Consider the following 115,343-nt stretch of genomic DNA (forward strand, 5'->3'; position numbering starts at 1 on the left):
CATTGAACCATTACATCGCCTCTGAGCTTACGGCCACCACCGGTGACTGCAACGATAATGATGCGGCCATACACCCTGGAGCCACCGAGGTGTGTGATGGTATTGACAACAACTGTAATGGCCAGACCGACGAAGGGGTTAAGACCACCTATTATGCCGATAGCGATGGCGACGGCTATGGGAATCCGGCATCGACTACCCAGGCCTGTTCACCACCTTCGGGTTATGTCAGTAACAACACGGATTGTGATGATACGGATGCCAATGTGAATCCGGGTGAGACGGAAATATTGGATAATGGTAAGGACGATGATTGTAACCCAAGCACCTTGGACAGCTCAGCTGACGTTGACGATGATGGGGATGGTTTTACAGAAAATGAAGGCGATTGTGATGATACAAATCCGGATATCAATCCAAATGCAATAGAAATATGCGATGGCAAGGACAATGACTGTGATGGTCAGACTGACGAGGGGGTGACCACCACCTATTATGCCGATAATGACGGGGATAACTACGGCGATCTCTCATCACCCACTCAGGCCTGTTCGCTACCCCCGGGCTATGTGCTGAACAACACGGACTGCGATGATACGGACAATACGGTCTATCCCGGAGCCCCGGAACTGTGTGATGGCAAGGACAACGACTGCGCCAATGGGGTGGATGATGGAGTAGTGTTCCAAGATTACTATACCGATGCCGATGGCGACGGCTATGGCGATGCCGGGGATGTTCCTGAGAGTTCATGCTCGGCCGTTTCAGGAAAGGTGACCAATAATTTGGACTGTGACGATACGGATGATACCATTTACTCGGGAGCCCAGGAGCTGTGTGATGGCAAGGACAATGACTGCAATGGACAGACCGACGAGGGGGTGACCACCACCTATTATGCCGATAACGACGGGGATAACTATGGGGATCCGGCATCGACCACCCAGGCCTGTTCACCACCTTCGGGTTATGTCAGTAACAACACGGATTGTGATGATACGGACAATACGGTCTACCCCGGAGCACCGGAGCTGTGCGATGGCAAGGACAACGACTGCGCCAATGGGGTGGATGATGGCTTACTCTTTGAGGATTACTATACCGATGCCGATGGAGACGGTTATGGCGATGCCGGGGATGTTCCGGAGAAGTCATGCTCGGCCGTATCAGGAAAGGTGACCAATAATCTGGACTGTGACGATACGGATGATACCATTTACTCGGGAGCCCAGGAGCTGTGTGATGGCAAGGACAATGACTGTAATGGCCAGACCGACGAAGGGGTTAAGACCACCTATTATGCCGATAGCGATGGCGACGGCTATGGGGATCCGGCATCGACTACCCAGGCCTGTTCACCACCTTCGGGTTATGTCAGTAACAACACGGATTGTGATGATACGGACAACACGATCTATCCCGGAGCCCCGGAACTTTGCGATGGTAAGGATAACGACTGTGATAGCCAAGTGGATGAAGGGTTTACGGATACCGATAGTGACGGCATAGCAGATTGCATTGATAATTGTCCAACCGTTGACAACTCTGATCAATCTGATGTGGACAATGACGGTATTGGTGATGCTTGTGAGGGACTCGCTGTAGAAAGTCTTACCTTGAAGGATATCACCATTTTCCCTAACCCTTTTAATAGTGATATTACCATTCAATTGCCTCCCAGGTTTAATAGCACCCTATTCACGCTAACCCTATTCGATATCACCGGAAAAAGGATTACGGTTCGCGAAAAAACAGTGATACATGGCAAGATTGAACTGGGGTATTTAGCAACTTTGGATCAAGGCCTATATCTCCTAAAACTAACATCTTCAGAAAGCGGTAGTCTTATAAAGCGTTTGGTAAAATTTTAATACGGTATTATAAAAAATGGGCTCTTAATACATTTTTAGAGCCCATTCTTCCATTTGAATAGTTGCGTTAGTTATCTTATTGAACAAATAATTTCTTAGTAACTTCGTTGGTGCCATCATTGAGTTTCACAAAGTACATACCGGTGTTTAGGTGAGAGATATTTAATTCGGTATTTTGATTGTAAGGTGTTCTGGACATGCCTTTAACCAATTTCCCTTGAAGATTATAAATAGCGATATCTACATTGGCACTGGATAATGAATTAAATTTAAAATAAACCATATCACGAGCCGGATTGGGGTACATTTTAAAAGAATATTCAAAGGCATCTTCAATTCCTAAAGCCGGTAATTCAGCAACACAGATATTGAAGGTTCCAAGTTCCAGGTTCGCGAAAGACCAGACCCGTACATATAAGGTTTCACCAATGGAATAATTTCCACTGATATCAGTCGCTTGGATTAAAGAGAAAGCGCCCACACCATTGTCGTCATCACAGGATAGCTCGGTTAATCCGGCACAAGATCCAGAATATATCGACATCATGGTATCGGTTATGGATCCGTCATCCTCACTGGTTTCAACATTGAAATTTCCAGTATTTGGAACAACAAATTTATACCAAACGTCTCTACCACCATAGGAATCGGGTTCGGGACAGCCCGGAGCCGCAACACCAGAATCAGTCGCATTGTTCGAGCCTAACTTGACGTCAGAACAGGATACATCCGGAATTATTTCGGTTGCATCAGCACAAATGTCGTTGGTCGCTGCGGGAGGTGGTGTAAATTCAACAGCACATATATTAAAGGTGCCCGTGGCACCACCATATCCCCAAAGTCTGATATAGATGGTTTCGGATGCCGGATGGACCACTTCAAAGGCAGCCATTAAGTCATCCCCATTCAAATAGGCATCATCGTTACAGCCATAGAAGTCCAACGCACCACATGTACCGGTATAGATTGCCATACCGTTATCATCCAGTGTACCACTGGAGGTTTCAACCCTAACGCCTCCGGAGGCAGGCATGACGAGTTTGTACCAGAGGTCACCACCGGTAAAATTACATCCGGGATCACCTGCAGAGGACGTCGCCGTGTTGTTTAAATCAACTAGAATTTCACTGGTAGAACAGCTTCCAGTAATATTTAAGATATCAAAAGCTCCTGAACAGTCATCATTCGCGGGCTGCGCATAAACTCCGGTAGCATATAAAATGGTTAATAAAAAGAAGAGCGTAATTTTTTTCATAAGGATTAAGTTTTAGAGAGTTCTAAAATTATAAAAAAATAAAACAACTGGGGTCGTTTTATGGTTTAATCGTCGGATTAATTAGTTTAAAAGAAGATTTCAAAGAGTCTGTCAAAATAAGAAGTCAACTTTTTGATAAAATACGGAATAAAAGTTTCATGGTGTCCCTCTATTGGGTACTTGCGAATAGACGGTAATGGATATAAAAAAGGCGCGAGGAGTAATTTAAAATAAATTCGTTAGAAGACAGATATCCACCTGAAAGTAAGGTGGATCCCGATAGGAATGCTCGGGGTTGAAGGGCCGGTCAATTCTGATGAGTACCGACATGTCCTGTCCAAATGAAGCGATTGAAACATCACAACAGACTGGTCTTAAGCCATGAGTCCGTAGTTGGTAAATATGAGTCTTTAGGCTCTTTTTGGACGTTAGTGATCTTTAGATTTAAGCTATCACATATTACTTACCACTGATTACTCCTCCTTTACCAGTCGCTCCAGGGTATAGGTAATGAGCCTGTCAACGGTTTTACCCGGATTTTTACTAAAGGTCCCGAGGGTTCTGTTTGCAATAATAGCATTTAAGGATACCGCCTGATGACCCATTAATTTGGATAAGCCATAAATAGCACTGGTTTCCATTTCCAGATTGGTGACACGTAAACCGTTGAAGTGAAAGGTCTGAATTTTTGAATTTAGGGATTCATCGTCCAACGGTAATCTTAGTATCCGGCCCTGCGGACCATAAAATCCAACGGCTGTAAGGGTGATGCCCTTATATGTATGCGCGCTTACCAATTGCTGCTCCAGAGCCTCACTGCATGTAATAAGCAGTGGCCGGGCTTTGAAAATGGGCCACTGGGTGTGCTGTATAAACGCGCGTTCCATTTCCGGATTGGTAATGTTCCCAGTTTGGTAGCTGTGGAGCATACCGTTCAAATCCAGTCCATATTCACTAATCACAAAGGCATCTAAAGGAATATCCTCCTGAAGTGCACCGGAAGTCCCAATTCTGATGAAATTGAGGGTGGTGATATCTTCTTTAACCATTCGTTTATTAAAATCGATATTGGCCAGTGCGTCGAGCTCATTGATTGCGATATCAATGTTGTCCGGTCCAATACCGGTGGAAATGACCGAGAGGTGTTTGCCTTTATACCATCCCGTATGGGTTTTAAATTCCCTTTTTTGGGTTTTAAATTCTATAACTTCAAAATGTTTGGAAACTTTTTCCACCCGATCCTGATCTCCAACCAGAATGATGGTGTCGGCTATATGTTCAGGTTTGAGGTTAAGATGATAAATACTACCGTCCGGATTTAAAATAAGTTCAGAATCATTTATGGGCATGAATGGGATTTTTATAATGAGGTGTTTTCATCGTGTTGTTAAAATTTTACAAAATGCATAGAGCCATAACCATAACTTGGTCTAACCTCCAACGCGCTTCACGTTAAACCCTTTGTCTTTTAAAATTTGCATGATATTATCGCGATAGTCGCCTTGGATAATTATGGTATCGTCTTTAAAACTACCACCAACACTCAGTTTGGTTTTAATGGCTTTCGTCAACTTTTTAAAATCCTCATAGGCACCGGTATATCCCTCAAGGATGGTTACCGCTTTACCTTTGCGCTTTTCATATTTACACAAAATGGGATCCTCCTGGAGCCATAACCCTTCGTCCTTTTGATCTTCTTTTGGTTCGTCTTCTGAAATGTGGTCTGGAAATAAGTTTTTTAACTGATCTTGTAAATCCATTTCTTACTATTTTTTTATAAGACCAAGCTCTACAAGGCGTTCATTTAAAAATTCTCCGGCGGTGATGTCTTCAAACTTTTTTGGGTTAGCGTCATCAATGCAACTTTCCAGTACATCGAGTTTCATACTACTTATGGGATGCATAAAGAAGGGAATCGAGTATCTTGATGTACCCCACAATTCTTTGGGAGGGTTGATAACCCGATGAATGGTTGATTTTAATTTATTGTTCGTATGTCGCGATAACATATCGCCAACATTTATCATAAGCTCGTCCGGTTCCGCTATGGCGTCAATCCATTCCCCTTTGAGGTTCTGTACTTGGAGACCACGACCATGGGCACCCATAAGTAAGGTAATCAGATTAATATCACCGTGGGCGGCGGCTCTTACCGCTTCTTTGGGCTCTTGGGTGATAGGAGGGTAATGAATAGGTCTTAAAATGGAGTTACCATTATGGATATATGGATCAAAATAGGTCTCTTCCAAATCCAAATGCAAAGCCAAGGCCCGTAATACATACTTTGCCGTTTTTTCCAACATCTTATAGGTTTCCTTGCCTACTGTATTGAACTCGGGTAATTCTTCCACATATACATTATTCGGGTATTCCTTTTCAAGTTTGGGGTTGTCTTCAACATACTGACCGAAGTGCCAGAACTCTTTTAAATCCCCTTCCTTTTTTCCTTTGGCGCTTTCCTTTCCGAAAGAGACATAGCCCCGTTGACCACCAATATCGGGAATCTCATATTTTTGTTTTATTTCCAAGGGCAAATTAAAAAAGTTTTTTACTTGCTCATACAGGGTCTTTACCAATTGGTCGTCCAGGAAATGTCCTTTTAAAGCCACAAAACCAATCTCCTGGTAAGCTTTACCAATAGCATCTACGAATTGTTGTTTTTTTTCTGCATTTCCGGAAATGAAATCATTTAAATTAACACAAGGGATGGTTGTCATAGAAATTTTATTACATGTAGCTTTACAAAAATACAAAAACGTAATAATAGTTATCGTGTTATTTGGCTTTATTAGTCCTATTGGATTTTGAAGGATGAACTCCATTAAAGATTAATATCCCCTGTAATGGAGTCATTAGCTTTTTTTAGAATAAATATGGGGATATAAATCTTCAATACGTTCGGCATTCAACACATAAGATTCCTGTGAACACCGGTTTTAGTCCATAATTTTTCATTCTATGAACCTAAACTTTAAATGAAAAATTTCATGTACATTTGATACAGGCAATAATTAAGTTTATGGTCAATACAATGGCTTCTACTTCTTTTCATTATAACGTAAATAACCTGAGTTCTGAGGATTTGATTCATCTGTATAAGACTATTTTAAAACCTAGACTTATAGAAGAAAAAATGCTTATCCTTTTACGGCAGGGAAAAATAAGCAAGTGGTTTTCAGGAATTGGTCAGGAGGCTATTGCGGTGGGTGTCACTATGGCGCTTAAAAAAGAGGAATATATCCTTCCCATGCACAGGAATCTTGGTGTATTTACGACCAGGGGTATTCCACTTTCCCGACTTTTTTCACAATGGCTGGGTAAGGGCAACGGGTTCACCAAGGGACGCGATCGCTCATTTCATTTTGGCACCCAGGAGTTCAATATTGTGGGGATGATTTCTCATTTGGGACCCCAATTAGGGGTTGCGGACGGCATTGCCCTGGCTTCCAAATTAAAGCATAAGGCACAGGTTACGGCCGTATTTACCGGAGAAGGTGGTACCAGTGAAGGCGATTTTCATGAGGCCTTAAACGTTGCCTCGGTTTGGCAACTGCCGGTCCTTTTTTGTGTTGAAAATAACGGCTATGGTTTATCTACACCGACACATGAACAGTACCATTGTGAACACCTGGCAGATAGGGCATTGGGTTATGGCATGGAATCTCATATTTTGGACGGCAATAATATAATTGAAGTATACACTAAGGTTTTGGAATTGACTGAAAGTATGCGGAGGCAACCACGACCCATTTTAGTGGAGTTTAAAACCTTTAGGATGCGTGGACATGAAGAAGCAAGCGGAACAAAATATGTTCCTCAGGATATAATGGATTCATGGGCATCTAAAGATCCTGTAGTTAATTTCCAGTCCTTTTTAAAAGAAAAAGGGCTTCTTAATGATGCTGAAGTTATAGCCATTAAAGAAGATATACTAACTGAAATCAATACCCATTTGGAGAGGGCCTTTGAAGAAGAACCCATTCATTCCACCATCGAAATGGAACTCTACGACGTGTATAAGCCATACGACTATAAGGATATTCAACCGAATACTGAAACACCTACCATCAGATTTGTCGATGCCATCTCTCAGGGCTTAAGGCAAAGTATGGAACAGCATCCCGATCTGGTTATTATGGGACAGGACATTGCGGAATATGGTGGGGTGTTCAAGATAACTGAAGGCTTAATGGAACAATTCGGGAAGGACCGAGTACGGAACACCCCCATATGTGAGTCTGCCATAATTGAGGCAGCCATGGGGCTTTCCATTGCAGGTATGAAGAGTATAGTGGAAATGCAGTTTTCAGACTTTGTGTCATCAGGTTTTAATCCGGTGGTTAATTATTTAGCAAAAACTTATTACCGTTGGGGACAAGAGGCCGATGTGGTTATTCGCATGCCATGTGGAGGAGGTGTGGCTGCCGGACCATTCCATTCTCAGACCAATGAAGCCTGGTTTACCAAAACACCCGGATTAAAAGTGGTATACCCTGCCTTCCCATATGATGCCAAAGGCTTGTTGGCTACTGCGGTGAATGACCCAAACCCCGTGTTGTTTTTTGAACATAAAGGTTTATATAGAACCATTAGGCAAGAGGTCCCTCAGGATTATTATACCTTACCTTTTGGACAGGCCTCAATGTTAAAGGAAGGTCATGAAGTGACCGTTATAGCCTATGGTGCTGCCGTGCATTGGGCTTTGGAAACCCTGGACCGCCATAACCATATTTCTGCGGATGTCATCGATTTGAGAACGCTTCAACCTTTGGATAGCGCGACTATATTTTCATCCGTGAGGAAAACGGGTAAAGTCATTATTTTGCATGAAGACTCCCTATTTGGAGGTATTGCCAGTGAGATATCGGCGATGATAATGGAGGACTGTTTTGAGTATCTGGATGCCCCCGTAAAGCGAGTAGGCAGTTTAGAAACGCCAATTCCTTTTGCGCCTCCGTTAGAAGACCAATATTTACCCAAACAACGCTTTGAGGAAGAATTAAAGTTGTTGTTGCAGTACTAAAATTAGGATATGGATTACGTTACTCTATTTTTTAAAGCAATTAAAGGCACCATTGATTGGACCTGGCGTTCGATAACCTTCGATGTATCCTGGTACAATAATTACTTCTGGGGTTTAATTATAATATCACTTGTGGTATGGGTATTGGAAATTTTATTCCCCTGGCGAAAGGAGCAGTCCATTTTTAGAAAGGACTTTTGGTTGGATGCATTTTATATGTTTTTTAATTTCTTCATATTCGCCATAGTCATAAGTGGGGTTTATAAAATTTTGGAGGTATTTTTTTCCGAATATGGTATCACGATGACCTCCATTTCAATTATAGACATATCACATATTTCAAAATGGAGCCAATTGCTCATTTTCTTTATACTACTGGATTTTGTTCAATGGTTTACACATGTTCTCTTACACCGTTTTGAGATACTTTGGCGGTTTCATAAAGTTCACCATTCGGTCAAGGAAATGGGCTTTGCTGCCCATTTGCGCTACCACTGGATGGAAAATGTGTTGTATAAACCGCTTAAAGTCTTTGCTGTCATGGTACTGGGCGGTTTTGTTCCCGAACAGGCGTTTATCGTCCATTTTGTAGCCATAACCATAGGTCATTTAAATCATGCCAATATCAAATTAACCTATGGTCCGTTAAAATATATATTCAATAATCCGGTTATGCATTTGTACCATCATGCTTATGCACTTCCTGATAGCAGAAAATATGGGGTGAATTTTGGAATAAGCCTAAGTTTTTGGGACTATCTTTTTAGGACCAATTACATTCCGGAAGCGGGCGGAAAAATTCTTTTAGGATATAAAGATGATCAAAACATGCCTCGAAATTTTTTTAAGCAGCTTTATTACGGGTTTAAAAGGGGGGATTAATTAGTGAAGCGTTTTGGCAATAGCCTGCACCTCATCCAGGACTCTAAGCAAGTTGCCGCCCCAAAGCATGGCAATCTCATCTTCGGTATACCCTCTTTTTACGAGCTCGAGGGTGACATTTAAGGTTTCTGAGGCATCATACCAGCCCTCAATACCGCCGCCACCATCAAAATCACTACTGATACCCACATGTTTGATGCCCATTTTTTCAACAAGATAATCGATGTGGTCCACCAAATCATAAACATTCACGGCAGGTGGTACATCTTTCATTTTTTCCAGTTTTTTTCTGACCAAAGTCGTCATGATATCCCAATATTCATAGTAAACTTCTCGTTCCGTGTTTGGCAATGTTGAAATGGCTTCCTTGTCTATCCATTTAACCCCTAAGGAATCCATAATTGCCTTTCCCAATTGAGTTTCAATGTCAGAACGCGCATTCACTTTTTCTGAATCCAAATAGCCTGCGAAAGCTACCGTTTGCACAACACCACCATTGTTTTTCATCCATTCCAATTGCTCATCGTCTAAATTTCGACTATGATCGCATAGCGCCCTTGCTGATGAGTGGGAGGCAATAAGCGGGGCTTTACTAAGTTGGATCATTTGCCTCATGGCTTCTTTTGAAGGATGGGATACATCGATCATGATACCTAATCGGTTCATTTCTTTAATCACCGCTTTGCCTAAATCACTAAGGCCATGATGCAACCAAACGCCATCTTTTTCTCCTGTATTGCTGTCAGCCAGTTGACTATGACCATTATGTGCTAAGGACATGTAACGCGCTCCAAGGTTATAGAATGTTTCTACCCGGGTAATATCGAGTCCAATGGGGTAGGCATTTTCAACCCCTATCATCGCCACTTTTTTCCCGGAATTTAAAATGTGTCTGGCTTCTTCGGATGTAGTGGCCAAAGCTATTTGATCCGGTGCGAGGTCTTCAACGAGTTTATGAATGGCATTAAACTTAGCCATGGCGTTATCCAAGGCCATTTGATAGCCCTTGCCAGTTAAGGAATCCTGTCCGGTGTAAACACTAAACCAGACCACATCCAAACCTCCGGCTTTCAATTTGGGGAGCGTGACTTGGGTATTTAGGTCCTGGGTATAGTTTATCGAATCGGTAAAATGTTTCACATTAATATCACAATGGGTATCCAGGGTCAATATCCGATTGTGAATGGCTTTGGCCTTTTCCATGTAGTCCGGGGTTTCGTTTTCGGGTTTCGAATTATTTTTACAGGAACAAATAACGAGAAGACATCCTAAAATTAGGGATTTATGCAACATTTTGATGGTTGGTTTAATTGATGGTAAATTACAAAAAATAACATATTATAATTATATTTAACTTATGATTATGCGGATAACGATATTAACTATTGTTTTTTTGAGTTTGTGTAGCTGTAAAGATTCAGATTTATATGCCGACTACAATTGGCATACTATTGAAGTAACCGCTACGGCGTATAACTCATTAAGTAATCAAACGGATGATGACCCTCACATTACGGCCTTTGGAGATAGTTTAGTCCCTGGTCTTCGGTATATAGCCGTATCACGCGATTTATTGAAAAAGGGCCTAAAGCATGATACACCGGTTAAAATTGAAGGTTTGGATAGCATTTATGTTGTAAAAGATAAAATGCATTACCGATGGAAAAACCACATCGATATTTATATGGGACTTAATGTAAAGGCAGCGATGGCATGGGGTAGAAAAAATGTAACTATTGCTTATGGCATTCCAAAATAAGCGATTCTATTGTGGCTTGTTATTTTAAACGCCACAGGGCTGCCTTCTCAGGTTTAGAAATAAAATTTAGTCTTTAAAATCCCCGGTTTTTTAGGGAATAAAAAAAGGTCTAGAAACTATTGGATTTCTAGAAAGCCCTTTTTATTGGTGTCTTATCCCAATAAAAAGGGCTTGTTTTTAAGGCGAGTGACCTATTGAAAAATATAAACGATAGGACATTATTTGCAGGCCGTTGGGGCCTAATCCTCTTTGCGGTGCTGATAGAAATCATCGTAACAGGGTTTCAGGTTCTGCGTCGTGAGTTAATGAGCGTATCGTTTGGTCCCTTTCCAAACATCTTCGTGGTTGTATAACCTTAAAAGTTGTCGGGTATGTAACAAACAGTTGTCGATTAACTGATTTCTATGTCTGGATATTTTTATAACAGAGTTCATTTTTATTGATGGTTTGGATTGATGTTCTTTTTAAAGGCTTAAAAAAGACGCTACTTATCTGTAACGTCTTTTGCTGTTCCAATTGTAACTTTTAGAATTTGGTAAGTTACTGGTCAATTGATTGGTGTGTAAAGTTCTCATTGTTTTTCGTTTTTTAATTGATTTATACTTGATAGACGACAAGCTTTTAATTTTGTTACAGTACTATGTATAGCATAATAGTAATTTAACAAATTTTAACACTTTACGGGGTTTTTATGATGTATTTGGGGCATTTATTTAAAAAAATGGACGGCTTTGGGAATGATTTTTGTTAATTAATACTCAAAATTAGGATTCAATAAAGAAGTTTATCAATAAAAAAATATCTTTGACTTACCTTTGTAACGGGTATAAAAATTGAATCAGAACTGTTTTAAATTGATGAAAATAAATGTATTAACTTATATTTTGTTGTGCTGTTCGGTATCCATTTGTGCTCAAATTGACACCGAAAAGAAGCTTAAGATCGTTCCTGCTGAAGAAAGCAAAGAAGATTCTGCTACCATATTGCCATTAACCCCATCGAAACCGGCGGATGACAGTTTTAGTGATTTGGCAATTCCAAAAATATCCAAAAGCCTCGAAGTTCCTGAAAAGCCATTTTCCATGTTTCCGGAAGAGGAGTTTGGCAATCCCGGAGAATTATATCAAAAGCGGATTAGTAAAAATATAGATGATTTAACATTATCAAAAGAAGAAATAGAACGACGAAACGGAAGTACAACGGATCAGTATTTAGGAGATTTTAAGAGTAATGCCGAATTTGTAAATGTCATTTATCGCGATCATGGTTATACCGATGGCGACATCATTCAGGTTTTAGTAAACGATGATATTGTTCATGCCAGAGTTTATCTGACAGGTGGTTTTAAAGGATTCAAACTTAATTTGCTCAAAGGATTCAATAAAATTGATTTTTTAGCTTTAAATCAGGGCGAATCGGGTCCGAATACAGCGGAGTTTAAAGTTATTGACGATCAAGGTCATATTGTATCACATAATCAATGGAACCTCGCCACGGGGGTAAAGGCAACCGTTATTGTTGTCAAGGAAGAGTAGTTTAGGATAGAATGTGATCTATATGTTTTAATTCTTCGGTATTAAACTCCAAATGATCCAATGCTTTTACATTTTCCTTTAATTGGCTGGTCGAACTGGCCCCAATAAGTACAGACGCGATTTGGGGTTGTCTCAAGATCCAGGCAATGGCCATTTGCGATAACTTTTGACCTCGGTGTTGTGCTATGGAATTGAGTTGTTTTACCTTTTCAATAGTACTATGTACAACGTCTGCATTTAAAAATATGGAGTTTCCACCGGCTCTGGAATCTTTGGGAATACCGTTTAAATACCTATCGGTTAGCATGCCCTGTGCGAGAGGAGAAAATGCAATACCTCCAATACCATTGGCTTCTAATGTATGTAACAGACCATCTTCAACCCAACGATCAAACATTGAATAACGGACCTGGTTGAGTATAAAGGGGACGTTCAAGCGTTTTAAAATCTCAGCGGCTTTTTGGGTATCTTCGGGATTATAGTTAGAAATCGCCGCATAGAGGGCTTTGCCTTGCCGCACGATATCTGCTAATGCACCCATAGTTTCTTCCAAGGGTGTATTGGGATCTGGCCTGTGATGATAAAAGACATCAACATAGTCCATCCCCATACGTTTCAAACTTTGATCCAAACTGGAAATTAAATATTTCCTGGAACCCCATTCACCATAAGGCCCCTCCCACATGAGATACCCTGCCTTAGTGGCGATAAAAAGCTCATCTCGATACGATTTGAAATCAGATCGGAGGATTTTTCCAAACTGCTCTTCTGCCGATCCCGGAGGTGGCCCATAATTATTGGCGAGATCAAAATGCGTTATTCCCAAATCAAAAGCGCAATGTAAGACGTCTCGGGCGTTGTCATAACTATCATTAAATCCAAAGTTATGCCATAATCCTAAAGAAATCGAAGGCAGCAGTACACCACTTTTTCCTGTTCGGTTATAGGTCATGGTATCATAGCGGTTTTTGTCGGGTTGGTAGGTGTTCATTTAAATCGTTCTAATTATATTAAACTTTTAGGAAGAATTTTATAGCAACAATAAGTAGAATAAAGGCGATAAAGGCAATTAGTATCCATATACTGCCTGAATAAAACCGTTTATGAAGTTGTAAATCTTTTTTATAGGTCATGGCAATAACAATAACAAAGACTATAAAAAATAAAACTCCAAAAATGATTTGACCTTTACTGAACATATAGTTATTTTTATGCAAATTTAAGGAATATATGAAGAATAAAATAGAGGCGGTAAAAGCATTTCATAAAGCTTTTAAAATAGGTCATCGTGAAACTCCAAAAGCCAATTTGGGACATGAAAAAAACAGGTTGCGATTTAATTTGATGCGTGAGGAGAATGAAGAATACCTGGAAGCGGCCAATAATAATGATTTGGTTGAAGTGGCTGATGCTTTAGGTGATATGTTATACATTTTGTGTGGTACCATCATAGAGCATGGTATGCAATATAAGATTGAAGAGGTTTTTGATGAAATTCAACGCAGTAACATGAGCAAATTGGGAGAGGACGGAAAACCGATTTATAGAGAAGATGGAAAAGTTTTAAAGGGGCCTAACTATTTTAAACCCAACATTCAATCGATTTTAGATAAATAAAAAAGGGAAGTTTTAAACTTCCCTTTTTTATTTTATTCAACCTTATAGCGCCATCCAAAAGGATCTTCAGCTTTATTGGTCTGTATATCTGTAATACGTTTTTTTAAGTAACTGGCATAAGTCTCCTTCATTTCAGGCAAATCATAATCCTTACCATTGTAACCAAATCCGGAAATGGGGGAAACAACAGCTGCAGTACCTGCTCCGAACATTTCTTTTAACGAACCTTGCTGTGCAGCCTCAACGACCTCATGAACGCTTAATTTCCTGACATCCACTTTTATTCCTTCAGATTGTGCTAACTCTATAATGCTTTTACGGGTGATACCATCCAAAATACGATCGCTGGTTGGTGCGGTAATTAAGGTGTCATTGATGCGAACAAAAATGTTCATTGCACCGGCTTCCTCAATGTATTCATGTGTATTATCATCGGTCCAAATGACCTGCTGGTAGCCTTTTTCTACGGCCAGCTGGGTAGGGTAAAACTGTCCGGCATAATTACCACCGGCTTTGGCAAATCCCACTCCACCATTTGCAGAACGGGAATAGTTTTGTTCAATAAGGACCTTTACTTTCCCAGAAAAATAGGATCCGGATGGGGCCGTGGCAATGATAAATTTATAGGCATCGGCCGGCGACGCATGAAATCCGTTTCCGGAGGCAAAAACAAATGGTCTTACATATAATGAGCTGCCTTCATTTTTAGGGATCCAGGCCTGATCCACTTTAAGTAAAGCATTCAGACCGTCCATAAAATAAGCTTCTGGCAATTCCGGCATGGCCAATCGTTTCGAAGAGATATTTAAACGCTTAAAATTGTCTAATGGACGAAATAACCAGACGCTATTCTCAACATCTTTGTAGGCTTTCATGCCTTCAAATACGGATTGACCATAGTGAAAAATTTTAGCCGACGGATCAAGTGTAATAGGTTGATAGGGCACAACTTTAGGCGCATGCCATCGACCTTCGTTATAATCACATACCAGCATATGATCCGAAAAGACAGTACCAAATTTCAAATGATCAAAATCTACCTCATTAATCTTAGAGGTTTTACTTTTTATAACCTCTATATCGTTGATTACCGTGTTCATAGTCTAATTATTTATGCACAAATTTAAGTAAAAAGGATTTTAAAAATAGGTATATTTACACAAATCGTTTAAAATTTAAATTTTTGCAACATGAGATTTATAATCGTAACGTTTATCAGTTTATTGATGTCATTATCCTGTAAAAATGAAGCTGAAAAACAAATGGATGAAGACCATGGAGCAGCTCCTAAATACGTCTCCTTTGGTAAAAAGATTACAGCAGACGATGCGGAATGGGCAAAATCAATGCTTTCCTATTATCATACCCTTAAGGTTGGGGATACCATGACCTCTAAATTCAAGGCAACGGTCAGTGATGTCTGCCAGGTAAAAGGGTGTTGGATGAAGCTGACCTTGGATGATAAAAGCGAGGTAATGGTTAGATTTAAAGATTATGGATTCTTTGTTCCTAAAACTATTAAAAATAAAGAGGTTATTGTTAGCGGATTGGCTTATATAGATGAGCTAACTGTTGAAGATCAGCGTCATTATGCTGAAGATGCAGGACAGCCTTCAGATGAGATTTCACGAATTACAGAGCCGAAACACATCTTTGCTTTTGAGGCAGATGGGGTTCTTCTAAAGCACTAATTTGGAACGACAAGTTATTATTACGGCTGACGGTTCATCGACCATACATTTACCCGATTGGAATGAACAATATCATTCAAAACATGGCGCCATTCAAGAGGCCTATCATGTTTTTATACATCATGGACTGCACCGTTGCTATCGTTTAAGGGGAACTCATGACCCTAAGATTTCTATTCTTGAAATCGGTTTTGGAACCGGCTTAAATGCATGGATTACATTATTGGAAGCTAAAACATTAAATATAACCATAGACTACGTTGGTGTGGAGGCTTATCCGGTGCCTATGGAAGAGGTTTTACAATTGAATTATCCTGAAATTTTGAATGCCGATGATGGTGCCAATACTTTTAAAACTTTGCATCGGCTGTCATGGGAAGCGCATCACGACATCAGTTCCCATTTTTCACTGACCAAACAGAAGAAATTTTTTAAGGAAATTGATGATGAAAACACATACCATCTTATTTATTTTGATGCTTTTGGTGCACGGGTACAACCTGAATTATGGACAGAATCTATTTTTAAACGGATGTTTCATGCGCTAAAGGATCAGGGTGTTTTAGTGACCTATTCAGCCAAAGGGAGTGTGCGAAGAGCTATGCAAAATGTAGGATTTACGGTTGAAAAATTACCCGGACCTCCGGGAAAGCGGGAAATGTTATGCGCCAGTAAACCCATTTCCTAATAACGGATTTGCTCATAGGTTCTGCTTTTATTGGAGATGAACTTGGCTTACAACAGGGTGGTGCGTGTATGACTCCTAATTAAATATAGACACCGGAGTGTTGTTTGTAAAATAATTAATTGTTAAACCTAATATAAACTGCTGGTATTCCATTTTTTCATTTTGTAATTTTATAAAAAAAGGAAAATGCGCGTATTAATAACGGGTGCGACTGGATTAATTGGACAAAAAATTGTGGAATGTTGCCATGAAGAGGGTATTAAAGTCAATTATTTAACAACCCGAACCTCCCAAATACAAACGGACGATGCGTATAAAGGATTTTATTGGAATCCGAAAACTCAAGAAATTGATAGCCAATGCTTTGAACATGTTGACGCTATCATACACCTCGCAGGGGCGACCATTGTAAAGCGTTGGACCCCCCGTTACAGAAAAGAGATTGTCTCCAGTCGGGTCGATACCACTCGTTTATTAATCAATGCCCTGAAGAGGGAATCGCATCATATAAAGCAGGTGATTTCAGCTAGTGCCATAGGTATTTATCCCGATTCTCAGGTCAATTATTACGAAGAGTCCTATAAAACGTTCGATGCTTCTTTTCTCAGTTCCGTTGTTCAACGATGGGAGCAAGCGGTGGATGGTTTTTCAGAATTAAACATTAATGTCTCAAAAATTAGGATTGGGCTTGTGCTTTCAGATCATGGTGGCGCCTTGCAAAAAATGGTCAAACCGATACGGTTAGGTTTTGGAGCAGCCTTTGGTTCTGGTAAACAATGGCAGTCTTGGATTCATATTGAGGACTTGGCCCGCCTATTTATACATATATTGAAAAATAACCTTGTGGGGACCTATAATGGTGTAGCCCCTAATCCCGTAACCCATGGAGAACTGATTAAAGGAATAGCCAGACAGGTTGGACGTCCGTTGATTTTGCCTAATATTCCACGTATTTTTATGAAATTGCTTTTGGGTGACATGCATACGTTGCTGTTTGAAAGTCAGCGGGTAAGTTCTAAAAAAATAGAAAATAAAGGATTTGAATTCAAATACAATAATCTAATACCTGCCCTTGATGACTTACTGTAAGGGTTGGTGTTAGTCCTCAACTCTATTCTCATCAAAGGCTGAGGGCAATAATTTTGGGATAAACTTAATCACCAATGGCAATAATAAGGCTCCGCCCGGGAGCATGAATATGGCCAGACTGGGTATGGTCTTGAATATATCCATGAGCTGTTCCTGTACTTTTTTTTGCTCTTCTGTATTTAGTTCCTTATGCGTCGATTTGGATAATAAGATGAGTAATTCTTTGCTATCCATTAATTCCTTGTACAACCGTTTCCTGTTTCTGGAGATGAGCTTACTAACCATTTTACTTGAGTTGTCATAAAAACTTTGCACAATATTTTTTGAACTAAGTATGGCAATATCATCCTTATGTGCCGTATAAAAAGAATTTACAAACACTATGGAGGCCTTTGTGTTTTCAGAACTTAAAAAAAAGTCTTGACCGAGTTGGGTTATGAATTTAATTTCATTGGCATCAATAACCCGGTCACTCCAACTGGCCATGCAGGACAGATCCAGAATATAATATTTTTCAATATCGCTTTTAACAAGTTTTACGGCCGTGTCATAGGGTAGACGCTCCGTATCCTGATAGCGCAACGAAGCTTCAAAAAGTTTAATTAGGCTTTCATCATATTGGTTTTTCTCCGATTTGGCATCAATGGCTTTCAAAATAATAGATTCTACAACGCTTTCCAATTGCCTGATATAGTCTATGGAAATAACGTTCTCCTTCAAATACTTTTTGTAGGCAAGGATATCCACGAACAATAAGGCATTAATTATAAAATAGTTGAAGTTTTTGGTGAGGACGTTATGATCAATATGAATTCGTTTATGAATCACTTTTTCCAGTTGTTCACTGGATTGTTTAGAGCTCAACAACCCTTGAAAAAAAGACGTTTTTAGTTCATTGATGGCGGTATAAAACTGCATAACACTGTCCACAAACTGGAGTTTGGACTGGGAGTTATGATGCGTATATAAAAAGGCGAGTAGTAAGTTTACCTTACACAGTTCATCCTCAGATAAGTCTTTTTTATCAAATATGCGGGCAACAATATCGAGATTGCTTCCAAAAATAAAGCCACAGGCCCTTAAGGCCAAATAGAACGTTTCTTCGTCATCGTTCAGAAAGGCGGTATTATGGGTTACTTCCTTTAACACCTTTTTTATCCAACCTGTAGCTGATGGGTTCATAAATTCAAAATAGACTGTAAAATTAAGTCTTTTGTAGAAAAGAACACATAAATGTATTTAACAAAATTTTAACAAAACCGAGTTTCCTATTACTTCGTAGGTATGCGTGAACGTCAAAAATTTATTAACAAAATTTCTTATTATGAAAAACTTAAAACAAATTTTAGGAATCGGGATACTCGCAGTGGCCGGTTTAATTTTTGTTGCTGCAGACCATATTGATGCACCAGCGGTGCAAGGTGGTGCAAGCGACATTACAGATTTTTATGCTTTCCAGGGTGAAAATACCGATAACATGGTATTTGTAGCCAATCTCCAGGGACTCCTGAGTCCCGCGGCCACATCAGCCGCCACTTTTGATGAACATGTTATGATAGAATTCAACATTGATAATACCGGAGATAACATTGAAGATTTGGTCATTCAGGCCGTTCCCAGGCAAGGAAAAATGTATGTTATTGGTCCTGTGGCACCAAGTAGCCCGGGTCTATCCAGTGTGTTGGATGTTAATAGTGTTAACGATGCTGTTTTTGTTGATATAACCGGCTATGGTTCTGAAGCCCGGATAAGTACAAAAAATAATATATCTGTATTTGCAGGGCCTAGAGACGATCCCTTTTTCATGGATTTTGCACAGTATAGTGAAATCATTGCAGGTAATGCCAGTGGATTTAATAATCCGGGAAGTGACACTTTTGCCGGAACGAATGTCATGTCTGTAGTGGTTGAGGTTCCCAAGGCCTTAATAGGAGGTACCGGAACCATAAACGTATGGGTAGAATCAAAAAGAAGACAATAATATAATCTTAAAATAAACCTTATGAAAAATTTAAAATTAGTATCAGGATATCTTTTTAGTGCATTACTGCTAATCGCTTGCAGTAAAAATGATGTACCGGGAAATGGAGAGGGTGTATATAACAACCCCGTCCTGTCAGGAACCTATATTCAAGAGGATCAAATGGGAAGACCCGCGGTGAACACCGTATTTGTGTCCTCCTCAAGTAAGGATGAATTCAATAGGACCACTCCGGATAATCAGGGTAATGCCTTTCAAGGCATGTTTGAAGCCAATTTGTTAGCCCTAAGTCCTGCTTATGCCAATGGTGGATTAAATGCATTGGGAATGGATGCTACCACTTTTACGACGGTGTTAGCAACCGATGTGTTGAATGTGTCCTTAGATGGAACGACCACATTTTATGATGGAACCAATCTATTAACCGGAAGGGCTTTAGCCGATGATGTGATTACCGTTGAATTACTATTGATTTTTGGAGGGGAGGATTTTACAGAATATCCGGCCCTATCCAATGACCATGTGGACGAAAACGACAAGCCTTTTTTGACCTCATTCCCATACTTAGCCTCACCGTGGTAAGAATAAAATGTCATCGGGGTGTGTTTTAGGGCATGCTCCGATTATTTAAAAAAAAACTAAAAACAATACTAAAATGAAACCTTCAATATTGACAATGATGGCTCTGGCCCTGTTACTTTCGAGTTGTAATGAGGTCGCAGACCATGTCACAAAACCAAGTGATTATAATTCCTATTTAGACACTCAGGAAAATGAGATGCTGCAACTGGCCGAAAAGGATTTAATATTTTGGGAAAATAAGCTAGAAAAAGAACCGGGACAATTTCCATATTTGGCCAAGGCAGCAGCATCTCTATCGCTTATGTTTAAAGAAACCGGTCGTATTGATTATCTAAAGGAAGCCGAATTAAAACTGGTTGAAGTCAATGAAAGAACAAATTATGGAACTAGCGGTTATTTAAGGGCTTTGGCAGGAATTTACATAGCCCAGCACCGTTTTAAAGAAGCCTTAAAGCTGTTGCACATCGCCGAAATTCATGGAGAAAAACTTAAGGCGACCCAAAACATGCTTTTCGATGTTCATTTGGAATTAGGGAATACCCATGATGCTTCCATGTATTTAAAAAACATTGAAAACTATATAGATTTCGATTTTCTTATTCGGCTATCCAAATGGAGTGATCACCATGGCGATCTGGATAAAGCCATACTCTATTTGAAAAAAGCATCAGAAATAGCTGAGTCCTCCAACGATCAACAACGCATGCAATGGACGTATACCAATTTAGCAGATTATTACGGACATGATGGCCAAATTAACCTGTCATACCACTTTTATTTAAAAGCACTGGCGCTTCATCCAAATGATGCCTATGCAATAAAAGGAATTGCTTGGATTGTATATTCTCATGAGCGAAATCCACAAGAAGCCTTACGGATTTTGAATGCGATTTCAAAAACCCATGAAACTCCGGATATCTATTTGTTCAAGGCAGAAATAGCTGAATATATTGGTGATAATACAGCTAAAAAGGAGTATTTAAATAACTATAGGACCCTGGTGAAGGACACCAACTATGGCGCCATGTATAATACATATAATGCCTTATTATTCACCGATACCTATCATGAACCAAAACGAGCGGCAACAATTGCCTTAGAGGAAATTAAAGATAGGCCAACACCCCAATCGTACGATTTATTGGCATGGGCCTATTACAACCATGGACATGTTCGGGAGGCACTGCAGATCATGGAAGAACATGTCGCCGATAAAACCTTTGAGCCCGACGTATTGTTCCATTTAGCTCAGATCTATAAGGGTAACGGTAAAGTCAAAGAAGCAAGCGCTCTTAAAAAAGAATTATTGGATAGCACCTTTGAATTAGGTCCGTTAATGGAAGAAAAAATTGAAAAGATTTAATTCCTTATAGCCATGAGTAAAGGATTTGCATTTTTTATTTTTATGTCGTTGGCGACCAGCATATTAAGCGGACAACCGGCAAAGCAAGAGGGATACGTAATGTCAAATATAAGAATGGATAATACAGTCCTCCCTAATCTTGTTGAACCAACGTATCAAATTGGTATTCTTTCCAGTGTGGTCCATGGAATTTCCTGCCAGTTAAAGGTTAGGGTAGAGGATGAGTTAACAAGTGAGGAAACGTATGTTTTAATTCAGGATGTTTCCTTTGTGGATATGGAGTTAACCTACACTATAAGTGATTTTCAAATAGGCTTTTTTATTGAAAACCTCTTGGGTTTCGGAGATGCCCGATTTGCCATTGAACCCAATTTAGAGCGTCGTGCAGGAGTCGCTGATATGGTTTATTTCACTCATGAAGCTCAATTTTTGGCAGGCATTAATATGACGTACAATTTTTAGTGATGCCTTCCCAAGCAATGTTTGGATGGGCTCGTTTTTTAGTGGTTTTGGTTGGTTGGTTGAAGGTGTCTGCGTCATGCAGGCACTTTCTTTTATTCGGATATTGTTCTGGATACCGTCCTATGGCTTAAAGCTAATAATCCAAGGATAGGTCCGATGGCCAATAGCATATAGATTGCGTTGGAATTTGTAAATTCATGGATCCTATTTATTAATTGAATACTGATGATGGTTATGGAAAAGCCCACGCAATTAACGATGGTTAGCGCCGTTCCTTTGATCTCTTTCGGGGCATTATGGGCGACTAGCGTCGAAAATAGAGGGGAGTCTGCAATGACCACCATACCCCAAAAGAATAAAAACCCCAAAAACAAAACTTCAGACTCAGTGCCAAAAACCAATGATGAGGTCAAGCAGCACAAGCATGATAGGAATAAAGCTATGGATGCCATTCGTTTAGCACCTATGATTTGAGAACCATAGCCTCCCAGCACACAGGCCAGTCCACCAATGCCTATAATAAGAAAGGATAACAAAGGCACATTAAAGGAGGTTTGAGGGTGTAAAATAGTATAAGTCTTAAGCATAATGGGCACAAAGGCCCAAAAGGTATAGAGTTCCCACATATGGCCAAAATAGCCAAAGGCAGACGAACGGAATTCTCGATTTTCAAAGACTTTGAAGAATGCGGAAAAGTGGAATCCCGAACTTTTTTTTCTAAAGGGACCATCAGGTACCAACAATACCATGAGCAAACCTCCTGTCGCGGCCAGAATCGAAATGACAATAATTACCGATCTCCATGAAAAAGAAGTTGTCAAATCCTTAACCAAATGTGGAAAGGCTGTTCCGACAACCAGAGCACCAACTAAAAATCCGAGCGATTTACCAAGGCCTTTGGTGTAGTAATCTGCTGCTATTTTCATTCCTACGGGATAGATACCTGCCAAAAAGAAACCGGTAAGAAACCGCAAGGTGAGTATGCTGGTTAAGGAATGGTGTTCCCAAATGAGTCCCATATTCGAAACAGACCCCAATAAAGCACAAACAAGAAATACCCTGGAAGGCGAATATCGATCCGCTATGGTTAAAATGGCAAAACTCAACGTTCCCGTTATAAACCCGAACTGTACCGCCGAAGTAAGATGCCCTAAAGCGCTTTGACTTAGGTTAAAACTAGCAATTAAGTCATTTAACACCCCATTTCCCGCAAACCATAAAGAGGTACAACAGAATTGTGATAGGACAATAACAGGAAGTATTATTTTTGCTGGTTTCATAGGGAATTCTACATCTCACCAAAAACATACAACAGATATTTGCTTAATCTGTTTGTAGACCTACGTCGATGTCTAATTTTTATGTAGAATGTTATCATGAGTTATTAGTTGGTGTCATGAAATCAAATTTGCAGGTGTAATCTTGGATGCCATTTTTCCAGAGCTCATTGAGATGTAATTACAGCGTTGCCAAGTTTAAACTTAGGCTACTAATATAATCTTTTTTGTAAAATCGTGTCTTAAGATTTTGGAGGGATAATCAAGAATTGGTGGTCACCACTCCTAATGTATACAATTGCTCCATAGTTGGCGTTGCACTTCCACCTTCTGGCTCTAATGTAATACCAAAGGCCTCACTTTGGTTTTGATTTTGTATTTCAAAGATTTTATTATCATCCGTTATAAAACTGTCCAAGGTACCCAGACTTACAGGTATTAACGGATTTAGGGTTAGGGACCATACCTGGTATACCTTGCCCTCCGGTGGTTCAGGTAATCCGGCAGCATCCAGAAAGATGCGCTGTTGGTCTTTATCCCAATATACCTTGGCATAGGTTTCGGTAAAATTTCCCTGGCCGGCTAACGGCACTTGGGTAATATTATCATCACGCAATACGGAGATCAAGGTTTTGGCATCGTTTAAGTTGGAATTGGCGGCTTCAATTTGTAGTTCTAAATACGATTTTTCTATGGTCACGTTTTGGATATTCGATTCCAGTTGTTTGTTCTGGTTCAGGGTCCAAAACAAACCAAGTGCCAAAATAATGGAAGCGGCCCAACCGGTATAAGTCACCCAATTGTATTTTGATTTCGCTACGGAAATGACCTTTGTTTGATTATTCTTAAAGGCTAATCTATCTTTAATGGTCGTAAAGGCGGTTTCGTCTTTATTTATGGATGTGGCTTCAGACAGGGCTATAATAGCCTGTTCTATCTCTAAAACTTCTTGTTCTAACTCAGGATATTGCTGTACTAGAGTATGGACTTCCTTGCTTTCTTTTTCGGAAAGCGCGCCAGCAACAAACAGCTCTAAAATACCGGATTCTATATATGCCTTAATATCCATTTATTTTAATACCATTGACCTTAATTCCTTAATGCAGTTTCTGTTTCTTGTCTTTATCGTACCAATGGGCATATCTAAAGCTTCGGACGCTTCACTTTGGGTATAGCCCTTAAAATAAAGCAACTCGATAACTTCAATACATGTTTTGGCCAATTTTTTAACAAATTTTCCAATACCAATAGCATCGGTTTTGTCATTTAAACTTTCTTGGGTTTCCAGTATGTCTACGAAAAATTCCGCTTTAAGGTTTTTTCTGGAGTTTTTAAAATTTTTAGATCTCGTTTTGTCTATGGCTGCATTTCGGGCAATGTTTAAAATCCAGGTAAAAAAGCGCCCTTTTTCGGCAGAGTAAGAATCTGCATGATGCCAGACTTTAACAAAAACATCCTGCAGGACCTCATTTGCCATTTCACTGTCCCTTACAATAGTGTTGATAACACCGTGCATACTCGTGCTATACATATTGTAAAGTGACTCAAAAGCCTTTTCATCCTTTTGTTGAAATTGTTTTACTAAAAGGTCCAGATCCATCGGTTGGATTTAAATTTTAAGTGAAGCGGGGTTCATTATTCGATTATCCCAGCACAACTTACCCGTGCACCAGCAGCACCCGACGGTTGTGAGGTTAAATCATCTTCACCAGCATGGACGATGACTGCTTTACCTAAAATATTTTTATTCACGTCGTCACAGCCCATACACCATTCATCCGTTGAAAATTGGATAAGACCATTGCCCTTCTCATCAGCCGTGAAATTACCGATATCCCCTTTATGGTAACCTGCTTCATCTCCCCATTTCCCATGCGGTTGTGAGGTAGGGTTCCAATGGCCTCCGGTGGATTTTCCGTCTGCGGAAGAACAATCGGCTGTTTCATGTAAGTGAATCGCATGTGTTCCGGGTTCTAAATCACTCATGATAGCTGTCATGGTAACCATACCGTTCTCTTCCTTAAAGGTGACTTGCCCGTTAACATTGCTATCGCTTTTTGGTTCGAGGGTAATGGTTAGTTTTTTACTTTCTGGTGTAGGAGCCATTTCTTTCTCAACACTAACTTCGTCTGGAGACTCTACAGCATCTTTTTTCTCATTTTTGCAACCAAGTATAGATAACAAGACTACCGTTGTCATTAACATTATCGGATTTTTCATTTTTCTATTTTTTATGTTTTTTAAAGACTGTTTCTTGAAAATTTTGATGAAAGTTAAGGCAATAATCGGCCAATTGCAAATTTAGATATGACATATATCATATTTTAAAAAACAACTAAAGTTTAGTTTTGTTTTATAATGGTTAGGTATGGTAAGTTCATTAGTTAATAAATACAATGTAGCGGGTCCCCGCTATACAAGTTACCCGACAGTACCCTATTGGGATAACAATACATTTTCCCTCGACAAATGGAAGGCCTCATTAATTACCTCCTTTAGGGAAAGTAATGCCACAGAGGGAATAAGTCTCTATATTCATTTACCTTTTTGTGAAAGTTTATGCACCTTTTGCGGTTGTAACAAACGTATAACCAAACAGCATAGCGTGGAGACACCCTATATAGATGCTGTCTTAAAGGAATGGCAACTGTATTTAGAGGTTTTTAATGAAAAACCGATTCTTAAGGAGTTGCATCTTGGTGGGGGTACACCAACCTTCTTTAGTCCCCATAATCTAACTCGGCTGTTAAAGGAGATTTTAAAGGATGTTATCCTTGCCGAAAATTATGAGTTTAGTTTTGAGGGCCATCCTAATAATACCTCAAATCGGCATTTGCAATCCTTATATGATATTGGATTCAGACGGGTAAGCTACGGTGTGCAGGATTATAATCCTACAGTGCAAAAAGCAATACATAGAATACAAACCTTCGAACAGGTAAAACGCGCTACTGAAATGGCCAGGGAAATAGGGTATACATCCGTTGGACATGACCTTATTTTTGGATTGCCATTTCAAACCTTGAAGCATGTCGAAGAAACCATATTAAAAACAAAGACTTTACTCCCTGATCGTTTGGCATTTTATAGTTATGCCCATGTGCCCTGGATAAAAGGTAATGGTCAACGGGGGTTCAAGGATTCGGATTTACCATCTCCGGGATTAAAAAGGCAACAATACGAACTGGGGAAACAATTACTCACCCAAGTCGGATACGAAGAAATAGGAATGGATCATTTTGCTTTGAAAACCGACAGTTTGTATAAATCCATGGTTTCTAAAAAGTTACATAGAAACTTTATGGGGTATACTGCCCATAAAACTCAGGCCATGATTGGTTTGGGGGTATCGTCAATTAGTGATAGTTGGTATGGTTTTTCACAAAATGTAAAAGCCATTGAAAACTATTATGCTCTCTTAGAGCAGGATATGCTACCTGTGTTCCGCGGTCATATTTTACAACAAGAAGATTTGATTATTCGGAAACATATTCTTAACTTAATGTGTCAATTTAGAACGTCATGGAACTTGGATGAATTATATTTTAAGGAACTGCCCGATGTTATTTTAGAATTGAAAGAAATGGAAAAAGATGAACTCATTGTCATTGGTTCCAATTTTGTTGAAATAACGCAAAAAGGACGTCCGTTTGTTCGAAATATTTGTATGGCATTCGATTTGTTGCTCAAAAGAAGACAGCCTGAAACTAAACTGTTTTCTATGACTGTTTAATCAGTAAACCGATGGTCTTTACGGGTGGTTTATGAATTTCATCGATTTATATACCTTAAATGAGGTAAGTTTTTAACAGAACCTCATTTGGGATGGTATTTTTTTAGTTTCTTAGTTTTTAATAAACCATTAAAATTTAAAACTGATGAAAAAAATCATTGTGCCTGTAGATTTTTCCGATTATTCAGAATATGCCTTAAAGGCTGCGGCCAAACTGGCTAAAACCTACAATGCAGAACTTCTGGTGCTGCATATGCTGGAAATGTCAGATATTATGTTAACTGCTTCCGAAGGACTTCAAAGCCAGAAAGCCTTGTACTTTTTTAAACTTGCAGAGCAGAAATTTGAGGATTTTATTAACAAGGATTACCTGAAGGGGGTTACAGTGACTCCAATTGTAAAACATTTCAAAGTGTTCAGTGAGGTTAACGATGTCGCACAAAAACATCATGCCGATATTATTGTAATGGGATCCCATGGTGCTAGTGGCGTCAAAGAGTTTTTTGTAGGCTCGAATACGGAACGTGTGGTGCGCCACTCGGAAATTCCAGTTTTAGTGGTGAAAAAGGATTTATTGGAAATCAATTTTGAAGTCGTGGTTTATGCGTGCAATTTTCAAGAGGAAAGTATTGCCTCTTACATCAAAGCCACCAAATTATTCGAAAAAATGAAATCTAAGATGTATTTGGTACATGTCAATTTACCTAACGATCGTTTTAAAAGTTCAATAGAGATAGAGCGAAATGTCACTAATTTTTTAAATAAAGCCGATGGAAATTTGGATAGATTGGACAGTGTCTTTTACGTAAGCGACTATACTGTTGAAGATGGTATTTTAAATTTTTCCAACAAAGTGGGAGCTGATTTAATTGCCATGCCTACACATGGCAAAAAAGGAATAGCTCACTTTTTTGAAGGCAGTATAAGTGAGGATGTTGCCAATCATGCAACCTTACCGGTCATTACCTTTAAGATTTAGTTTAAAGTTTATTTGAATTGATTTTAGCAAATTAGTTTTTTTGAGAAGGCTCCGCTAAGGAGCCTCCTCACTTCTATATATTTAATAAATGGGTGTGTCTTGAGAAATTGATAGTACATTAAACAACAGGGCTTTGGTATTGAAAAATTCAGTTTCAATGGCAATGGATTTTAATTGAGTGTCCAAAAGTTTTGACTCTCTTGAATTCACTAAAAATAAGGAACTTTCTCCTAAAAAATATTTTCGTTCTTCGGCTTTTAATAAGGTATTCGTATCGGTTACTAAATCTTCTATAAATTTGTTTTGAGATAGGAATGACCTTAATTCCTGAAAAAGGGCATCTATTTTATTTTTTAAAATGACCTTTGTAGATTCAATTTCAAATCTGGTGTCTTGAATTTTAAATTTGGCTAGCTTGAGATCACCACGTTCCTTTCTTAAAAATAAAGGGAAACTAATATTTATACCACTTTTGTATGCTGAGGTATTCATTGAACTTATAATTTCCGGGGTTTGGGTCAAAAAATTATACTGTAAATCCACTTTTGGTAAGAGATTGTTGGCCTGAAGTCGTTTTTCTATAGTTAGACTTTGGAGTTTGTAATCTAAAGACTGAATTTTAGGATGATCATTAACATTTATGTTTTCCATGAGCATTCCGGTAATGTGCAATGCATCATCGATATTTTCGAGGGTATTCACATCCGGAATCACCCCATCCTTGAGTTCAATGGGTGTATTATCATTGATCCACAGGTAATTTGATAGTTCCAATGAGGATTTGATGAATTTTATTCGTGCTTTTTCTAAACTAAGTTTTCTATTGTTTAAGGCCATTTTAGCTTCAGTGGTATCAATAGCGGATAATTCACCGACTTCATAACTTTTTTTGATACCGTCAAAACGCATTTGAGCATTATTCAAGAAGTTTTCGAATAGGCGCTTTTCATTATAGGTTTGTAACCATTTAAAATAGCTAAGTGTCGCCTGGTACAGTATATTGTTGACTTGTAATTGTCTTTCAGCTTTGGCCTGCTTCACATATAATTTGGACTGTCTTAACAAGGCCATACGTTCGTTGGTTAATAAACCACGGGCCACAGATACCGAAACACCTACACTGTACAGCCCGTCCTCGGGGATTGTAGACTCCGGGTTTAAAAAGATACCGTCGTTTTCTTCAAATGTCCCTTTTAACTCAATACCATACCATGTTGGAATTTTGAAAGTCGTATTGAGTTTGTTATAGTAATCGGTGCTTTTAAACCGCTTGGTGTCATAGTCAATTTCTAATTTAGGATCGAATGCACCACGGGCTTTCAGCAGTTTCGCTTCACTTTCACTAATGATTAAATTAGCTTGCTTCACAATGGGGTGAAAGGCTTTTACATAGCCTAAATATTCTGAAAGCGAGATCACTTTGAGGCTGTCTTGTGCACAGACAGTACCATATATAAATACTAAAATTGAAAATAGAAATGTTTTCATTTTTTAACTTTTTACATTGGATTTCTCCTTGTTTTTTGGTTGATAATAATTAGGGGGGAAGCTATTTATTTGTCTCCAAAGTTCAAACCAAATAGGCACGTCTTCCAATAGGGCAATGGTTTTTGCACCGGAACCTACTCTTATAGCCTTTGGCCATTCGTGATCGGTTTCATCCGGGGCAAGTAAAACCCTGTACATCCCTTGGTCACTAATAAAATTCTCAATAGCCACAACTTTAGCGCCATAGGTACCATAACTCACATTGGGCCATCCACTAAATACAATTGCCGGCCATCCGTCAAATTGAATTCGAACTTTTTCACCAAGGTGTAACAGGGGCAAATCAATTGGTCTTACATAAGTTTCCACTGCAAGGTCATAGCGTTCCGGCATGATACCCACAAGGGCATCTCCTTCCTTAAAAGTTACCCCAATGCCACCAGTTATGGCTTTGTTAATATATCCGTCAACGGGGGCAGTTACGTAACGCAAACTATGCCTTACCTGGTAATTGGTATAATCGTTCATAAGTTTGGTTACTTGAGCTTGAGTGTCGAACCTACTGGATTGTGTCGTAAATAAATCACTTTGTGATTTGGATATTTTATCAATGTACTCCTGGTTTATTCTGGACAATTCTATTTGAGCATTTATGACCTCATTTTTACTTGATATAAATTTGTTTTCTTGTGATATCAGTTTTGCTTGCGCTTCTTGATATTTTACTCGTTTTTCTTCCACATCCCTTAAGGCCTTTAATCCCTCCTTTTGTAAAGTTAAAATACGATCATACTGTCGTTCGGCTATGGTCAGGTTGGTTTTATAGGCTTCAAAGTCAATACTATCGCTCTTTACCTTTAATTTGGACTGTAACAGTTTATTTCTGGTTTGTTCTAACTTTAGCTTCTGTTCATTTTTGAGGGCCATGATTTGCCTTTGTAAAGCCTGTACTTTCTGTTGATAGGCGTCTAATGAAGATTCCTTTGCCTGTATTTGACTATTGGTACGTTCAACAAGCTGATCGTCGAAGTAGTCGCTTTTTACTTCAGAAATCCTTAGAATCGTATCCCCTCGTTTAACGTAGTCCCCTTCACGTACAAACCATTCTTCAATCCGTCCAGGGATTTGAGATTGAATGCTTTGCGGACGATGGTCTGGTTTTAATGTGGTTACCGCTCCTCTACCGGTAATGTTCTGTGTCCAGGGTAGGAACATCGTTATACCGGTAATAAAAGCCGCTGCGAGTAGAAATTTATTAAAATGCTTATAATATGATTTATCTAAAACGTTTCTACCCGACTGAAACCGTCTTAAATCCACTTTTTTATTTAACTGATTATGAGAAATATTGAGCATGATCTAAAAATTCTTTGTTTTAATTGTTCCTTTTTCCAACGTAATAACCTCCGTACATTTATTTACCCAATGTCTGCTGCTACTAACCACAATAAGACCCCATGGCCTGTCCTTATGGGACAGAAAGTCAATAATTTCATCTGTTTCCTTTCTGTTGAACCGATCCAAGGCATCTTCCAGGATTAAAATCTTTGGTTGTTTTAAAATGGCCCTGGCCAATACTATTTTTTTTGATACGGTATGCGACATTTGCTTTCCATCAGGATAAAGGATGGTTTGCAATCCATTGGGCAGTTCTTTAACGAAATCCAATAAGGCAATGTTCTTCAAGACCTCAAAAATGGTATCATCGGTAATATCTGGATTGCCGAAAGTAAGATTCTCCCTAAGAGTCCCTTCAAAAGGTGTTTCTTCGGTTAAGGATAGACCTAACTGGGACCGGTAGTGATTTAGATTCAAACTTTTTAGGGATACATTATTAATATAAACGCTACCCAAAGAAGGTTGGATGACTCCGGAGATTAATCTTAACAATGTCGATTTCCCCGATCCACTTTCTCCTTTAATTAATATTCTGCTTGCGGTGTTGATGGCAAGGGTAATATTTTGTAATATCGGTTTTTCTCTATCGGTAACGTAGTATGACACATTTTCCAATGAAATGTCGTAACCATGTTTAAATCCGGGTGACTCCCCATTCAGGTTATCTAATTCCTTATCGACAATTTGACCTAATTTTTCAATGGAGGTGAGAACATCATAAAATGATTCTAAACCCAGAATTAGTTTTTCGACCGAGGCAATCACCAAAATAATAATGATCTCTGCGGCTACAAATTGACCAATATTCATTTCTTGATTTAGCACTAATGCACCGCCAATTAAAAGCAAACTGGCAGTAACTATGACCTTAAAACTAATCATCTGAATGAATTGAATGACCAAAATTTTAAAGTGACTCTCCCTGGCATTAAGATAGTCGGTAACCAGGGCATCATTTTTGGAGATGGCCAAATTGGTGTTTCCGGAAAGCTTAAAACTTACAATAGTTCGCGCTATTTCCTGAATCCAGTGGGCCACACGGTATTTATGCTTTGATTCCTGTAAACTCGTTGCTAATCCTTTTTCTGCCGTGTATTTAAAAACTATGACTATGAGCAATAACAACAATAGACCGAAAATGATGAAAAACGGGTGGTAGAAGGACAGTAAAATCAATGCAAATAAAATTTGTAAAAGGGCAGTGGGGACATCGATTAATATTTTGGAGAGTCCTTTCTGTATGATTAATGTATCGAAAAATCGATTGGCCAGTTCAGGGGGATAAAAGTTCCGTAATTCGGTCATTTTTATTTTTGGAAATCGGTAGCTTAACTCAAAAGATGAACGTAAAAATATGCGTTGTTGGATGGTTTCTATAATCCGTAATTGCATGAGTTGAAGTCCGCCGTTGAATGCGACACCAACTGTTACTAAAATAACCAAGATGATCCAAGAGGTCGAAATTTGGGCCCCTTGAATGAGGTTGATAATTGCCTGAACCCCCAAGGGTAGTGATAGCGCTACAATTCCGGAAAAAATGGCGTAATAGAATATTTGCAATATATCCCTTCTTTCCAATTGTAGTAATCCTAAAAAGCGTTTCCAGGGTGACATGGTTGGTTTGTCCATAATTATGATTTGATGGTTTTTAATACTAAGTCCATTAAAAAGTCAGTGGGTGTACTCTTACCTCCACAATCTGTAATGGAAATAAAATGGTCTTTGAGAAAATGTTGGTGCAAACTCGCTTCAATGATCGTGCTCGCTAAACTTGAGGGGAACGGGTAATCCGGATTTACATGAGTGATCATGTCCCTTAAGCGATGAATGATTCGTTTATACACTGCAAAATAACCTTCTTGGTTTTCCTTATCCACTTCCTTAGTTAGGAAAGACTTGGAATTTTCATTTATAATAATCCTATTAAGAACAACCTCATTAATGTGAGAAAAATTCGAATCTTCCTTAACACTTCTAGTAACGATCTCTATAGCTTTACACAGTTTTTCGAGATGATTTAAAGCATGTGTTTCAATAACCAATTGATATTCAATCCATGACCAATACCAAGAGGTTAGGTATAATAGTAGTTTATGCTTACTTTCAAAATAGCGGTATATCGAACTTTCATTGGAATCTATTTGATGTCCCAATTTCTTGAAAGTAAAACTTTCAAAACCCATATCGTCTATTATAATAATACTGTGTTGTACAATGCGCTTTCCCAGGTCGGAGGACTCCGGGTCTTTTACATATATTTTCTCAGGAACTGCAATTTTTATATTTGATAGTAATCTATCCATAATTAATATTTATGCTTGCAAATATAATAGTAATACTATTAATATAAGGTATATTTTAAATAATTTTAGAAAAAAATTAACATTTGAATGAAATCAGGGAATAAAATTGACTGTAAAAAATGGGTTAGTGGCAATTAATGGTATGGGTCATCACCTCGTTAGAAGGGGCTGGTGAAAGATACGGAATACCCAACCCTAGTCCTCTCATCACAAATAGTAACCCAATAATTACCACAAATACTGGAATAAGCTTTTGAATATGTTGTCTTGCGCTTCCTTTTAAAAATTGAGTGAAGTAAATAACTGTTGTCATAAGTGGTATAGTTCCCAGGCCAAATAGCACCATATATAGGCCACCAGATAGTGAATTTCCGGGGGCCATGGCAGCAAAGACGGCCATATAGACCAATCCGCAGGGTAAAAATCCGTTTAGAAACCCTATGGTTAAAAAGGTGTCCGAAGTTTTAGATTTAATGGATTTTCCTAAAGCTGATTTGATTTTTGAAATCAATCTATAAATAGGTCCTGAGACGGTATAATTATTTTTAATTTTTTTTGGGACAATGATGAATAAAATCATCGCAATACCAATCCCAATTGATAATTGCTGTTGGTAACCAAATAAGTAAAGGCCCTTTCCAATAAACCCAAATAAAAGGCCAATGATACCATAGGCCAAAAGTCTGCCCAGGTGATAGATGCTAATCTGGATTATTTTTTTTAAAGCATTTGAATGATCTACCGGAAGCATAAATGCTATGGGTCCACACATTCCTACACAGTGCAAACTTCCCAATAAACCTAATATAAACGCTGATGCTAACATGTTAATAATTCAAAGCGGCTTTAAATAAATAAGATTTTCCGTTATATTGCCAGTCTATTTTCATGTTCCAACGACCATCTACCAAACGATTGTCAGGTATGAGCAAATAGGTGCCAGACAATGAAATTGCAGTTTCAAAGTCTAGTTGTTTGTTAGATGGTCTGTACAGGAACACTTTTCCGGTTATTTTTTTGTGATCTAAATCTTTGGGAAAGATAATTTTTATACCAGAGTTGGACTTTTCATAAATTATCTTTTCGCTCAAATTATTGGCGTTCTTTAGTTTTTCAATATCGTTTTGATAAGTCAGCTCTTCGGCGTAATAATCGTCGGTAACCAAATCATGATCATATTTGTCATTCACGTTCATGGTAATAATAAAGTACATGATAAAGCCAATAAAGCCTATAAATGCTAATACAATTCCTGTTCCCCAATTCATTTTCATGGTTTAAATATTAATGGTTTGATCTTAAACTAATTCATTTATAGTTTCTGGGACCTAAAAAATTTGCCGATGTGGTTTCAATGAGCTTATCGTCCTGATAAACCCCTATTTTAATTTTATTTCGGTCTCCTGATAATACGGCATTATTAATTTCCACAAATAAGGTGCCTTCAGCTATTCCTTGACTGGGCACGGTAAAACTATCACTGGTGGCCACGAGCTTTAATTTCCCTTTGTGCGACATTAATCTTAAAGTAACATCCTCAATGGCCTTTGTGGTTTTATTCACTAATTTATAAGTAAATACGTTACTGATCATGTTATTGTCCTTGTGCTCATATAATTGTCCAGGCAATCTTAAAACTGTCGCTTCAACATCGTTTCTTAAAAATAGCATCCCGGTTAATAACCCTGTTAAAATAAATAGAACAGCTATATAACCTTTCATTCTGGTAGTTAATTTAAATGGGGCGTGATTTACGATGTTTTCCTCACTGGCATATCGGATAAGTCCTTTTGGTAAATTAATGCTTTCCATAATATGATCGCACTCATCAATACAGGCTGTACAGTTAACACATTCCAATTGTGTGCCGTTTCTAATATCAATACCGGTAGGACAAACATGTACACATTGTAAACAATCTATACAATCACCATGGCCTAAAGCCTTTCTGTCTTCATTCTTCCTGAATTTTTTCCTGCCATTTTCACCTTCACCGCGCTTATGGTCGTAGGCAACAACAATGGATTTGGTATCCAGTAATACGCCTTGTAATCTGCCATAAGGACAAGCTATAATACAAACCTGTTCCCTAAACCAAGCAAATACAAAGTAAAAAATAGCGGTGAAAATAATTAGTGGGAATAAGGTGTTTAGATGGTTGAAGGGACCATCGCTGATGTAACGCAGGAGTTTATCACTGCCAATGAGATAGGCCAAGAACACATTGGCAATTAAAAAAGAGATAATTAAAAATATGGACCATTTCCATAGTCGTTTTTTAATTTTCTCTGCGTTCCATGGTTGTCTATCCAATTTGCGTTGTTTATTACGGTCGCCCTCAATCCAATACTCAATACGCCGAAATACCATTTCCATGAAAATAGTTTGCGGACAAATCCATCCGCAAAATATACGTCCAAAGGCAACTGTAAACAAGGTGATGAAAATGACACCAATAATCATGGATACTACAAATAGATGAAAATCCTGTGGCCAAAAGGGGAACCCAAAAATATTGAAGCGCCGTTCCAGTACATTAAACATTAAGAACTGGTTACCATTGAGTTTAATGAATGGTGATAAAAATAAAAAGGCCAATAAAAAATAACTGACTATTTTTCGTTTATCATAGTACCACCCACTGGGTTGTTTTGGAAATACCCAGGCACGTTTACCTTCCTCGGTAATCGTGCCAATTGAGTCTCTGAAATTTTCGTTTTCCGGGGTTTCCAATGGTTTGTTGAGCTGAATTAAAATCGTTTTATCATGGTCATTTAAAACGCTTCGGTCCCCTTAACTAGTGGGGTTCTTTGAGAGGTTAAGCGTCTTAATCAGTTATAACATCAATTATTATAGATTCTTTCCTCGTGTATTCGGATCTGAATGACAAAATTCATTGTTACGGTTTGCGATGTTTTCTGTTTTAATTTTCAGTTGTATTGGTTGCGGCATTTTCATTAATCATTAATTCACCTTCCGGATCTTTGGGGTTAGCAGGTGTAGTGCCTTGGAATGTTAAAACATAACTGGCCACCTGCGCAATTTCTAACGGTTTTAATTGCTGCTTCCAAGCAATCATGCCTTTACCCGAACGTCCACCTTCCGATATCGTGTGAAATATACTTTTAATATCCCCACCTAAAATCCAGTATTTGTCAGTTAAATTTGGCCCAATACCACCGCCTCCATCTTGCATGTGACAAGCCACACAATTGGTTTGAAAAATGGCTTTACCCGCACTCAAATCTGACGCTTCTGTAAGCTGTTCAACTGTATTAACGTCAACAAGGTCTTTAGCTGTTTTTTTATATTCTTCAATAGCTGCTCTAGCTTCAGCCAATTCGGTTTTCAATTCATCAAATTGACCGGCACCATCGAAGACATGAAATCTTAATAAATATATTGCTGCAAAAACTATCGTAGCATAAAACCCATATAACCACCAAGGTGGCAGGCTGTTGTCCAATTCCTTAATGCCATCGTAATTATGATCTAAAATAATTTCGCCCTCTTCCTCAATGGGTTTTGTACCAATAAGCTTTTTATACATTCTTTTGAGCCAGGTAAATTGATACGATTGCTCCTTCTCAGCTAAAAAACGTGCCTTAGCTTCTGCATCAAGTTTCTGTAACATGACATTTTCAAGCGCATTTATAATAGCTTCAATGGCAATTAAGATTAATAACACTAAAAACAAGAATAAGAGTACACTTGGGTATTCTATAAATGCTGGCTTTTCTCCGGAGTCTATAAAGTATTCTACGGCACCAAAAATGATGAAGAATACCAAGGGCACTCTTACCCAGGATGGAATTAAGTTTCTCATAATATATTGTCGTTTTGGTTGTCTAATGGCAGGTTACTTACTTTTTTTATATAGTCCTTTTTAGCAGTGATTACCCACCATGTTAGTACTACAAAAAAGATAAAACATATAAGCAAGGAAATGATAGGGTATATTTCCACCCCTGAAATACTTTCCATATGATTTTTTACAAATTTTAACATAATGCGTTAATTTTGAGCGGTTTCTACTTTAATATCGGTCCCTAAGCGCTGTAAATAGGCAATAAGAGCCACAATTTCTCTGTTTCTCATTTCAACAAAGGTTTCCCCATGTTCTGCTGCGTACTTTTTGTTATTCTCATAATTTTCAGCAAAGTCGGGATCACTATATAGATTTTGCTCAATTGCAGTACCCTGTTCCAACATACTTTGTTGAGCATTGGCAATGTCATCATCGGTATAGGGAACGCCCAGAGCTATCATTGTTCTCATTTTGGCTTCGGTTTGTGATTTGTCGAGTACACTCGATGAGCCCATAATTAACCAGGGATAACGTGGCATTATGGAGCCAGAGGACGTACTTTGAGGATCATACATGTGATTAAAGTGCCAGTTATCTGAATACTTACCACCAATACGATGCAAGTCCGGTCCTGTTCGCTTACTTCCCCAAAGGAAGGGGTGGTCATAAACGTATTCACCTGCTTTAGAGTATTCACCATAGCGCTCAACCTCACTTCTAAATGGACGTATCATTTGCGAATGGCATCCCACACATCCTTCACGAATATATAGGTCCCGTCCTTCCAATTCAAGTGGTGTATAAGGTTCGACACTTGATATGGTTGGAATATTCGATTTTACCATAATGGTCGGTACAATTTGAATGATACCACCAATCAAAATGGCAATGGTGGCTAAAAGTGTTAATTGCACCGGTCTTCGCTCTAACCAGGTATGCCAGCCTTCATTGGCGGTGCGTTTTTTAGTAACGCGTTCCAATGCCGGGGCCTCTGCCAATTCATCCTCAACTTTACTTCCCATTTTAATGGTCACAATGATGTTATAAACCAGAATGAATAAACCAATAATATATAAGGAACCTCCTATGGCACGCATCCAGTACATGGGAATGATTTCTGTAACCGTTTCCAAGAAATTACCGTAAACTAGTGTACCATCCGGATTAAATTGTTTCCACATACTAGCCTGGGTGAATCCTGCAACATACATAGGTAGGGCATAAATGATGATACCCAGGGTGCCTAGCCAAAAATGTAAATTGGCAAGACCAATCGAATACAATTTTGTTTTGAACAAACGTGGTATTAAATAATAAATAATACCAAACGCCATAAAACCATTCCATGCTAATGCGCCGACATGAACATGCGCTATGATCCAATCGGTAAAGTGAGCAATGGCATTTACATTTTTAAGAGACAGGGTTGGCCCCTCAAAAGTAGCCATACCATAACCGGTAATGGCCACTACCATGAATTTTAGAACAGGGTCTATACGAACTTTATCCCAGGCCCCTCTCAAGGTTAACAAACCATTTATCATACCACCCCATGAGGGCATTAATAGCATGACTGAAAATACAACGCCTAAATTTTGGGCCCATTCCGGTAATGCCGTATACAAAAGGTGATGAGGTCCTGCCCAAATATAAATGAAGATCAAGGACCAAAAGTGGACGATAGAAAGTCTGTAGGAATACACAGGTCTGTTCGCTGCCTTGGGTACAAAATAATACATGATGCCCAAAAATGGAGTTGTTAAAAAGAAAGCCACGGCATTATGTCCATACCACCATTGTACCAGGGCATCTTGCACCCCTGCATAAACGGAGTAACTTTTTAAAGCACTCACAGGGAGTTCCAAACTATTGAAAATGTGAAGTACAGCAACAGTCACAAATGTGGCAATATAAAACCAAATCGCCACATATAAATGGCGTTGACGACGTTTTAAAATCGTCCAAATCATGTTTACCCCAAATACCACCCATACCAATGCAATGGCGATATCTATAGGCCATTCCAATTCAGCATATTCTTTAGAGGTGGTAATGCCCAAGGGCAATGTTATGGCCGCTGCCAAAATAATTAGTTGCCAGCCCCAAAAATTGACATTACTCAATAAATCACTTGCCATTCGAGCTTTCAGTAAGCGTTGTAAGGAGTAATAGATACCGGCAAACATGGCATTACCCACAAAAGCAAAAATAACGGCATTGGTATGCAATGGTCTTAAACGACCAAAACTTAACCATGAAATACCGTCGGTAAGATTTGGAAAAAGGAACATAAAGGCCAGAAGTAGTCCGACTAACATGCCTACCACTCCAAATACTATAGTTGCGTAAATAAACTTGGTAACGATTTTATTATCGTAATGAAACTGTTGCATTTCCATAGGTGAATAGTTGTTTAATCTTTTTTGGTTAGTACTGATTTATTGTTTTTTTCTTTAACGATTTCGTCCTCAAAGAGCATTCTTACGGAAGGGGTGTAGCTGTCATCATACTGTCCGTTTCTTACTGCAAAAACAAAAGCAATAAAAAAAATAACAGCCACAGCAATGCTTATAGCTAGTAAAATATATATAACACTCATACCTGATTGAAGTTACGGTTCAAAATTAATTTCATAGTAAAGATTAAAATATGACTTTTATCATGTTAATATTCTATTTTAACGTTCTGCCTAAAAGGTTTGTAATTACAGTGGTAAATACCACGATACTAATGGAGCTTAAAGGCATCAATATAGCTGCCACCAGGGGTGATAATTGGCCCGTAACAGCATAATATAGTCCAACAACGTTGTACAAAAACGACAATGCAAAACTCCATTTGATGGTTTTTACAGCCGATTTTGAAATGGTAATGTATTTATATAATTGATCAAACTTAGTGGCATCTAAAATGGCATCGCAGGCTGGTGAGAATACATTGATATTTTCCGATATGGCAATACCTACATCACTTTGTGCCAAAGCACCGGCATCATTTAAACCATCACCCACCATGACTACTTTAGCACCCTCACCTTGGTGGTATTTAATGTATTCCAATTTGTCTTCTGGTTTTTGATTGAATAATAATTTCGTTTTTGAAGGTAATAGTTTGGTCAGGTTATCTCTTTCACCGGCATTATCGCCTGAAAGTATGACCAAATCATAATCCTTTTTAAGTTGATTGAATAATTTCGAAATCCCTTTTCTGTATTTATTGTGGAAGGTAAATTTTCCTTTATAGCCATTGTTGGTTCTAATATGAACTGAAGTGTTCAATGTTGTTGCGTTTTTGGCATGACCGATAAATGGTTCTGATCCTATTTTTATATTGTGATCTTTGTGCTGCCCTTCAATACCTAAACCTAAATGTTCTTCAAAGTAATCCAGTGAGACGATGTTATTGGTATTCAATATTTGATATAATGATCGACTCAATGGATGGTTGGAGCCTCGTAAGGTACTCTTTAATAAAGCTTCCTCATCTTCTGTTAATTGTACCCCCTCATAATTAATTTTGGTTTCCTTGTTTACGGTTATGGTTCCGGTTTTATCAAAAACAATGGTGTTAATCTGTGCAAGTTGTTCTACAACTGACGCATTTTTTAAATAGAATTTATTCTTGCCTAAAATTCTTAAGATATTGCCAAAGGTAAAAGGTGCTGCAAGTGCTATAGCACAAGGACAAGCAATAATTAAAACGGATGTAAAAACATTTAAAGCTTTGCTGGAGTCGGTGAGCAACCAAAATGTAGTGGCTACCATGGCAATGGTCAAAATGCTTAAGGTAAAGCTTTTGCTGATGCGGTTTGTAATGTTTGTAAATCCCAGAGTTTTATCTCTTTTAAACACATCGTTGCTCCACAATTGGGTGAGGTAACTTTGCTCAACGGATTTTAAGACCTCAACCTCAATGCTGCCCTCTAATTGTTTACCTCCAGCAAATAATTTATCTCCTGATTGTTTGGTAACCGTTTTTGATTCCCCGGTAACAAAACTGTAATCCATCCTGGCTTTTCCTTTTATCAAGATGCAATCAACGGGTAGTAGTTCTTCATTTCTAATTAATAATCGATCGCCTTTTTGGATATCGTAAACCTGAATGGACTCTTCTTGCTTATCCAAATTTATTTTGGTGACTCCTATTGGGAAGTAAGACTTGTAATCACGTTCAAAGGATAAATAATCATAGGTTTTTTGCTGAAAAAACTTGCCCAGTAACAGAAAGAAAATCAGTCCGGTTAGACTATCAAAGAAACCAGAACCAGTATCTAATACGATTTCCGAAGAACTTCGAACAAAGAGAACCACAATACCTAAGGCAATGGGGACATCAATATTCAATATTTTAGACCTTAACCCTTTATATGCAGAGACAAAATAATCTTGAGCGGCATAAAGGACAACGGGAACGGAATAAGCGAACATAAGCCATCTAAAGAGATGTTTATATTGTTCCAGCCAAAATTCTTCGACCTGAAAATATTCGGGAAAGGATAAAAACATAACATTGCCAAAGGCAAAGCCAGAAACACCTAGTTTGTAAATCAGTGAGCGATCTATATGCTTTTTACCAATACTGTAATCTTCTAAACTAATATAAGGCTCATAACCGATTCTACTTAATAAGGCAACGAGGTTTTTTAAGGATAGATTTTCATTCACAAAGGTTATTCTCACCGTCTTTTTTCCAAAATTGACCATGGAGGATCTTATGGCTGCATGTAATTTATTAAGGTTTTCTAAAACCCAAATACAGGAACTGCAGTGGATGTTCGGTATGTAAAGTGTAATGATTTGCGTCGTGTGATCATTAAATTCCAGTAATTGATCTACAATTTTAGAATTGTCCAAGAAATTATATTTTCCTTCAATCTCTTTTGGTGTGGTCCCGGGAGCTTGTTGAAAATCGTAATAGCAGGTTAAATCATGGATAGTGAAAATCTCGTACACCGTTTTGCAACCATGACAACAAAAAGGTTTATCGTCATATACGATTCCAGATGTTTCTGCATCCAATCCGCAGTGGAAACATGTTTTATGCACCATAAATATTTGCTCAAATTATACCTGCCGCAAAGATTTAAAGTTAGAAATTATTTTAATATGATATCTGTCATGTTTTGCTTATTTTTGAAATCTATTAAGAATTTTTGGTATGAGTAAATGTGAGCAGTGCATCATAAAACAGTTTAATTCTCTAAAAGCGTTGACTAATGATGAATTAGTGCGTATTTCGAAATGTAAAACCTCAAAAATTATAAAAAAGGGGGAAATTCTTTTTGAAGAGGGTGAAAACATAAATGGCATATACTGTGTAAAGGATGGTATTTGTAAACTCTCGAAGTTAAGTGAAAATGGTAAGGATCAAATTGTGAAGATGGTTGTTAAAGGCCAATTAATTGGTCAGCGCTCATTAGTAACTGATGAAAGTTCCAATTTACAGGCCACTGCCTTAAACGATATGGAAGTGTGTTTTATTCCTAAAAGTGAAATAGTAGCTGATCTTCAAAAAAATGCGTCATTTTCTTTTGAGGTCCTCAAGGAAATGGCCCATGATTTAAAGGAAGCGGATGATGTTATTGTAAATATGGCTCAAAAGTCTGTTAGACAGCGTTTAGCGGAGACCTTGGTTTATATCCATGATAGCTTTGGTGTAAATCCCGACGGAACCTTAAGTGTTTTGTTATCTCGTGAAGATTTTGCCAATATTGTTGGAACGGCAACGGAGTCTGCCATCAGGGTACTGTCTCAGTTTAAAAAAGAAGGCATGATCTCAACTCAGGGAAAGTATATAAAAATCGAAGATTTAAAAGCACTGGAACGTGTTGAGTAGCTCGCCTTAATCTAACTATAAATAATTCTAATAAAGTCAGTTCTTCTATCTCAACAAAATACACTATTTTTAGTGTGCCATGATGAGAAAGAATTCCATAAGAAGTGGGTTTTTATTTAAAACCTACCAAGCACCCAGTCAGACCCCTTTCGAAACACTTTTTGAAATTTTCAAGGAATTGATCACACACACTTCTGGAGATTTTGATGAGGCGATAGACTGGTTACGCGAACTTGACAAAGAATATCAATTAACCACTCCGGATTATACCATTGAAGACTTTATTGAGGATCTCAAAAAGAAAGGGTACTTAAGGGAAGAAATTGATCCCGATGGTAATGGGGCTCTGGCTATAACGGCGAAAACAGAACGTGCCATACGTCAACAGGCCTTAAATCAAATATTCGGGAATATAAGTCGAAGCGGGCAGGGTAACCATAAAAGTAAAAGAGCTGGTATGGGTGATGAACATACAGGCGATTTTCGAGAATACCAATACGGGGATGCGTTGGACAAAGTTTCGATAACCGAAAGTTTAAAAAATGCCCAAATAAATCATGGTATTTCGGATTTTACATTGAATGAAAATGACTTAGTCGTCGAAGAAACACTTCATAAGTCCCAAATGAGTACTGTTCTCATGATTGATATCAGTCATAGCATGATTCTGTATGGTGAAGATCGTATTACACCTGCAAAAAAAGTAGCCATGGCTTTGGCCGAGTTAATTATAACACGTTACCCTAAGGATACTTTAGATATTCTAGTATTTGGAAATGATGCCTGGCCCATAGCCATTAAAGATTTACCCTACCTAAAAGTTGGTCCTTATCATACCAATACTGTTGCAGGCTTGGAACTTGCTTTGGATTTATTAAGACGGAAGCGTCAAACCAATAAGCAGATTTTTATGATTACCGATGGAAAACCAAGTTGTTTGAGATTACCCAATGGAGAATATTTTAAGGACAGTTTTGGATTAAATAAAAGGATTACCAATAAATGCTATATGATGGCACAACAAGCCAGACGTTTGCATATCCCTATCACGACATTTATGATTGCAAAAGACAACTATTTGATGCAGTTTGTCAGGGAATTCACCTATGCCAATCAAGGAAAGGCTTTTTATACCGGGTTAAAGGGTTTGGGTGAAATGATTTTTGAGGATTATGAAACCAACAGAAAAAAAAGAATTAGAGGTTAAGCCCAGACACAATAATAATAAATGGTATTTGTTCAAATGAATAATCTATGGAAATAAAAGACATTAAAACTTTTGGGGCCTTAAAAAAGGCAGGATATAAGAGTAAATCCATAAAGGAGGAATTAAGAGATAATTTAATTGAAAAAATAAAACAAAAGGAAACGACATTCGAAGGCGTGTTTGGTTATGAAAATACAGTAATTCCGGAATTGGAACGCGCTATTCTTTCTCGCCATAATATCAATTTGTTGGGGTTACGCGGACAGGCCAAAACCCGTTTGGCCCGGTTGATGATGAATTTACTGGATGCGTATATTCCTGTTGTGGAAGGCTCGGAAATTAATGATGACCCCTTCAACCCGATATCGCGACATGCGAAGGAATTAATTAAGGAAAAAGGAGACGCAACACCTATATTTTGGTTACACAAAAGTGAGCGTTTTGCAGAAAAATTGGCCACACCGGATGTAACGGTAGCCGATATTATTGGTGATGTCGACCCAATTAAAGCGGCGAATTTAAAATTGAGCTATGCCGATGATCGGGTTATACACTACGGTATGATTCCCCGAGCAAACCGATGCATTTTTGTCATTAATGAATTACCCGATTTGCAAGCTCGAATTCAAGTGGCTTTATTTAATATTCTTCAGGAAGGGGATATACAGATTAGAGGCTTTAAACTAAGATTGCCACTTGACATCCAATTTGTGTTTACGGCAAATCCTGAAGACTATACCAATAGGGGAAGTATTGTCACGCCTCTAAAAGATAGGCTGGGCTCACAGATTTTAACCCATTATCCGGCAGATATTGAAACGGCAAGACAAATTACCGAACAGGAGGCCAGATTGGTAGAATCGCAAAAGAAGATGATCATGGTTCCCGATATGGCAAGAGATTTGCTGGAGCAAATTGTATTTGAAGCCAGAAGGAATGACTATATTGATGCTAAAAGTGGTGTAAGCGCGCGTTTAAGCATAACAGCTCTTGAAAACCTATTAAGTACGGCCGAACGGCGTGCCTTAATTTCTGGAGATAAATTAACCACAGTACGTCTTGGGGATTTTATGGGTATAATTCCATCAATTACAGGAAAGATTGAGCTTGTTTACGAAGGCGAACAAGAAGGAGCTGTAGCTGTAGCAAATACCATAATTGGAGAAGCTGTTAAAAGTCTGTTCGTTGAATTTTTTCCAAAGATAGAAAAACTGCAAAAGCAGGATGCCGATAGCCCCTATGATGATCTGGTTTCATGGTTCTTTAATCAAAAGGAAGGGCTCGAACTCTTGGACGACTTGAGAGATAAAGAATATAAACAGGTTTTAGAAAGTATATCTCCTTTAGACGATTTAATTGGGGCGTACCACCCGAAGCTGAGTCACCAGGACACCTATTTTGTAAAGGAATTTGTGTTATGGGCCTTGGTTGAATATAAATTATTAAGTAAAAACAGGTTTTCAAAAGGTCTTCAATTTAAAGATCCATATGGGAGTTTTATAAGTGGTATATAAGTTAATGTAGCAGTATAAGGTCATATTGAAAATTGTAATTTCAATTTATATGATTTTTATCAAACGACCATATTCAATCAATAATTTCTTTTTTGGCTATTACGGAATTTTTAAATTCAAATAGTTAATTTTTACATATTCGTAGTGTAAGTAGTGCAATTTACAATATCTAAAAATGCTTTTATAATTAACCGACTTTTTTTGGTTATATAAGCTCAAAGGCTTATTTTACCTTAATAAGGTACCTTTAGTAATAAAATAAATTTTTCAAAAATAAAACAATTTATGAGTAAATTGGAAGACGGTAAGCTACAGGAAATAGAACTTCTTTCCTTTGATATAGATAATACCTTAATAGATTTTCATACCCATAAAAGTAATTTCCCCAAAATATGGGACACCTATAAACCTGGTAAAAATGTCATTCTAACCTACAATACCGGACGCCTAATAGACGATGTTTTAAACCTCATAAATACCAGGGTTCTGCCTGAACCAGATTATATCATTTCAGGGGTTGGAACTCACATTTATGATTTCAATAAAAATGAGGTCGTCAAAGAATTCAATGATGTTCTGGATGATGGATGGGATTTGGAAAAGGTAGAACACATTGTTCAAAATATTGATCATCCCATTAGTGAGCAGCCCACTAAATTTCAACATGCCTATAAGCGCAGTTATTTTTTTCATAATGCCTCCGTAGAAATTATTGAAAGCATTGAAAAGAATTTTTACGAAGCCGGTATGCATATCAACGTGGTATATTCGGGAGAGCAATATTTGGACATTCTTCCAAAATGGGCTAATAAAGGCAATGCTTTACAATGGCTGTTAAAAAGACTCGAGATAGAATCTTCCAATATTTTGGTTGCCGGGGATAGTGGTAATGATTCAGCCATGTTCGATCTGGACAATGTAAAAGGGATTGTCGTGGCCAATGCGCATGAAGAATTATATAAATATACCAAATACCGTGAGATTTACCATGCCGAAGGCGTTCATGGAGATGGTGTCATTGAAGGGTTAGTTTATTATGGCATTTTACCTGAAGAAGCGATAATAGACAACAATGTTGATCATAAGGAAGAGTTCTTCATAAAGCAAGAATTGAGTCATATAGCCGAGGAAGACGAGGACGAAAAAATAGCTTTGATCAAAGAGGCGTATTATAAAGCCATAGAGGTTTTAAAAATGAATATTACCCCACTGGGTTTTTCGGCATGTTCCATTAAGGATAACATTCCGAATGGTACCGATGAAAATTATCATAGCGTTTGGGCTCGAGATGGGGCCATTACGGTTTTGGGATCATTGCCTTTAATACATGATGAAGACATCCACCAATGCCAAAGACAAACTTTATTAACCTTATTGGAACACATTTCTGCCAATGGTCAAATCCCATCTAACGTCCGAATTAAGGATAACAGTCCTGATTATTCAGGGGTGGGAGGTATTTGTTCCATTGATAGTGGTATTTGGGTAGTTATCGCCTTTTATGAGTACATTCATGTAACCAAGGATATTAAATTTCTTAGAAAATACATTTCAGATCTCAAGGAAACCATGCGCTGGCTTGGTGCTCACGATAGTAATAACGACGCTCTTTTGGAAATACCCGAAGCTGGGGATTGGACCGATTTGTTTGGAAGGAGTTATAATATTTTATACGATGAAATATTATGGTATCGAGCCAATGTATGTTTTGGTCGAATGTTAGAAATTTTAGGGGATTATGAACAAGCCGGAAAGTATATTAGATGGTCGCAGGTGATCAAAAAAGAGATTTTGCAGAATTTTTGGCCTTCAACTCAGCAAAAGATGTTCCAATCGGTTTCGTTTGCCGAAAAACAGTTTACCCTTGGTGATACGGCCTATTTAATTGCTCAAACCACACCTTTCGATTTTAGCTGGAGATGTGATGTTTTGGGGAATATACTGGCTTTTCTATTTGACACGGTCGATTCGGAAAAGGCACACCAAACGTTTAAATTTATGTTTGGTGCTGGTGTAAACGATCCGTTTCCAGTAGCTAATGTATATCCTGTGGTGACTCCCGGTGATCCGGATTGGAGGCCCTATTACACGGTTAATTTACTCAACTTGCCCAATCATTACCACAATGGCGGGATCTGGCCTTTTGTTGGAGGGTTTTGGGTTAAGTTTGTCAACAAGTTAGGATTAAAGGAAGTTGCTATTTCAGAACTACACAAATTGGCCCTATTAAATAAAGAAGGAATTAGTCAGGAATGGGAATTTACGGAATGGGCACATGGAAAAACGGGAAAACCAATGGGCAAGGCTTATCAAGCCTGGTCTGCTGCCCAGTTTATTTCTGCCTGTCATAAACTAAAAATAATTAAATAACTAAAATTTATAAACTATGAAATCCATATTAATGATCTCCCTACACGGATATGTAGGTGCAAACCCAGAATTAGGAAAACCAGATACCGGTGGTCAAGTAGTTTATGTTTTAGAACTGGCTGAGCGTTTTAGCAGACTGGGAAAGAAGGTCGATTTGGTTACCCGTCAATTCGAAAATCAACCCGAGTACGATGAGGTCGATGAAAACTACAGAGTTTGGCGCATACCTTTTGGAGGTAAGAAATTTATTCGGAAAGAGGATATGCACGATCATTTGAAAAAATTTGTCACCAATTGTTTGGCAGCCATTAAAAAAGAATCCAAAAAATATGATGTGGTCTATTCCCATTACTGGGATGCGGGTTTTGCCGGTCAAAAAATTGCTGAAGAATTAGGCATATCTCATGTGCATACACCTCATTCGGTTGGATGGTGGAAACAACATACCATGGGCAGTGACATGGATGAGAAGGATATGGAGAAAAAATATCGATTTAAAGAGCGAATTCGTAAAGAATACTTTGTCTATCAAATGTGCAATCATATTATCGCCACGACATTACCACAAGTTGATTTGCTCACCAAGCAATACGATGTGCTGCCTAAAAATTGTACCATGATCCCTCCGGGAATAGATGAAAACCGTTTTTATCCGGTACCAACAAAAGAAACCGATAAAATTCGAGCCAAATATGATATTCATCCAAGCGATATTTTAGCCTTGGGAAGAATGGCTCATAACAAAGGGTATGACTTATTGATACAAGCATTACCTACCGTTTTTGAGTTGTGCCCTGAAGCACGTTTAGTCGCTGCGATTGGCAGTGATAAATCGGATCGGGATGATAAAGGTGTGGCAAAACTGAAAGAATTGGCTACTGAACTGGGTGTAGCGGATAAGATAAAATGGAAAAATTATATTGCAGATGCAGATTTGGCTAACGTTTATCGAGCCGCCAATATCTTTGCCATGCCATCACGATACGAGCCATTTGGAATGGTTGCCATAGAGGCTATGGCCTGTGGAACCCCGAGTGTTATTACCGTTCATGGTGGGCTGTATGATTTAATTGATTTTGGTAATCAGGCTTTATTTGCGGATCCGCATCGCCCCATTGAATTTGGAACCATGGTGTCGATGCCGTTGCTTTATCCTAAAATGCGGAATGAATTATCCGTTGAGGGAGCACGTTTTGCAAGGCGTAATTTTGGTTGGACGGGGATTGCCAAACGTATGTTACAAGTCTTTAGAAGCTCCATTAATCAGCAGAGTATGGAGTCGAATATTTATAACTGATCTTAAGCGCTTCACGTATTGCTTTTAATACTTTAGTTTGCAAACGATATTAGTAGGATCCTCGTGACTTTATATTTTTAACACATAAATCAATAATCTCCAATATGCGTTTGTTTCTGGTTGATTCTCTTTTGGCCTGATTTAACCAGTATAAATAACTTTTCCTGTAGGAGGGTGCAAATTTATTATAGTTTTTTAAGGCTTTTGGGTTGTTGCAGAATGCTTTTTGCAAATCGTCGGGTATAATTTCATTTTCCACATCGTCTAAGGCTGTCCAACTACCATTTGATTTGGCAAGTTCAATAACTTTTAATCCGCTTGAGTGGATTAAGTTGTCAGCTTTTAGCGATTTAATATAGTGTTTGTTCAAGGCACTCCAAACACTTTTGGGATTTCTAGGTGTAAAATATTGCCTCCGTTTACCATTTCCTATACTTTTCACGGTTGAATCGATCCAACCAAAACACAAGGCCACTTTTACGGCTTCTTCCCAACGCATGGTGGGGACGTTTAGCTCCAGTTTGTAGAAAATCAAATAAACACCTTCAGAGAGGGCATGGTTTTTTAATAACCAGTCATACCATTCCGTGTCATTTTCGAAATAAAGTTCCGGGTATTTCTCCAAGTGCTATAATTTTTTTGATCTAATATAAAAATCTCTGTCAACCTCAAATGCACGTATGCGTTCCTTCATGGTCAGGCTTTGCCATTCGGCTTTGGGATATAGCCATTGTTCAGTTTGGTTAATGGAAACTTCAATGGGCATGTCGAACTTAGGTACAATATTTGTCCATCTGAATTTTAAGGTCGTTCCGTCAATTTTATACTCCAATGTGGGGATCATTGTCGTTCTTAAATACTGATTAAAGAATTCATTTAAATCATATCCGGTCTCCTTGCTGATATAATTTTCGATTTGATTTGTGCTTACCGTTTGATGATAAAATGTCCTGTTTAGTCCTCTTAAAATTTGTCGCCACTTGTCATCGTCCTCGATGAGTTGTCTCAAAGTGTGCAACATATTGGATCCTTTATAATACATATCTGTACCTACGGAGTGATGGTTTACATGATACGGGCCAATAATTGGTGATTGGTTTTCGATTAATTTTCGCGTACCTATAACATAATCGGCTGAAGCTTCCTTTCCATAGTAATAATCCAAGAACAAATTTTCAGAATAGGCCGTAAAACTTTCATGTATCCACATATCTGCAATATCCCTATTTGTAATATTATTGGCGAACCATTCGTGTCCACCTTCATGGACAATTATAAAATCGAATTTTAGCCCCCATCCGGTACCCGATAAATCCATACCTCGATATCCATTTTGATACCCGTTGCCATAAGTAACCGAACTTTGGTGCTCCATTCCCAAATAGGGGACTTCTACCAATTTGAAACTATCGGCATAAAAGGGATATTGACCAAACCAGAATTCAAAGGCCTCCATCATTTTTGGAGCTTGTTTAAAATGTTCTTTTGCTTTTTCCAGGTTATCCTTAAGCACATAATAATCCATTAGTAAATTACCGGCCAAACCATCATAAACCTCCGAGAAGTTAACATAGTCACCGATATTAATGTTTACACCGTAATTGTTAATGGGATTACTAACAAACCAATGGTAGGTTTTGGTATCCCCAAATTGTTCCACCTTGCGTAACCTGCCATTGGAAACATCGATTAATTTGGAGGGGACATTAACACTAATAAGCATACTGTCAACCTCATCGTACATGTGGTCCTTACACGGCCACCATAGACTAGCACCCTGTCCCTGGCAGGATGAGGCAATAAAATGATTGCCGTTGGGGTCTTTTTGCCATGAAATACCCCCATCCCAAGGTGGCCTTACGGCTTCTTTGGGACGCCCTTCGTAGTAAACCTCCAATTCATTTATGTCTTCTGTGTTTTGTTGATCGACCAGCTCTATAAAATGGGCATTGCCGTCATGTATAATCTGTAGTTCTTTCCCGTTTTGAATGGCTTTAATAAGTTTTAAAGGCGGTTGTAGATCTATTTGCATTACTGAATAGGGTTGGAGCACTTTATATTGAATGGTGTTTTTACCGGAAAGAAATTTATCTTCTGGGTTAATCTTAATATCTAAATGATAATAGGTTAAATCCCACCAGACCCGCTCAGGAGTAATGCTTCCCCTTAAGGAATCCTGTCTTGTAAAATACGGTTTCTCATGAAGTATGTCTTGGGCATTGACTGCCATTGAAACCATTACTGTAAACCAAAGGATAAAGGTATTATGAATATGCATTATTTTAGTTTTGTTCCAAATTTAAATAAAATGTTTCTTAAGAGTTTGTTAATATAAAAACGTCCCAAAACATGTTTTGAGACGTTTGAAAGTGGCGTTAGTCACCCTAAAATTTCTAAAAACAGTATTTGTTTTCTTCAATTATTTTTTGTGCAATAATATGTCTTAATTCAATAATATTTGGCATATTGACATATTTAATATACCGTTTAAGACCCATAAGCATCATACGCTGTTCATCACCTGTTGAAAATGAAATAATGGAATGTTTTCCAGCAGTTTCTATAACATCTATAGCATGGAACAGGTTTAGTTTTGCCATGGCTATTTGTTGCTTCGCGTGGTCCTCACCTTTGGCCTTGGCCAATTTTTCAGCTCTTAAGATAGCCGATTCGGCCAAATAGATTTGAATTAATATATCCGAAGCTGCTAACATTAATTGTTGTTGATCTTCAATTTGTTCACCATACTTTTGTAAAGCCGCTCCCGCCACCATTAAAAACAATTTCTTTAAATTATCAATGATGTTTTTTTCTTCGGAAAATAATTTCGAATAATCTGGTGTTTCAAATGAAGGTATTCCTGCCAGTTCTTCTTTAACAGCCATGGCAGGTGTAAGAACATCTACATGACCTTTCATGGCCTTTTTTATGAGCATGCCAATACAGAGCATACGGTTTATTTCATTAGTACCTTCATATATCCTTGTGATTCGGGCATCTCTCCAGGCGGATTCCATCGGGGTATCTTCCGAAAACCCCATACCTCCAAAAATTTGTATCCCTTCATCGGTACATTTTTGTACAAATTCAGATATAGCTACTTTAAGCATGGAACATTCAATAGCATATTCTTCAACCGCCTTTAACTCCGCTTCTTGCTCACTATCCTTACCGTTATTTTTTCGCAGTGCTATTCGATCTTCAATATTTTTTGCGGCCCGGTAGCAGGCAGCTTCGCCTACCCAGCAATTGGTAGCCATTTCCGCAAACTTTTGCTGAATAGCTCCAAAACTTGAAATGGGTTTTTTAAATTGAATGCGTTCATTAGCATATTTAACGGATTCTGATATGGTACGACGTTGGGCATCAAGACAGGCAACGGCTAACTTAATCCTTCCCACATTCAAGGCATTCATAGCTATTTTGAATCCATGACCACGAAGAGAGAGCATGTTTTCGACAGGCACTTCGGTTTCATTAAAAAATACCTGGCGAGTAGAGGACGCCCGAATCCCTAATTTATGTTCTTCTTCTCCCAGGGTAATACCATTAGGATTTTTAGGATCATATTCCACAATGAATCCGGTAATATATTTATCATCTTCAATTCGTGCAAAAACAATCATGAGATTACAGAAACCGGCGTTGGAAATCCACATCTTTTGACCGGTAATTTTATAGCTTTTTCCGTCCTCCGACAATACGGCCTTCGTCTTACCCGAATTCGCATCGCTACCTGCACTGGGCTCCGTTAAACAGTAGGAACCAAACCATTCCCCTGAGGCAAGTTTTGGAACATATTTTTGTTTCTGTTCTTCGGTACCGTATAGGGTTATTGGCATGGTACCAATACCAGTATGCGCACCAAATGCCGTACTAAAAGATCCCGTAGCTCCGGAAATGAAATCGCAGACTAACATCGTGTCGACAAATCCCATTCCCATGCCGCCATAGGCCTCAGGAACTGAAACACTCAAAAAGCCAAGTTCCCCGGCTTGTCTCATGCAAGACTCTGTAAGGGCATAATCCTTTTTCTCAAATTGCGCCTTCTTAGCCCAAATTTCACGGTCTACAAATTCAGTTACCGCTTCTTTCATCATCAATTGGTCTTCGTTAAAATCTTCGGGTGTGAAAATGTCTTCGCATTTTGTTTCTTTTACGACGAATTGACCGCCTCTTAATATATTATTGTGTAATTCTGCCATGATATTCGTTTTTATGATTTAGGAGTGAGGGTTCAAGAGGTTACCTTACGCTCTTGTAGCTCATAGTCTATTTTAATTAAGAAATTCAAAAATCCCACAGGCCCCTTGGCCGGTACCAACACACATGGTTACGGCACCAAACTTTCCCTTCAGGTTACGCCTGCGCATTTCAGAAAAAAGTTGTACCGATAATTTCGCGCCAGTACAGCCTAAAGGATGTCCAAGGGCTATAGCTCCGCCGTTGACGTTGACGAGTTCGGGGTTTAAATTCAATTCCCTTATCACCGCCAGCGATTGCGAAGCAAATGCTTCATTTAATTCAATGAGGTCTAAGTCATTTTGCTTTAATCCAGCCATTTTCAGGGCTTTTGGAATGGCTTTCACAGGACCAATCCCCATGATCCGCGGTTCAACTCCAACGGCAGCATAACTTATTAAACGCGCCATGGGCTCGAGGTCTAATTCCTTTACCATGTCTTCACTCATTACCATAACAAATGCGGCACCATCACTCATTTGAGATGAATTACCTGCAGTTACAGTACCCCCTTCAGCAAATACGGGACGAAGTTTTGCCAAAGCCTCTAAACTGGTGTCAGCACGGGGACCTTCATCTTCAGTGACTCTGTATGTTTTGGTTGCCTTTTTAAAATGATCATCAATATAAGTTTGGGTAATTTCAATAGGGACTATTTGATCTTTAAATCGGTTTTCTGCTTGTGCCTTTAAAGCCTTCATGTGCGAATGATAGGCAAATTCATCTTGATCCTCGCGTGAAACTTTAAATTGTTTTGCAACCGCTTCTGCCGTATTTCCCATACCCCAATAATAGTCTTCATGACCCGCTTTTATGGTGTTATAATTTAGCTCAGGTTTAAAACCTGTCATTGGTACTGCACTCATACTTTCTGAGCCTCCCGCTATTATGCAATCGGCCATTCCGGCTTGAATTTTGGCAGTAGCCATCGCAATAGTTTCCAATCCTGATGAACAAAATCGATTTACGGTAACCCCGGGGACATCAATACTTTTAAGTCCAATAAGTGAAATAAACCGTGCCATATTCAATCCCTGAGACCCTTCGGGCATCGCATTTCCTACCATAACGTCATCAATTCTAGAAACTTCCAGATTGGATAGTTCTTTCATCATGTACTGGATGGTTTCCGCACCCAATTCGTCTGCACGTTTAAAGCGAAAGACACCTTTAGGTGCTTTGCCTACTGCCGTTCTATATGCTTTAACTATATATGCCTGTTTCATTTTTCTATTCCAAGACCTTCCTATTTTGAAAGGGTGGTTATGGATTTTTATTATTAATTAAACATCGTTTAAATATGGTTCATAATCGCCTTACATGGTACAAGATACATGAAGTTTAGTTCCTTAAAGGTTTCCCTGTTTTCAACATATGTTGGATGCGTTCCAATGTTTTACGTTCGGTACATAAACTAAGAAATGCTTCACGTTCAATATCCAATAAGTATTGTTCGGATACCAATGATGGTTCAGATAGATCACCACCGGCCATAACATAAGCAAGTTTATTGGCAATCTTATGGTCGTGCTCACTTATGTAATTACTGGCTTCCATGGCATCGGTACCAACCAAAAACATCCCTAATGCTTGCTTGCCGAGTACCTTAACGTCTTTACGCTTTATGGGCTTTGTATAACCGCCTTCGGCCATTAATTTAGCATGGGCTTTTGCAGTGGCAATTTGCCGTTCTCTGTTAACCACCACCACATCTTTACCTTTCTGAAGCACTCCCAAATCGAAAGCTTCGTATGCCGATTTGGATACTTTTGCCATTCCAATGGTCAAGAAATATTCCTGAAGGACATTTAATTCTACATCTCCTTTTCTAAAGGTGTCTGATGCTCGAAGTGCCATTTCTTTTGAACCGCCTCCCCCTGGAATAACGCCAACACCAAATTCTACAAGCCCCATATAGGTTTCGGCTGCAGCTACCACTTTATCTGCATGCATGGAGAGTTCACACGCTCCACCAAGTGATAGACCATGGGGAGCGGCTACCGTGGGAATGGATGAGTAGCGCATACGCATCATGGTATCTTGAAAATGTTTTATGGAGGCATTTAATTCTTCGTACTCTTGTTCTACAGCCATCATGAATATCATACCAATATTAGCACCCACGGAGAAATTCGGACCTTGATTACCAATCACCAATCCATCAAAATTTTCTTCTGCCAAATCAATGGCTTTATTCAATCCGGCGAGGACATCTCCACCGATAGTGTTCATTTTTGATTGAAATTCACAGTTCAAAATCCCATCACTTAAATCTTCAATGACCACATCCGAATTTTTAAAAACTGCTTTTGATTTTCTAATGTTATCCAATATGATGAAAGCGTCTTGTCCCGGGACTTTTACTTGTGAATTTTTAGAACGATCATACACATAGGTATTGCCATTTTGCACTTTATAAAATGTTGGGTTTCCTGAAGCAATCATATCGGAGACCCAGGAAGCGACCTCCAAACCTTCATCTTTAATAAGGGCCAATCCACGTTCAACACCTATGGCATCCCATATTTGAAAAGGACCATGTTCCCAGCCAAAACCGGCTTTCATAGCATCATCTATTTTATAAATGTCATCCGATATCTCCGGAATACGATGCGATACATAAGCAAATAAAGCAGCAAAGGTTTTTTTGTAAAACGTACCCGCTTTGTCCTTTCCATTCAGCAGTATTTTAAATCGATCTATTACTCTGTCCACTGATTTTGTCAGTTCCAAAGTAGCAAATTTTGCTTTTTTCGATGAGCGATATTTCAGGGTATTGAGATCTAAAGACAATATTTCCTTTTTGCCTTCTGATGACACTTGTTTTTTATAAAAACCTTGATCAGTTTTGCTTCCCAACCAATTTTTTTCCATCATGATCTTGATAAAGTCCGGCAATTTAAAAAGTTCCAATCGTTCATCCTCCGGACAGTTTTCGGCAATGCCCCTGGCAACATGGACAAGCGTATCTAATCCAACCACATCTATTGTTCTAAATGTTGCCGATTTGGGGCGCCCAATAACGGGTCCGGTGAGTTTATCGACTTCTTCTATGGTTAACCCCATGTCTTTAACCGTATGGAATAGGCTCATAATGCTGAATATTCCAATTCTATTTCCTATAAAGGCGGGAGTGTCTTTTGCGATGACCGAAGTTTTACCCAAAAAAAGTTCACCATAGCCATTAAGGAAATTCAAAACCTCTTGTGAAGTCTTAGGGCCAGGTATGATTTCGAATAATTTTAAGTAACGTGGAGGATTAAAAAAATGCGTGCCGCAAAAGTGTTTTTGAAAATCCTCCGATCTGCCCTCACTCATAAATTTTATTGGGATACCTGAGGTATTAGTCGTTATTAAAGTACCGGGCGTTCTGTAATTTTCCAACTTTTCAAAAACCTGCTTTTTTATGTCCAGTCGTTCGACTACCACTTCCATGATCCAATCGGCACCAGCTACGTTTACTATATCATCTTCTAAATTTCCCGTGGTAATTCTTTCAGCAAACTTTTGATGATAGATGGGAGAGGGGTTGGATTTTAAAGCATTTGCCAAAGCGTCATTGACTATTCGGTTTCTCACGACTTTATCGTTTAAACTAAGCCCCATGGCTTTTTCTTTGGCATTAATTTCCTTCGGTATTATATCCAGTAACAGTACGTTCACACCAATATTGGCAAAATGACAAGCAATTCCACTACCCATAATACCAGAGCCGATGATGACTACTTTATTAATTCTACGTTTGCCCATTTATAGTCCGTTGTTATTGATTTTGATTATAAATTTTTTTGTTGGAAATCAGATCATTGATTAAATCTGCCACTTCATAAAAATGCTTTATTTTTTCTTCGGAAATGTTATTTCTAATCGAATTATTAAATGTGAGCACTTTTTCTCTGGAATAATCTCTTTTTTCTTTTCCGAACTCCGTAAGATGAATGAGAACACCACGGCCATCATCCGGATTAGGTTGGCGCTCAATGAGCCCCCGTTCTTCCATATTTTTAAGTATTCTTGATAGGCTGGTGGCCTCCATGCCCATTTTAGGACCCAGGGCGGTCGATGGCGTGCCATTTTCCGGATCAATACTTAAAAGGGTAAAACCCGTTGCCATGGTACTGTCGAATTTGGCGGCTTCTTCATTGTACATTTTTTTAATGGTGAGCCATGTGGTGCGTAGTACGTAATCTATAGTTTTCTCTTTCATCCTTAAACGGTGTAATTGACTTCAAAGATAATAAAATTTATTATGCATGCATAGTAAATAATTAAAAAAAAGGGACATTAATTTTATTAATCGATAAGGGATAAAAAAATGCCCAATTCTTTTCATTGAGCATTTTTTTTTGGATGTAACACACATCATTTATTTGGTCAAAACAGTGGGTTTAGTTTTTTCAAAATTAATTTCAATTTGATTTTTAATAATGTCTTCAAAGGATTCACGCATTCGAATTAAATGTGCTTTTTGGTTATACCATAAAACTTCAGCCGGACGATAGCGGGAATTGTAGTTACTGGCCATAGAGAAACAGTATGCCCCGGCATTCCTGAATGCCAGGATATCACCTTCTTTAATTTCATTTATTCTTCTGTTGTTGCCAAAAGTATCCGTTTCACAGATATAGCCTACAACGGTGTAAAAGCGTTCGCGACCATTGGAATTGGAGATATTAATAATATCGTGGTGCGAACCGTAAAGCATAGGTCTGATTAAATGGTTAAAACCGGAATCGACTTGAGCAAAAACAGTGGAAGTGGTTTGCTTTACCACATTTACCTGAGTTAAAAATGTACCGGCTTCACTCACTAAAAATTTACCAGGTTCGAAAGCCAGGGTAAGTACTTTTCCATAATCTTTACAAAATGCATTGAACTTCTGAGATAGCTTTTTACCTAACTCCTCGATGTTGGTCTCAATATCTCCTTGTTTGTAAGGGACCTTGAATCCGGAACCAAAATCTAGAAAGTCTAAATCTCTAAACTGTTTTGCGGTTTCAAACAGAATTTCGCTGGCATAAAGGAAGACATCAATATCTAAAATATCACTACCCGTATGCATATGAATTCCGTTAATGGTCATTTTAGTATTTTCAACAATGCGCAATAAATGGGGAATCTGATGAATTGAAATGCCAAATTTAGAATCTATATGTCCAACCGAAATATTACTATTTCCTCCAGCCATGACATGTGGATTAATACGAATGCATACAGGTACATCAGGGTATTTTGTTCCAAATTGTTCTAAAATGGATAAATTATCGATATTTATTTGAACACCAAGTTTTGCCGCTTCTTCAATCTCGGCTAAGGACACTCCGTTAGGTGTGAAAATAATTTGTTCTGGTTTAAATCCTGCTGCCAATCCTAAATTAACTTCCTGAATGGATACTGTATCAATTCCGGATCCAAGGGTATTGAATAATTTAAGAATTGAAATATTTGATAAAGCCTTAACCGCGTAATTTATTTTCAATTGTTTAACGGTATTAAAGGCCTGAGTCAAACGATTGTATTGCGAGGTGATTTTTTCTGCGTCGTAAACATATACCGGACTGCCAAAATCTTTAGCTATTTGTAATAATTGACTATGGGTCATCATTGATGGTAATTTTTAGGGCAAAGATATTTCTTTAGGTTGTAAATAAAATAAATAATATAAATATTATACAAATTAAACAATTTGTTAATTAAATAACAATTGTTTCAATTGCATTATAACTTAAGCCAAGGTTATTCTTAATAAAAAGATTAGTCTAATTACCAGCTATTATTTACATTTGCACATCTTTAATTATTAAGCAAATTATGAATTTACACGAATATCAAGGTAAAGCAATTTTGAGTAGTTTTGGGGTCCGTATCCAGCGTGGCATTGTAGCACAAAACGCTGCAGAAGCTGTTGCGGCTGCAAAGCAATTAACAGAGGAAACAGGCACTGGTTGGCATGTTATAAAAGCACAGGTTCATGCCGGTGGACGTGGTAAAGGCGGTGGTGTTAAGCTAGCCAAAAATTTGCAAGAGGTTGAGGAAATAGCAGGACAAATTATTGGCATGAACTTAATTACCCCTCAAACTTCAGCTGAAGGAAAAAAAGTGCATCAAGTTCTCATTGCTGAGGATGTTTATTATCCTGGTGAGAGTGAAACCAGTGAATTTTATATGTCGGTTCTTTTAAATAGAGCTATAGGAAGAAACATGATTATGTATTCCACAGAAGGTGGTATGGATATTGAAACTGTTGCCGAAGAAACCCCTCACTTAATATTTACGGAGGAGGTTGACCCAACAATCGGTCTCATGCCTTTTCAAGCGAGACGTGTCGCATTTAATTTAGGATTATCAGGGTTGGCCTTCAAGGAAATGACCAAGTTTGTTACAGCCCTCTACACGGCTTATGTTAAATCTGATTCCTCATTGTTTGAAATAAATCCTGTATTAAAGACCAGCGATGATAAAATTATGGCTGTCGATGCAAAGGTGACCATTGATGATAATGCCTTATTTAGACATAAGGACTATGCTGAATTAAGGGATTTACGCGAAGAGAATCCCATTGAAGTCGAAGCCAAAGAAGTTGGGTTGAATTATGTGGATTTAGATGGTAATGTGGGATGTATGGTAAATGGGGCAGGATTAGCCATGGCTACGATGGACTTGATAAAACAGGCCGGGGGAGAACCGGCAAATTTTTTAGATGTTGGAGGTACGGCCGACGCGTCCAGAGTGGAAGCGGCGTTTAAAATTATTTTGAAAGACCCGGCAGTAAAAGCTATCCTGATTAATATTTTTGGTGGTATTGTACGTTGTGATCGCGTAGCACAAGGGGTAATAGATGCCTATAAGAATATGGGGAATATTAATGTTCCCATTATAGTACGTTTACAAGGTACTAATGCTGATATTGCCAAAGAATTGATCGATAATTCAGGATTGGATGTTTTAAGTGCTACCGAATTTCAAGAAGCAGCAGATAAAGTTCAGCAAGTTTTAGGGTAAAACGATACTTAAAGAAATATAAACTCTCTTTTGGAGAATAAACAAATAGAGATTTTTGTGATAATTAAAAAATACTGTTAAAAAATTAATATATTAATAAAGATTTAGTTAAAATATGGTTAAATTGATATTTTGAAAGTGCTATTTAAAGGTTTTTTTCATTACTTTTAACTATCATTAATCAAAATCGAACATATTATGAAATCTTTAAAAATCTTAGCGTTACTTCTAGCTGTTCTAGTAAGTAGTAACATCGAAGCATCGACCGACAAAACATCACGAAAAACGGTCAAAAACGCCGAACCATCAAATCCCATTTCAAAGGAAGTTGTTTCTCATTTAAAAAAGCCTCAGTTCTACTTAGAGGAAGATGTTTTGGTATTTGTAAAATTTACGCTTAATGATAAAAATGAAATGGTGGTACTTTCCGTTGATTCGGAGAACCAAATCATTGATAGTTTTATCAAAAATAGATTAAATTACAAAAAGCTTAATGCCAGGTCAAATAAAAGAACTAAAAACTTTGTCATACCTGTTAGGGTAAATGCCGCACGGTAGTACACTCCAGAAAATAAAAAAACCTCTATTTAGAGGTTTTTTTATTTTTTGATGGCATTGGTCCACGCAAATGAATGATCAAACCATTTAAAAAATTTCGTAAAACTTGATCTCCACACTCCATATATTTAGGATGGTCCTCACGTCTAAAAAAGGCCCCTAATTCACTTTTTGAAATTCTAAAGTCCACGAGTTTTAGAATATCTACAATATCACTATCCCTTAATTTTAGTGCTACACGTAATTTTTTTAAAATATCATTATTTGTCATATCTATATTTTGAATTTATGGTTATCCTAAATTTTATCAATCTTAAACTCTAAGAGGTCCCTTTCTAGAATTTTGTCATTTTTCTTCAAAGATACCTTTTTTTGTTACTTATTTTGGCATTTACCTCTGAATTAGAATTTAACTAACTTTCTGTTAATCAAATAATTATATTTTTTTATTTTGCTATTATAAAATATTTAATTCATTATTTTGAGTAATTGAATTTTGCTTTAGGTTGACGAAATCATAAAAAATTGCGATGAAGTGCGTCGCTCTTTTCGATAAGTTACATTATATCAACGATTATAAAAATACAGTTTTGAGTATCTTTATAGTATAATTAATTAATCCTCTCGACAATGATAAACAGAGTAGAAAAATTGAGTTTACTGTCGGAAATGATTGCATTTGCAAAGTACGATAAAGAGATTAATACCATAGAGTATAATTTTCTATTAGGCGTCGCCAAGCAATTGGGCATCTCTCGTGAAGACTTTGATTATTTAATAGAGCATCCTGTTACATATACGCATTTGAAATCTCACAGTGAACGTATTGTGCAATTTCATAGATTAGTATTGTTAATGAATATTGACAGTCAAAATTCCAAATCGGGTGCGACCAAGCTATATAATTTTGGTTTACGAATGGGTTTAAGTCATGAGTCTATAAGCAAGGTCCTATATTTAATGGAGAGTTTCCCGAATAAAATTGTACCACCGGATGTGTTAATCGATATTTTTAAAACACAATATAATTAGTATTTAATGGTTTGAATTCTAATTTAAAAGCGCTTAAAGTAGTTATATTTTTAGCGCTTCTATTTTACCCTGATATTGCTTTATTTCATCTCTTAATCTCGCTGCTACAATAAAATCCAATGCTTTTGCGGCGTCTTCCATTAATTTTCGCTTTTCACGAATTTTGGCCTCTAATTCCGATTTAGTGAGATATTCACTTTCCGGTTCTGCTGCCTTTGCAGCCATTAATTCGTAGCTATATGTGCTAACCGAATTTTTGGCCAATGCGTTATCTAAACTTTTCTTAATCGCTTTGGGGGTTATCTTATTAGCAGTATTATAAGCTACTTGTTTTTCCCTTCGGTATTGCGTTTCATCAATGGTTTTTTGCATGCTTTTGGTAATGGTATCGGCATACATGATAGCCTTACCATTTAGGTGTCTGGCAGCACGTCCTACAGTTTGGGTTAAAGACCTTGCCGAACGTAAAAATCCTTCTTTATCGGCATCTAAAATAGCCACAAGGGATACTTCAGGCAAATCCAAACCTTCACGAAGCAAATTAACACCAACTAAGACATCGAACAACCCTTTTCGTAAATCTTGCATGATTTCTACGCGTTCCAATGTATCCACATCACTATGGATATATCTACAGCGGACCTGAATTCGTTCCAGATATTTTGTTAACTCCTCTGCCATACGTTTTGTCAGTGTTGTGACTAAAATGCGTTCGTCTTTTTCAACGCGAATTTGAATTTCTTCAATTAAGTCGTCAATTTGATTTAAACTTGGCCGAACTTCAATTTCTGGGTCCAACAGGCCTGTTGGACGGATTACTTGTTCCACATAAACGCCATCGGTCTTTTGTAACTCATAATCTGCCGGCGTGGCACTGACATAAATGACCTGATTTTGAAGTGCTTCAAACTCTTCAAATTTCAAGGGCCTATTATCCATGGCGGCGGGTAATCTAAATCCATATTCTACAAGGTTTTCCTTTCTACTACGATCACCGCCATACATGGCATGAACCTGTGAAATAGTGACATGACTCTCATCGACCACCATTAAGAAATCCTCCGGGAAATAATCTAATAAACAGAAGGGCCGGGATCCCGGTGATCGGCCATCCAAATACCTCGAATAGTTTTCAATACCTGAGCAGTAACCCAATTCACGTATCATTTCCAAATCAAATTCCGTACGTTCCTTTAAGCGTTTTGCCTCCAGGTGTTTACCGATATCCTTAAAATAATCATACTGTTTTACCAAATCGTCCTGAATGTCCTTAATGGCATTTTGAAGTACCTCCGGTGATGTGACGAACATATTGGCCGGGTATATATTTAACCTGTCGTACTTTTCAATGATCTGATTCGATAGGATATTAAAAGATTCAATATCTTCAATTTCATCACCAAAAAAATGAATTCGGAAGGCATCATCTGCATAACTGGGAAATATGTCAACCGTATCCCCTTTTATTCTAAAATTACCATGGTTAAATTCGGCTTCGGTTCGCGAATATAGGCTTTGAACTAATCGATGTAATAATTGGGTTCGGGAAATGATTTGATCACGCTCCAACGAAATGACATTTTTTTGAAACTCAATGGGATTTCCAATACCATACAAGCAGGACACTGAAGCGACAACAATCACATCACGTCGTCCTGAGAGCAGGGATGAGGTGGTACTTAGTCGCATTTTTTCTATTTCTTCATTTATTGACAGGTCCTTTTCTATATAGACCCCTGTTACCGGGATATAGGCCTCAGGTTGATAGTAATCGTAATAAGATACAAAGTACTCCACCGCATTATTCGGAAAAAATTGCTTGAATTCGGAATACAATTGAGCGGCCAATGTTTTATTATGTGCCAAAACCAATGTGGGGCGTTGAACTTCCTGGATGACATTAGCTATGGTAAAGGTTTTACCTGAACCGGTAACCCCTAAAAGTGTTTGGTATTTCTCGTTAGAAATGATACCATTAGTCAGTTCCTTTATGGCTTCCGGCTGATCACCGGTCGGGCTAAATTCAGATTCAATTTGAAAACGCATGTGCAGATAATATAAGTGCCTAATGTAACTAAAGTTGGGATAAATTAAAATTTAAGTCTCATAAAATTAAAACTTATCTTTTTAGGGTGAAGTGTCCCATAAATGATCTGCCATCCCCCAATACAACCCTAAACCAATAATCATCGGTTGGTAATAAAGCTCCATTAAATGTGCCGTCCCATCCTTGGGAAAACGGTGCTAATTGCTTTATTAATTTTCCAAATCTGTCATAAATGAGAATATCACTCTGGCTCTGTACACTACTCAAGCCTTGAATCTGCCAATAATCATTACGGCCATCACCATTGGGGGTAAAGAATTTTCTATAGCCCACAACATAAACGTCCAGCTCTGTAATACCGCAGATCTCGTCCTTCACATATAAGGTATAAATGCCTGCCCGTACATTATTGAAAATGGGACTGTCCTGATATGGAAAATAAATCTCACCGTCAATAGATTCCAATGCAAACTGATAAGTTCCTGCACCAAGACCAGCAGGGTTGTTTATTGTCACCGAATTATGCTCTGAAATATCGACAATAGTAAGGTCGTTTTGAGTGATAGTGGCCTTCTCTGATGCTTTAACAGAAACCATTTTAGTTCTTGAACATAAAGTGGTTGGATGTGTCAAGGTTACAACGTAATTCCCCGGTGTAGATACTTCTAAATTGTTGGTATTTCCTAAGATTGTTCCATCTTCAAAAACCCATTCATAGTCGAAATTTTCGGTTACATCAGCCTGAATGGGGGTTAAAATGACCGTAAATGTGGGGTCGGATGTACACACAATTTCCTCTTCAATTATGGAAAATTCCGGTAATGGATTAACCACCAAATCTATGGTGGACCTATCGAAACAATTTGGGTTCATTGGGTTGACGACCTTAACCATTATCGATTGAGTTTCGGAAAATAATGGGTTTGGCAGTGTTATAGCATCAGTAACTAATACTCCATTTTCATCGATATAATCATAAATGATGTCCATACCTGTTTGTGCTCCCCGTATAATTCCCTCAAAGGATGATGTATCAAATGCAAAAAAACCGTCATTATCCATATCCCCTGAGCTTCCATCACACACTACTTGAGGCGCAACAGGATTAATTATGGGTTGTTCATCTATAATGAATTCCAATACCGTTTCATCATAACAGGGCCCATCAGGATCTTGGGTGAGATTATTTGTTACTCTAAGGGTTATTATTTGTGTAGCCATTAATAACGGACTGGGTATTGGACTAACCACATCATTTCCATTGGCATCTTTTAGCGGGTTGCCATTGGCATCCCAATAGGTGATGCTCACATCTCCAGGATTTTGAATTCCTAGAACCGTACTTTCTACTAATGATGTATCAAAATAATGAATGCCATCGTTTACGCCAGTACCATCCGAACCGTCATCACACTGTCTATTGATACTAATGGGATTGGCCACAGGCAAGGCTTCCACAATTAACAGGTTCGCGAATTCTTCCAGACCAAGACAGTCATTACCAAGATCACTTTTTATGCGAACCCAAATGCTTTGTGAGTTCGGTGAATTGGTATTTTGATGGATGGTTATATCCAGTATTTCGTTCGTTTCAATTTCGGCATCAATTTGGGTTTCAAAGAAATGAACCGTTACATCGATAGTAGAAAATATAACATTGGAAATATGGTCCTTAATCGGCGTCATATCGAATGTGGCTACACCATCCCTTACATCCATTCCGTCATCGCATTGGTATATGGAAGAAGGATTGTAAAGCGCCAAAGCGCCACTATAGGGATTAACTACTAGGGTTAAAGGCACAACTCTAAAGCAACCTTCTGGAGTTTCTGCCTGTACCCAAACCGTTTCTGGTAAAAACCCTAATGTATCTTGATAACGGGATGGGTTTGATATCGCGACTGCCTTATTACCATTTTCAGCCTCAATTTGATCCTCATAGTATGTAAATATTAATCCTTCCGCTATATAATTTGGGTTTATCCCCTCTTTTATCCAATCTAATGTGAGATTGAAAAATGCTTGACCATCGTTGGAAATATCATCACATTGGGAATAGATACTTGGGTTGTTCACCACGGGTAATTCAAATACTTCTATTTCAAAATATGTATCCGTAAAGCAATCGGTAAATGCGTTGTTGGTCATTCGTACATAAATCGTCTGCCCTCCAGCTACTGTATTGGCAAAGGAATTTGGATTATTGACCAGGTTATTATATGACGAATCTGTATAATAAGTCAATGAAAATTCGGTATAAGACTGTCCGTTAAAAATGTCTACTTCTCGTTGAGTTAGGTCAAAAATTTTAAAGCCATCTGTATCTGTTCCCACTGTTGTGTCGTCACAATCTTGAATGGGGACAATATTTGCTGGTTCTAGTGGAAAGGCAGAGTCATAAACTTCAATATCAAAGCTTGAAATGTCATAACAAGATGGGTTGACAGTATTTTCAACACGGGCATATATGGTGGTATTTCCACTTTCGAAAGGGCTAGATATAGGATTGTCTCCAGAGGCGGCATCAGGTTGTGTAGCGTGATAAGTAATGGCCATACCTGCCTGTGTATTTATAGCGTCATTTTGTAATGTTAATGTGAAGGGCATGGTACCCATATTATCGTCATCACACAAACGCATTGTTGGAGCAGTATTGGCAACAGGCATTAGGTTAACAGTAAAGGTAATTTCATCTGAATAAATGCCACAAGTATTACCACTTCTGTCGAGTTTTACCCTGTATAGGTAATTATTGAAATTTAAAGGGACATTTATAATATTTAAATCAGCAGTTTGGCTACCATTATAATTAGCATCATCTACAATAGCATTCCAGATAATGCCATCAGTATTCACTTCCCACTGGTATATTTCGGCTTCTTGAGAAACTACAAACACTGTTGTAGCAGACATTTCACAAACAACGGTATCGACGGGTTGTGTGGTAATTATAATTGGGGCAATCGTTATATAATCTATATTGGGGATGGTATAGCCATCATTGGCGTTGTTAACTAATCCATTCGCATCGATAGTAACTGCACTATCTCCCAGCAGATTATCTCCATTATTATCGGAAAAACCAGCTTCAATAACATCACTACAACCATCGCCGTCACTATCTAAACTGATGTAGTTAAAAATACCATCACCATCAGTATCTTCTAGGGTATAACCTAATACTCCGCTGTCCGGAACGGTTTCGGCGGCATTGGCCCAACCATTTATACCGTAAGCCGGTCCGTCCTCGATGCCGTTCAGATTCGTGTCAGACAAGATACCCAATTGCCCGGTTTCAATGAGGTCATAAATACCGTCATTGTCACTGTCTAAATCCAGATAATCAGGAACCCCATCTGTGTCTGAATCGATTGGTAAAGCATTAAGGTCATAAACATCGTCTAGACCATTATTGTCATTATCAACTCCCGACAACGTTACTATAGTCCCATCATTTTCAATAAAATCCGGAATACCGTCATTATCGCTATCTAAATCCAATTCATCTTTAACACCATCGCCATCGTTGTCTTTTTTAAAGCAGGTTAACGACACAATACCTGTAAATAATGAACTGTTTGAAATATTTGATAGATTGTGGATGAATGAAAATCCGTCTACTTGATTGGCATAGAATGCATAAGGTGTATTACCGGAAGGAGAAGGATTGATTTTAAAATGTATTTCGGATCCTGAAATTTGGAATACCCCAGTTTCAAAATTGCCATCAAAGTTGGAATCAACAAGTAATCTGTCATCTGGGTCTACAAGTGTTATGTTTTTGTTTACGGGTAAAATTTTGGCAATAAAATATTCACCGTCAACTGAATTGTGTACAGCGGTAATATCCTCTTCTAACTTAATATTAATAGGCTCGGTAAATGATAGACTGTAATCATTTTTATTTTCTATACCAAAAACAACTTGACTTGTAAATACTCCTGAAACATTACCAGAAAAGGTATTGGCTGGATCTGCTTTAGAATAATTAGAGCTTATGATGGCGGATTCAACACTTCCGTCCTGGAATATAAGTTGAGGCGCGTTGTAATTTTGAAGGTTTACTGTAACATCGCCTTTAGATTCGGTACAATTGAGTATACCATCGTTGTCATTATCGATATCTATATTATCTATAATACCATCATTATCGATATCATCAGGACAGATGCTTATGGGGACTTCAACAGATTCTAAGGTTTCGCCAGTACAAGTAATCGTTCCAATTAATTTGTATTTAGCAGGAATTGTTGGATTAATAGATGGTTTATTTAAGGATGATGGTACAGGTATAAAACCAGAGCCATTGCCATCATCATAAAACCACTCATAAGTATCAAAATTCTGTGCATTGGCTGCTTCAAGGGCTATGTTAGGAATACAATTGCCTAAAGTAGTAAATTGAGCATTGAAATTAATCTCTGGAGGTGAAGGAAAACCAGAATAAAAACTACCAGATGTAGCAACGCGATCTTGGTTAAAATAAGCAACGTATAACTCATCATTTCCCTGAACGGAAACATTACCATTTAATCCGGTAACTTTATAGGTCACATAATCTGTATTACCATTTACGGTGCTTGGACCAATAGTTGAAAAATTTGATAAGGGTAGATTGTTAATTGTGACAGTAGCTCCAACTTTAGTAACAATAGAGATCCCTCCGCTATAGTTAGTATTTCCAATATCATCTATATTTGCAATATAATCTACATTTCCTCTGGTTTCACAACTTAAAGGCGGTACAAAAAACATGCCTTGATTGGCCTCATTTTGATTACCATTTTGGTCTAAACCACCAACACCTTGGTAAGCAAAAACATCTTCATAGGTTTCTACATACATATTGCCGTTGGCATTGTAATAGCTGCCTTCAATGACATAGTATTCTCCTGCATTTATTGTTGTGATGGGATTATCATTAATTTTAATTGAGGTATTGTTGGTATGTGCAACGATTAAAATATTTTCCCAATCATCGGTACCATTGCCCCTAACGAAAATGTATTGATTACCAACTTTATCTAATCCAACAATTTGGTCAATGCCATAATCCCTACCATTGCCATTATGAAAACTACCATTGGCAGAACCACAGTTTACAACTATAGGTTTATCTGATTGCACTAAAGCCCCAATAAGACCATCTTTGTTATTTGTTGGAAAAGTAGTAGAATAACTATTCATAGCAATACAATACGAATCACCTTTATTAAGATTGACAGTATAGGGGAAGGCATTTGTGAAGTTTTCTACTTCGGTGTTATTGTCAATATCGGAAAATGTAACAGAGGTGTTGTCTTCTGTTGCCAGGACAGATACAAAGCTCATTAAATTTTCACTTGTTGCACCATTATTGTTTAGTGTCCTTCCTGCTTCATTGGTAAAGGCTCCTACTCTGAATATGGTCCCTAGACCACTAATACCTTTGCTAACGAGAGCTCCTGCTTGTGATCCTGCATTTATTCGCACTGAAACATAAACTGGAGATTCAGCTTCTATAATATAGCCTTTATTTGATTTAATGGTACTGGTTTCATTTACATTTACAAACAATTGGGTATTTCTTCCATTACCAATATAATATTCGTAAGGAGTCGAGTTAGATACCGTTCCTGTGATATAATTTACAGCGCTTAAGCCAATAGGTTTGATGGTGAAATTTACAGTAGTGTTGCTAGGTGTAGATAAGTATATATAATGATCTTGTGGAGTAGATGAACCTTCTCCTGATTCTGTTAAAGGTGGAATGTAATGTGTTTTGCTTAATTGCCCAAAACTTTTAAAACATAAACACAAGATAAGGATGAGAAAAAATAAAGTATGTTTTTTATCACTCATTGCCTGTTTAAATTAGAGGGTTCCAATCCTGTAATAGGATTGCTAACAGATAAAGATATTACTTAAATCTAATTTAGACTGATTGAATACTAAAAGGTTTATTCATTTTTTGATAAAATGAAAAAAAAAGCCGATTAAATCATAAAAATCAACCTGTTTTGGATTAAAAACTACCGCTTTAAAGCGAAATGGCCTTGAAGGTTAAAGGATTCCCCATTATAGATGATATCTGCTGAAAACCAATAGTCATCAGCCGGCATGTTTTCCCCATTAAACGTTCCATTCCATCCAATGGTGGAATGAGGCAACATTTTTAACAGTTTACCATGTCTGTCATAGATGTATACCAGGGTTCCTGGTAATCTGGTGATACCAACAATATGCCAGGTGTCAAAATAACCATCATTGTTGGGCGTGAAAAATTTGGGGACATCTATTACAAAGACCTCTGTTTCAATAGGAGCACAGCCATTGAGGTCAATAATAGTCACAATATGGGGGCCTAAAGTTACATTATTAAAAATATTGGAGTCCTGTGGTTCTCCGTTATCCAGTATAAATTGATAATCTCCAACGCCACTCACGGTTACCGTAATGGTATTGGGATCTGTGAAATCGGCAGATGCTGTCGCATCTATGGTAGCTACTTCAGATTCCATAAGAGTGAAATTTTTAGTGGAAGTGCAATTTTGGGGATGGGTGGTTACCATTACCCAATGGTCGCCTAAATCCGATTGGTCTACCATAATTTCAGGCGATGTTTCACCATTCCACCACAAGTACGTATCGGTTGGATTCCCCGTATCGGCATTTAATGTTCTTGGTAGGTCATTCAGGCAGATGGGTATAGTATCCTCCACAGGAATATCAGGTAAGGGGTTTATTATGGTTTGGAACTGTGTAATATCATAGCACCCCGTGTTGTTATTTTCCAATCGCGCATAGATGGTTTCTCCATTGGCAGCGGTATACAGGTTATTTAGACGATTAACATCGTTTTCGGCATTAACGATGTTGTTGTTATAATAGAAGACGGAAAAGTCATTCGGATTTTGCATTCCTAAGATGGCGCTATCATTTTGTGACAAATCAAATTCACGTCTATTGTCAAAATCATCATCGCATTCAATTAAATTTGGAGGTGTAGTTGCTATGGGATTTGGATTAATATCTAAATTAAAGGACGTATAAGCCGTACAGCCCGTATTGTTGTCCTCAACCCTAACATGAATGGCATAACTACCTGGTGTACTGTAGTTAAATATTTTATTGGTATACGTGCCGGTATTATTTTCTGAATTAACCTGGGAATCGTGATAACTAATGCTCACGGAATTTATTAATGAACTATGCACAACAAATGTGTCTACCAGACTTAAATCATAAGTATTTCCAACACTATAGCAATCTTGAATTGTTCCGATCGTAAGCAATGGGGGAGGCACATTAACCATCAGATCCAATGGTATAGAATCTGAGCATCCTGTTGATGTTTCGGCTTTAACATAGACCGTTTTTGTATTGTTTACAGGGTAGTTGTTTATTTGTGAATCTGGTATTTGAATGTTCAATGCTTCATCTTCATAGTAAGAAAGAACCACATCACCAAAACGCAAATTATCTATTTGAAAAACAGCAGTATTAAGATCTATGGTCGCACTGCCATCATCATCGATGTCACAAACCGGGGCAATACTTGCCGAAGTAATTAGGGGAGTGGGAAAGGTAATAAACCTAACCTCCTCTATTACAAAACATGAATTTGCAGCATTTTCAATTCTCGCATAAAACTGTCCTTGCAGGGTTTGAGACGTATATTGATCGGGCAAGAAGCTATTGGCATACGATTCAGCTTCATTATAGGTTAAATAAAACTGAATTTCCAATACATCTGAACTTCCTGATGCTATTTCCTGGCGTTTTGCCTCCAGGTCAAAGGTATGTGTTCCGGTTGTAGTCTGGCATACTGGTGGGAAATCACCGAAATCTGTATTATAATTAGGATTATTGCCAATTTCTAAACTAAAGGAAGAGGTGGCATTACAATTTGGATCTGATATATTTTCAACACGCACGTAGATCGTTTCGGCTCCATTACTGTTATAAGGTAAGGTTTTATTCAGTGGTATGGTAAGGGCGGCATCTTGAAAATAAAAGACGGCTTTTCCAGATTGCCCATTTAAAATTTCAAAATCTTTATCCTGAAGATAGAAATCGGCATTTAACGTACCTTCATCAACACATACCTGATAGGGTGTTATTGTCGGAATTATGGGAAGGGTATTTACGAGAACATCGAAGGAAACAATATTATAACAGGCCGTAACGTCAGTGGATTCTACACGCGCATAAAGCGTTTGGGTTGTAGCTTCAAAACTCTGTTTGTCCAGATTGCCTAAAGGATTCGAAGTATCAAAATTTTGTGCCTGACTCAGATCTTCAAAAAATTCTATAATATGGTTTGAAGGATCTGAAACGATTTCAGGAATTTTATCCTCAAGTCTAATGTTTGCTGTAGTACTTGTGCTATTGTTACAGATGACTATATTTGAAGGTTGCAGGACTGATGGTGCCGGGATAACATTGATTTCAAATGGGTTTACCGTATAGCATCCGGTCGTATTGTTTTCAATACGGGCATAAAATGTTCCCGAGGCCGTGCTGTAAAATTCTGGCAACTGATTTAAGCCATTATCAGCCTCGTTCGAATCCGTAAAATAACGGACATTAAAAGCCGTATTTCCTCCGGTAATGATGGTGTCAAAGGAATCAAAATCTACCATAGTGAAACCGTCATCATCGTTATCACAATAGGGGATGGGGTCTATTGGATTGAAGGTGATAACAGGATTGACACGCAGTAAAACTTCTGAGACCTCAGAACAAAGGCCATTTTCTAAAGCAATATAAAGCGTCACGGGACTACCGTCTGTAACGGTATATGGATTCGAGGGATCTAAGGGCATTGTATTGTTATCCCTATAGCTCTGGGTTTCATAAAATGTTACGGTAATATTTGGTAAACCATTGGCGATAACATTATCTAAGGTATTGAAGTACACATCTACACTTCCGTCTCCATCCTGATCGCAAAAAGCAAAACCATTAGCAGGAATATTAGTTGCAGTAAGAAGAAGGTTGGTGTGGATTTCTATTGGCACCAAAGCATAACAACCGGTGTTACTATCTTCCAACCTTAAATAAATTACTTGCTCGTTGGGATTACTGTTAACATAGTTTTGCGGGTTTGAAATGGGATTGCTTCCCGATTCAGCATCGCTGTAACTCTCGTGGTACGTTGGAGGTAAAAAGCCAGTTGCTCCATTTAAAACGTTGTTTAGTACTTGCGTTAAATCGAAAGTAGCGGAACCATCGTGATCTGTATCACAGGCATCAATAAATTGCGTAACCCTGTTTATTTGTGTGTTCCCGTTAGTAATATAAATATTTAATGTAGTGCCGGTCGAATTGACACAACCTGTTAATGCATTTACCACACGAATATAAAGCGTCTCTGAAGGATTTGTATTGATATAAGGTATGGAAATAGGGTTTGCTCCAGAATTGGCTTCCAATTCAGTATAGTGGTAGGTTACAAAAAGATTGGGATTGCCACTTGTGATTTCGGAATCTTTTTGGCTTAAATCAATTTCTGTGCTGTTATCTGGTATGTTATCGTTATCGCAAACTTCCAGTGGTGTTGGTTGGGTAATGGTAGGTAATGCATGAACTATTAATTCGAAATTCCCATAAATGATACACCCATTAACAGTATCTTCAACTCTTACGTAAATGGTCCTTGATGCTGTATCCAAGGGAGTGGTTATATTATTTGTTGGATTGTTTCTAGCATCATTATCGGTTAGATAATAAGAAATAGTATGGTTTAGTGGTAGGTTAGGTATAGCATTTTCCACATCAATATTTTTGGTCGACAAATCGAAAATTTCTTGGTTGTCACCATCACTATCACAAAGTTCAAAAGGCACAATAGCGTTGGCGGTTAATTCAGTATCTATATTGACGTTGATTTCATCTTGAATAATGCATGAATTAATACTGACTTCAACACGATACAATCCACTTAATGATGTGTTTAAGGTAGGGTTGGTTTCACCAGAAATTAAGGTGTTATCTCTGAACCACGCATAGGTTGCCAGTGGATTTTGAATTTCCCCATTCAAGGTCACGCTCCCTGAACATGTATCGATATCGTCTCCCAATTCCAGTTCAGTAAAGGTGCTGGCTTCAATAAAAACGGCCGTATCAACAGCCGGATCTGTAGCATTATTACTTTGGTCTGCCACTATGAGTTTAACGTGATATTGTACATTTGGTAATACACTTACACCGGCAGTCATAACGGTTGTCCTACCATTGAAATTGGTGTCTCCCAGGGCATATCCATCAAAATAGGTATCATTGGCCGCGGCACATTGGGTATTGATTTCATCATGTATATTATTTACAGTAATGGGATCTCCCGATCCAGGTACAATAGCGATATTTTGGTACGGTCCTGTACTTGAAGATTCCCGTATCAAAAACACAAACCCGTCTGAAGAATTACATGGATAATTGGCAAAATATTCTTCGGAAGCCAAGAGGTAGTTAAATTGAACCTGATCTGACAAGGCTATAAAATCAAATTCAATGGATGTTGCATTCACCGTATTCCCAACATTCAAATAAGTTTCGATATCCGGATCTGTTCCCCAATTAACTGTTCCTTCGCTTAAATCGACATTATTCATGGTGTTTCCACCGGAGGCGGCATCACCGGTTGACAAAACAATCCCATTCTCCAAGGGGAAATTTGAATTTCCGCGTTCAAAACTACCGTAGCTATTCAGCCCGTCGGAACTTCCATTTACTGAAGAGCTCACATTAGAAATCTCCACGCAACTATTGGCTAAATTATTTTCAATTAATTGTTGTAACGGTACATTGTTGTCGATATTAACTTGTTGGGCATCAACAAAGGAGCTCATAAAAAGTAGTATCAATACGATACTGTAGACACGTAGGTTCTTTTTCACTTTGTTTTATTTGGGCAAAACAATTAGTTGATTTGGATGATTTCAGTGGGAAAATTAGTTTTTTTATGGATAAAATGCAAAAATAATCAGATTAAATGTAAGTTTTAAGCAGGTTTTGTGGCATAATGCTATCTTTTCAATGTAAAATGACTTTTAAAAATGCGTCCATCCTGTAAGTTCACTGCAAACCAGTAATCATCAGTTGGCATCATTTGACCGTTAAAGGTACCGTTCCATCCTTCACCCAATGGATCTAATTGTTTTAATAATTTTCCATATCTATCAAAAATTAAAATTTTTGAATCGGGTTGGAACATATTGGATATGCCATAGACCTGCCATGTATCGTGAATTCCATCATTATTTGGGGTAAAGAACTTAGGAAATCCAACCACAGAAACCTGTTCGAAAATGGTACCACAATCGTTTTTAATATCTTGGACATTTACAGTGTAAATCCCTGGAAATACATTTTCAAAAACATTACTTTCTTGAAAGTCACGGGATACCGTTTCATTATTTTCGTCGTATAGTGCATATTGGTAAGTCCCTTCACCTGAGACAAAAATAGTTACGGTGTTGTTGGTCGACACATCCTTCACGTCGAATGGCGGTATATTAAAACTTGCAATATTCGAGGGTTCTACATGTATTATTCGGTCTTTGGAACAACCATTGGTATTGGTAACGGTTACGGTATAGGTCCCTATTTCATTTACAGGGATTTCATAAGTGTCTTCTCCTGTGGACCAGTTATACGTATAGTTGTTTGGTGAATCGTTATGTATGGCGGCATTTAAGGTTATGGTCTGAGGAAACGTATTAAGACAATAGTAGGTCAGGGCCTCGGTCTCGATGTCAGGAAGCTTGTTCACCGATAACGATATTTTACCGATACCATAGCATGCGTTATTATTTTCTGCCCTTGCAAATATAGTCTGACTGTAAGGTGTCCTGTTTTGGTATAACACATCCAACTCATTTTTCTCCTGAAGTGCGTCGTTATAAGTTTCATAATATGAAACAGGAAAAGTAATTCCATTTATGGACTGTAAATCTGTTGTGATACCGGATAGATCGAATGTATTTAATCCATCTTCCGACCCCAGTTCATCACAGAGAGCAGGTGCTATATAATCATTGAGCTGAGTGGTGGAAACTTCTAAAGTCAGTTCGGCGATATCAAAACAACCAGTAGTATTATCGACAACCTGAACGTAAAGTATCTGAGTATTACTCGTATTTGTAAAGCTTTCAGGATTGAGAATTTCATCCAGATGGTTCTCGGCATCATTTAAACTCTTGAAAAATTTAACAGATCGATCGGGAATACCATTGACTAATTCATCATTCACCTGGGTTAAATTAAATGCAGTACGGTTGTCCGATATTCCATCCTCATCACATTGAATTAAAGTGGTGTTGTTGTATTCTGGTAGCGGATGTACCAATATATGAATGGGATTAGAAATCGAATAACAATTCGGACTCAAATTATTTTCTATTCGGGCATAAATGGTTTCATCAAATGGGACCTGATTCGTATAGTTAAAGTTTAATGCGCCCATTTTGTTTTGTGCATCGCCAATAGTACTGTGGTACGTTATGGTGTAATCCAGGCCACTTTGATTCCCTAAAATGGCATCATCCAATTGATGTAAATCCATATCCGTCAGGCCATTTGTGATATTGGTATCCGAAATGGTTTCGGTATCACAAATGTTTAAATTAGGTATCGTATGCGCTATTGGGGTGTTAAAAACTTGTATATTGAAAGAGGTGGTGGTATCAAAGCATGTATTATTTTCAAAAAGACCAACACGTATAAAAACCGATTGTGCCGTTCTTGTGGCCATAAAAGGACCTTGAATGTCATTTTGATTTAAATCGGCATCAAGTTGCGTTTCAAAAAATTTGACTTCATAAATGTTTGGGTTCTGTGCGCCCAAAATCTCATTATTTAAGGTTGTAAGATCGAATTCAAATATTCCGTCATTATCGTCGTCACAAATAGGAACATCCGACAGCGGGTTTGCAACCGGGGGGTCAAAAAAGTTTACCAGAGCTTCGCCTTCAAGAATATTACAATCGCCATTTAAATTCTCTACGATGACCTTATATTCTCCTGGATTAGTAACCTCCAGATCAAAATCATTATCTGCCAAGGTTACGCCATCCTTAGTCCAGGAATACGTAGCACCGGGTATATTATCGGCCTTTAAGGTATAGTTTTCCCCTAAGCAGAGCGGTAAATACGTTATGTTAGTCGTCTTTTGGGTTATGTTTATTTTTTCAGCAAAAAAGGAAGCAATAAAAGGAGGCAGGCCTTGCCTTGAGTTATTAAACAAAAGGACGGCATTATGACTGTAATCACAGGCAGAACCACGAGCATTCGGATTATTGATTACCGAAAGAGAAGGGGAACCTTGGGGGTAAGTAAGGTTCATGGCACGGTATATTTTACCATTTGGTCCTAATTGTAAGGCGCCACGGTACATTTGTCTATGATCGATAACTATTTCACTTGCACTAATGTTAGATACCGTCAAATCATACTGCAGTAAGGAACCATATTGACTTTGAGGATTGTTAAATTCATTTTGAGGGGATTCATAATAACACGAGACATAAAGGAGTTCATTGTTTTGCGAGAACTCAATGCCATAGGGAACCTGAGGTTTGCCTCCTGGATTAAAGCCGATATCTATATTTGTTTGGTTACTAACTACCCCAGTGCCTGCATCAAAATCGAATAGAAACAGTCCGGAACCAATATTGGCACAGGCAAGCTTTGTACCATCCGGAGATAATTTGAGATAGCCTCTGTCTTCTGTTATAAACGTATTTACAGTGGATTTTACAGGGGTTGTATTGATTCCTGAATTGGATACCTCATAGGCATAGAAGGTATTAAAAATGGGGTTTTCTTCACTAACTCCTGAAGACGTACCAAAGGTAATGACCCATATGGATTTTGAAACACAATCCTTTAAAACGGCACTTATCTTCTCTGAACTATCCTGGAGTAACTGAACATTTTTAGATGAACTTAAAACATCACCTAAACCACTTTCCAATGTCATATCAACCACAGAGAAATTAAAGCCTCGGTCCGGATCACCACCAACAGAGGTATCGACAGTAAAGATATAGTAGATATTTAAGTCATCTGGTTTAGGCACAATTATGGCAGATTGGGAACTGGACGGATCCCCAAATAGTCCCAATCCATTAGGCATAGGCTTGTGCAATTTATTCCAAACCGTAATCCCATCGGTATAAAATAGTAAATTACCGCTACTATCTGAAATACTTGCACAGCCTTCATCGGTATTCAACTGACCATCACTTAGGTTCATGGTTGAACCATCTGGGTTAAAACGTAATCCGGCATTAGATCCAAAATACCAATTGGAGGCCTCGTCTTGAGAATAGGATGTATGACCTATTAAACAGGTAAGTAAAAAGAAGGCAATTTTTCTCATATTTCATGGCAAAGCCATCAAATATATTATAAATCACGCTTTTTTAATAATCTATACGATAAAAAGATAAATAGAGCAGTCCACCCAAGCACAATACCAATTTCATACCAATGAACGGCATAATCGTATCCCAAATTGGTTTTATCCGGGAATTTGGTCATGGCAATCCGCTGAAAAGGCTGATCTATTAATTTGTACATGGATTTTAATGGAAAGTAATTCTGAATTTTTTCAGCTATGTCCGTGTTAACTTTCCAACTAATTATCCCAAAAATAATCCATTCTAAGATGAAAAGAATAAATAAAAAGGCTAATGCAAAGGCAGAACGTTTTACGAGCATTCCAAAAAATAAACACAAACTAAAAAATCCTATTAACTTGATTAAGTAACCCAGTAAAAATTGGGTATCCTGAATGATAATACCAAGTTCATTGTAGCTTGAATAATACCACCCTATGCATAACGAAATTAATCCGATTAAAAGGGTAGAAATTAATGAAAAGAATACAATGGTATAAAACTTAGACAAGATAAATTCTTTTTTACTCAAGCCATCAATTAGGTTCTGTTTAATGGTTTTATTACTGTATTCATTTCCAATCATGCTAACCACAACAATAGCAAAGAAGAATTTAAACTGAGAGGCAAAGAAGGTTGTTAAATGCCATATTATTGGAAAATTAAATATTCCCAGTTCTCCCAATTCCAGGGTGAAGAAACCAAAGACATTAATTTTAAGCGATGACAGTAAGATCACAAAAAAAGGTAAAATAAACGAGATAAATATGAGTATTGTACTGGTTCGGTTTAAGAGTAGCTTTTGTAATTCTAAATTTAAAAGTCGAAACATTATGTTGGTTTAGTTTTTGTCGGTTAATTGTAAAAATTGCTCCTCTAAACTTTCTTTACGTTGGACCAAATGAGTAAGGATAATTCCATTTTCGAACAGCTGTCTATTAAAATCTTCGGATTTAAGAGGTTCATTTAAAAAAGCAGTAACTAAACTATTTTGAACTTTTATCGTTCCAAAGGCTTGATTATTTTCTAAAAACGACAGTAGCTTCTCTTGTTGGTTGGAACGCAACTCAAAAAAGCCATGACTGGAAATCATTTCATCTACTCGACCGGAATATAGTTTAACACCCTTGCGGAGTACAACCACATGAGTGCAAACTTTTTCAACTTCATCCAACAGGTGTGATGCTAACAGAATTGTCGTTCCATTGGCAGCTATCTCTTTTATAATTTCCCTAATTTGGTGAATTCCTTGTGGGTCCAAACCGTTTGTTGGTTCGTCCAATATTAAAATTTCAGGATCATTTAATAATGCAGAGGCGATTGCCAACCGTTGTTTCATTCCCAGGGAATAGGTTCTAAATTTACTGTCCTTACGTTCTAAGAGACCAACAATTTCAAGTTTTTCGTCTATTTTATTAAAAGGGACTCCTTTAATTTTACACACCAATTGTAAATTTTGACTACCACTCATATAGGGGTAAAAATTGGGACGTTCAATAATAGCTCCTACTTTTTTTAGGGCATCATGGGTTGTTATGCTGCCATCAAACCAATGAAAATTACCGGATGTTTGGTTGACAACATTTAAAACGATACCCAATGTTGTGGATTTACCACTTCCATTAGGGCCTAAAAGACCATAAACATTACCTTTGTTTATGGTAAAAGACAAATCTTTTACTGCGGTAAGATATCCAAATTTTTTCGTTAGATTGTTTATGGTGAGAATGGAATCCAATAGATGCTATATTTTACTGATAAAATCAGCGAGGTTGGTTTTGAATGTATGACGATAGTCCTTATATTTTGTTACATAACTAATAATAAAAATAGTAAATTTGGATCAGATATAAGCCTATGGAAGATTTAAAGATATCGAAAAAGAAGCCGTCGTTTCCCATAACAAAACGATTACATGATTATCTTGTGAGGTATGATAGGGATGTGAAAATCCCCATTTTTTACGACGATTTGTTGCGTTTTCAAGGTGGTGTTGTGGTATACGACAATGAGGGAAACGATACCCTTTGGCTCAGGGTGTATTACAATGAATTTGAGCGGGAAGAAATTGATACGGCTTTGAAAAGAATTTATAGCATTTTGCATTCCGATGGAAGCATTAATACGATTCCCTTCTTAAATGTAGATGCCATTGATTATTGTACATTTGGAAATTCTAAGCCATTTAGGATAAAGGTTCGAAATGTATTGAACGACAATTACACCTATTTTTACGTAAAATCTGCAGACGCCTCTCGAGTATATGGGTTGGAACTGGAGCATATGCTCTCACCCTATAACCTGAATTTTCTGGTTTATAAAAACACCTTAATTGAAGAACACATTACTGGAGTTCCGGGAGATGAGTTCATAAAGAATATGTTGCCCAAATGCAGTAAATCTGAAAAAGCGCAAATTGCCAAGGAGTTTGTGAAGTTTAATGAACGCTGTATGATCCGGCTTTTGGGTGATATGCGCTCTTACAATTATGTAATAGTACCAACCCATGATTTTGATCATGTCGTCTATAAAATTAGGGCTATAGATTTTGATCAACAGAGTTATGAAGGTAAATTCAACATATATAGACCACAGTTTTTTAAGGAAAATATAAAAATGGTAGAATTGGTTACCACGATGATTCAAAAGCCCTCCATTGATCAGTATAAAACAGAAGAACGGTCAATATTGGTGAAGCGGTTAAAAAGTTTTCATAATAGAATTGGAAAATTAATTGATTGCATGGAAGTGGATGATATTTCAAGTCAGGAAAATGTTGATTTATTGAAATTAAAAGTGTTTCAATACACTCGAGACGTGAATTTTAAACGGTCTCAGAATATGGGAGAAATCCTTAAACATGCCCTGGGATTTCTTACTCGAAATTATGAAAACGTAAAATTAGAAAGTTTAAAGTGACCGGTTAATTCCAGTTCTCGTCAAAATCTAAGTTATCGTAATCATCGATATCCATGTCATCCTTAGAATGATCATAATTGTCGTCATCTGTGTCAGCTTCAAAAGTCTTTGCCGGTGCACTATCCGGAACTTGACCTTGAACAAACATAAGATTTGGATAGTCATAGCCCTCTGCTTCTTCAACAATCTCAGCGAGTTCGACATAAAATGTCCACATACTTAAAAAATCGTAAATGTATATGAGTTTTGGTGACACTTCATGTGCAACGTCATTTATTCTGGTTTCATTCATTAACCGAGCGGAGCCATCATCACTCAAGTCAAAAAGTGAAATTTCTTCACCTTGATTCCACTGGGCATCACTTATATAAAAAGAAGCCATTTCAGTACCATCAAATCCAAAGGATTGTGTTATGATATTGTGTAAATCTTCCAGGGTATCATCTTCACGGATCTCTAAATCTCGGAAAACATCCTCTTCAGTATCATTGTCGAGAATTACTCTAAATCTGTAAATCATTGCTCATGAATTATATTGCAAATGTAATTTTTTTAAACTATTTGCTAAAGCGGTGTAAGGTAAATATCATTACGCTAAGCAAGAAAAATGCACCAACTTGATGCGCTATGCCCAACCAAATCGGAACATGATATAAAATAGTAAACACACCAAGTAAAAATTGTATACCTACAATGAGCAACAACATATGCACTGCCCGTTTTTGGATTGTGTTTAATGGTAGGCTTTTTGCTTTGATCCAAATAAATACAATATAGAACAATACAACAAAAGCAAGAATTCTATGGATGAACTGTACCCCACTTCTTCCTTCAATAAAGTTCATGTAAAGTGGTTCTTGTTCAATATACACGGTTTCATGCATAAATTTACCTTCACTCATCATAGGCCAATGATTATGGATGAAACCGGCATCTAACCCCGCAACAAAGGCGCCATATATTATTTGTAAAAGTAATACAGCCAATCCCCATCGAATACTATTTCTAAAGCCTATGTTTACAGATGTTTTTTTATTGGGGTAAATTAAATCTAAGGCAACCCAAAATGTATAGGCGAAGGTGATAAAAGCGGTAATTAAGTGTGCCGCTAATCTGTAATGGCTTACATCTGGTCTGTCCACGAGTCCACTTTTAACCATGTACCATCCTAAAAACCCTTGAAAGGCTCCTAATCCCATGAGCAGAACAGCCTTTTTGATAGTTGACCTGGTCAATTGTTTTTTCAGCAGGAAATATAAAAAGGGAATAAAAAACACGATTCCAATAAGTCTGCCTAAGGCCCGATGAAGCCATTCCCAAAAATAGATATCTTTAAAATCTTCAAGGGTAAAATGATAGTTTAATTTTTGGTATTCCGGATATTGTTTATATAAATCAAAGGCAATCTGCCATTCTAATTCATTCATTGGAGGGATAATACCTGTGAAAAGCTTGTAATTGGAAATGGACAATCCTGAATGTGTTAGTCTGGTAATACCTCCTATGATTACCATTAAAAAAATAAGTAGGCATCCTGTGAGCAACCAGTAAATAACGGTTTTATTATCTTTTTTCATTTAGTATTAGGTCTTTGTTAAAGCATAAACTATTCAATATACCCATGTAAGGCTCGAATTTTGTATGATTTAGCAATTGTTTTTTTCATAAAATGATACAGCTTACATATTGTCGTTTTCCGGTTTCTAAAACCCAACTCCCTAGCCCAACGTTCCATAGCATTCAATCAACTACCTTTAAACCTAAACGTTTCCCTGTTTTAAGCATGAGTTGGAATGCCGCATCATATTGGTTTGGAATGTCACCTTCCAGAATAGCTTCTTTTATGGTCTCTTTGATAATTCCTATTTCCCGGGAAGGTTTTAAACCGAATGTTTTCATAATATCTTCCCCGGAAATTGGTGGCTGAAAATTACGGATATGGTCGCGTTCTTCAACTTCAATGATTTTTTCTCTAACAATCTTAAAATTATTATGATATTTTTTAAATTTCTTTGGGTTTTTAGTCGTGATATCAGCTTCACAGAGGGTCATGAGGTCATCTACATGATCCCCGGCATCAAACACGAGTCGTCGGACAGCAGAATCCGTAACCCTATCTTCAGCTAAAATTATGGGCCGAGAACTCATTAACACCATTTTTTGAACAAACTTCATTTTGTCATTTAATGGCATTTTCAAACGCTTAAAAAGGCGATAAACCATTTTGGAACCCTCAAATTCATGTCCATGAAAAGTCCAACCTGCTTTCTTGTTAAACTTTTTGGTTGGCGCTTTACCAATATCGTGTAGTAAAGCAGCCCATCTCAGCCAAAGATTATTGGTTTGGTTCGATATATTATCAACAACCTCTAAGGTATGGTAAAAATTATCTTTATGACGTTGACCTTCAATTTCATCAATACCTTTTAGAGCGGTGAGCTCCGGTAAAATAATATCCAATAGCCCGGTTTGTTCAAGGAGTAAAAAACCTTTTGAAGGCTTGTCACACTCCAAAATTTTATGAAGTTCGGAAACGATCCGTTCTTTTGAAATTATGTTTATGCGGTGGTTGTTTTTGGTAATTGCATGTAATGATTGCGCTTCTATTTTAAAATGTAATTGGGTTGCAAACCTTATGGCTCGTAACATCCGTAAGGGATCATCGCTATAGGTTGTATTTGGGTTTAACGGTGTTCTAATGGTTTTCAGCTCTAAATCCCCTAAACCATTAAAAGGATCCACAAGTTCGCCATAATTAGAAGGATTTAAACTTAAAGCCATGGCATTAATAGTAAAGTCTCTGCGATTTTGATCGTCTTCCAGGGTGCCGTTTTCAACAGCCGGATTTCGACTTTCTTTGGTGTATGATTCCTTGCGAGCACCTACAAACTCTATTTCCAAATCATGGTGCCTAATCATGGCGGTACCATAAGTTTTAAAAATTTGTACTTTAGGTTTATTAGGGAGATTAACAGCCACCTGTTTTGCAAGTTGGATACCATCTCCAACGGCAACGATATCCACATCTTTGCTGTTGTTCCGATTCAATATAAAATCTCTGACAAACCCACCTATGACATATGCATCGACGTCGAGTGATTCCGCTGATTGTGAAATGGTTTTGAATATGGGATGATTTAATGCCTGTTTATAATCCATATGATTCAAATTTCAATTACCGCAATCCTATGTATTCAGTTGGAACTTGCGTATTGAAAAATTGCAAATTTATTGTCTTATTACCTTCACAATCCCATTATTACTCAATTTGATAATTGAAGATGGCTTGTGGCAAATTTTTTCGCGGTGCAAATTTACAACATAGTCTACACCTTTTAAAATGGCCGGGCTTATTTCTTTAAAAGACCTTGGTGTAGCTTCACCACTTATATTGGCAGAGGTCGATACAACGGCCCCGTTAAATTTCCTGCATAATTGATAGCAAAATTCATCATCAGGAACCCTTATGGCAATACTACCATCATCTGCTATTAAATTAGGGGCCAGGTGCTGTGCCGCATCATAAATAATAGTCGTTGGTTTATTGGCTATGTGAATGATATCTATAGCCATGCTGGGGAGTTCTTTCACATATCTTTTGAGCATGCGGTCATCTGCAACCAAACAGATAAGGGCCTTTGTGTCTTCCCGTTGTTTTAAATTATAAATTTTTTTAACGGCTTCTGGATTTGTCGCATCACATCCTAAGCCCCAAACGGTATCTGTTGGATACAACAAAGTACCTCCTTGTTTCAAAACCTCGATGGCTTTTATTAGTTCTTTGTTCAACGTGTTTTCTTATTTGATTTTATATACCCCTACAGCCTTTTTAATATTTCTGAACGTATAATCCCAAAGTGAGTCCATAAAGTTAAGGGTGCTTTGTAATTTCCATTTGGATTGCGGAATGGCATTTTCCTTAATCTTTTTTTCCCATGCTGTGCTGATAACAAAATTTTGGAAAAACCTACTTAAATCCACCTCACCGTAACCTTCAAATTCATTCACTTTATTTTCTTGATGGATAATGGACGCCCATAAGCGCTTATCTTTTATCTGAACAACCTGTTTTTCACGCTTCCAGTGCGAATGCCTAATGGACCATACGGTTCTTGGATTAATGTTCTTTTCAATCAATGAAATGAAAGGATTATATTGGTCCAGCCTTTTACCCAGTTTTATACTGGGGTGTATTTGAAGCGTATATCCATCAATAAAATCGACGGCTAAAAAATCCTGCTTATCAAAATGGCTTTGTATCTCTTTGATGTAGTTTATTCCGAGGCAGTCATCGTTGTCAATTCTACTGGTAATAATATAATCTTCGGGACACTTTTCGATATAAGATTTAATGGATGGTAAAAACAAACTCATACCATCTATAAAAATGGGAATGAAATTATCCATTTTTTCCTGTAGGGTACGTATAATGGTTTTAAACTTTTCAGGGGTTGTAATATCAAAGTAAACCAGCCATTCAAAATTAGTATTTGTTTGAGCAGCCACGCTTTCAAAGCAAAAATCCCTAAACAGTTCAAAACGATTTTCATGCCATTCTTCTGTAAGTACCGATTTGTTTTTTTTACTGGTTGTCCAATCGGGGTTGCGTAAGTTGAAGCGAGTAATTAAAAAATGTTTGAACATGGCATGTTAATTATTTGAACCTATATTTGCATTGGCGCAAATTTACAATAGAAAATTTTAAGCCAAGATTAAAATTTATATATGTGAAAGAAATTAAGGTTTTTAATAGCAATTTGAATTCAGATTTTAAATCAGGTATTACTGAGCTAATCCATAATTTTGATGCTATTGAAGGGGGTTCGGGTAAACGTAATTTCATAAAAATAACTCAACTAGGCCAGGTTACCTTAAATATAAAGGCCTTCAAAATTCCTCATTTGCTCAATCAATTGGTGTATCGTTTTTTTAGAAAAAGTAAAGCACAGCGATCCTTTGAATATGCCTATAAATTAATGAACCTAAACATCGGGACACCTGAACCATTGGCTTATTATGAGTATAAATCCAAATTTTTTTTAAAAAGGAGTTTTTATGTTAGTGAGCAATTGAATTGTGATTTAACCTACAGGGAGCTTACGACTAATTTTGATTACCCGGATTACGATACTATTTTAAGGGCATTTACTCGGTTTACCTATAGTCTACATGAAAAGGGAATTCATTTTTTGGATCATTCACCAGGAAATACATTGATAAAAAAAAATGAGGATTCTTATGACTTTTATTTGGTCGATTTAAATAGGATGGTATTTCATGAAATGGATTTTGAAACACGTATAAAAAACTTTGCAAAACTTACCATTCATAAATCCATGGTAGAAATAATGAGTGATGAATATGCCAAATGTTCGGGTGAAGATTTTAATAGGGTATTCAACCTCATGTGGAATGAAACAGAAGATTTTCAATACAAATTCCATAGAAAGAAACGGCTTAAAAAGAAATTGAAATTTTGGAAAAAGGGTTAATCGTTTTTGGAACGTAATTCCCTCAATTTCGTGTATTTCAGAAAGGTAATGTGTGCAGTTTGTACACTTATGACAAGGCCATTGAGGCCGTCTAAAAAGCCTCGTCTTAAAAAGTAAGCCTTGATGAAAGCCCAGAGGGGATTTAACCATATTTTCATGAGGGGTGCAGTTTTTCCATTGTCATAATAGGCTTTAGCTGCAATAGTTGAAAAGTATTCCGTTTTTTTATTAAATTCAGAATAACTTTGATAGGTCCAGTGTAGAATATCCCCTTTCAGCTGACCCGGTTTTTCACCCGGATCCAAAGTTACATGATCGTGCGGATTGATGCCTTTCCATTGACCTTTACGTCGGTCAAAAACCCGGAGTTTTTTATTGGGATACCAGTCGGAATATTTTATCCATTGTCCACAAAAATTATTAAACCGATTACAAAAATAGCCACTGTATTTCCAATCAGACTTAAGGGCTAATATGGATTGCTGCAATTCATTGGATAAGGCCTCATCGCCATCAAGAGAAACAATATAGTCGTATGTAGCACGAGTTAATGCGAAATTTTTTTGTTCTATATACCCCATAAATTGTTGCTCTACAAATATCACATTATGGCGTAAACAGATGGATTTGGTATTATCGGTTGAGAAAGAATCTACCACTATAATTTCGTCGACAACGGGTTGCAATGACTGTAAACACCTTTCAATCTTGTGTTCTTCATTATAGGTTATAACCACGCCCGATAGTTTAATCATAAGGTATTACATGTTGGGTAAAAATAGTTATTTTTGCTGCAATGAACCTAGCAAATGCCTCAGTAATTATAAGTACTTTTAATCAACCTCATTGGTTGCAAAAAGTACTTTGGGGTTATGAGGCTCAGACCACTAAGGATTTTGAAATTATTATTGCCGATGATGGGTCAGACTTTCAAACAAAAAAAATAATAAATGATTTTAAGGCATCCTCGACGATAACCGTCCATCATATTTGGCAACCCGATGAAGGGTTTCAAAAAACAAAAATATTGAACAAAGCCGTATTACAAGCGAATTCAGCATATTTAATTTTTACTGATGGCGACTGTATCCCCAGAATGGATTTTGTTGAAATGCACTTAAAATTAAAACGTTCTCATTGTTTTTTGTCCGGAGGGTATTTTAAGTTAACAGATAGCATTTCTAAAGCTATAACAAAGCAAGATATAGACGATCAAAATTGTTTCAAATGGGGCTGGTTACGAGCAAGAGGATTGAAAAAAACGTTTAAAGTCAATAAGCTTACGGCATTTGGATTTAAAGCATGGTTTTTAAACACTTTTACAACGACAAAGGCTACCTTCGATGGAATGAACGTCTCTGGTTGGAAAAAAGATATTTTAGAGGTTAATGGTTTTGACGAACGTATGCAATATGGAGGTGAGGATCGAGAAATAGGTGAACGTTTAATGTTAAAGGGAATTAGATTTAAGCAAGTGCGTTACAGCGCTGTTTGTTTGCATTTATACCATGAGCGTCCCTATAAGAATCTTGAAGCCTTGCTAAAAAATAAGGCCATTCGAAAGCAAACAAGACGATCCCGCCAATTTATCACCAAGCATGGTATTAAGAAGCTTCCACAGGTAGAGTAAAGGGTTTATTGTAGCTTTTAAGAGTAAAATGGTTAAGCCTTTTTCTTATTTTATATTTCCGAACCAAATTTAGGGGCTTTGTTTTCATGTAACTTTTGTCTCGATGTAAAAATTCAATGGTGGCATCGACTACACGTGCACTGGATTTTCCATCCCTGTAGGGGTGAAGTTCTTCATTAAAAGCAGCCAATTGTTTTAAGAGATCCTCAGGTTGCGATAAAGCTTTTTCAATAGCGGGTTCAATATCCCTGGCTGAGGTTATATTCAATAAATAGGGTTTAGGATTGTAATGATTAAATGTTACTATAGGTTTATTCTGTAAACCAAATTCCTGAATGGCCGATGTGGTATCAGAAAACATGATATCAGCTTGTCTAAAAAGAGGGATGAGATCGGTCGTATCAAAATAAGAAAAATAAGCATTAGAGAGATCGGCCCACTTAGCTTTGATATCGTTTGGAATTTTAGGATGAAGTACCATAATAAAGCGATATTTTCCATTCTGCGACAAGGTTCTAATAGTTTCAAAAACATCATGGTTATGAGCAAGACTCAACCTTTCAGTAAATGTAGAAGCAATGAAAATTGTCGAAAGGCTTGGATTAATGCGTTTTTTGACAGGGAATAGTGGGTCAACTTTACTCCAGCCAGTTTCTATTACCTCAAAGTGTTTTCGCTTTTTTGCTATATCTTTAAAAACCGATGTTGTACTTGGTCCCTGTGTACAATACAAGTCAAACAATCCCCTAATTCTAAAATGGTCCTTTTTAAACGTTCTTTTCTCCGCATTGAAACCATGGAAAATCTGAACTTTAAGGCAATTTATAAAATCTGGGACATTATCTGTAGCCGATAAAATAATGTCAGGTTTGTAATCACACACCGTGGAGATGGATTCCAATACATTTTCCCTATCGCCAAGTGCTATTCTACCCTCCTTCAAATCACTAAACCAATACACGGTATACCCCCGCTTTAAAATTTCTTTTTCCAAAGGAATACCAATAGGCAGGGCATAACTATATGAGATATAGATTAAAAATTTATAGTGCATGGGTTTTTATAGACGTCATTAGCAAAGATAGGTTACCTAATTAAAAAACCTTCGGTTTAGGGTCAGTATATGTGTTTTAAGTTTTGCTTTGAGATCCTCACCTGTATCGTAGACCATTTGCTCGTTATTTGGAAACGGTAATCTTTTATGCTCTAAAAGAAGTCGGTCGTCTTTGTCTAACGCACGTCTGTCGCCCCGTATTCTTCCATAAAAATGTTCAAATATAAATCCGCTATCTATGGTAAAAGAATCTAATATCTGATTGGTTTTTAAATCTGTATGAACGACGTCAGCAATAATTTGAGTAGATTTAAACTGCTTGATCTCATTTAAACGACATTTTACAGTTATCATTTTATCTATCTTAATATCGTTCCCTAAACTGTCTTTTAAGACATTACCTTGATTATCAAGTTTATAAGTCCATCCGTCAACAATTTCCTTTTCCCTAATAAATTCGCGTTCCATAATTTTTTCAGGAGAAATATTTATTCGTTTTAAGTTTAATTGCATCGCATAATCATATTGAACACCTGCAACCTGCTGACCATGGTAGGCCACCCAAAAATTGTCGATACCATAGGCATCAAAATTTAATAGCTCTTCTTCCAATAGACCTGGAATAATTTGCTGGGTATCGTTATTTATTGTAACGATAACATATGCCATTCCACGTTGGTGGGCTTCATTTAATAATTCGCGGGTATTTTCAAAATTAGGGTTAATGGACTCTACATATTGTAACGTGTTGTAGGCGTTACGCATGCTATTTTTATCCTCTAATTCTAATAGTTGCAAGCCTTTTTCGTATAAATAATCTGAAGTTTTCTCCTTAAACTCAATAAGATCCTCACTGTAATTGTTGAATTTTATAGAGATGGGCCTCCCATTGATTGTAAGCGGTAACAATGGCTTTATCGCCTCTTGCCTGGAATCCATATTGACATAGAGTTCATAGATATCTTGATAGCTTTCGGGATTAGCGTCCATTTTAAGATGGTTGATGCTGTTTAAATCCCGCTCGTTAGCTTTATTGTAAGCGTCTTCGAGTACAGCAATATAATCTTGCTTTCTTTTAGCATTTTTACTTGTACTCAGTTTTTTTATTGAAGTTGCGATGGCTTGATCATAATTACCATAACTAACGGCTTTTTCCACTTGTTTGCGCGTACTGCAGGCACAAAACGTTATCAGTGCGATCAGGAGTAAAAAGTTTTTCATCTGTTTAAAAATTTTTATTTATGAGCACGAAGCCAATAAAAATTTTCTGCATGAATCAACCGCTGCGTTTACACACAAAAAATTTAATTATTTCGGTGGGCATGCAAAACATTAAATTTATTTATGCTCATATCATAGGTTAAGATTTAAGGTTTTTATTGAACTATAAGTCCAATAGATATGCCAAAAATATAAAAAAAGGAATAAAGTTAACTAAACCACTGATTATCAACTATTTGTTTTTATTGTATACCGGAAGAAGTTTTGTTGACACCTCACCAAATCCAATTCGCGTACCATCTTTTTCACAATGACCTCTCATGATTACGGTATCATGGTCATTAATAAACGTTCGAACCGTGCCGTCTTTCATTTTTATGGGATTTTCACCTTTCCATGTGAGCTCCAGCATGGAACCATATGAGTCCGGAGTAGGGCCTGAAATAGTTCCGCTTCCCATCATGTCTCCAGAATTAACGGGACAACCGTTAATGGTATGGTGGGCTAATTGCTGCGCCATATTCCAATACATATATTTGAAATTGGATTTACTTACCGTTTGCTCTTTTGCTCCTTTGGGTTGGATGGCCACTTCTAAATGGATATCAAAACTCTTTTTTCCTTTATACTTTAAATAGTCCAATTGGGGTTTTAAGGGTTTGGGACCTTCTACACGATAGGGCTCAAGGGCATCTAAGGTTACAATCCAAGGCGAAATTGAAGACGCAAAGTTTTTCGCTAGAAAAGGACCTAAAGGCACATATTCCCATTTTTGAATATCCCGAGCACTCCAATCATTAAGTAATACCAATCCAAAGATGTATTCCTCTGCCTCATTTACAGGAATAGGTTCTCCAATATCGTTGGCATCTGTTGTTATAAAGGCCATTTCTAACTCAAAATCTACCATTTTACTGGGGCCAAATATGGGTTCAGATGCCCCATTGGGGAGCATTTGACCTTGAGGCCTATGGACTGGAATTCCAGATGGGATGACGGAAGAACTTCTACCATGGTAACCAACAGGTATATGCAACCAATTTGGCAATAGGGCACGATCTGGATCTCTAAACATGGTACCTACATTGGTAGCATGTTCAATACTGGAATAGAAGTCGGTATAATCTCCAATTTGAACCGGCAATTGCATTTCGATTTCATCGAGTCGAAATAACACGATTTCCTTATGCTGCTTATTATTTTTTAGTAAGTTATTCTCCGCATCGAATATATGCGCTATCCGATTTCTAACCGCTCGCCATGTTTTTCTTCCGTCTGCAATAAAATCATTTAAGGTATCCTGAAGAAAAATATCATCTGTTAAGGGAATCCCGTCAAAATAACCCAACTGGTGTAAGGCCCCCAAATCGATAGCGGTGTCTCCTATGCGTGTGCCTATCGTAATGATGTCATCACGCGTTAGAAAAACACCAAAAGGAATATTTTGAATCGGGAAATCTGAATTTTTATCGACATGTAACCATGAGGTTCTATCTGGACTGTTAGCTGATAACGGCATACTTGTGAAACAATTTTAGTTATAAAAATCTAATCAAACCTACACAAAATTTTTAAAAAAACTGTTAAAATTTGAGTTTAATATAACAGTTAATAAAATGGTTCAAAACTTAAAGGTAAATATATGTTTTTTGATGTATTTAACTAATCTATTTGCTATTTTTGCCGAATATTTAACAAGAATCTTATTTTATGCAACGCGACGAACAAATTTTTGAACTTATTCAAGCAGAAAGAGAACGCCAGCTTCATGGCATAGAACTTATAGCTTCAGAGAATTTTGTAAGTGACCAGGTCATGGAAGCGGCAGGCTCTGTATTAACCAATAAATATGCCGAGGGATACCCGGGAAAACGGTATTATGGAGGATGTGAGGTGGTTGATGAAGTTGAGCAAATAGCCATAGACCGTGCAAAGGCATTGTTTGGAGCAGCGTATGCCAATGTTCAACCGCACTCCGGAAGCCAGGCCAATACTGCTGTTTTTGCAGCGTGTTTAAAACCCGGAGATAAGATTTTAGGGTTTGATTTGTCCCACGGTGGACATTTAACCCATGGGTCGCCTGTAAATTTTTCAGGAAAGTTGTACAATCCTGTGTTTTATGGCGTAGAGCAGGAGACCGGGGTTTTAAATTATGATAAAATTCAAGATATCGCTACTAAAGAACAACCTAAATTAATCATTGCAGGTGCCTCAGCGTATTCACGAGATATTGATTTTGCACGTTTTAGAGAAATTGCTGATAGTGTAGGGGCTCTATTGCTGGCCGATATTTCTCATCCAGCCGGATTAATTGCAAAGGGGATATTGAATGACCCCATTCCACATTGCCATATTGTAACCACTACAACACATAAAACCTTACGTGGCCCGAGAGGAGGGATGATTTTGATGGGTGAGGATTTTGATAACCCGTTTGGGTTGAAGTTAAAAAATGGTAATTTACGCAAAATGTCCTCGCTTTTGGATTCAGCTGTATTCCCCGGAAATCAGGGAGGTCCATTAGAACACATTATTGCAGCTAAAGCCATTGCTTTTGGAGAGGCCCTAACGGATGAATTCTTACATTACCAGTTACAGGTGAAACGGAATGCCTCCGCTTTAGCACAGGCTTTGGTAGCCAAGGACTATAATATCATTTCAGGAGGGACGGATAATCATATGATGCTTATTGATTTACGAAATAAAAATGTATCCGGGAAAGATGCAGAACAAGCCTTAGTAGCAGCCGACATAACAGCGAATAAAAATATGGTGCCTTTTGATGACAAATCACCATTTGTAACCTCGGGAATTCGATTAGGAGTTGCTGCTGTGACTACTCGCGGACTTAAGGAAGCCGATATGGAAGTGATTGCCGATTTTATTGATGAGGTCATTAGTAATCATGAAGATGAAGCGCTTTTGGAAATCATTAAAGGCAAAGTCAATGCCATGATGAAGGACAAGCCTTTATTTGTTTAGCAGAACCAATCCATGGAGCTTATGGGATCCTGCATCTTTAGGACTGAGGTTCTTCGCGTATTCTAATTTTTTAATCTAATGTTAAATTGTGGTTAAAGATATAATCCACCACACTGTTCTGGAGTCTTTTATTTATATTTAAGGAAACCTCGCCTTAAAGAGGGTCCTAATTAATTGTAAATCTAAGTGTCATGAAATGGGTTAGCTGGTTAATCACTTTAGGCATCCTACCGGGCTTTTATGGTTATGGTCAAAGTACATCAGCAGAGCAACATGTTCGGGATATTTATCAAGGGATAAGTACCGGGGTCAATGAGGAACCTGATTGGGACAAGGTGAAAACGCTGTTTTGCGAGGATGCGATTCTATATCTACGTATTTCTACGGATAGTACGGCACTTTTTTCGGTAGACGACTGGATTCAGGATTTTAAAGATTTTATCAAAAGAAGAGATATTAGGCAAACTGGATTTCAAGAAAAGGTCATTAATGTTAAGTCCTTCGAGTTCGGTAATATTGCCCAGTGCACGGTCATTTATGAAGCCAGAATTCCGGGGGTAACCGAAGGGCATCAAGGCGTTGATGGTTTTCATTTGATAAAACGTGATGGGCAATGGAAAGTGATTTCATTAATTAATGAAGTGCCTTCCGAGGATAGACCGCTTCCTATATCTTTTTTTAAAAAATAACGAACTATACTTCATCATCGGTATGCCATGCCCAGCTACTAGATATATTTTAAAGCCCTTTTTCTATCACTCCTGGATGGATAAGTTAATCTTCTTCGGGAAATATAATATGTTGATAGGCTCCTAAATCAGGAGTTATCGTGCGGTCCACTTTTAAAAGGTCTAATGGTACTTGTAGGGCGAAAATGGGTAACCCCTTACCAATCCCTGCCGATTCCTCACCAATAATCAATTGGTTTAAATTTGGATCTTTAAAATGCGGATCCTCATTAAAGATATTGTTATCGTAATGATTGGTATCCGAAAGATCATAATTGTCCCCTGTAAAGTTATTATTGTTATCCTCAAATCGAATTAAACAATTGGTAAATTTAAAATTAAAGGCTACGGCCTCATCTTCAATTTCATCAAGTACTATTTCTGGATTGTCATTTCCATAAATGATACAGTTATTGAAATTGGCCTCGGTTAAATCGGCTATAGTTGCCGTATTCTCATCATCAATAACGAAATTGTTTATGAGCAGTGCGGGGAACTGCCGGAACCCATTGTTCCAGTAATTTACAAGGGTACTGTGGGTAATATTATATTTACCACCAAGTGTTCCTGCAAAAGCAGATACCCCTGCATTATTAATCACTAAATTAGCTCCTTTTATCGAAGTGTTTCTACCTAAAATGCCAAAGCTTCCGGAGTTATATATTTGGGAATTGGTTATCGAAAGCTTACCCATGACTTCATCGGGGTTGCCATCACATAAAATACCGACTAGTGCATTTTTAATAGTCGCATAATTAATACTATTATCTACACTGCCATCAACCAACCAGATGGTACCCCATTGACCAGGAATTTCTGAATAGGCTGGTTCTAAACGATCACTTTCAAAAATAACTTCATTTTCCAAAAGGTCTTGGTCCGTACTGAAGTCACCATTAACATGCAATGAGGCGTTATTTGAAACAATAATACCGGAATTTTCATGGAAGTGCAATCTAGCTCCCGCTTCAATGGTTAAGGTTTGTCCTTCCGGAACAGTTGCAAATCCGTATATTACATACGGTTTTTCATTTGAAAAAGTCAATTCTTCAGGGCGTAATTCACGACCTTGTAATTCTGTTTCAATCGTTTCACCACCAACATTAAGGGTTAAGGTTTCAATAACTTTGGTGGTATTATCGCGATCGGGATAAATAAAAATGGCATCTTTTACCAAGGTTACCAATTCCACTTTCTGCTGATTTGAATCAGAGCCAAATTCGATGTGATCGGTATATAGATAAGAACCATCCGGATTAAGAAAGTCATTAATGTCTATAGTGGTTTCAACAAATATATACAGGCTGTCTTTGGCTAATAATTCTACATTCTCAAATACCCTGCCCGGCATACCGTCAACACTTAGCCGATAAGCCGATGTTTCCCCTAAACCTAATTTTACAGAAGATATTACTATATCGTCGCTACTTCTGTTATACACCTTGAGATTATAGGTACTTGAGCCAATATTTGTAAAAATCGTGTCGAGATACACCGTATCTTTTGAGAACTCCAAACGACCATCACCTGGTGAGAATTCGAAATCCTTTCGGCATGAGCTCCAAAACATTAACAATAACAAAGTAAATAAAAAGTAGAGATGGCGTTTCATGAAATGAAATTTATTACAGGCTAAAAATAAAACTTTTGTTATTAGGATTTAGTATGAATTGATATAATTATTGCCTAATTCCTATTAATAATGCCATTGTGTGACATAATAAGAGGCTGTTTAAAAGATAAACAACCTCTTCAAAATTATCGAATTCGGGAGTTTAATTTTTAACCCCTAATTTAATTAAAATGGTTTCCATTAAACACCATTTTGTAATTGCCGATTGTAATAAATTAGCACCTACAAATAATGTAAACCAAAACCAGTTTGGATTAACGAACATTCCCAATAGCACACTAATTATTACAAAGCTGCCTGCAATTGCTCTTATATACCTGTTTAACATGTTTAAAATATTTAAAGTTTATATTGATTTTTCTATAGGAACCACAATGGCTCTTATGGGATTATTGGTTGTCAAGGTTTCGTTGAATTGCTTTATCAATTCAAAAAGGGTATCTATATTGGCTTCATCGGTAAACGAAAAAAACATTACCGATTCATTTCCAACATTTTCAAAGCCGAACCAATTTGAAGAGATTAATAAGGCATTTGATGTTTTATATCCGTCTATTTCAGATTCACTAAAGGTTTCAATTTGTGCTTTCTTAAAGAGTTTTATCACGTCTTTATGAAACTCTTCAACTGCAGTGACAAGTACTAATTTCATTTTGTTATAGTTTACTTATAGTTTTTGCGTTCAATCATGTAATATACCAGTGGCACTACCAGTAATGTCAATGCGGTTGAAACAATGGTTCCACCCATTAGTGAAATAGCCAATCCTTGAAAGATGGGATCAAAAAGAATCACAAAAGCACCAATGACTACGGTTCCGGCAGTTAATAATATGGGTGTGGTTCGTACCGCTCCAGCTTCTATGGCGGCCTGTTTTAATGGGATGCCTTCATCCAATCGAAGATTGATGAAATCGATCAGCAATACCGAATTCCTAACCATAATACCCGCTAAGGCGATCATACCGATAAACGATGTAGCGGTAAAGAAAGCACCCATGAGCCAATGTCCAAGAATAATACCTATGAGGGATAAAGGGATGGCTACCATCATAACTATTGGAGCTTTAAAGTTTTGAAACCAACCAACAATTAAAATATAGATAAGGATAATAGCACCTAAGAAGGCCATGCCAAGATCTCTGAAGACTTCAAGTGTAATTTGCCATTCGCCATCCCATTTTATGGTATAATCATCTTCGTATTTGGGTTGTCCTAAGTACATTTCTTCAAGGGCATAGCCTTTGGGCAGGGAAATGTTTTTTAATTTGTCTTCCATTCCCAAAATGGCATAAGCAGGACTTTCCAAGGCTCCCGCCATATCAGCCAAAACATAGACGACACGTTTTTGATTCTTTCTATAAATACTTTTTGCACTTGTCGATTTTTCAATGGATACTAAATCGGCAATGGGTACAAGTTGTCCCTGAAGTGATTTTACTTTTAATTGCGAAATGTCTGTTATGTTAGATTTTTCTTTTTCATCTAAGGCTAACACTAAACCGATTTGATTCACTGCATCTTCATCGTATAAGGAGGTTAAGGGACGGTTGGATAGAGCCATATGCATGGTGTTTACAATTTGTTTTGGGGCAACACCATATAACATGGCTTTTTCCTTGTCTATGTCAAATTGATATTCGGTTTGGTCCGTTTCAACCATCCAATCGATATCAACAACATCTTCAGTATCGGTTAAAATGACTTGGATGTCGTTGGCAATTTCAATTTGCTTATCATAATCGGGACCGTAAACCTCGGCAACAATAGTAGACAATACGGGAGGTCCGGGGGGTACTTCAACAATTTTTACATTTGCACCATAGATCGATGCGATGTTTTGTATTTCCGGCCTTAATAATTTGGCAATATCATGACTTTGTGCAGAACGGTCGCTTTTATCTACTAAGTTTACTTGAATGTCTGCCACGTTGCTGCCACTACGTAAATCATAATGACGCACTAAGCCGTTAAAGGTGATTGGTGCTGAAGTACCAACATAATTTTGATAGTTTACCACTTCCGGTCTGGTAGATAAGTATTGTGAAATCTCTTTGGCAACAACAGCAGTACGCTCTAAAGTGGTGCCTTCCGGCATATCGATAACCACTTGAAATTCATTTTTATTATCAAAGGGTAACATTTTTACGGCTACCGATTTGGTAAAAAACAGGACCATAGTCCCCATGAGTAAAGCAAATGTTAAGCCTAAGAACAGCCATCGTTTATTTTTGTTTTCGATGAGTGGACGCTCTAGTTTGTCATAAATTTTATAGATCTGAGTGTCCTCAAGTGGTTTTTTATGTTGGTTATCGGTTGCTTTTTTATCTTTTTCACGTAGGAAAATAAAGCCTAAATACGGTGTGATGGTCAAGGCCACAAATAGGGACAAAATCATGGCTATTGATGCTCCAATGGGCATAGGGGCCATATATGGGCCCATTAATCCCGAGACAAATGCCATAGGCAATACAGAAGCAATAACCGTAAAGGTTGCCAAGATAGTGGGGTTGCCTACTTCGTTAATGGCATACAGTGCGGCTTGCTTGAATGGGAGGCGTTTCATTTTGAAATGCCGGTGCATATTTTCTGCAATAATAATGGAGTCATCAACGACAATACCGGTAACAAAAACAAGAGCAAATAAGGTAATTCTGTTAAGGGTGTAATCCAGCATATAATAGCTTAGCAGGGTTAATGCAAAGGTAATGGGCACGGAAAGGAACACCACCAATCCACCGCGCCATCCCATGGCTAGCATAACCACCAGAGTTACAGCAATGATAGAACCTATGAGGTGTAACAACAATTCAGACACTTTATGCGATGCTGTCTCACCATAGTTTCTTGTAATTTCGATATGAACATCGTCTGGAATTAAAGTGTGTCGCAAATGTTCCACTTTTTCAGTTATAATATCTGCTATTTTCATAGCATCGGCTCCTTTACGTTTGGCTACCGAAAGGGTAACTGCGGGATAGTCTGATGGGTAAGTGGCCGCTTTGGCACTGGCTTTTCCAAATCCTAGGCTTACATAATTTTGAGGAATTTCCGGACCATCAATGATGGTGGCAATTTGCTTTAAGTATATCGGGCGGTTTTGTTGAACACCAACAATTAAATTTTCAATGTCCAAGGGATGTTCTAAAAAATTCCCGGTGTTTACAATAAATTCAACGTCATTTTTATTAAACTTTCCAGAGTTTAACTGAGCATGATTGGCTTTTATCATTTCCGAAATCGATAGAAAATCCAATCCAGAAGCGGATAACTTATCTTTGTCTAAAACAATACGAACTTGACGTTCTCTTCCTCCAATTTTATCGGTAATGGCAACTTCCTTAACCTTTTTAATTTCGGTTTCTAATTCCAGAGCCAATTGTCCTATTTGGTAATCGTTATAATTTTCACTCCACAATGTTAAACCTAAAATTGGAACGTCATCAATAGCACGGGTTTTGATTAATGGAAAGGTAACGCCTTCAGGCATTTGATCCATGTGTTTATTAATCTCGTTGTAAAGTTTCACAAAGGAGCGTTCAATGTCCTCACCAACAAAGAATTGTACGATTACCATACCCTGTTCTTTCATTGCTGTAGAGTATACATATTCTACACCTTTTATATTGGATACTAATTGCTCTAATGGCTTTATGACTCTCGATTCGACTTCTGTGGGACTCGCCCCAGGATAGCCCACAAATATGTCGGCCATAGGGACATCTATCTGCGGTTCTTCTTCACGAGGAATTAAAAATGAGCTATAAACTCCAATAACCATGAAAACAATCATCAATAGAATGGTGAGTTTCGACTGTATAAAGCCTTTAGCTATTTTACCTGCAATACCTTCTTTCATAATTAGGGATTATTTTAGTGTTACTTTTGCACCATTAAAAAGCTTCCCTTCTGCTGATACTATATAAGTTTCATCTGAGTTTAAGCCCGAAAGTACCTCCACGTGGTCTCCAAAGGTTCTTCCTATGCGCAACCATCGTAAAATGGCAGTATTGTTATGACTCACCGTATAAACACCAGATAATTGTCCATGAATTACCATGGAAGATTTTGGAATGAGAACCACGTGCGACTGTGCCTTTTTTTCAACTGGAAATACTACGGTGGCGAACATGCCAGATAAGGTATGGGCCTCGGATTTATCTAAATCTATTTTTGCCATATATTGTCCCCCTGTATTTCTGGCAGAAGAACTTAATTCTGAAACCTTACCCGTTAAGGTTTTATTAATGGACTTAACCAGCACCTCTACTGCAGTTCCCTTATTAATTTGTGAAATTTCCGTTTCGGGCACCATGGCTATAACCTCAAAATCTTCAGGATTTTCAATTGAGATTAAAAGTTGTCCCGGATTAGCCATATCCCCTTTTTCAACAGTTTTATGGGTGACCACACCGCTAAAAGGGGCTGTAATATTGGTATAGGCAAATTGCGCATCGATCTCATTTTTCATTTGTTCAGCAGCATCCAAACGCGCCTTGGCCATTTCAAAACGTGCGGTCATGTCGTCCAATTCTTTTTGGGAGGCACTTTGGTCTGAAAATAAATTTTTAAATCGTTCGTAATCTTTTTGGGCATTATTGAAGGAAGCTCTCGCTTCGGCGATATTGGCATTTACTTGTGCTTTTTTAGCCTGTAAATCTGTATTGTTAATTCTAACAAGCAGTTGTCCTTTTTGAACCTTTTCACCAATATGTACGGGAACACTCTGTATAAAACCCATCATTTTGGTGCTTAAATCGGCCGTATTTTTCGCCTGTATCTTGCCACTCACAGTTAAAAATGACTGATTTCCACGAGATGTGGCTTGACTTACGATAACCGGAACGGCATGTGAATCGTCACTATTGTTAGTTTTGATTTCCTCACCGCAACTGTTCAATAACAGTATAGCTGTACATATAATAGGGAGGTAAATTTTATTTATCATGGTAAAGTTTGTATTAGATTATATTGATGAGTAAGGCTTTTTAAAATTAGTTTTACTGCCTTTTCGAACACGGGGGCCTAACTTATCCCTTCGTTAAAAATGCTAAATAGGTTTGTGCATAATTGTGTTCAAATATGGTTTGATAATATTCTAACTGTTTTTGGGCAAATTGCGTTTCAGCCATTAATAAATCGGAGGTTTTCTCCAGGCCTTCCTTAAATCTATTCGTACGAATTCTTAAGGATTCTTCAGCTTGTTGCAAGGCTAACTTTGAAAGATTGAGTTTATTTTTGGCGTCAACGTACATGCGATTCGCTTTATGAAGTTCTAGTTTGCTTTTGGATACATATTGACGGTATTCTAATTTCGATTTTTCAAATTCGGCTTTACTCTTTTGGGCTTTTCCGAAACGTTTGGATCCCTGAAATATGTCCCAACTTAATTTGGCCCCAAATACATAGCCATTAGCTTGGGCTTCAAAAATGTCATCGTCATATAGTTGATAACTTCCAAAGGCATTTAACCTTGGGAAGAAGGTCATTTTATCTGCTTTGTTCATGGCTTTCAGTGCATTGGTGCTCAAAAACATAGCTCTAATATCACTGCGGTCTTCAGAAATGGTTTTATGTATCGTGAGCATTTCGTTTACGGTTAAGCTGTCTGCAGGTTGGTATATAAAAAAGGAGTCATCATTCATTAAAAACGATAGGTAATTGGAAGCGTTTTGTACATTACTCTTCGCTTGGTGCAATTGGTTTTTAACTTCATTAAGACGTACTTCTACATTAAGGACATCCGCGCGCTGCAGGAGACCCTGCTCAAATCCATTATCGGCCAACATTTGGTTGGCTTTTGCAGCTTCTAATGCTTTTTTCACAACATCAACTACTTTATAGGCTAATTGGAGTTGCATGTAGGCATTATTCACCTCAAATTCTATATAATCAACGGTGCGCTGTCTTTTTAGTGACATGGCTTCCATTTTAGATTTGGCCGCTTCCCGTTGGTAAATACCATCCAAATTAATAAGTGGTTGTTCAATTTCAAATGTCGTGGCGAAATTTTGGATCTGGCTGGGATCGTTCAATAATGCGGGATCAAAATCATTTGGTGTTAAAATTTCTTGGTTAAGTTTTGACCCAAACGCCATCAGTGGATTCGTTGTTGAAATACCCGTATAACTAATAGAAATATGCGGTAGAAAGATGGAATTGGTCTGTCTGAATTCTGCTCTGGCACGATTAAATTCCTCAATGGAAATTTTTATTGTGGTATTGTTTTCTGAAACGGATTCTAGTACTTCTTTTTTGGTTATGGGTATGATCTGCTGAGCGTAAAGCGATAAGATTCCAGAGAGTAATAAAGATGTTATATAGGATTTAAGTTTCATTTTATAATAATTATGAGGCAAATTTAGCCCTAGAAATTATTACACTTGGTAACAATTGTTACCCAGGAAAAAGAGGAATCATTTAATAAGCACTTTATAGAAACTTCAAGTGATGAGTAGCATGCCTATCTTTGAAACGGGATAATCTTGTATGGATTTGTCGGCCACCGGACCACTCACTGGGTTTTACTTTTGGACAGAAATTTTAGGATAAATATTATTTTATTGAAATCAGCGTTTTATCAATTTAATAAAAAGCTCCTTTCCTAATCTGCTTTCAATGGAATTATGGCAAGCCTCGATAATGTCTATTTTAAAATAGGGAGAAAAATAATCCAAATACTCCTCACGATTTCCACCAAAAGGAGGCTTATCCATATTTAAAGGAGCATCAAAGAGGACCCCTACAAGTTTTCCATTGGAAACCAATAAGGCGTTAGCCTTTTGTGCGTAACGTGATCTTAGTTTTGGATCGATAGCACAGAAAAAGGTCTGTTCAATGATGAGGTCATATCTCCCGGTTAAATCAAAATAATTACCATGGATTAATTGCGAAACAGGAAATTGAGGAACCCTGTTTTTAATACTTTTTAGGGCAGCACCAGAAAGGTCTATAACGGACGTATTTTTAAAACCGTTATTAAACAGATATTCGGCTTCATAGGAATTGCCGCCACCGGGAATTAAAATGTTTAAATTTTTGTTGGTTAATTGATTGAAATATGATTTCAATGGTGGTGAAATTTGGCCTAAATCCCATCCTATATCATGGTTTAGATAACGATTATTCCAAAAGGATTCTGATAAATCCATTACTTATACACTGGTAATCTTTTGAATGATATCATTTTTTTGAACCACACCGGACTGACGCCAAACTTGTTTGCCATTTTTAAAAAGTAATAGGGTAGGAACCCCTCTTACCTGATAGGTCGCTGCCAACTTTTGATTTTTATCGACATCAATTTTTATAATGGAAACACGATCTTTTAAAGTGGATTTCACCTCCTTTAATATGGGACTCATCATTTTACAGGGTCCACACCATTCTGCAAAAAAATCAACTAAAACGGGTTTGTCTTGATTAATGATTTCTGAAAAAGAACTCATAATTTATAAACTTTACTGGCATGTAATAATTACAAAAATACATATTTATTACATGGTAGATTTATTTAATGATGGAATAATTTTGTAATTGGTTAAGCTGATTTCCTTTTATTTTAACTCAAAGGATTTGGATAAAATCTGCACAGAATTGGTTCCTGCCATCACAACAAAAGTACCTGACTCAACCAAAAAGTTACCATCAGGGTCATAAAAACCAAGTTCTTCAGGGGTTAATTGGAATATTACTGTTTTCGACTCATGTGCTTTCAAGTGTATTTTTTTAAATCCTTTTAACTCTTTTACAGGACGTACAATTGCAGTGGCTTCAGCAGCTATTCCTTCAGCCGATTGTCTTATGACCTCCAGAACCCAGCTTGCTGCTTCAGCCAAAGGAACGGGAGTCAATGTTTTATGACCATGAATGACGTCATATCAATATATCAAAGGTATACCCAATCGTGAAGTTTCAACAGCCAATTTTTGAACCTCCCGAACTTCTTTCACACCATGTACATTCAAGATTGAACCTACTAATCCTTTTTTAAGATGGTCATACATTTGCTTTACATTGGCATCACTCGGTGAAGGTCCAGTGACATCGTAAAAACTGCTGTATTGATTCATTTGCCCAACTTGTCCTCCAAGGTCATTTGTGCTAAAAGCGTTTCAACTTTTTTCCCTATAGTATCGACTCGTCCTGAGGAATGATCGGAACTGAAAGCATTCCATAAAAAAATACTCACTAATGCTAAACATACATTTTTAAGTTGGCCCATACCTGTATTTAAAATAGTTTAGAAATGGAATAAATAAAACATTTACAAACTGATATTGTTTAGACAATTTGGGTAGAAAACTAAAATATAAAAAAAAGGATAATGACCTTAATTTGAATACTGAGACTGTTCATGGCTTTTAGTCATGATGTGATTTTTAGTTACTTTAAAAAATTACAATAGGGATATCCCGGTAATTTTTCATTACAATTTTTGCTTTGTCATTTGCAGTTGAACTAAAAAGTCAATTTACATTAGCAAAAAACCATGACATTAGTGGTCATTCTCACTGGTAATTTTGTGTTTAAACTTATTGTACAGAAAGGAGATGATTAATAACAAAATTCCTAAAGAAACAAATACAATGGTTTTTGATATGGTATTCAAATGGGAAATGTCATAAAAGAAAAGTTTGATTAGTGTAATCGAAAACAGGATAATCGCCCCAATGCGCAGATGCTTTTTTGTCTTCCAGATACCCAAAGAAATTAAGATTAGGGAATATACTCCCCAAAGGATGCTTAACCCAAGTTTATATGATTCCGTTGAATTGGCCATATCCAACCAATGGATTAACTCGCTGCTGGTTATCCAAACTACCGTGGTGTAGAGCAAGATGTCAAAACCCATTTTAAAATCAACTTTCATAAATTCTTGCCGGATGTATTTATAACAAGTATAAAGTGCCCATGCTAAAAAGGCTAAAGACAAATATCTTATCATAATATGGGAATCACCAATGTTATATTGCGATGAAACATTTTGCTCCAAATAACTCTCCCGCAATTGACTTATGGTGTATAGTCCTTGTGTTAGGAAGACGAGTATTGCAAAAACGTTAAGAATTACATTAATTTGACCCAATACCCTGTTTTTAATTTTTTTCATGTTCAAAAAGGAAAGCACTGAAACAAAAAGCAAGGAATAATTAAGTACCCATATGGTTTTGAATTTAAGTAAATCTAAATTCGAATTTTGTACAGAGTCGTTCATAGGGGATCTTGAATTGTTATAAAGTACCTGCCAATAATTTTCCAGTTCCAGCCTAAAGGCTAAATAGATAGCACTGATAAGCACAGCAGGGATTACAAATGACGTAATTTCCAGTAGTTGAGGCTTTACAAAAGATTTGTATTTATTTTGAGTATTCAATACATAAATAAAGTAAAAACCACCAATAAAAAAAGCTGAGGTTAGGAATTGGGGATTGAATAGTGGCGTAGTCTCTATTAGGTTCAAATAATTACTGTACGCTAAGCTCCAATCCTGAAGGATACTCAAGGTAGCCAACGCCATGAGCGGGTATGAAATATATTCGTAAATAGCCATGCTTTTTGTTCTTCCAATCCAGAACAGTAAAGCGGCCTCCCCAATCCATAAAAGAGTTACCCAATTACCATCTAGTTGAACGGGAATAGAAATGGTGACAAATACCATCACCAATCCAGAAACCAAGTAAAATAAATTTCTGTCGCCCAATTTTTGTTTGTAAATGATAACACTTACAATAAAGTGCAAAAGGCCATTACCCAATGTGAATAATCCCAATAATTTGGTTCCAATCTCATGGTTATCTAAAATGGCATATCCAAATCCGTAGAAAATGAAGGAATTGGCCAGCAGTAGCACAATATCAATGACCTCAAATTTTTCCTGTTGGATTAATTTAAATGCCAAAAAAGTTGCATAAAAAACAGCAAAGAAGAGTAAAATAAAAACTAAAGCCATAGCAAAGTACACATCGGTGCTGTAGCTCGAAGCATGCCAAGTTGCATATATCAGCCAGGTGAGTAAAAAGGATGAGATGTAAAGGGTTTTCCAGTATTTTTTAAATGCAATAACTAGAATTCCACTGTTAATAATAACCATATAACTAAAAAGCACCATTGCATTACCTGAATTTTCGCTTAATAAAAAAGGAACTGCATAAGCACCAACCAGTCCAATATGGGCAATAATTTGTTTGTTATAGTTTAAGGCTGAAATAACTGTAAATACAGTAAAAAGGACCATTAGACAAAAAGCGAAAACTTGTGGAAGCAGTCCATATAAGCCATAGGTTAGGTAAGTCATCACATATAAAACCGTCATGGCACCACTGACTAAAACAGCACTAAAGTTGGCATACTTTTCTTTCAGTTTTATCCCGAATACCAAAAGGCCCAAACCTATGAGATAGCCTAAAATAATCCGTGTAAGTGGGCTAATCAAGTCATGTTCAATGGAATATTTTGCTCCAATTCCCACACCGATAACAAGAATGACGATACCAATTTTATTAATAAGATTTTCACCGATGAATTTTTCCAGATTTCGGTTGCTTTTTTCTCTTGGCACTTCAACATGCGATTGATATACCGGCGTAGGATCTTTAATTTTTTTGGACATCTTAGGGTAAGCCTGCTTTGACTTTTTTGAGGGCAATGCAATCCACAAGAGAAAATAAAGTAAAACTCCAACACAAAATAATACGGAAAGAAGGATCCAAAGAATACGAACCACCAGAACATTTATATTAAAGTACTCAGCCAAACCAGAACATACACCACCCAAGACGTAATTCTTATCATTTCTCGTTAACTTTTTTGGAGATTCACTTTGATGATGAGTAGGTTCTGTTTTAACAGATACCGTTTCAATGGGGGTTTCCTTTTGCTCAGGTTTTTTGGATTGAGCCGATTTTAAGTGGTAGATTTCTTCTCGTAATTCATGTACCTCCTTTGAGAAGGCTTCTTGCCTTTTCAAAAGCGCTTCCAGTTTAATAAGAAGCTTGTTTAATTGGTCTTGGTTATCGGTCATTTTTTTTAATCATTAGCACCAACTCTTTGATTAAAGACTGTTTTAGTAGTTTAGATAACTAATGTAGTGAAAAAAGTCGCATAATAGATATGTATTACGGTTATAGTTAATGAGCCTTACTTCTATTTAGGAAATGTCGAAATCGATAAAATTGAAAACCTAAAAGACGCATTACTTTTTGAGTTATTAAAAAATGCTTTAACAAATGTTCTAGCATTTATAATTTTTGCAGAAATTAAAAATTTAATACTTTATATAAACAGTTTTTCTGTTCACAAACTCCATTATACCGTCTTTTGCCAACTCCCTTCCGTATCCCGATTTTTTGTTGCCACCAAAAGGTAATCTGGGATCGGATTTAACCAACTCATTGATAAAATAAGCTCCATCACTTACTCTATACGCATATTTAATGGCTTTGTCCGTATTTTGTGTGCATACCGATACTCCAAGTCCATAATTGGAATTTTCAGATAAGGTAAAAGCATGTCCTATATCTTTTGCTCTAATCATCGCCGCCAAAGGACCAAAAGTTTCCTGATCGAAAGCATCCATACCGGGTACAACATCTCCCAAAATTGTGGGCTCATGGTAACAACCTTTTTGATGACCACCCAGCAATAATTTAGCCCCTTGTGCAATGGATTTTTTCACTTGTTGGTTTAATTGATTGGCAAGATCCAATCTGGCAAGGGGCCCAATGGTTGTATTTTTATCCAATGGATTCCCCGATTTCAAACTCATTGTGGCTTCCCTAAATTTATGAACAAATTCATCATATATACTTTCTACCAAAATAAAACGTTTGGCTGCTATACAACTTTGGCCACAATTGAGCATTCTGGCAGTCAGTGCTATTTGGACGCTTTTATTAATATCTGCATCTTCCCAAACTATGAATGCATTATTGCCTCCCAATTCCAAAACCGTTTTTTTTATATAGCGCCCTGAAATTTCTGCAACAGCAGCACCCGCTCTTTCGCTTCCAGTTAAGGTAACGGCTTTAACAGCATCATGTGCAATAATTTTTTCGGTTTGATCATGATGGACGATTAAACTTTGAAAAACATTTGAAGGATAACCTGCTTTAATGAATACCTCTTCAATTTTTTGGGCACAACCAAATACGTTTGGAGCGTGTTTTAGTAAACCAGTATTTCCGGCGGTCAAGGTTGGAGCTGCAAATCTGAAAACTTGCCAAAACGGAAAATTCCAAGGCATAATGGCCAAAACACTTCCAATGGGATCGTGCCGTACAAAACTCTTATCAGCATCCGTAACAATCGGTTGATTAGCAAGAAAAGTTGAGGCGTTGTCTGCATAATAATCACACACCCAAGCACACTTGTTAATTTCCGATTGCGATTCAGAAATAGGTTTCCCCATTTCCAAAGTGATCATTTTGGCATAGTCTTCCAGATTATCACGCAATACTTGCCCTGCTTTTTTAATGAGATGGCAGCGTTCCTGAAGGGATACTTCCCGCCAAGATTCAAAAGCCTTTTGACTATTGTCCAACTTTTCCACAAGCGCTTCTTGGTTAAGTGCTTTATAGGCACCAATTTCCTCACCATTATAGGGGTTTATACTCTTAAATACCATATTATTTGGTCAAGCTTCCAGTAAGCACTATTTTTTCTCTCTTGTCTTCCACAACTTGGGTTGTATATTTATTTCTTATTGCGGTTATCCAATGTTTTGCTCGTGTATTTAGCTTAAAATCATTGGTCATCATACGACCCCTAGATACCAAAATACCCATATCGGCACCTTCATACAAATAATCACCTTCTTTGGCAATATGGAGGAAAAACGCCTCATTTTCACTTTCTACTGCCCTTCTATGTGTGTCCATTCGGTCAAATTGTATATGGCCATTATCGAACATTTTCCAAATTCCGGATTTCGGAGCATCTGATACATACTCAATGGTGTCTTTGGTATGTTTTATTATGAGTTGGCTCCAGCCATCAATGTTCTCCTGACGCGACCAACGGTCATTTATTTCATCGATGTTCAAGGTATAATCTACCTCCATCCATTCTAAAATGTGGAATATGAAAAGAGGAGCATCCGCCAGCGCAAAAACGGCATGATTGGTTATTGAACTTGCACCTGTAACCCTTGGATTCAATTCGCCCAAATAAATTTCGCCGTTATCTTGGTCTATTAAGAAGTCTAATTCAAAATAACCTTTGTAACCTTCTTTTCTTAACTGATTTCCAAAAAGTTGCGTATATGCTGTGGCCTTTTCGCGAATTTCTGGTGTAAAGGCATTTGGATAAATCTCATTTCCACACCAGCCACCTTTATATGGTGTCAATTCTTTGAACCCGACCAGTTCTGTCATTAATGGAGCGACGATAGTACCATGTCGAGTTACACAGGCTTCAATTGCAGAACCTCTACAATTAATGCGCTTCATTATTTTCAATTCTTTCTCCTTGACAATCTCTTCTTCATATTTTTTAAATTCATCTTCATTGGATATAAAAAATGTAGTGTGGCCTGAATCTCCAAAGGGTGTTTGAATCACCAAATCATTCCCGAGATGTTTAGAAACTTTCTTGAGATGGGCATAATCTTTAACTGATGAGAGTACATAGGGAACACAAGGAACACCAGCCTTTTCAGCAATGCGGTTGGTATTGACCTTGTTATCCATGAACGTTCGCATTTTGGCTGAAGGAAACATAATTTCCAAACCTAATTTTTTTGCCAATTTTTCTGTCTCTTCATCAAACATCAAAAACATAGCCTTACCGACTTTATTTCCTTTTTTCCGCGTTTTCAAATAGTCTTGAACCTCGGGATGTTGAAGCAAATAATTGTTGATATCTTCAATGCTGGTAAATTCGTCATGCGGAATTTCCTCCTTGGGTGAAAACACATTGGGATGTTCACCATCAAAGCATTCAATCTGACAAATAAACTTAAATCCTTTAATCCATTCGTCGGCCCCAAGCATGTTGAAATTGGTGGCGCTAATGAAATAAAGTGGTACTTCATTCTTGTAAAAGAACCGTCTAATATTGGGTACCCCATGAAGCACTTGGTTTTTTGAAGCCTTTTTCACCCGTGGTGCTTTTTTTGTAATGGGTTTCTTAACTTTTTTCTTATCTAATATTTCTTTCGTTGTCATATAAATAGTTTTAAATGATTAAAATTAAATTAATTGTTTTTTCTTTTTTTCAATGGGTCTTTTTGCGTTGGGAGTCCTAGGTTTTTCATTGTTGAGTGCCTTTTCAGTAAATACTCTCAATCCTAAATCGGATCGATATCCATGAATTTCGCTAACATCAAGTGCTGTCATGAAATTGATAATTTGATCGCTTACCACTTGGCCTGGAACGAGTACTGGAAATCCTGGCGGATATGGAATGACAAAGGTGGAAGCAACCAAGATTCTTCCAGCATCCATAATTGACAAACAATCCTCTAAAGGAACATATTCATAATTGTTTTCATTATAGGCCATAAAATAGGCTTCCCTTAAATGACCTCCCGGAACTCCGGGTACGGCTTGAAAAGTGGGGTGGAAATAACTAAAATCAGGTAATGGAGGCACTTCTTTGGTTAGGGAATGTATTCTTTTATCACGTATTTCCTTTTCCTTATCGTTTAAGGCTTTAAATTCTTCATCCAATGCATCTGCTATTTTTAAAAGGGCATTGATAAGATAGGTCACGCTACCTCTGGTGGTACCTATATTTGTCATAAATAATACGGTGTTTCGGGATGTCTTGTTAATCTGGATATTGAATTTATCCATTAAAAATTTGTTCTTGAAAGTATCCCCATCAACTCCAGTTTTTCCTATAAATAAGGTGATTTTTGTGGGATCCAAAACAAATTCATCCTTCTCCCATGCCTCTTCCATACGGTTCCAACCTTCATTTTTGGAATAGTATTCCTTAAGTCCGGTTTGTCTAAATTTATCTGGTATAAAATCATGAACAGTCAAAACATCAAAGTACTTACTCAGTTGTGGCATATCATTGACTTTGGCTCTAAATACCATAGCCATTTCGATGCTCTTTTCTACCAATTCAAATCCTTCAAGCTGCACCTGTCGTCGGCCAACATCCAAAGATGCCAACATCTGATAGTTTGGTGACGTCGAGGTGTGGGTCATATAAGCTTCAAGAAACGTGTTTTCCGTTTTTCTTCGGAAATCCTCATCCCATATATGAATCATGGAACCTTGTCTGAAACTACTCAATGTTTTGTGGGTACTCTGGGTGGAATACACACGTATTCGGACTTTATCGGGATCTGGTAATGAAGACTGTTCACCATTTTTCAATCCTCTAATGTGTTCGTTATAACGTCTTCTATAATTGGCACTGTTGTATTTTTTATAAAGTTTATTGGCAGTAAACATACCGGTACGCTGTCTATAATTATGTGCAAATCCGGCAAAGCCATACCAAGCTTCATCCCATAAAAAGATCATATCCGGTTTTATGGCGAGGACTTCTTCCATAACGCGCTCCACATTATAAACCAGACCATCAAACGTACAATTGGTCAGAAGTAACATTTTCACTTTGTCAAGTCGTTCTGCTTCTTTTAGTTTCAGTAATTTCGCTTTGATCTGTTCCAAAGGCACTGCTCCATACATCGAATATTCTTCAATAGGGTAGGAATCCAGATAAACAGGATAGGCACCGGATAATACCAGCCCATAATGATGGGATTTATGGCAATCCCTATCGATAAGCACAACGTCTTCAGGCTTAACCAAGGCCTGCATTACTATTTTATTTGCAGTAGATGTACCATTGGTTACAAAATAGGTATACAATGAACCATAAGCATCACGCGCCATCTCTTGTGCTTTTTTTAATGGTCCGGTTGGTTGCAATAAGGAGTCGAGACCACCAGTTGTAGCTGAGGTTTCTGCCAAAAACATATTTCGTCCATAGAAGTCTCCAAAATCATGGATCCAACGTGATTTAAAAACCGAGTTACCACGTGATATGGGCATGGCATGAAAAACTCCAGTAGGTTTCTGACTATATTCCACTAAAGCGGAAAAGAAAGGTGTATTGTAACGTTCAGCAATGCCTCGTATAATGGTAAGATGAAGTTCCTGTATATCCTCGGTTTGATAAAAAATGCGATTAAAGCCTTTAATCGTACTCCCTTTTAAGTGACCAAGTGCGGTATCGGTAACATAATAGGTGTCCAGCTCGGGGCGGAATTGTTTTATAAGCTCTCCCATAAATGGACCGAGATCGGTTTCTGATTTTGATGAAAAGTCATGCTTTAAAACTTCCTCAGCATAAGGCTTGATAACTGGAGTGATCTGCTTTGAGTAATACGGCGGAGCATAACGAATTACTACTGCCTGAATATTGTGGTTGAAGAGCAGGGCAATCATGGCGTCCTGAAAGGAACGTTGTATCAAAACATCATAGGTAAATTTATCGCCGGGAGAACGGAGCGTTCTTAAGCTATGTTTCAATTTCTGCTCATCTTCTGTAGTAATATTGTCAACAAACAATACTTCAAAATGGTTTTTTCTAATACTATGATATTGCTCGTGCTCCTCGGCAGAATCCATGCTTTGCTCATCAAAACCAATGAAGTCCGGATTACTTTTATAACTATCGCCTAGCAGTTGTCTTGTTGTTTCAGCCACCATATGGGCAAGGGAAGCATATTCATTACTAATAAAAGCATTTTCGAATTTTTGTATGCGCTCTTTGCCTGGAAAGGCAAAAAAGCTTTCTACACCTTTTAACTCTTTTAGTAAATCCCTGACGTTTTGCTTATGCACTTTTTCATTTGTAGAACCCTTATGGCAACGCCTAAGATCGGAGGTTTCAATTTTTAACTTGTTCCAATATTCAACTCGTAGCTGTCCTATATTATAATACGGTGCACTTTTTGATTTCTTTTGCATCATGTTTTATTGATTTTTTAAAGGGATCCATCTCCTTTGTAATGTGTAGAAGATGTGGGATGTTCAAGAGCATCTTCCTTAATAATTAATTCTGTTAATTTTTCCAGCCTATTAGGTTTTATTAATGGCCCAAGGGAATCGAGATAAGGATGAGAGACATTGGGTTGATAGATATTGAATTGACCTAAATGGTCCCTAAAACTTTTTAATGGTTGTCCAAGTCGCAATATGCCCAATTCCCGACTTCTTTTTACTCTTGGTATGTTGAGTTCCAGTGGAATAATTTCTTCGGTGCCTTCCGATTTGTGAATGACCATGCCGTCTGGTCCGCAGACGATGGAACGTCCCGTACCTCCCGTATCCAAACCGTTGACATCAAAGAAGTAGCATTGGTTCACTGAAGCCATGGCCCTGACTATGGACAATTCAATATCCCGGTCTATAGTTCCCGAAAGTGTAGGATGTAATATGACTTCAGCTCCCATCGACACTAACGTTCGTATCGTTTCTGGAAACCACATATCGTAACAAATAGAAACGCCAAATCGACCAACATCTGGGACATCGAAAACACAAAACTCGGTTCCCGGGGTTACACCGGTCTCATAGGGGTAAAACGGAAACATTTTGCGATAACGCGTCACGATTTCACCATTTGGATTGATTACAGTAGCAGTATTGTAAATCTTATTATCACTCTTTTCAAATATTGAACCCGGAATTAACCATATTCCATATTTTTTGGCCATGGCCTGCATTTCCGATTCAAAATTATTGGGAATCTCCTGTGCGGTATGCGTCAATGGGCCATAGGCACACAATTCACTGAACATCACCATTTCTATCCAAGGATAAAGGTTCATGGTAATGTCAAGTTTTAATTTCATCATTTCCACATTGGAAACTACGGCCGATACCTTCATCTGTATCCCTGCTATTGCAAATGGTCTCATATTTATATTTTGGTGGCTTTTTTAATTTCGTTTTCTAATATTGACATTCCTTTGTGCAATTGTTCATTAGTTATAACCAAAGGGGAGAGTAATCTGATAATATTTTTGTGGGTTCCGGCACTAATAAGGATGAGACCATTTTCAGCACATCCCCGTACGATGCGATCACATATTTCTGAATTAGGTTGAGTAGGGTCGCCATGTTTTACAAACTCCATACCTATCATGGCTCCAATTCCTCGAACATCCCCAATATCTGGGCATATCGCTTTCAGTTGCATCAAACGGGTCATAATGATTTCGCCTACTTCTTTGGCCCGCTGATTAAGGTCAATGTCTTTCATATATTGTATGGTAGCCAAAGCTGCGGCACAACATACCGGACTTCCAATGTATGTGCCACCAATAGTTCCAGAAACGGCAGAATCCATAACATCGGCGCGTCCAACAACGGCTGCAATAGGAAGACCAGAACCCATGGATTTTGCATAAGTGCTAATATCAGGCTGTATACCATAATGTTGCCAACTGGCCCAATGTCCGGTTCTGCAAAATCCGCTCTGCACTTCATCCGCAATGAGCAGAATGCCATGTTCGGTACAAAACTCTCTTAAACCTTCCAGGTATTTTTTCGGGACTGGATTGAACCCCCCTTCACCTTGAATGGGTTCCAAAATAATAGCGGCCACACTTTTGATATCGACGATATTGAGAGCACTCTCACGAAGTCTTTTGAGCTCATCTTTAACAAATGTTTTTTCATCGCGCGAACCACTATAGCGGTATAGATTCGGAAAAGGAAGTCTATACACCTCTGGTGCAAATGGCCCGCAATTGTATTTATAACCTACCTTACTTGTTAAAGTCATTGCCATCATGGTGCGACCGTGATAAGCACCTGAGTAACAAATAATAGCAGGTCGTTTTGTGGCTTGTCTGGCTATTTTAATGGCATTCTCCACAGCCTCTGCACCCGTACTTACGAGCATAGCTTTGGTGTTATTCCCATGAGGGAGAATTTTAATCAATTCCTCACATAACCTGATATAAGGTTCATAAGTGACCACGTTAAAGCTGGTATGCAGATACAGTTCTGCCTGTTCTTTAATAGCTTCAACCACGGGTTCTGGACAATGTCCAGCATTGACCACCCCTATGCCCCCAGCAAAATCGATATGTTCATTACCATCAGCATCTGTAATAATAGCGCCTTTGGCTTTCATTACCGTGGCGGTATTAAAGACTCCCACGCCGTTTGCAACGACTTCTTTTCTGCGATTTAGAAGTTCTTGTGATTTAGTTATTTCGTCAATCATATTAATAGTTTTGTAGTGTTTTAAAATACGCTAAATAATGCTATTTTGAAAGTATTTAACGGTTATTTAATAATATTTCATTTTAATTTAAAAGAAAGCTGAAAAACGAGATAGGACAAGTAGTATGATTATCAGTGGCTAAAGAATCCGACCGCATCAAAAAATAAAAATAAAGGAAAATAGCATGAAAAATAATCCTCTAGGTGATCT

General features: G+C 37.7%; 90 protein-coding genes and 2 pseudogenes. 28 read left to right on the forward strand and 64 right to left on the reverse strand.

Features of this window, described 5'->3' with window-relative positions; genetic code table 11:
• The coding region (locus MR054_RS12825) for a MopE-related protein (protein ID WP_242158237.1) at positions 1-1,871 on the forward strand (1,871 nt) is incomplete at its 5' end.
• 76 nt (positions 1,872-1,947) lie between these two features.
• Here MR054_RS12825 and MR054_RS12830 read toward each other — a convergent pair.
• The 4 genes from MR054_RS12830 to MR054_RS12845 form a co-directional block, all read right to left on the reverse strand.
• Positions 1,948-3,126: a T9SS type A sorting domain-containing protein gene (locus MR054_RS12830; RefSeq protein WP_242158239.1), complete on the reverse strand. Its 1,179-nt coding sequence runs from the start codon at positions 3,124-3,126 to the stop codon at positions 1,948-1,950.
• A 473-nt stretch (positions 3,127-3,599) separates the two neighbouring features.
• A complete protein-coding gene (locus tag MR054_RS12835; protein WP_242158241.1) occupies positions 3,600-4,475 on the reverse strand; it encodes a nucleoside phosphorylase in 876 nt (291 codons plus the stop codon).
• An 81-nt stretch (positions 4,476-4,556) separates the two neighbouring features.
• Positions 4,557-4,886, reverse strand: coding sequence for a translation initiation factor (locus tag MR054_RS12840; protein ID WP_242086634.1), 330 nt, complete (start codon positions 4,884-4,886; stop codon positions 4,557-4,559).
• 6 nt (positions 4,887-4,892) lie between these two features.
• Positions 4,893-5,843: an isopenicillin N synthase family dioxygenase gene (locus MR054_RS12845; protein WP_242158243.1), complete on the reverse strand. Its 951-nt coding sequence runs from the start codon at positions 5,841-5,843 to the stop codon at positions 4,893-4,895.
• A gap of 314 nt (positions 5,844-6,157) precedes the next feature.
• Between MR054_RS12845 and MR054_RS12850 the strand changes: the two genes are divergently transcribed.
• Positions 6,158-8,149, forward strand: coding sequence for an alpha-ketoacid dehydrogenase subunit alpha/beta (locus MR054_RS12850; protein WP_420868347.1), 1,992 nt, complete (start codon positions 6,158-6,160; stop codon positions 8,147-8,149).
• 9 nt (positions 8,150-8,158) lie between these two features.
• Positions 8,159-9,031 (forward strand): sterol desaturase family protein, encoded by an 873-nt coding sequence (locus tag MR054_RS12855; protein ID WP_242158246.1) that lies wholly within the window; start codon positions 8,159-8,161, stop codon positions 9,029-9,031.
• Here the strand turns inward: MR054_RS12855 and MR054_RS12860 are convergent, their stop codons facing one another.
• On the reverse strand, positions 9,032-10,324 hold the full coding sequence (locus tag MR054_RS12860) for a dipeptidase (protein ID WP_242158247.1): 1,293 nt from the start codon (positions 10,322-10,324) through the stop codon (positions 9,032-9,034). It lies immediately after the preceding gene.
• A gap of 70 nt (positions 10,325-10,394) precedes the next feature.
• On the opposite strand from MR054_RS12860, the gene MR054_RS12865 reads away from it, so the two are divergent.
• Entirely contained in the window at positions 10,395-10,790 is a 396-nt protein-coding gene (locus MR054_RS12865) for a 3D domain-containing protein (RefSeq protein ID WP_242086668.1), read from the forward strand.
• 857 nt (positions 10,791-11,647) lie between these two features.
• The gene (locus MR054_RS12870; RefSeq protein ID WP_242158248.1) at positions 11,648-12,325 is read left to right on the forward strand and encodes a hypothetical protein; all 678 of its coding nucleotides are present in this window, start codon (positions 11,648-11,650) and stop codon (positions 12,323-12,325) included.
• Between the two features lies 1 nt (position 12,326).
• Here MR054_RS12870 and MR054_RS12875 read toward each other — a convergent pair whose 3' ends face one another.
• Entirely contained in the window at positions 12,327-13,316 is a 990-nt protein-coding gene (locus tag MR054_RS12875) for an aldo/keto reductase (protein ID WP_242158249.1), read from the reverse strand.
• A gap of 239 nt (positions 13,317-13,555) precedes the next feature.
• Here MR054_RS12875 and MR054_RS12885 point away from each other — a divergent pair, with 239 nt between their 5' ends.
• The gene (locus MR054_RS12885; RefSeq protein ID WP_242086676.1) at positions 13,556-13,942 is read left to right on the forward strand and encodes a nucleoside triphosphate pyrophosphohydrolase family protein; all 387 of its coding nucleotides are present in this window, start codon (positions 13,556-13,558) and stop codon (positions 13,940-13,942) included.
• Between the two features lie 32 nt (positions 13,943-13,974).
• Here MR054_RS12885 and MR054_RS12890 read toward each other — a convergent pair whose 3' ends face one another.
• Positions 13,975-15,042 carry a branched-chain amino acid aminotransferase gene (locus MR054_RS12890; RefSeq protein WP_242158250.1) on the reverse strand — a complete coding sequence of 356 codons (1,068 nt, stop codon included), beginning with the start codon at positions 15,040-15,042 and terminating at the stop codon, positions 13,975-13,977.
• Between the two features lie 90 nt (positions 15,043-15,132).
• Here MR054_RS12890 and MR054_RS12895 point away from each other — a divergent pair, with 90 nt between their 5' ends.
• The 3 genes from MR054_RS12895 to MR054_RS12905 all read left to right on the forward strand — a co-directional run bounded on the left by MR054_RS12895 (position 15,133) and on the right by MR054_RS12905 (position 17,410).
• Positions 15,133-15,633, forward strand: a complete 501-nt coding sequence (locus MR054_RS12895) for a DUF4920 domain-containing protein (protein ID WP_242158251.1) — start codon at positions 15,133-15,135, stop codon at positions 15,631-15,633.
• Position 15,634: 1 nt separating this feature from the next.
• Positions 15,635-16,321, forward strand: coding sequence for a tRNA (5-methylaminomethyl-2-thiouridine)(34)-methyltransferase MnmC2 (gene mnmC2 / locus MR054_RS12900; RefSeq protein ID WP_242158253.1), 687 nt, complete (start codon positions 15,635-15,637; stop codon positions 16,319-16,321).
• Between the two features lie 186 nt (positions 16,322-16,507).
• Positions 16,508-17,410, forward strand: a complete 903-nt coding sequence (locus MR054_RS12905; RefSeq protein WP_242158254.1) for a TIGR01777 family oxidoreductase — start codon at positions 16,508-16,510, stop codon at positions 17,408-17,410.
• A 9-nt stretch (positions 17,411-17,419) separates the two neighbouring features.
• Here MR054_RS12905 and MR054_RS12910 read toward each other — a convergent pair whose 3' ends face one another.
• Positions 17,420-18,592 (reverse strand): LETM1-related biofilm-associated protein, encoded by a 1,173-nt coding sequence (locus tag MR054_RS12910; protein ID WP_242158257.1) that lies wholly within the window; start codon positions 18,590-18,592, stop codon positions 17,420-17,422.
• 142 nt (positions 18,593-18,734) lie between these two features.
• Between MR054_RS12910 and MR054_RS16825 the strand changes: the two are divergent.
• From MR054_RS16825 to MR054_RS12925, 4 genes and pseudogenes are all read left to right on the forward strand, one after another.
• A pseudogene (locus tag MR054_RS16825) lies at positions 18,735-19,007 on the forward strand (DUF4331 family protein); the annotation flags it as partial.
• A 33-nt stretch (positions 19,008-19,040) separates the two neighbouring features.
• Positions 19,041-19,973, forward strand: a pseudogene (locus tag MR054_RS12915) (DUF4331 family protein).
• 73 nt (positions 19,974-20,046) lie between these two features.
• On the forward strand, positions 20,047-21,336 hold the full coding sequence (locus tag MR054_RS12920) for a tetratricopeptide repeat protein (RefSeq protein ID WP_242158258.1): 1,290 nt from the start codon (positions 20,047-20,049) through the stop codon (positions 21,334-21,336).
• Between the two features lie 12 nt (positions 21,337-21,348).
• Positions 21,349-21,798 carry a hypothetical protein gene (locus tag MR054_RS12925; protein WP_242158259.1) on the forward strand — a complete coding sequence of 150 codons (450 nt, stop codon included), beginning with the start codon at positions 21,349-21,351 and terminating at the stop codon, positions 21,796-21,798.
• A 92-nt stretch (positions 21,799-21,890) separates the two neighbouring features.
• Here MR054_RS12925 and MR054_RS12930 read toward each other — a convergent pair whose 3' ends face one another.
• From MR054_RS12930 to MR054_RS12945, 4 genes are all read right to left on the reverse strand, one after another.
• The gene (locus tag MR054_RS12930; protein ID WP_242158260.1) at positions 21,891-23,078 is read right to left on the reverse strand and encodes an MFS transporter; all 1,188 of its coding nucleotides are present in this window, start codon (positions 23,076-23,078) and stop codon (positions 21,891-21,893) included.
• A gap of 259 nt (positions 23,079-23,337) precedes the next feature.
• The gene (locus tag MR054_RS12935) at positions 23,338-24,144 is read right to left on the reverse strand and encodes an anti-sigma factor (RefSeq protein ID WP_242158261.1); all 807 of its coding nucleotides are present in this window, start codon (positions 24,142-24,144) and stop codon (positions 23,338-23,340) included.
• Complete coding sequence (locus MR054_RS12940) at positions 24,145-24,675, reverse strand: RNA polymerase sigma factor (RefSeq protein ID WP_242158262.1); 531 nt, start codon at positions 24,673-24,675, stop codon at positions 24,145-24,147. It lies immediately after the preceding gene.
• 35 nt (positions 24,676-24,710) lie between these two features.
• The gene (locus MR054_RS12945) at positions 24,711-25,295 is read right to left on the reverse strand and encodes a superoxide dismutase family protein (RefSeq protein WP_242158263.1); all 585 of its coding nucleotides are present in this window, start codon (positions 25,293-25,295) and stop codon (positions 24,711-24,713) included.
• Positions 25,296-25,443: 148 nt separating this feature from the next.
• On the opposite strand from MR054_RS12945, the gene hemN reads away from it, so the two are divergent.
• Positions 25,444-26,808 carry an oxygen-independent coproporphyrinogen III oxidase gene (hemN, locus tag MR054_RS12950; RefSeq protein ID WP_242086708.1) on the forward strand — a complete coding sequence of 455 codons (1,365 nt, stop codon included), beginning with the start codon at positions 25,444-25,446 and terminating at the stop codon, positions 26,806-26,808.
• 145 nt (positions 26,809-26,953) lie between these two features.
• A complete protein-coding gene (locus MR054_RS12955) occupies positions 26,954-27,787 on the forward strand; it encodes a universal stress protein (RefSeq protein ID WP_242158264.1) in 834 nt (277 codons plus the stop codon).
• 81 nt (positions 27,788-27,868) lie between these two features.
• On the opposite strand, the gene MR054_RS12960 is transcribed toward MR054_RS12955, so the two are convergent.
• From MR054_RS12960 to MR054_RS13015, 12 genes are all read right to left on the reverse strand, one after another.
• Entirely contained in the window at positions 27,869-29,275 is a 1,407-nt protein-coding gene (locus MR054_RS12960; RefSeq protein WP_242158265.1) for a TolC family protein, read from the reverse strand.
• A gap of 3 nt (positions 29,276-29,278) precedes the next feature.
• The gene (locus tag MR054_RS12965; RefSeq protein WP_242158267.1) at positions 29,279-30,631 is read right to left on the reverse strand and encodes an HlyD family secretion protein; all 1,353 of its coding nucleotides are present in this window, start codon (positions 30,629-30,631) and stop codon (positions 29,279-29,281) included.
• A 3-nt stretch (positions 30,632-30,634) separates the two neighbouring features.
• Entirely contained in the window at positions 30,635-32,302 is a 1,668-nt protein-coding gene (locus MR054_RS12970) for a peptidase domain-containing ABC transporter (protein ID WP_242086717.1), read from the reverse strand.
• A 2-nt stretch (positions 32,303-32,304) separates the two neighbouring features.
• A complete protein-coding gene (locus MR054_RS12975) occupies positions 32,305-32,976 on the reverse strand; it encodes a TetR/AcrR family transcriptional regulator (protein WP_242158269.1) in 672 nt (223 codons plus the stop codon).
• A gap of 124 nt (positions 32,977-33,100) precedes the next feature.
• Positions 33,101-33,802 carry a sulfite exporter TauE/SafE family protein gene (locus tag MR054_RS12980; protein ID WP_242158271.1) on the reverse strand — a complete coding sequence of 234 codons (702 nt, stop codon included), beginning with the start codon at positions 33,800-33,802 and terminating at the stop codon, positions 33,101-33,103.
• Position 33,803: 1 nt separating this feature from the next.
• A complete protein-coding gene (locus MR054_RS12985; RefSeq protein WP_242086723.1) occupies positions 33,804-34,250 on the reverse strand; it encodes a FixH family protein in 447 nt (148 codons plus the stop codon).
• Positions 34,251-34,284: 34 nt separating this feature from the next.
• Complete coding sequence (ccoG, locus tag MR054_RS12990) at positions 34,285-35,709, reverse strand: cytochrome c oxidase accessory protein CcoG (RefSeq protein WP_242158272.1); 1,425 nt, start codon at positions 35,707-35,709, stop codon at positions 34,285-34,287.
• 190 nt (positions 35,710-35,899) lie between these two features.
• Positions 35,900-36,802 (reverse strand): cbb3-type cytochrome c oxidase N-terminal domain-containing protein, encoded by a 903-nt coding sequence (locus tag MR054_RS12995; RefSeq protein WP_242158274.1) that lies wholly within the window; start codon positions 36,800-36,802, stop codon positions 35,900-35,902.
• Positions 36,799-36,984, reverse strand: coding sequence for a CcoQ/FixQ family Cbb3-type cytochrome c oxidase assembly chaperone (locus MR054_RS13000; RefSeq protein WP_242086742.1), 186 nt, complete (start codon positions 36,982-36,984; stop codon positions 36,799-36,801). The genes MR054_RS12995 and MR054_RS13000 overlap by 4 nt, the downstream gene beginning before the upstream one ends.
• Positions 36,985-36,990: 6 nt before the next feature.
• Positions 36,991-39,183 (reverse strand): cytochrome-c oxidase, cbb3-type subunit I, encoded by a 2,193-nt coding sequence (gene ccoN, locus MR054_RS13005; protein ID WP_242158276.1) that lies wholly within the window; start codon positions 39,181-39,183, stop codon positions 36,991-36,993.
• A 14-nt stretch (positions 39,184-39,197) separates the two neighbouring features.
• Positions 39,198-39,383 carry a cbb3-type cytochrome oxidase assembly protein CcoS gene (gene ccoS, locus MR054_RS13010; RefSeq protein ID WP_242086753.1) on the reverse strand — a complete coding sequence of 62 codons (186 nt, stop codon included), beginning with the start codon at positions 39,381-39,383 and terminating at the stop codon, positions 39,198-39,200.
• A 73-nt stretch (positions 39,384-39,456) separates the two neighbouring features.
• Positions 39,457-41,832: a heavy metal translocating P-type ATPase gene (locus tag MR054_RS13015; RefSeq protein ID WP_242158277.1), complete on the reverse strand. Its 2,376-nt coding sequence runs from the start codon at positions 41,830-41,832 to the stop codon at positions 39,457-39,459.
• 109 nt (positions 41,833-41,941) lie between these two features.
• Between MR054_RS13015 and MR054_RS13020 the strand changes: the two genes are divergently transcribed.
• From MR054_RS13020 to MR054_RS13040, 5 genes are all read left to right on the forward strand, one after another.
• On the forward strand, positions 41,942-42,619 hold the full coding sequence (locus tag MR054_RS13020) for a Crp/Fnr family transcriptional regulator (protein WP_242086768.1): 678 nt from the start codon (positions 41,942-41,944) through the stop codon (positions 42,617-42,619).
• Positions 42,620-42,701: 82 nt separating this feature from the next.
• On the forward strand, positions 42,702-43,826 hold the full coding sequence (locus MR054_RS13025; RefSeq protein ID WP_242158377.1) for a vWA domain-containing protein: 1,125 nt from the start codon (positions 42,702-42,704) through the stop codon (positions 43,824-43,826).
• A 47-nt stretch (positions 43,827-43,873) separates the two neighbouring features.
• Positions 43,874-45,340 (forward strand): MoxR family ATPase, encoded by a 1,467-nt coding sequence (locus MR054_RS13030; RefSeq protein ID WP_242158278.1) that lies wholly within the window; start codon positions 43,874-43,876, stop codon positions 45,338-45,340.
• A gap of 285 nt (positions 45,341-45,625) precedes the next feature.
• Entirely contained in the window at positions 45,626-47,710 is a 2,085-nt protein-coding gene (locus tag MR054_RS13035) for an HAD-IIB family hydrolase (RefSeq protein WP_242158279.1), read from the forward strand.
• A 16-nt stretch (positions 47,711-47,726) separates the two neighbouring features.
• Positions 47,727-49,007, forward strand: coding sequence for a glycosyltransferase (locus MR054_RS13040; protein ID WP_242086774.1), 1,281 nt, complete (start codon positions 47,727-47,729; stop codon positions 49,005-49,007).
• A 49-nt stretch (positions 49,008-49,056) separates the two neighbouring features.
• Here the strand turns inward: MR054_RS13040 and MR054_RS13045 are convergent, their stop codons facing one another.
• The 7 genes from MR054_RS13045 to lysA all read right to left on the reverse strand — a co-directional run bounded on the left by MR054_RS13045 (position 49,057) and on the right by lysA (position 58,851).
• A complete protein-coding gene (locus MR054_RS13045; RefSeq protein ID WP_242158280.1) occupies positions 49,057-49,632 on the reverse strand; it encodes a YdeI/OmpD-associated family protein in 576 nt (191 codons plus the stop codon).
• 3 nt (positions 49,633-49,635) lie between these two features.
• The gene (locus tag MR054_RS13050; RefSeq protein WP_420868346.1) at positions 49,636-51,285 is read right to left on the reverse strand and encodes a M1 family metallopeptidase; all 1,650 of its coding nucleotides are present in this window, start codon (positions 51,283-51,285) and stop codon (positions 49,636-49,638) included.
• A gap of 115 nt (positions 51,286-51,400) precedes the next feature.
• Positions 51,401-53,212: an acyl-CoA dehydrogenase family protein gene (locus tag MR054_RS13055; RefSeq protein ID WP_242158281.1), complete on the reverse strand. Its 1,812-nt coding sequence runs from the start codon at positions 53,210-53,212 to the stop codon at positions 51,401-51,403.
• Between the two features lie 72 nt (positions 53,213-53,284).
• Complete coding sequence (locus MR054_RS13060) at positions 53,285-54,475, reverse strand: acetyl-CoA C-acyltransferase (protein WP_242158282.1); 1,191 nt, start codon at positions 54,473-54,475, stop codon at positions 53,285-53,287.
• A 115-nt stretch (positions 54,476-54,590) separates the two neighbouring features.
• On the reverse strand, positions 54,591-56,999 hold the full coding sequence (locus tag MR054_RS13065) for a 3-hydroxyacyl-CoA dehydrogenase/enoyl-CoA hydratase family protein (protein WP_242158283.1): 2,409 nt from the start codon (positions 56,997-56,999) through the stop codon (positions 54,591-54,593).
• Positions 57,000-57,012: 13 nt separating this feature from the next.
• A complete protein-coding gene (locus tag MR054_RS13070) occupies positions 57,013-57,456 on the reverse strand; it encodes a MarR family winged helix-turn-helix transcriptional regulator (RefSeq protein ID WP_242086784.1) in 444 nt (147 codons plus the stop codon).
• Between the two features lie 159 nt (positions 57,457-57,615).
• Positions 57,616-58,851 carry a diaminopimelate decarboxylase gene (gene lysA, locus MR054_RS13075; RefSeq protein WP_242087010.1) on the reverse strand — a complete coding sequence of 412 codons (1,236 nt, stop codon included), beginning with the start codon at positions 58,849-58,851 and terminating at the stop codon, positions 57,616-57,618.
• Between the two features lie 209 nt (positions 58,852-59,060).
• On the opposite strand from lysA, the gene sucC reads away from it, so the two are divergent.
• Both sucC and MR054_RS13085 read left to right on the forward strand, forming a co-directional pair.
• Positions 59,061-60,251 (forward strand): ADP-forming succinate--CoA ligase subunit beta, encoded by a 1,191-nt coding sequence (sucC, locus tag MR054_RS13080; RefSeq protein ID WP_242158284.1) that lies wholly within the window; start codon positions 59,061-59,063, stop codon positions 60,249-60,251.
• Between the two features lie 198 nt (positions 60,252-60,449).
• A complete protein-coding gene (locus tag MR054_RS13085) occupies positions 60,450-60,809 on the forward strand; it encodes a hypothetical protein (RefSeq protein WP_242158285.1) in 360 nt (119 codons plus the stop codon).
• 25 nt (positions 60,810-60,834) lie between these two features.
• Here the strand turns inward: MR054_RS13085 and MR054_RS13090 are convergent, their stop codons facing one another.
• Entirely contained in the window at positions 60,835-61,080 is a 246-nt protein-coding gene (locus tag MR054_RS13090) for a DUF1456 family protein (protein WP_242158286.1), read from the reverse strand.
• A gap of 359 nt (positions 61,081-61,439) precedes the next feature.
• On the opposite strand from MR054_RS13090, the gene MR054_RS13095 reads away from it, so the two are divergent.
• The gene (locus tag MR054_RS13095; protein WP_242086792.1) at positions 61,440-61,841 is read left to right on the forward strand and encodes a TerB family tellurite resistance protein; all 402 of its coding nucleotides are present in this window, start codon (positions 61,440-61,442) and stop codon (positions 61,839-61,841) included.
• Between the two features lie 42 nt (positions 61,842-61,883).
• Here MR054_RS13095 and uvrB read toward each other — a convergent pair whose 3' ends face one another.
• The 6 genes from uvrB to MR054_RS13125 form a co-directional block, all read right to left on the reverse strand.
• Positions 61,884-63,887 (reverse strand): excinuclease ABC subunit UvrB, encoded by a 2,004-nt coding sequence (gene uvrB, locus MR054_RS13100; protein WP_276520182.1) that lies wholly within the window; start codon positions 63,885-63,887, stop codon positions 61,884-61,886.
• 73 nt (positions 63,888-63,960) lie between these two features.
• The gene (locus tag MR054_RS13105) at positions 63,961-69,729 is read right to left on the reverse strand and encodes a T9SS type B sorting domain-containing protein (RefSeq protein ID WP_242158287.1); all 5,769 of its coding nucleotides are present in this window, start codon (positions 69,727-69,729) and stop codon (positions 63,961-63,963) included.
• A 170-nt stretch (positions 69,730-69,899) separates the two neighbouring features.
• Complete coding sequence (locus MR054_RS13110; protein WP_242158288.1) at positions 69,900-74,768, reverse strand: T9SS type B sorting domain-containing protein; 4,869 nt, start codon at positions 74,766-74,768, stop codon at positions 69,900-69,902.
• 128 nt (positions 74,769-74,896) lie between these two features.
• Positions 74,897-78,253, reverse strand: coding sequence for a T9SS type B sorting domain-containing protein (locus MR054_RS13115; RefSeq protein ID WP_242158289.1), 3,357 nt, complete (start codon positions 78,251-78,253; stop codon positions 74,897-74,899).
• Positions 78,254-78,279: 26 nt separating this feature from the next.
• Positions 78,280-79,104: an ABC transporter permease gene (locus MR054_RS13120; RefSeq protein ID WP_242086800.1), complete on the reverse strand. Its 825-nt coding sequence runs from the start codon at positions 79,102-79,104 to the stop codon at positions 78,280-78,282.
• A 9-nt stretch (positions 79,105-79,113) separates the two neighbouring features.
• The gene (locus tag MR054_RS13125) at positions 79,114-80,010 is read right to left on the reverse strand and encodes an ABC transporter ATP-binding protein (RefSeq protein WP_242086802.1); all 897 of its coding nucleotides are present in this window, start codon (positions 80,008-80,010) and stop codon (positions 79,114-79,116) included.
• 119 nt (positions 80,011-80,129) lie between these two features.
• On the opposite strand from MR054_RS13125, the gene MR054_RS13130 reads away from it, so the two are divergent.
• Complete coding sequence (locus tag MR054_RS13130; protein ID WP_242086804.1) at positions 80,130-81,191, forward strand: hypothetical protein; 1,062 nt, start codon at positions 80,130-80,132, stop codon at positions 81,189-81,191.
• A gap of 4 nt (positions 81,192-81,195) precedes the next feature.
• On the opposite strand, the gene MR054_RS13135 is transcribed toward MR054_RS13130, so the two are convergent.
• The 5 genes from MR054_RS13135 to MR054_RS13155 all read right to left on the reverse strand — a co-directional run bounded on the left by MR054_RS13135 (position 81,196) and on the right by MR054_RS13155 (position 85,835).
• Positions 81,196-81,711 (reverse strand): IS1096 element passenger TnpR family protein, encoded by a 516-nt coding sequence (locus MR054_RS13135; RefSeq protein WP_242086806.1) that lies wholly within the window; start codon positions 81,709-81,711, stop codon positions 81,196-81,198.
• 37 nt (positions 81,712-81,748) lie between these two features.
• Positions 81,749-82,768, reverse strand: coding sequence for a COX15/CtaA family protein (locus tag MR054_RS13140; protein ID WP_242158290.1), 1,020 nt, complete (start codon positions 82,766-82,768; stop codon positions 81,749-81,751).
• A 163-nt stretch (positions 82,769-82,931) separates the two neighbouring features.
• Complete coding sequence (locus MR054_RS13145) at positions 82,932-84,350, reverse strand: CCA tRNA nucleotidyltransferase (protein ID WP_242158292.1); 1,419 nt, start codon at positions 84,348-84,350, stop codon at positions 82,932-82,934.
• Positions 84,351-84,419: 69 nt separating this feature from the next.
• A complete protein-coding gene (locus MR054_RS13150) occupies positions 84,420-84,980 on the reverse strand; it encodes an L-threonylcarbamoyladenylate synthase (protein ID WP_242086813.1) in 561 nt (186 codons plus the stop codon).
• Between the two features lie 9 nt (positions 84,981-84,989).
• Positions 84,990-85,835, reverse strand: coding sequence for a glycosyltransferase (locus tag MR054_RS13155; RefSeq protein WP_242158293.1), 846 nt, complete (start codon positions 85,833-85,835; stop codon positions 84,990-84,992).
• An 83-nt stretch (positions 85,836-85,918) separates the two neighbouring features.
• Between MR054_RS13155 and MR054_RS13160 the strand changes: the two genes are divergently transcribed.
• Positions 85,919-86,683: a lipopolysaccharide kinase InaA family protein gene (locus tag MR054_RS13160; RefSeq protein WP_242158295.1), complete on the forward strand. Its 765-nt coding sequence runs from the start codon at positions 85,919-85,921 to the stop codon at positions 86,681-86,683.
• Here the strand turns inward: MR054_RS13160 and MR054_RS13165 are convergent.
• Positions 86,680-87,438, reverse strand: coding sequence for a glycosyltransferase family 2 protein (locus MR054_RS13165; protein ID WP_242158296.1), 759 nt, complete (start codon positions 87,436-87,438; stop codon positions 86,680-86,682). The two genes, MR054_RS13160 and MR054_RS13165, sit on opposite strands and share 4 nt — an antisense overlap.
• 41 nt (positions 87,439-87,479) lie before the next feature.
• Between MR054_RS13165 and MR054_RS13170 the strand changes: the two genes are divergently transcribed.
• Positions 87,480-88,313: a glycosyltransferase family 2 protein gene (locus MR054_RS13170; RefSeq protein ID WP_242158297.1), complete on the forward strand. Its 834-nt coding sequence runs from the start codon at positions 87,480-87,482 to the stop codon at positions 88,311-88,313.
• Here the strand turns inward: MR054_RS13170 and MR054_RS13175 are convergent.
• The 3 genes from MR054_RS13175 to fahA form a co-directional block, all read right to left on the reverse strand.
• Positions 88,288-89,367 carry a UDP-N-acetylglucosamine 2-epimerase gene (locus MR054_RS13175; protein WP_242158298.1) on the reverse strand — a complete coding sequence of 360 codons (1,080 nt, stop codon included), beginning with the start codon at positions 89,365-89,367 and terminating at the stop codon, positions 88,288-88,290. The two genes, MR054_RS13170 and MR054_RS13175, sit on opposite strands and share 26 nt — an antisense overlap.
• Positions 89,368-89,403: 36 nt before the next feature.
• Entirely contained in the window at positions 89,404-90,588 is a 1,185-nt protein-coding gene (locus tag MR054_RS13180; RefSeq protein WP_242158299.1) for a hypothetical protein, read from the reverse strand.
• 232 nt (positions 90,589-90,820) lie between these two features.
• The gene (gene fahA, locus MR054_RS13185) at positions 90,821-92,107 is read right to left on the reverse strand and encodes a fumarylacetoacetase (RefSeq protein ID WP_242158300.1); all 1,287 of its coding nucleotides are present in this window, start codon (positions 92,105-92,107) and stop codon (positions 90,821-90,823) included.
• 191 nt (positions 92,108-92,298) lie between these two features.
• Here fahA and glyA point away from each other — a divergent pair, with 191 nt between their 5' ends.
• Together glyA and MR054_RS13195 are read left to right on the forward strand one after the other, a co-directional pair.
• On the forward strand, positions 92,299-93,570 hold the full coding sequence (gene glyA / locus MR054_RS13190) for a serine hydroxymethyltransferase (RefSeq protein WP_242158301.1): 1,272 nt from the start codon (positions 92,299-92,301) through the stop codon (positions 93,568-93,570).
• 191 nt (positions 93,571-93,761) lie between these two features.
• The gene (locus tag MR054_RS13195) at positions 93,762-94,259 is read left to right on the forward strand and encodes a nuclear transport factor 2 family protein (protein ID WP_242158302.1); all 498 of its coding nucleotides are present in this window, start codon (positions 93,762-93,764) and stop codon (positions 94,257-94,259) included.
• A gap of 85 nt (positions 94,260-94,344) precedes the next feature.
• On the opposite strand, the gene MR054_RS13200 is transcribed toward MR054_RS13195, so the two are convergent.
• From MR054_RS13200 to MR054_RS13275, 17 genes are all read right to left on the reverse strand, one after another.
• Entirely contained in the window at positions 94,345-95,910 is a 1,566-nt protein-coding gene (locus MR054_RS13200) for a hypothetical protein (RefSeq protein ID WP_242158304.1), read from the reverse strand.
• A gap of 163 nt (positions 95,911-96,073) precedes the next feature.
• On the reverse strand, positions 96,074-96,259 hold the full coding sequence (locus MR054_RS13205) for a YgaP family membrane protein (protein ID WP_242158305.1): 186 nt from the start codon (positions 96,257-96,259) through the stop codon (positions 96,074-96,076).
• An 18-nt stretch (positions 96,260-96,277) separates the two neighbouring features.
• Positions 96,278-96,583, reverse strand: coding sequence for a hypothetical protein (locus MR054_RS13210; RefSeq protein WP_242158306.1), 306 nt, complete (start codon positions 96,581-96,583; stop codon positions 96,278-96,280).
• An 11-nt stretch (positions 96,584-96,594) separates the two neighbouring features.
• The gene (locus tag MR054_RS13215; RefSeq protein ID WP_242158307.1) at positions 96,595-99,789 is read right to left on the reverse strand and encodes an efflux RND transporter permease subunit; all 3,195 of its coding nucleotides are present in this window, start codon (positions 99,787-99,789) and stop codon (positions 96,595-96,597) included.
• A 9-nt stretch (positions 99,790-99,798) separates the two neighbouring features.
• The gene (locus MR054_RS13220) at positions 99,799-100,878 is read right to left on the reverse strand and encodes an efflux RND transporter periplasmic adaptor subunit (RefSeq protein WP_242158308.1); all 1,080 of its coding nucleotides are present in this window, start codon (positions 100,876-100,878) and stop codon (positions 99,799-99,801) included.
• An 82-nt stretch (positions 100,879-100,960) separates the two neighbouring features.
• Positions 100,961-102,268, reverse strand: a complete 1,308-nt coding sequence (locus tag MR054_RS13225; protein WP_242158309.1) for a TolC family protein — start codon at positions 102,266-102,268, stop codon at positions 100,961-100,963.
• A 231-nt stretch (positions 102,269-102,499) separates the two neighbouring features.
• Positions 102,500-103,081, reverse strand: coding sequence for a TPMT family class I SAM-dependent methyltransferase (locus MR054_RS13230; protein ID WP_242158310.1), 582 nt, complete (start codon positions 103,079-103,081; stop codon positions 102,500-102,502).
• A 3-nt stretch (positions 103,082-103,084) separates the two neighbouring features.
• Entirely contained in the window at positions 103,085-103,378 is a 294-nt protein-coding gene (trxA, locus tag MR054_RS13235; RefSeq protein WP_242086849.1) for a thioredoxin, read from the reverse strand.
• Between the two features lie 108 nt (positions 103,379-103,486).
• Positions 103,487-103,783, reverse strand: coding sequence for a fibronectin type III-like domain-contianing protein (locus tag MR054_RS16750; protein WP_338081527.1), 297 nt, complete (start codon positions 103,781-103,783; stop codon positions 103,487-103,489).
• Between the two features lie 27 nt (positions 103,784-103,810).
• Positions 103,811-104,002, reverse strand: a complete 192-nt coding sequence (locus tag MR054_RS16755) for a hypothetical protein (protein WP_338081528.1) — start codon at positions 104,000-104,002, stop codon at positions 103,811-103,813.
• Positions 103,999-104,154: a hypothetical protein gene (locus MR054_RS16760; protein ID WP_338081529.1), complete on the reverse strand. Its 156-nt coding sequence runs from the start codon at positions 104,152-104,154 to the stop codon at positions 103,999-104,001. The genes MR054_RS16755 and MR054_RS16760 overlap by 4 nt, the downstream gene beginning before the upstream one ends.
• 273 nt (positions 104,155-104,427) lie before the next feature.
• On the reverse strand, positions 104,428-106,953 hold the full coding sequence (locus MR054_RS13250; RefSeq protein WP_242158311.1) for a DUF2339 domain-containing protein: 2,526 nt from the start codon (positions 106,951-106,953) through the stop codon (positions 104,428-104,430).
• 243 nt (positions 106,954-107,196) lie between these two features.
• Entirely contained in the window at positions 107,197-108,555 is a 1,359-nt protein-coding gene (locus MR054_RS13255; protein ID WP_242158313.1) for an NAD-dependent succinate-semialdehyde dehydrogenase, read from the reverse strand.
• 1 nt (position 108,556) lies between these two features.
• Complete coding sequence (locus tag MR054_RS13260) at positions 108,557-110,095, reverse strand: biotin carboxylase (RefSeq protein WP_242158314.1); 1,539 nt, start codon at positions 110,093-110,095, stop codon at positions 108,557-108,559.
• Positions 110,096-110,119: 24 nt separating this feature from the next.
• Complete coding sequence (locus MR054_RS13265) at positions 110,120-112,867, reverse strand: aminotransferase class I/II-fold pyridoxal phosphate-dependent enzyme (protein WP_242158315.1); 2,748 nt, start codon at positions 112,865-112,867, stop codon at positions 110,120-110,122.
• Positions 112,868-112,881: 14 nt separating this feature from the next.
• A complete protein-coding gene (locus MR054_RS13270) occupies positions 112,882-113,817 on the reverse strand; it encodes a carbon-nitrogen hydrolase family protein (RefSeq protein ID WP_242086860.1) in 936 nt (311 codons plus the stop codon).
• A 2-nt stretch (positions 113,818-113,819) separates the two neighbouring features.
• Entirely contained in the window at positions 113,820-115,133 is a 1,314-nt protein-coding gene (locus MR054_RS13275; protein ID WP_242158316.1) for an aspartate aminotransferase family protein, read from the reverse strand.
• Positions 115,134-115,343 lie beyond the last annotated feature (210 nt).

Origin of the sequence: Aestuariivivens sediminis (assembly GCF_022662105.1) — a bacterium.
GTDB classification, from domain to species: Bacteria; Bacteroidota; Bacteroidia; order Flavobacteriales; family Flavobacteriaceae; genus Aestuariivivens; species Aestuariivivens sediminis.

Bases quoted from the DNA above. Each gene is read 5' to 3' on its own strand.
- MR054_RS12830 (WP_242158239.1), bottom strand. From the start codon at position 3,126: ATGAAAAAAATTACGCTCTTCTTTTTATTAACCATTTTATATGCTACC.
- MR054_RS12835 (WP_242158241.1), bottom strand. From the start codon at position 4,475: ATGCCCATAAATGATTCTGAACTTATTTTAAATCCGGACGGTAGTATT.
- MR054_RS12840 (WP_242086634.1), bottom strand. From the start codon at position 4,886: ATGGATTTACAAGATCAGTTAAAAAACTTATTTCCAGACCACATTTCA.
- MR054_RS12845 (WP_242158243.1), bottom strand. From the start codon at position 5,843: ATGACAACCATCCCTTGTGTTAATTTAAATGATTTCATTTCCGGAAAT.
- MR054_RS12850 (WP_420868347.1), top strand. From the start codon at position 6,158: ATGGCTTCTACTTCTTTTCATTATAACGTAAATAACCTGAGTTCTGAG.
- MR054_RS12855 (WP_242158246.1), top strand. From the start codon at position 8,159: ATGGATTACGTTACTCTATTTTTTAAAGCAATTAAAGGCACCATTGAT.
- MR054_RS12860 (WP_242158247.1), bottom strand. From the start codon at position 10,324: ATGTTGCATAAATCCCTAATTTTAGGATGTCTTCTCGTTATTTGTTCC.
- MR054_RS12865 (WP_242086668.1), top strand. From the start codon at position 10,395: ATGCGGATAACGATATTAACTATTGTTTTTTTGAGTTTGTGTAGCTGT.
- MR054_RS12870 (WP_242158248.1), top strand. From the start codon at position 11,648: ATGAAAATAAATGTATTAACTTATATTTTGTTGTGCTGTTCGGTATCC.
- MR054_RS12875 (WP_242158249.1), bottom strand. From the start codon at position 13,316: ATGAACACCTACCAACCCGACAAAAACCGCTATGATACCATGACCTAT.
- MR054_RS12885 (WP_242086676.1), top strand. From the start codon at position 13,556: ATGAAGAATAAAATAGAGGCGGTAAAAGCATTTCATAAAGCTTTTAAA.
- MR054_RS12890 (WP_242158250.1), bottom strand. From the start codon at position 15,042: ATGAACACGGTAATCAACGATATAGAGGTTATAAAAAGTAAAACCTCT.
- MR054_RS12895 (WP_242158251.1), top strand. From the start codon at position 15,133: ATGAGATTTATAATCGTAACGTTTATCAGTTTATTGATGTCATTATCC.
- MR054_RS12905 (WP_242158254.1), top strand. From the start codon at position 16,508: ATGCGCGTATTAATAACGGGTGCGACTGGATTAATTGGACAAAAAATT.
- MR054_RS12910 (WP_242158257.1), bottom strand. From the start codon at position 18,592: ATGAACCCATCAGCTACAGGTTGGATAAAAAAGGTGTTAAAGGAAGTA.
- MR054_RS12920 (WP_242158258.1), top strand. From the start codon at position 20,047: ATGAAACCTTCAATATTGACAATGATGGCTCTGGCCCTGTTACTTTCG.
- MR054_RS12925 (WP_242158259.1), top strand. From the start codon at position 21,349: ATGAGTAAAGGATTTGCATTTTTTATTTTTATGTCGTTGGCGACCAGC.
- MR054_RS12930 (WP_242158260.1), bottom strand. From the start codon at position 23,078: ATGAAACCAGCAAAAATAATACTTCCTGTTATTGTCCTATCACAATTC.
- MR054_RS12935 (WP_242158261.1), bottom strand. From the start codon at position 24,144: ATGGATATTAAGGCATATATAGAATCCGGTATTTTAGAGCTGTTTGTT.
- MR054_RS12940 (WP_242158262.1), bottom strand. From the start codon at position 24,675: ATGGATCTGGACCTTTTAGTAAAACAATTTCAACAAAAGGATGAAAAG.
- MR054_RS12945 (WP_242158263.1), bottom strand. From the start codon at position 25,295: ATGAAAAATCCGATAATGTTAATGACAACGGTAGTCTTGTTATCTATA.
- hemN (WP_242086708.1), top strand. From the start codon at position 25,444: ATGGTAAGTTCATTAGTTAATAAATACAATGTAGCGGGTCCCCGCTAT.
- MR054_RS12955 (WP_242158264.1), top strand. From the start codon at position 26,954: ATGAAAAAAATCATTGTGCCTGTAGATTTTTCCGATTATTCAGAATAT.
- MR054_RS12960 (WP_242158265.1), bottom strand. From the start codon at position 29,275: ATGAAAACATTTCTATTTTCAATTTTAGTATTTATATATGGTACTGTC.
- MR054_RS12965 (WP_242158267.1), bottom strand. From the start codon at position 30,631: ATGCTCAATATTTCTCATAATCAGTTAAATAAAAAAGTGGATTTAAGA.
- MR054_RS12970 (WP_242086717.1), bottom strand. From the start codon at position 32,302: ATGGACAAACCAACCATGTCACCCTGGAAACGCTTTTTAGGATTACTA.
- MR054_RS12975 (WP_242158269.1), bottom strand. From the start codon at position 32,976: ATGGATAGATTACTATCAAATATAAAAATTGCAGTTCCTGAGAAAATA.
- MR054_RS12980 (WP_242158271.1), bottom strand. From the start codon at position 33,802: ATGTTAGCATCAGCGTTTATATTAGGTTTATTGGGAAGTTTGCACTGT.
- MR054_RS12985 (WP_242086723.1), bottom strand. From the start codon at position 34,250: ATGAAAATGAATTGGGGAACAGGAATTGTATTAGCATTTATAGGCTTT.
- MR054_RS12995 (WP_242158274.1), bottom strand. From the start codon at position 36,802: ATGAGAAACTTAATTCCATCCTGGGTAAGAGTGCCCTTGGTATTCTTC.
- MR054_RS13000 (WP_242086742.1), bottom strand. From the start codon at position 36,984: ATGTTAAAATTTGTAAAAAATCATATGGAAAGTATTTCAGGGGTGGAA.
- ccoN (WP_242158276.1), bottom strand. From the start codon at position 39,183: ATGGAAATGCAACAGTTTCATTACGATAATAAAATCGTTACCAAGTTT.
- ccoS (WP_242086753.1), bottom strand. From the start codon at position 39,383: ATGAGTGTTATATATATTTTACTAGCTATAAGCATTGCTGTGGCTGTT.
- MR054_RS13015 (WP_242158277.1), bottom strand. From the start codon at position 41,832: ATGGTGCATAAAACATGTTTCCACTGCGGATTGGATGCAGAAACATCT.
- MR054_RS13020 (WP_242086768.1), top strand. From the start codon at position 41,942: ATGAGTAAATGTGAGCAGTGCATCATAAAACAGTTTAATTCTCTAAAA.
- MR054_RS13025 (WP_242158377.1), top strand. From the start codon at position 42,702: ATGAGAAAGAATTCCATAAGAAGTGGGTTTTTATTTAAAACCTACCAA.
- MR054_RS13030 (WP_242158278.1), top strand. From the start codon at position 43,874: ATGGAAATAAAAGACATTAAAACTTTTGGGGCCTTAAAAAAGGCAGGA.
- MR054_RS13035 (WP_242158279.1), top strand. From the start codon at position 45,626: ATGAGTAAATTGGAAGACGGTAAGCTACAGGAAATAGAACTTCTTTCC.
- MR054_RS13040 (WP_242086774.1), top strand. From the start codon at position 47,727: ATGAAATCCATATTAATGATCTCCCTACACGGATATGTAGGTGCAAAC.
- MR054_RS13050 (WP_420868346.1), bottom strand. From the start codon at position 51,285: ATGCATATTCATAATACCTTTATCCTTTGGTTTACAGTAATGGTTTCA.
- MR054_RS13055 (WP_242158281.1), bottom strand. From the start codon at position 53,212: ATGGCAGAATTACACAATAATATATTAAGAGGCGGTCAATTCGTCGTA.
- MR054_RS13060 (WP_242158282.1), bottom strand. From the start codon at position 54,475: ATGAAACAGGCATATATAGTTAAAGCATATAGAACGGCAGTAGGCAAA.
- MR054_RS13065 (WP_242158283.1), bottom strand. From the start codon at position 56,999: ATGGGCAAACGTAGAATTAATAAAGTAGTCATCATCGGCTCTGGTATT.
- MR054_RS13070 (WP_242086784.1), bottom strand. From the start codon at position 57,456: ATGAAAGAGAAAACTATAGATTACGTACTACGCACCACATGGCTCACC.
- lysA (WP_242087010.1), bottom strand. From the start codon at position 58,851: ATGACCCATAGTCAATTATTACAAATAGCTAAAGATTTTGGCAGTCCG.
- sucC (WP_242158284.1), top strand. From the start codon at position 59,061: ATGAATTTACACGAATATCAAGGTAAAGCAATTTTGAGTAGTTTTGGG.
- MR054_RS13085 (WP_242158285.1), top strand. From the start codon at position 60,450: ATGAAATCTTTAAAAATCTTAGCGTTACTTCTAGCTGTTCTAGTAAGT.
- MR054_RS13090 (WP_242158286.1), bottom strand. From the start codon at position 61,080: ATGACAAATAATGATATTTTAAAAAAATTACGTGTAGCACTAAAATTA.
- MR054_RS13095 (WP_242086792.1), top strand. From the start codon at position 61,440: ATGATAAACAGAGTAGAAAAATTGAGTTTACTGTCGGAAATGATTGCA.
- uvrB (WP_276520182.1), bottom strand. From the start codon at position 63,887: ATGCGTTTTCAAATTGAATCTGAATTTAGCCCGACCGGTGATCAGCCG.
- MR054_RS13105 (WP_242158287.1), bottom strand. From the start codon at position 69,729: ATGAGTGATAAAAAACATACTTTATTTTTTCTCATCCTTATCTTGTGT.
- MR054_RS13115 (WP_242158289.1), bottom strand. From the start codon at position 78,253: ATGAGAAAAATTGCCTTCTTTTTACTTACCTGTTTAATAGGTCATACA.
- MR054_RS13120 (WP_242086800.1), bottom strand. From the start codon at position 79,104: ATGTTTCGACTTTTAAATTTAGAATTACAAAAGCTACTCTTAAACCGA.
- MR054_RS13130 (WP_242086804.1), top strand. From the start codon at position 80,130: ATGGAAGATTTAAAGATATCGAAAAAGAAGCCGTCGTTTCCCATAACA.
- MR054_RS13135 (WP_242086806.1), bottom strand. From the start codon at position 81,711: ATGATTTACAGATTTAGAGTAATTCTCGACAATGATACTGAAGAGGAT.
- MR054_RS13140 (WP_242158290.1), bottom strand. From the start codon at position 82,768: ATGAAAAAAGATAATAAAACCGTTATTTACTGGTTGCTCACAGGATGC.
- MR054_RS13145 (WP_242158292.1), bottom strand. From the start codon at position 84,350: ATGGATTATAAACAGGCATTAAATCATCCCATATTCAAAACCATTTCA.
- MR054_RS13155 (WP_242158293.1), bottom strand. From the start codon at position 85,835: ATGTTCAAACATTTTTTAATTACTCGCTTCAACTTACGCAACCCCGAT.
- MR054_RS13165 (WP_242158296.1), bottom strand. From the start codon at position 87,438: ATGATTAAACTATCGGGCGTGGTTATAACCTATAATGAAGAACACAAG.
- MR054_RS13170 (WP_242158297.1), top strand. From the start codon at position 87,480: ATGAACCTAGCAAATGCCTCAGTAATTATAAGTACTTTTAATCAACCT.
- MR054_RS13175 (WP_242158298.1), bottom strand. From the start codon at position 89,367: ATGCACTATAAATTTTTAATCTATATCTCATATAGTTATGCCCTGCCT.
- MR054_RS13180 (WP_242158299.1), bottom strand. From the start codon at position 90,588: ATGAAAAACTTTTTACTCCTGATCGCACTGATAACGTTTTGTGCCTGC.
- fahA (WP_242158300.1), bottom strand. From the start codon at position 92,107: ATGCCGTTATCAGCTAACAGTCCAGATAGAACCTCATGGTTACATGTC.
- glyA (WP_242158301.1), top strand. From the start codon at position 92,299: ATGCAACGCGACGAACAAATTTTTGAACTTATTCAAGCAGAAAGAGAA.
- MR054_RS13195 (WP_242158302.1), top strand. From the start codon at position 93,762: ATGAAATGGGTTAGCTGGTTAATCACTTTAGGCATCCTACCGGGCTTT.
- MR054_RS13200 (WP_242158304.1), bottom strand. From the start codon at position 95,910: ATGAAACGCCATCTCTACTTTTTATTTACTTTGTTATTGTTAATGTTT.
- MR054_RS13205 (WP_242158305.1), bottom strand. From the start codon at position 96,259: ATGTTAAACAGGTATATAAGAGCAATTGCAGGCAGCTTTGTAATAATT.
- MR054_RS13210 (WP_242158306.1), bottom strand. From the start codon at position 96,583: ATGAAATTAGTACTTGTCACTGCAGTTGAAGAGTTTCATAAAGACGTG.
- MR054_RS13215 (WP_242158307.1), bottom strand. From the start codon at position 99,789: ATGAAAGAAGGTATTGCAGGTAAAATAGCTAAAGGCTTTATACAGTCG.
- MR054_RS13220 (WP_242158308.1), bottom strand. From the start codon at position 100,878: ATGATAAATAAAATTTACCTCCCTATTATATGTACAGCTATACTGTTA.
- MR054_RS13225 (WP_242158309.1), bottom strand. From the start codon at position 102,268: ATGAAACTTAAATCCTATATAACATCTTTATTACTCTCTGGAATCTTA.
- MR054_RS13230 (WP_242158310.1), bottom strand. From the start codon at position 103,081: ATGGATTTATCAGAATCCTTTTGGAATAATCGTTATCTAAACCATGAT.
- trxA (WP_242086849.1), bottom strand. From the start codon at position 103,378: ATGAGTTCTTTTTCAGAAATCATTAATCAAGACAAACCCGTTTTAGTT.
- MR054_RS16755 (WP_338081528.1), bottom strand. From the start codon at position 104,002: ATGAATCAATACAGCAGTTTTTACGATGTCACTGGACCTTCACCGAGT.
- MR054_RS16760 (WP_338081529.1), bottom strand. From the start codon at position 104,154: ATGGGCCAACTTAAAAATGTATGTTTAGCATTAGTGAGTATTTTTTTA.
- MR054_RS13250 (WP_242158311.1), bottom strand. From the start codon at position 106,953: ATGACCGATAACCAAGACCAATTAAACAAGCTTCTTATTAAACTGGAA.
- MR054_RS13255 (WP_242158313.1), bottom strand. From the start codon at position 108,555: ATGGTATTTAAGAGTATAAACCCCTATAATGGTGAGGAAATTGGTGCC.
- MR054_RS13260 (WP_242158314.1), bottom strand. From the start codon at position 110,095: ATGACAACGAAAGAAATATTAGATAAGAAAAAAGTTAAGAAACCCATT.
- MR054_RS13265 (WP_242158315.1), bottom strand. From the start codon at position 112,867: ATGATGCAAAAGAAATCAAAAAGTGCACCGTATTATAATATAGGACAG.
- MR054_RS13270 (WP_242086860.1), bottom strand. From the start codon at position 113,817: ATGAGACCATTTGCAATAGCAGGGATACAGATGAAGGTATCGGCCGTA.
- MR054_RS13275 (WP_242158316.1), bottom strand. From the start codon at position 115,133: ATGATTGACGAAATAACTAAATCACAAGAACTTCTAAATCGCAGAAAA.